Here is a 108637-nt window from a genome sequence, read left to right on the forward strand (position 1 = left end):
CTCGCTGACGTTCACGCGCATCTATTCGGGTACGCTGAACAAGGGTGACACGCTGCTCAACTCGACCAAAGGTCGCAAAGAGCGTGTGGGCCGGATGATGATGATGCACTCCAACGACCGCGAGGAAATCACCGAAGCGTTCGCAGGCGACATCATCGCGCTGGCCGGTCTGAAAGACACCACAACAGGCGACACTCTGTGCGCAGAGAAAGATCCGGTTGTGCTGGAAACGATGACCTTCCCCGATCCGGTGATCGAAATCGCGGTCGAGCCCAAAACCAAGGCCGACCAGGAGAAGATGTCCGCAGGTCTGCAGCGTCTGGCTGCCGAAGACCCGTCCTTCCGTGTGGAGACCGATCTCGAATCCGGTCAGACCATCATGAAGGGCATGGGCGAACTTCACCTGGACATCCTGGTGGACCGTCTCAAGCGCGAATTCAAAGTCGAAGCGAACATCGGTGCGCCACAGGTGGCTTACCGTGAAACCATCGGCCACGAAGTCGAGCACACCTACACCCACAAGAAACAGTCGGGTGGTTCGGGTCAGTTCGGCGAAGTCAAACTGCTCATCTCTCCCACGGAGCCGGGCGAAGGCTATTCGTTCGAGAGCAAGATCGTCGGCGGTGCCGTGCCCAAGGAATACATCCCGGGCGTGGAAAAAGGCATCAACTCGGTCATGGACAGCGGTCCGTTGGCGGGCTTCCCCGTCATCGACTTCAAGGTGCAGCTGCTGGACGGTAAGTTCCACGACGTTGACTCCAGCGTTCTGGCGTTCGAAATCGCGTCGCGGATGTGTATGCGCGAAGGCATGAAGAAAGCCGGTGCGAAACTGCTCGAACCGATCATGAAAGTCGAAGTGATCACGCCTGACGAATACACAGGCGGCATCATCGGCGATCTGACATCGCGTCGCGGTCAGGTACAGGGTCAGGACAGCCGCGGTAACGCGATTGCCATCGACGCTTTCGTGCCGCTGGCCAACATGTTCGGCTACATCAACACGCTGCGGTCCATGTCGTCGGGTCGTGCGAACTTCACCATGCAGTTCGACCACTACGAAGGCGTGCCACAGAACATCTCGGACGAGATTCAGGCCAAATTCGCGTGATGAAAACTTTGCGCGTCCCGCTTGCCCTCACCCTGATCGCCGGTCTGGCCGCTTGTGCCACACCGTCGATCCGGGCCACGGGCGATACCACGGATCTGAACGTGGTGTCGGTGTCGGTTGACACGGACACCATGGCACAGGCCGTGTCGGGGCGTGCATCCACCGTGACCAAGGCGCAGCTGGACGATGATCTGACGGCTGCGCTGGGGGCGGAACTGGCAAAGGCGTCCACGCCGGACGGCACGCCCGTCACCGTGGCGGTCACGCTGACCTCCGTGGATCTGGCACCGCCGGTGACACGCGTCGCCGCCGCCGCCAGCTCGGCCACGGGCACTGTGACAGTGACGGAAGTGGGCACCGACCGCACGGTTGTGCCCGCCACCACCCTCACCGGCACCAGCAACAGCCTGCGCGCACCGGGCGTGATCGGTCTGGCCACGACCCAGTCGGTGGAAAATGATTATCGCGGCACCCTGTCGGGTTTCGCGAGCACAGTACGCAAGGCCCTCTTCGGGTCCGAACAATAGACGTTTTTCAAAAGGAGCCACACCATGGCAAAGGAAAAGTTTGAACGTAACAAGCCGCACGTCAACATTGGCACGATCGGCCACGTTGACCACGGCAAGACGACACTGACGGCTGCGATCACCAAGTATTTCGGTGATTTCAAGGCTTACGACCAGATTGACGGCGCGCCCGAGGAGAAAGCCCGCGGGATCACGATTTCGACGGCACACGTCGAGTATGAAACCGACGCGCGTCACTATGCGCACGTCGATTGCCCCGGCCACGCGGACTACGTCAAGAACATGATCACCGGTGCGGCGCAGATGGACGGCGCGATCCTGGTTGTGAACGCGGCCGACGGCCCGATGCCTCAGACGCGCGAGCACATCCTGCTGGGCCGCCAGGTTGGCATCCCGTACATGGTTGTTTTCATGAACAAGGTTGACCAGGTCGACGATGAGGAGCTGCTGGAGCTGGTGGAAATGGAAATCCGCGAGCTGCTGTCGTCCTACGAGTATCCCGGCGACGACATTCCGATCATCGCGGGTTCCGCGCTGGCGGCGATGGAAGGCAACAAGCCCGAAATCGGCGAAGAGAAGATCAAGGAACTGATGGCGGCTGTGGACGAGTACATCCCGACGCCCGCACGTGCCGTTGACCAGCCGTTCCTGATGCCGGTCGAAGACGTGTTCTCGATCTCGGGCCGTGGTACAGTTGTGACGGGCCGTGTCGAGCGTGGCGTGATCAACGTGGGCGACGAGATCGAAATCGTCGGCATCCGCGACACCAAGAAGACGACCTGCACGGGCGTTGAAATGTTCCGCAAGCTGCTGGATTCTGGCGAAGCGGGCGACAACATCGGCGCGCTGCTGCGTGGCGTTGACCGTGACGGCGTCGAGCGTGGCCAGGTGCTGTGCAAGCCCGGTTCGGTGAACCCGCACACGAAGTTCGAAGCCGAAGCCTACATCCTGACCAAGGAAGAGGGTGGCCGTCACACGCCGTTCTTCGCCAACTACCGTCCGCAGTTCTACTTCCGTACGACGGATGTGACCGGCACGGTTCAGCTGCCCGAGGGCACTGAAATGGTGATGCCGGGTGACAACCTGAAGTTCGACGTCGAGCTGATCGCGCCCATCGCGATGGAGCAGGGCCTGCGCTTCGCGATCCGCGAAGGCGGCCGGACCGTCGGCGCGGGTGTCGTGTCGAAGATCACGGAGTAAGTGTAGCGGCCCACAGGGCCGATGCACCTACCCGACAGTGCAAAGGGCGTCCCTCGGGGCGCCCTTTGTCACGAGAGGGAGATCGCGAGACGCGCCAATTAAAGCGTGTCGAAGATCATAATCCCCACCGCGCCCTTTCCCCGCCGCTCCTCAGAAATCCGCCGATCCCATAAAACTACGCAACAATGCTTCCCTGTGCGGGACAAGCGTCTATTGTGGGGGGCATGACAGTCATCACATCCCTGCTGCGCGTCTGCGCATGCCTCGTTTTCCTCGGCGCAACCGCTGTATATGCCGCCGATGTCGAACGCTTTGTCGGCCACTACGAAGGGACGGCCGATGCCGCCATCGACGGCGAGCTGAAACCGCGCGAGCTCAGCACGACGATCGAGATGACGAAGGAAGGGTTCCATGTCACCTGGACCTCGCTGATCTATAAGGCCGACGGGACGGTGAAGGAAAACAGCTACGACATCGACTTCATCCCCACGGACCGGCCGCATATCTTCGGCTCCGCGATGCAGGTGAACGTCTTTGGCAAACGCATCCCGCTCAACCCCCTGCAGGGGGAGCCGTTCGTTTGGTCCCGCTTCGAGGGCGATACTTTCACGCTCTATTCGCTCTTCATCAACGCCGAGGGCGGATACGAGATGCAGGAGTATCACCGCACGCTGGCCGATGGCGGGCTGGACCTGCTGTTCCAGCGCATCGAAAACGGGGTTGCGCGCAAGAAAGTGACCGCCTTTCTGGCCCGCTGAACACGGCCCGCGGGGGCGCGCGGGAAAACTGTGCCGATGGTGCCAAAACCCCCTTGCCACCTGCGGCGCGACCCCCTATAGCACACCCAACCCACGGGGCGCGCAATGACGCGCCCCGTTGGCGTTACACAAAAGATCGCGACGAGGGTGCCGGATGAGCCGCTATCCTCCTCTCCGTGACCATCCCAGATCAAGGGATTTGCATTATGGCTGCCAGCCAAAACATCCGCATTCGCCTGAAGGCGTTTGATTACCGGGTGCTTGATGCCTCCACTCAGGAAATCGTCAACACCGCCAAGCGCACAGGCGCTTCCGTTCGCGGCCCCATTCCGCTGCCGAACAAAATCGAAAAATTCACCGTTCTGCGTGGCCCCCACGTGGACAAGAAATCCCGCGATCAATTCGAGATCCGCACGCACAAGCGCCTGCTGGACATCGTTGAGCCGACCCCCCAGACCGTGGACGCGCTGATGAAGCTCGACCTCGCCGCTGGTGTGGATGTCGAAATCAAGCTGCAATCGTAAGCGTAGGAGGGTTTCTATTATGTTGCGCTCAGGCGTTATCGCAAAGAAAGTCGGGATGACCCGGCTGTTCATGGAAGACGGCAAGCAGATCCCTGTGACCGTTCTCCAACTCGACAAGCTGCAGGTTGTGGCCCAGCGGACCGACGACAAAGACGGCTATACCGCCGTTCAGCTCGGTGCCGGTACGGCCAAGGCCAAGCGGACTTCGCAAGCCATGCGCGGCCACTTTGCCGCGTCCAAGGTGGAACCGAAGCGTAAGGTTGCCGAATTCCGTGTGGATGCCGACAACCTGATCCCAGTGGGCGAAGAAATCATCGCCGACCACTACTTCGCGGGTCAATTCGTGGATGTTGCAGGCACTTCGATCGGTAAAGGTTTTGCCGGTGCCATGAAGCGTCACAACTTCGGCGGTCTGCGGGCGACACACGGTGTCTCCATCAGCCACCGTTCGCACGGCTCCACGGGCCAGTGTCAGGATCCGGGCAAGGTTTTCAAAGGCAAGAAAATGGCCGGTCACATGGGTGCTGCCCGCGTGACAACCCAGAACCTGCAGGTCGTCAAAACCGACACCTCGCGCGGTCTGATCATGGTCAAAGGCGCCGTTCCCGGCTCCAAAGGTGGCTGGGTCACGGTCAAGGATGCGGTGAAAAAGCCGTTCCCCGAAGAAGCGATCCTGCCCGCCGCGCTGAAGTCCGCAGCCGAGGAAGCCGCCAAAGCCGCTGAAGAAGCAGCCGCAGCAGCAGCCGCAGAAGCCGAAGCAGAAGCAAAGCGTCTCGCCGAAGAGCAAGCCGCCGCTGAAGCCGAAGCGCTCAAAGCTGCCGAAGCCGAAATCGAAGCCGACAAAGCTGGTGAAGCTGACGGTGAAGACAAGAAAGAAGGTGACGCATGAAACTCGATGTCATCAAACTCGACGGCGGCAAAGCCGGGTCGGTAGATCTGGACGAGGCCCTGTTCGGTCTCGAGCCACGCGCCGACATCCTGCACCGTGTCGTGCGCTGGCAGCGTAACAACGCACAGCAGGGCACGCACAAGGTCAAGACGCGCTCGGAAACCAGCTACTCGACCAAGAAGATCTATCGCCAAAAGGGCACCGGTGGCGCACGTCACGGGTCGCGCAACGCGCCGATCTTCCGCAAGGGTGGTATCTACAAGGGCCCAACGCCCCGTAGCCACGGCCACGAGCTGACCAAGAAGTTCCGCAAGCTGGGTCTGTGCCACGCGCTTTCCGCCAAGATGAAAGAAGGCAACGTGGTCATCCTCGACGAAGCGACGTCGGCAGGCAAAACCGCCGCTCTGGCCAAGCAGATCAAGGATCTGGGCTGGAAACGCGCGCTGGTCATCGACGGTTCTTCGGTCAACGAAGACTTCGCAACCGCCGCCCGCAACATCGACGGTCTGGATATCCTGCCGACGATGGGCGCAAACGTATACGACATCCTCAAGCGTGACACCCTGGTGATCACGAAGGCCGGTGTCGAAGCACTGGAGGCCCGTTTGAAATGAGCGCGAAACCAGAACATTACGACGTGATCCGCAAGCCGATCATCACCGAGAAGGCAACAATGGCGTCCGAGCAGAACGCCGTCGTCTTCGAAGTGCATATCGACAGCAACAAACCCCAGATCAAAGAGGCCGTCGAGGCGCTGTTTGGTGTGAAGGTGAAGGCCGTGAACACGTCCATCACCAAGGGTAAGGTCAAGCGCTTCCGCGGTCAGCTGGGCACACGCAAAGACGTGAAAAAAGCCTATGTGACCCTCGAGGAAGGCAACACGATCGACGTGAGCACCGGCCTCTGAGCCACGCCCGCGCGTGACGACAACGAAAGGCCCCTGCAACCGCAGGGGCCTTTTCGCGTTCGGGCGCATTGGTGGATTCCCGCCGATGCGCACGACCCCAAAGGATTTGCTTGCAATTTCGCCCGATTTCGCTCATTGCATACGGGCGACGTTACATGCCTATCGAATTTCTGCTCCATCCGGCTCAGTTTTGCGATCCTTCACTGACTTAGCCAAGCTGCCGCATTCCGTGGGCAGCACATCAGGAGTACAGACTATGGCCACAGGCACAGTCAAATGGTTCAACACCACTAAAGGTTTCGGTTTTATCGCCCCCGACGGCGGCAGCAAAGACGTGTTCGTACACATCTCTGCCGTTGAGCGCGCAGGCCTCACAGGTCTGGCCGACGACCAGAAAGTCACGTTCGACATCGAAGCAGGCCGCGACGGCCGCGAGAGCGCGACAAACATCCAGCTGGCCTAAGCCGCTGCACCCCCGAGGGGGTGGTTTAGAGATTTCAAAGGGCGTGGTGCAATACCCACGCCCTTTTTGCATGCCGCGTGATCGCGGAAGCGTTAGGCGTCGGCTTGGCAGACGAAGCGGGCTTTCGCTGCGGTCGCTCCAATGGCTCTTTTAGGAAAACCAGCCATCATTCTTCCAGGTTCAAATAGTGAAGTGGTGCGTACTTGATTTGCTTAAATCACTGCCCGGCAATCCCTTGGTTTAGTCCGAACCGCGCTCAATTTGGCCAACCTTCGCAGTAACCTTTCCAAGCAAATCCAACAACGTGTCCTGCTCATTTTCGTTCAGCGCGGACAAGAAGAATTCCATATTCTTAATATCTTGCCGATTCAGGGTCTCCGCTAAGGCGCTGCCCGCCTCCGATAGCACCAGCGAGGCTGCACGCCTGTCTGCCCTATCGCGCTTTCGCTCAATCAAGCCGCGCTTTGTCAATCGCGCAATAACGCTGCTTGTCGTCGTAGGCGCTACGCCAAGATAGTTGGTCAGCTCAGCCGCACGCATTCCTGGTGAAGCGCGCAACGCACCAATCGTGTTAAAATCCAATGCGTTGTAAGGGATCGCATGCTGATGATCCTTTGGCGTTCGCTCACTAACAAGCATGACGCGCATTAAAGTTCCGACGAGGTCTAGCAGTTTAGGAGCGCGTGACATTTAAAGTTTTTTGCCGCTTTCCCTTGAAAACGCAAGGTCTCAAACTCATTTACTACGAATATCGCAGTAAATGGAGATCGAACAATGCGAATGCTTGCTTCTGCCGTAGCCTTTTTTGCTTTCACGTCTGTTGTCGCTGCCGAAGTGGCAATTCCGGCACCGCCTGATCTTGCGAGTGCCAGCAAATACCAATCGAACACAGAAACTATCGTCCTGAACGCGCCGCTGGCAGAGGCTTGGCAGTTCTGGCGCGACAACCCAGTCACCGATTTCGTGGAGCCCACTGACCGCATTCCAGAGATCGCAGGTTTTGAAGTATTAAAGGGAAACTGGGGGGAACCCGGCAGTATTCGCCGCGTCACGTTCCAAACCGGTGAAACCGCTTTGGAACGTGTTCTCACCAGTACTGAAAGCGAGTTCTCTTACCAGATTTGGAACATCCAGACGTCTTCCGGCCGCTTCATCAACCACATCTATGGTAAGTTCGAAGCGCAACCTGTGGAGAGCGGTACCGCGATAAACTGGAGCTACAATGTAAAACCAGCCGTATTCTTTGCACGACCTTCAATCGCCTCCTTTATCAGAAACGACTTTGCGCCATTCATGGAGGGCGGATTGCAAGGTCTGTCTGCGGCGTATACTGCAAGTCAACCAGGTTGAGTTGAAGACATGAAATCGTGGTCAGACCTGGCCTCTCGTGGTCGATAGCTCCTGTTGTCGGTCACTCCACGCCTTCTCAGCACCCATCACGAGAGCCGCACCGGTCTTCGAAGGGCTTACTGATACTCTGAGTCTTTAAGAGCAGACATTCGTAAATCGCGCAGCATCCGGTAAAGTGGGTTCTAAGCAGACATCCTACCTAACATCATTGGCCCCGCCTTATATCCTTGACCCTCCCCCCAACCTGACCTAAACGACCCCATCGGCACTGGCCCCGGATTCGTCCGGGGCTTTGCCTTTGTTTGTATGGCGCATCGTCATACGCCCAATTCTGGCACCTACGGGGGCCTATAACCACGCCGACCTACGGGGCGGCACACAGCAAAACGGAAGACAGACAACATGGCACTCAAGTCGTATAAACCGACGACGCCAGGCCAGCGTGGGCTGGTACTGATCGACCGTTCGGAGCTTTGGAAAGGCCGTCCGGTCAAATCCCTCACAGAGGGTTTGACCAAGAACGGTGGCCGGAACAATACCGGGCGGATCACAATGCGTCGCAAGGGCGGTGGTGCAAAGCGCCTTTACCGTATCGTTGATTTCAAGCGCAACAAGATGGACGTCACCGGCACCATCATGCGCATCGAATACGATCCCAACCGGACCGCGTTCATCGCACTCATCAAATATTCCGATGGCGAGCAGGCCTACATTCTGGCCCCTCAGCGCATCGGCGTCGGCGATCAGGTCGTCGCCAGCCAGAAGGCTGACATCAAGCCCGGCAACGCAATGCCTTTCTCGGGCATGCCGATCGGCACGATCGTCCACAACATCGAAATGAAGCCCGGCAAAGGCGGCCAGATCGCCCGCGCGGCAGGCACCTACGCCCAGTTCGTGGGCCGGGACGGGGGCTATGCCCAGATCCGTCTGAGCTCAGGTGAACTGCGTCTGGTGCGTCAGGAATGCATGGCCACCGTCGGTGCCGTCAGCAACCCCGACAACTCCAACCAGAACTTCGGTAAAGCGGGCCGCATGCGCCACAAGGGCATCCGTCCTTCGGTACGTGGTGTCGTGATGAACCCGATCGACCACCCGCACGGTGGTGGTGAAGGCCGGACATCGGGTGGTCGCCACCCCGTGACCCCATGGGGCAAGCCCACCAAGGGCGCAAAGACCCGCAACAAGAACAAAGCGTCCAGCAAGCTGATCATCCGCTCGCGTCACGCCAAGAAGAAGGGGCGTTAATCTATGTCTCGTTCAGTATGGAAAGGTCCTTTTGTCGACTCTTATGTCCTCAAGAAGGCCGAAGCTTCCCGCGAAAGCGGCCGCAACGAAGTGATCAAGATCTGGTCGCGTCGTTCCACGATCCTGCCGCAGTTTGTGGGTCTGACATTCGGTGTCTACAACGGCCACAAACATATCCCAGTCAACGTCAGCGAAGAAATGATCGGTCAGAAGTTTGGTGAGTATTCGCCAACTCGGACGTACTACGGTCACGCCGCCGACAAAAAAGCGAAGCGGAAATAAGCCATGAGCAAGGATAAAAATCCCCGCCGCGTGGCAGACAACGAAGCACGTGCAAAACTGCGCATGCTCAAGACGTCGCCGCAAAAACTGAACCTCGTCGCCGCCATGATCCGCGGCAAGAAGGTGGACAAGGCCCTCACGGACCTGACGTTCTCCAAAAAGCGGATCGCAGTGGACGTGAAGAAATGCCTTCAGTCCGCCATCGCGAACGGCGAAAACAACCACAACCTCGATGTGGACGAACTGATCGTGGCCGAAGCCTATGTCGGCAAGAACCTCACCATGAAACGTGGTCGCCCACGTGCCCGTGGCCGGTTCGGCAAGATCATGAAGCCGTTTGCTGAAATCACCATCGTCGTGCGTCAGGTTGAGGAGCAAGCATAATGGGTAACAAAGTCAATCCAATCGGCATGCGTCTGCAGGTCAACCGCACCTGGGACAGCCGCTGGTACGCCGATACCAAGGATTACGGTGATCTTCTGCTCGAAGACATCGCGATCCGTGAATTCATCAACACCGAATGCAAGCAGGCCGGTATTGCCCGCGTGATCATCGAGCGTCCGCACAAGAAGTGCCGCGTCACGATCCACACGGCCCGTCCCGGCGTCATCATCGGCAAGAAAGGCGCAGACATCGAAACCCTGCGCCAGAAAATCGCCAAGATGACCGACAGCGAGCTGCACCTCAACATCGTTGAAGTGCGCAAGCCCGAGCTGGACGCAGCCCTCGTTGGTGAGAGCATCGCACAACAGCTGGAGCGCCGGGTGTCTTTCCGCCGCGCCATGAAGCGTGCGGTACAAAACGCCATGCGTATGGGTGCCCTTGGCATCCGCGTGAACCTTGCCGGCCGTCTGGGTGGCGCGGAAATCGCGCGGACCGAATGGTACCGTGAAGGTCGCGTGCCGCTGCACACCCTGCGCGCGGACATCGACTATGCACACGTGGAAGCGATGACAGCCTACGGCATCATCGGGATCAAGACCTGGATCTTCAAAGGCGAGATCATGGAACACGATCCAGCTGCACGTGACCGCAAGGCACAAGAAATGCAAGACGGCCCAGCCCCCCGCGGCGCTGGCGGTCGGCGTTAAGGAGTAGATCATGCTACAGCCAAAACGTACGAAGTTCCGCAAGCAGTTCAAAGGCTCCATCAAGGGCCTGGCAAAGGGCGGGTCCGACCTGAACTTTGGCACATACGGTCTGAAAGCCCTTCAGCCCGAACGTGTGACTGCACGCCAAATCGAAGCTGCACGCCGTGCCATGACGCGTCACATGAAGCGTCAGGGCCGCGTCTGGATCCGCATCTTCCCCGATGTGCCCGTGACCTCCAAACCCGTCGAAGTGCGTATGGGTAAGGGTAAAGGTTCCGTGGACTTCTGGGCCGCCAAGGTGAAACCGGGCCGCGTGATGTTCGAAATCGACGGCGTCAACGACGACATCGCCCGCGAAGCCCTGCGCCTCGCCGCGATGAAGCTGCCGATCAAAACACGGGTCGTGGTCCGCGAGGACTGGTGACACGGTGCGCATGAATGCGCACCCTACGTAGGGTGCGCACTTGCTGCGCACCTTTGCTGACCAACACATTGAAATTGAGAAGCCCCCGCTGAGCAATCAGCGGGGGCTTTTTTGCGAAGCTCAGGAGCGCGGACGCCCTTTATTTCCAAAGGGCCTGATCTTTCGCCTGATCCCGGCTGGCTCCAGATGCCGATATTTTCCCTCTGAATAATATCCGCCATCCAGCGCAAGCCCCGCCTTTACAATCTCGCCGCCGATATCGCGCCCATCGGGGAGATAACACGTGCCCACAAGCCGGTCGTAAGACGTCTCGCCCGTCAGTTCGACGCGGATCGACTGTCCCTTGCAAATTCGCACCATCTCCCATTTGGATTTTTGCCCCCACGGCCGGTCAAGCTCCGGTGCGTCAATACCGGCAAGCCGCACCTTGACCTTGTTGATAACGATCGTATCGCCATCGATCACATACGCTTTTCCAACAATCTCGCGAGAGTCCGGTATCGGGGGCGGGGGGGCGTGCGTGGACGTTTGCACACCCGGCGCAACGGACTGACGTGTCGCTGGGCCGGTTTGCGCCCCCTGCGGTGGGCCATCCGATTTCTCGCTGTGATCGTAATTTTCTTGGTTGCGGCGGATGAGCCAGACGATCACGGCAATCAACAGAATACCCGAACCAGGGATAACAGGGTCCAAAAAACTTCCACCATTCAAACAACAAGTCGTTTGCCGGATTTCGAAATCACCCCTTGTTCGGGCGATCGAGAGCGGCAGCAGCGGTATTTTCAACGTTTGGTTGAAGAATGCAACGCAGGATGGGCGGCTTATTCTTCTGGCAAGTCAATCTTGTGGGCCTTACGGTGCTATGAATGCCATCGGACTCAGGAAAGGACGCCACCCCATGAAACACGTCCCCAAACCCACCACCGACGACGCGCTCATTCAGGAATTTCTCAACAAGGGCGGTGCGATCAAGAAGGGCAAGACCAAACCGATGCCCGCCGATCTTGGCCTCAGCAACAACCAGTGGGGCAACAAGATGACCAAGGAGGAGAAGGCCCTGGTCAAGGAGCAGGAAGAGGCGCGCAAGGCCGCCCGCAAATAGCGCCGCTGCCCTTGCCACCAACGTCCCCTCGACAGGCCGGCGTGCCCTGTGCAACGCTTGGCACCATGCGCGCTTCCTGCCTTGCCCTGACCCTGATCGCCACCCGGACGCTTGCCGCCGAAACCTGCACCGACGACGCGATGATCGTGTTCGACGGGTCCGGCTCCATGTCGGAAATGGGGTTCAACGATCTCAACCAGCCGCGCATCTTCGAAGCCCGCGAGGCGCTGCGCACGGCCTTGCCCGATATCGCCCGCAGCCGCCGCTTGGGTCTGGTCATCTACGGGCCCGGCGGGGCCGACATGTGCAGCGGCGTGTCGCTCGAATTTGCCCCACAGGAAAACGCGGCCGCGCGCATCATCGGGCGGGTCGACGCGCTGGTCCCCGAGGGCAGCACCGCGCTGACCGATGCCGTGGCGCTGGCCGCCCGCACGCTCGATCACGAAAACCGCCCCGCCACGATTGTTCTGGTCACCGACGGCAAGGAAACCTGCGGCGGTGCACCCTGCAGGCTCGCCGCCGATCTCGCCGCCACGGGCGTCGACACCACGGTGCACGTGATCGGGTTCAAGGTGCGCGGCGATTTCTTTGCGTGGAACAGCGAAGGGCAGTCGGAATATACCGAGGCCGAAACCGTCTCGCGCTGTCTGGCCGACCGCACGGGCGGCACCTACGCCAGCGCCGAAACGCTCGATGAGCTGATCGCGGCGCTGCGGGTCACGCTGGGCTGCAACGTGCTGTTCTAGGCGTCAGCCCCAGGCATAGTTGAACGACACCGAAATCCGGTCGTCCTCGGACATGTTCATCGGCACCTCGTGGCGCAGCCAGCTTTCCCACAACAGCACCTCGCCCGGTTCCGGCTGGACATAGCTGAAGGTGCGCAGCTCTTCGGGCGCATCCTTGCGGCGCCCCGGCGCGGCCATCATCATCGGCAGGCGCGGATCCTCGAACTTGATCGCATTCGCCCCTTCGGGCAGGGCGACATAGGTGGTGCCGCTGATCACCGAATGGGGATGCAAATGGCCGGTGTGGATGCCGCCTTCGGGCAGGATGTTGATCCAGATATCCTCGAGCTTGAGCGTGCGCCCGTCCAGATCGAACGCCAGATCCTCGGCAAAGGCGGCGACATGCCGGTCGAGCTGTTTGATGACGTCCGCAAAGATCGGAAACCGCCAGCCAAGATCGCTCAGCGACGCATAGGACGTATAGCCGGGAAAGTTGTTTTCCTCGCACCACGCCTGTCCGGCCTCGTCATCCTGCGCAATGGCATAGCACGACGCTTCCAGTTCGTTCATATCAACATCGCCGCCAAGGGCAGCGCGGTACAGGCGGGTCACAAAGAGAGATTTGATATCGGTCATGTTCCCTCCCTACCCAGAACACGCGCCCGCCGCCAGCACCCAGACCGCTCCGGTGGAAAAATCGGCCCAGGCGGGATCAGCCGATCGCTGGAATGCGGGCGAACGAACAATCGCGCGAAACGACCGGACGCCGCGCCGCGTCAGGTCTCGCCGGGCAGGATGATATCATCCAGCGTGATGCCATCGGCGAACCCCAACCCGATCGTCGTGACGGCAGGGGGCGCAGTGCCCACAGCCGCGAAGGTCAGCGTCAACGTCGTCAGCCCGTCGGCATCGCGCGTCAGTTCCGCCGTCTCGAACGGTGGGGCAGCAGACCCGCCAATTCCGCCGGCGGTCACGACAAGGGTCTCTGTACCGGGCGTGAAATCGGTGATGAACACATTGGTATCGTCGGTGGTGTGCGGTTCGGGGTCCGCCGCGTCGGGGTCCGCGTCCGGAAAGAGCAGATTGACCCGGAAGGTATCGTCCCCTTCGCCACCGCTCAGCACCTTGGTGATGCCGCCGCGCTCGATGAAACCGGCATCGTTGTCCACGGTGATGTCGTCGTTGCCCGCCTCGCCGAACAGGCTCACGGTCCCTTCTTCGGTAAAGCCGCGGTCCGAAAACAGGCTGTCGTTGCCCTCACCGCCAAAGGCCGCGCTATCATAATTGGTCTGGCCCTCGAAGCTACGGTTGAAATCGCTGATCGCCAGCCGGTCGTCGCCCTCGTCGCCCAGCAACGTGCTGCGTGTCCCACCGTCGAGGGTATCGTCGCCGAGCCCGCCGCTCAACGTGGAGCCTTCGGTCACAAACGCAAAGCCCCGGTCGTCGCCGTCGCCCAGTGTCGCGTTGGGGATGTTATTGTCGTCCTGAATGAAAACCCGGTCATCGCCATCGGTCCCCACATTGACGGGCGGCTCTCCGACCTCGGGATCAGGCGCGACAGTCTCTTCTGTGTCGTCCTCGGAATGATCGTCGCTGTCGCTGCCCAGAACCGTCAGCAGACCAACACCCAGCAAGGCGGCCAAAATACCAATTTCCATCCCAAAAACTCCACTTTGGGTGACACTAATGGTTAACGGTGGGTCGAAAGCCGCGCTGTGTCAACGAACGGGGCAAAATTGGGTCTTTAAATCAGGGGCTTGTGTACAATAGACGCATTCGGGCGCCATTGTTGCGCGCGAATGCGGCAGATTGCCCGCACCACCGCGCAGATGCGGCGCGCGACAGGGCGGTGACCTCAAGGTATCGGTCTCTCTATACCATGGCGGCAGTTTTTCCGCGCAATGGGCCTGCGGGGGTTGTCATGCGGGGCAATACGGCCTAAACGGCCCCTTCATCATGAACTCCACGGGAATCAGGGTGACGCGCGAGCGCGGCCTCCCCGTGATGTTGAAAGGAAAAAGGCATGAGTGCCAATGAACTGCGTGACAAGACGCCGGACCAGCTCCGCGACGATCTTGTGAACCTGAAAAAAGAAGCGTTCAACCTGCGCTTCCAGCAAGCCACAGGCCAGCTGGAAAACCCGTCGCGTCTGCGGTCGGTCAAGCGTGACGTTGCCCGCGTCAAAACAATTCTGAACGAAAAAGCTGCTTCGGCAGCGACAGACGCGTAAGAGGAGCCTGATCCATGCCAAAGCGTATCCTGACAGGCACCGTAACCTCGGACGCCAATGAACAGACAGTCACCGTCTCCGTAGAGCGCCGCTTTACGCATCCGGTTCTGAAAAAGACCATTCGTAAGTCCAAGAAATACCGGGCGCACGACGAACAGAACACATTCAAGGTCGGCGATTCCGTCCGCATCATCGAATGTGCCCCCCGTTCAAAAACCAAGCGTTGGGAAGTGATCACCGCGGAAGCATGATCCTTTGCGCATCGGCCCTTCCTGGCCGGTGCGTTGTCCGTTCGGACAGCAATATTAATCGAAACCCTGGGGATCAGGCACGCATCGCCCCCCAAAGGTCGGGAGAAACCAAATGATCCAGATGCAGACAAACCTGGATGTTGCTGACAACAGCGGCGCGCGCCGTGTTCAGTGCATCAAGGTTCTGGGTGGTTCCAAGCGTAAGTACGCATCCGTCGGCGACATCATCGTCGTCTCGGTCAAGGAAGCCATCCCACGTGGTCGCGTAAAGAAAGGTGACGTCCGCAAGGCCGTCGTCGTGCGCACCGCCAAAGAAGTCCGTCGCGACGATGGCACCGCCATCCGCTTCGACCGCAACGCGGCCGTCATCCTGAACAACAACAACGAACCCGTGGGTACACGTATCTTTGGGCCGGTTGTTCGCGAACTGCGTGGCAAGAACTTCATGAAAATCATCTCGCTCGCTCCGGAGGTGCTGTAATCATGGCTGCTAAACTGAAAAAAGGTGACACGGTCATCGTTCTGGCAGGCAAGGACAAGGGCAAGGAAGGCACGATTTCTTCCATCGACCCCAAGTCGAACAAAGCCGTTGTGGATGGCGTGAACATCGCAATCCGCGCCACACGCCAAAGCCAGACATCGCAGGGCGGTCGTCTGCCCAAGGCGATGCCTGTCGATCTGAGCAACCTCGCGATCAAGGATGCCAACGGCAAGCCGACCCGCGTGGGTTTCAAAATGGATGGTGACAAGAAAGTGCGCTACGCCAAAACAACAGGGGACGTGATCTGATGCTTGACGATGCAAACTACACACCCCGCCTCAAGGCCGACTACAAGGACCGCATCCGCGCGGCCCTGAAAGAAGAGTTCGGCTATGCCAACGACATGATGATCCCCCGTCTGGACAAAATCGTCCTGAACATCGGGTGCGGCGCAGAAGCTGTCCGTGACAGCAAGAAAGCCAAATCCGCTCAGGAAGACCTGACAGCGATCGCGGGCCAGAAGGCACTGACAACCGTGGCCAAGAAATCCATCGCGGGTTTCCGGGTGCGCGAAGACATGCCCTTGGGCGCGAAAGTCACTCTGCGTGGCGACCGCATGTACGAATTCCTGGATCGTCTGATCACGATTGCTCTGCCCCGTGTCCGCGACTTCCGCGGCGTATCGGGCAAATCTTTCGACGGCCGTGGCAACTACGCCATGGGCATGAAAGAGCACATCGTGTTCCCCGAAATCGACTTTGATAAGGTCGACGAGACATGGGGCATGGACATCGTAATCGCCACCACGGCGAAAACCGACGCTGAAGCAAAGGCGATGTTGAAGCACTTCAACATGCCGTTCAACAGCTGATCGGGAGGGAATAGATATGGCTAAGAAATCCATGATCGCACGCGAGAAAAAGCGTGAAGCACTGGTCAAGAAATACGCCGCCAAGCGTGCCGCGTTGAAAGAAATCATCAGCGACGAATCCAAGCCGATGGAAGAGCGTTTCCGCGCCTCCCTGAAGCTGGCGAAACTGCCTCGCAACTCTTCGGCCGTGCGTCTGCACAACCGTTGCCAGCTGACAGGTCGTCCGCACGCTTATTACCGTAAACTGAAAATCTCGCGTATCGCGCTGCGTGATCTTGGCTCGAACGGCCAGATCCCCGGCATGGTCAAGTCGAGCTGGTAAGGAGCGCATCACATGAACGATCCTATCGCAGATATGCTGACACGCATCCGCAACAGCCAGTTGCGCGGCAAATCCACCGTCATGACACCAGCGTCCAAGCTGCGTGCCTGGGTGCTGGATGTGCTGGCCGACGAAGGCTACATTCGCGGGTACGAAGCAACCACCGGCATCGATGGCCACCCCGCCATCGAAATCAGCCTGAAGTATTACGAAGGCGAACCCGTCATTCGTGAACTCAAGCGGATCTCCAAGCCGGGCCGCCGCGTCTACATGGGCGCACAAGACATCCCGTCGGTCCGTCAGGGCCTGGGTGTGTCGATTGTCTCCACCCCCAAGGGTGTGATGTCGGACGCAAACGCACGCAGCCAGAACGTTGGCGGCGAAGTGCTCTGCACCGTATTCTAAGGAGCGGCAAATGTCTCGTATTGGTAAAAAACCGGTCACTCTGCCCAGCGGTGTATCCGCTTCGGTCAGCGGCCAGTCCATCGAAGTGAAGGGCCCCAAGGGGACCCGCAGCTTCTCGGCCACCGACGACGTGACCCTCGCGGTCGAAGACAACGTCGTCACCATCACGCCCCGCGGCAAATCCAAGCGCGCGCGCCAGCAGTGGGGCATGTCCCGCACGATGGTGCAGAACCTGGTGCAGGGTGTGACGGAAGGCTTCAAGAAAGAGCTGGAAATCCAGGGCGTGGGTTACCGGGCACAGATGCAGGGCAACACCCTGAAGCTGAACCTGGGTCTGAGCCACGATGTGGATTACACGGCACCCGAAGGGGTCACCGTAACGGCTCCGAAACAAACCGAGATTGTGGTTGAAGGCATCGACGAACAGCTTGTTGGTCAGGTCGCCGCGAACATCCGCGCTTGGCGCAAGCCCGAGCCCTACAAGGGCAAAGGCATCCGCTACAAGGGTGAGTTCGTCTTCCGCAAAGAAGGCAAGAAGAAGTAAGGACCGCACAGATGGCAAACAGCAAAAGACAACTGTTCATCAAACGCCGCTTGCGCGTTCGGAACAAACTGCGCCGCACCAACGCAGGCCGTATGCGCCTGAGCGTGCACCGTTCAAACAAGAACATCAGCGTTCAGCTGATCGACGATGTGAACGGCGTCACCGTCGCCTCCGCTTCCTCGCTGGAAAAGGATCTGGGTGTTGTGGGCAAGAACAACGTCGAAGCAGCCTCCAAGGTTGGCTCGGCGATTGCCGAACGCGCCAAGAAGGCCGGCGTTGAGACAGCATATTTTGACCGGGGCGGTTTCCTGTTCCACGGCAAGGTAAAAGCACTCGCAGACGCAGCCCGCGAAGGCGGTCTGAAAATCTAAGGTGGGGCCGCAGCAACGCGGCTTCATCCCTGAAGAGGGCGCGCTCTGCGCCCTCTCGATGATCCGGGGGTCCGGTACACGGGCCCACCAGGATTGAACAAACAGGCGCAAGCCACCATTGAAAAGGATATATCGATGGCAGAACGTGATAACCGCCGGGGCAACCGTCGCGACCGCGACGAAGCACCGGAATTTGCAGATCGCCTGGTTGCGATCAACCGTGTTTCCAAGACCGTAAAAGGTGGTAAGCGCTTCGGCTTCGCCGCACTCGTCGTTGTTGGCGACCAAAAGGGCCGCGTCGGCTTTGGCAAAGGTAAAGCCAAGGAAGTCCCCGAAGCGATCCGCAAGGCGACCGAACAGGCCAAGCGCCAGATGATCCGCGTGCAACTGCGCGAAGGCCGCACGCTGCACCACGACATGTCGGGCCGTCACGGCGCAGGCAAAGTTGTGATGCGCACCGCACCTGAAGGTACAGGCATCATCGCCGGTGGTCCCATGCGTGCCGTTTTCGAAATGCTGGGCGTCAAGGACGTTGTGTCCAAGTCCATCGGTTCGCAAAACCCCTACAACATGATCCGCGCCACCATCGACGGATTGAAAAAAGAACAGTCCCCACGTTCGGTCGCGCAACGCCGCGGCAAGAAAGTGGCCGACATTCTGCCCAAGCGTGAAGATGCCGCAGATTCTTCCGCACAAGTGGCTGAGGAGGCATAAGCATGGCCAAGACTATCGTGATCAAACAGGTGGGTTCGCCCATCCGTCGCCCCGCAAAACAGCGTGCCACTCTGGTGGGCCTCGGCCTCAACAAGATGGGCCGCGTGCGCGAACTTGAAGATACACCATCCGTCCGCGGCATGATCAACAAGATCAGCCACATGGTCGAAATCGTCGAGGAAAAGGGCTAAGCCCCGATCCCGCGGTGGGGTATCCCCTTCGGTACAAACAACAAAACGCCCCGCAGTTTTGCGGGGCGTTTTGCATTTCTGGACCCCGAAAACGTTTTAAAGCGAAAATTCCCCGTGCATTTTCATCCCCAAGCGCCGATCATTCGTTAATACTTTATTAATATTTTAGATCAGAGCTGCATTTCATGTCCGAAAACGGGCCACAGCGGGTACACGCAATTGACAGTGCCAAAGGTATTGGCATCGTGTTGGTGGTGTTCGGCCACGCCTGGCGCGGCGCCGCGACGTCGGGGCTGCTGCCAGACACACCGCTCTATCATGCGGTGGATCGCGCAATTTACGCCTTCCACATGCCGCTCTTCTTCTTCCTGTCGGGCCTCCTTTTCCTCGATGCGGTTCAGAGCAGGGCGTTTACCCAGGTCGTGCGCAGCCGTGTCGTGCGGCTTTTGTGGCCCATGGCCCTGTGGAGCTGGCTGTTCTTCGGGCTGCGTCACCTCGCCGGTAACGCGGTGAATTCGCCGGTGTCGCTTGACGAATTTCCCCTCATCCCTCTGCCGCCCTACGAACATCTGTGGTTCCTGTGGTCGCTGTTCGGCCTTCAGGTGTTGGGGCTGCTGATCTTCTGGATGCACCCGCGCCTGCGCGAACCCCCGGTGTACCGGACCGTTGCAACCGTGCTGGCGCTGGTGATCGCGGCGCTCATTCCGGTGCTGATCGTGCCCTCGGTCGTCTGGGGGCCAATGGTGCAGCATGCGCCCTATTTTCTCGCCGGTATCGGGGCAGGGGCCTTTGTCGAATGGCGCCCGACGGGGCGGGTTGCGCTGTTGGCGGCTTTCCTCTTCGGTCTGACCCTTCTGTTGATGCTGGGCACCCATGTGCCGGTGCTGGTGTCTCTGCTGCTGGTGGTGCTGGCGGGCATCGCGCTGCGCGGTCTGGACGCGGGCGAGGATGCGCCCGGTCCGATGATGGCCGTTCTGCGCCAGTTGGGGCGCGCGTCGATGGTCATCTATCTGTCGCATACCATCTTTTCCGCGGCTGTGCGCATCGCGGCCCTTGGCGTGGGGCTCGACCACGCGGCGTTCGTGCTGGCCTCGACCACCGTTGCGGGCCTCGCGGTGCCGTTCGCTCTGCATCTTCTGGTGCGCCGACACGCGTTTGGCCGCCTGCTGGGCGTCTGAGCGCACGGCCCTCTTGCCACGTATCGGCCAATCCCCTATACGCGCCCGGTGGTCAGAAGGCTGGCCACGAGAATCGTAACGCCGCGTGTGCCCGCTCCCGTCGCTGGGGGGCATTTCCGGCAAAAGGAGAAGCGACATGAAACTGCATGAACTGTCCGATAACCCAGGCGCCACCAAGAAACGCAAGCGCGTTGGCCGTGGTCCCGGCTCCGGCACAGGTAAAATGGGTGGCCGTGGTATCAAAGGTCAGAAATCCCGTTCGGGTGTGGCCATCAATGGCTACGAAGGCGGCCAGATGCCCCTCTACCAACGTCTGCCCAAGCGCGGCTTTACCAAGCCGAACCGCAAGGAATACGCCGTTGTGAACCTGGGCCTGATCCAGAAATTCATCGACGAAGGCAAAATCGACGCGAAAGCCTCCATCACTGAGGACGCGCTGATTGCCTCCGGTCTGGTGCGCCGCAAGCGTGACGGTATCCGCGTTCTGGCAAAGGGCGATGTATCCGCCAAGATGACGCTGGAAGTGACCGGCGCGTCGAAATCCGCGGTTGAAGCCGTGGAAAAAGCCGGCGGCACCCTGACCGTTACGGCACCGGCTGCGGCTGAAGCGTCCGAATAAGACCTTCGGGCTTGTGAGCGGCGACGGAGCCGCTTACATAGTCCGTGAGTTTTCCCTAACGCCGCCCGCCGGAAAACGGCCCGGGCGGCGTTTTGTTTCAAAAAGAGAGCCCTGCACATGGTATCTGCCGTCGAGAACATGGCCGCCAACACCAGCTGGTCCGCCTTTGGCAAGGCAACCGATCTGCGTCACCGCATTCTGTTTACCCTTGGCCTGCTGATCATCTATCGCCTTGGCACGTTCATCCCCGTTCCGGGTATCGATGGCGGCGCGCTGCGCGAATTCATGGAAAGCGCGGGGCAGGGCATCGGCGGCATGGTGTCGATGTTTACCGGCGGTGCGCTGGGGCGGATGGGCATCTTTGCGCTTGGCATCATGCCCTACATCTCGGCCTCGATCATCGTGCAGCTGCTCACCTCGATGGTGCCCGCGCTCGAACAGCTGAAGAAAGAGGGCGAACAGGGCCGCAAGAAGATCAACCAATACACCCGCTGGGGCACCGTGGCGCTGGCCACCGTGCAGGCCTACGGGCTTGCCGTCAGCCTCGAGGCAGGCGATATCGCCGCCGATCCGGGCATGTTCTTCCGCGTGTCGTGCCTGATCACGCTGGTGGGGGGCACCATGTTCCTGATGTGGCTGGGCGAGCAGATCACCGCCCGCGGCATCGGCAACGGTATCTCGCTCATCATCTTTGTCGGCATCATCGCCGAGGTTCCCGCCGCGATCGCACAGTTCTTTGCCTCCGGCCGCTCCGGCGCGATCAGCCCCGCGGTCATCGTGGCCGTGCTGGTCATGGTCGTGGCCACCATCATGTTCGTCGTGTTCATGGAGCGTGCCCTGCGCAAGATCCACATCCAGTATCCCAAACGCCAGGTCGGCATGAAGGTCTACGACGGCGGCTCTTCGCACCTGCCGGTCAAGGTCAACCCCGCGGGCGTGATCCCGGCGATCTTCGCCAGCTCGCTGCTGCTGCTGCCGGTCACCATCTCGACCTTCTCGGGCAACTCGACCAGCCCCGTGATGTCGTGGCTGCTGGCCAACTTCGGTCCCGGTCAGCCGCTGTACCTGCTGTTCTTCGTGGCGATGATCGTGTTCTTCGCGTATTTCTACACCTTCAACGTCAGCTTCAAACCCGATGACGTGGCCGACAATCTCAAGAACCAGAACGGCTTTGTCCCCGGTATCCGTCCGGGCAAGAACACCGCCGCCTATCTGGAATACGTGGTCAACCGCGTGCTGGTGCTGGGCTCTGCCTATCTGGCCGCCGTCTGTCTGCTGCCCGAAATCCTGCGGGGCCAGTTCGCGATCCCGTTCTATTTCGGCGGTACATCGGTGCTGATTGTCGTGTCGGTGACCATGGACACCATCCAGCAGGTGCAAAGCCATCTGCTCGCCCACCAGTACGAAGGTCTGCTTGAGAAGTCGAACCTGCGTGGTAAGGGTGGCAAACCCCGCAAGAAACGGAGCCCGCTGCGTCGATGAATATTATCCTGCTTGGACCCCCCGGTGCCGGTAAAGGCACGCAAGCCCGCCATCTGGTGGAAAACCGCAACATGGTCCAGCTGAGCACCGGCGACATGCTGCGCGAAGCCAAGGACAGCGGTACGGAAATGGGCAAGGTTGTCGCGGACGTGATGGCGCGCGGCGCGCTCGTCACCGACGAGATCGTGATCGGTCTGATCCGCGAAAAGCTGACCGACAAGTCCGAGCACGGCGGTTTCATCTTTGACGGCTTTCCCCGCACGCTGGCGCAGGCCGACGCGCTGGGTGAGCTGATGCAGGCCGAGGGCCAGACGCTCGACGCGGTGATCGAAATGCGCGTCGACGACGAAGCGCTGGTGGACCGCATCACCGCCCGCTCGACCTGCGGCATGTGCGGCGAGGTGTATAACGACAACACCAAGCCGATCCCCTCGGATGGCAAATGCACCAACTGCGGCGGCACCGAATTCAAGCGCCGCGCCGACGACAACGAGGAAAGCCTCAAGACGCGGCTGATGGCCTACTACAAGCAGACATCCCCCCTGATCGGCTACTACTACGCCAAGGAGATGCTCAGCACCGTCGACGGTCTGGGTGAAATCGCCGAGGTGCAAGGCAGCATCGCAGGCGTGCTCGACGCCTGAGCGGCCCCCGCAGAACCCGTTTGAAACGGCCAGCGCGCATCCCGCCGCTGGCCGTTTTCTTTTGCGCTTACCGCGCGAGGGCGGGCCCTTGAAAACGGCGAGGCAGGGGCCATATTGCGGGTCAGGATCGGCAATAAAGCGCACCTGTCTCCGGGCGGGTTGACGGCCTTTCAAAAACCTCATACTCACCACCATCTCGCAAGAGAATCAAGTTGCGCGCCGGGTCGCCCCCATAGCGCAAGATCACCTGATCAGCTGTAGCCCGCAGGCGTCATCGTCTCGGGCTTACGTTGTGAAAAAAGGGTCTGGAATGACGGACCCGCAACGAAAAGGAATTGCACACGTGGCACGTATTGCCGGCGTAAACATCCCGACTGCAAAGCGGGTTCCAATCGCCCTCACATATATCACCGGTATCGGTAACACCTCGGCCGCACAAATCTGCGAAGCCGTTGGCATCGACGTCACCCGTCGCGTCAACGAACTGTCGGATGCCGAAGTTCTGAAAATCCGCGAACACATCGACGAAAACTACACCGTCGAAGGTGACCTGCGTCGTGATACGCAGATGAACATCAAGCGTCTGATGGACCTTGGCTGCTACCGTGGCCTGCGTCACCGTCGTAACCTGCCCGTCCGCGGTCAGCGCACACACACAAACGCTCGTACCCGCAAAGGCCCCGCAAAGGCCATTGCCGGCAAGAAGAAATAAGGAGACGCATCAATGGCACGCGATACACGTCGGACCAAGCGTAAGGTCTCCAAGAACATCGCCGCAGGTGTGGCGCATGTGAACTCTTCCTTCAACAACACCAAGATCCTGATCTCGGATGTTCAAGGCAACGCAATCAGCTGGTCCTCGGCCGGTACCATGGGTTTCAAAGGGTCGCGTAAATCGACACCTTACGCCGCCCAGATGGCCGCCGAAGACGCGGGCAAGAAAGCACAGGAACACGGCGTGAAAACGCTCGAGGTCGAAGTGCAGGGCCCCGGTTCGGGTCGCGAAAGTGCGCTGCGCGCGCTGGCGGCTGCGGGCTTCAACATCACGTCCATCCGCGACGTGACGCCGATGGCTCACAACGGTTGCCGCCCTCCCAAACGCCGCCGCGTTTAATCGGGCCACACAGACGACGGGGTTCGCGCTTTGGCGCGGGCCCCCTACGACTTTTTGAAACCTCGGGAGTTTGCCCCGCTTGGACATACGGGTGCAGACAGGAATGGAGGGACATATGATCCACAAGAATTGGGCCGAACTGATCAAGCCTCAACAGCTTGACGTTAAACCCGGCAACGATCCTGCCCGTCAGGCAACCGTTGTCGCCGAGCCGCTGGAGCGCGGTTTCGGTCTGACCATGGGCAACGCCCTGCGTCGGGTCCTGATGAGCAGCCTGCAAGGCGCCGCCATCACATCCGTACAAATCGATAACGTCCTGCACGAATTTTCCAGTGTTGCCGGCGTGCGCGAAGACGTGACCGACATCATCCTGAACCTCAAGGGCGTCAGCCTGCGCATGGAAGTCGAAGGGCCCAAGCGCCTGTCGATCTCCGCAAAGGGTCCGGGCGTTGTGACTGCCGGTGACATTTCCGAATCCGCCGGCATCGAGATCCTGAACCGCGACCACGTGATCTGTCACCTGGACGACGGCGCGGACATCTACATGGAGCTGATGGTCAACACCGGCAAAGGCTATGTCTCTGCCGACAAGAACAAGCCGGAAGACGCGCCGATCGGCCTGATTCCGATCGATGCCATCTATTCGCCGGTCAAGAAAGTCAGCTACGACGTGCAGCCCACCCGCGAGGGCCAGGTGCTGGACTATGACAAGCTCACGATGAAAATCGAAACGGACGGTTCGCTGACACCCGACGATGCCGTGGCCTTTGCCGCGCGTATCCTGCAGGACCAGCTGGGCATCTTCGTCAACTTCGACGAGCCTGAATCGGCTGGTCGTCAGGACGAGGACGATGGTCTGGAGTTCAACCCGCTGCTGCTCAAGAAAGTCGACGAGCTGGAGCTTTCGGTGCGGTCCGCCAACTGCCTCAAGAACGACAATATCGTGTATATTGGCGATCTGATCCAGAAGACCGAAGCCGAAATGCTGCGCACGCCGAACTTCGGCCGCAAATCCCTGAACGAGATCAAGGAAGTGCTGTCGGGTATGGGTCTGCATCTGGGCATGGACGTCGAGGACTGGCCGCCGGACAACATCGAAGATTTGGCGAAGAAGTTCGAAGACAGCTTCTAAGACATTTGCACCGCCCGGTGTACGGGCGGTGCACACCCTGTGCACATCGTGTGACAGGCAAAGATGGGCCCAAAAGCCCCAAGGAGAGCCCGAGACACGCATCAAGGGCCAGACAAAGCAAAACCGCCCGTAGAGGGCACATTATTGGAGAAAGACTATGCGTCACGCACGTGGATACCGCCGCCTGAACCGGACACACGAACACCGTAAGGCCCTGTTTGCCAACATGGCAGGCTCGCTCATCGAACATGAGCAAATCAAGACGACACTGCCCAAAGCCAAGGAACTGCGCCCCATCATCGAGAAGATGATCACGCTGGCAAAACGCGGTGATCTGCACGCCCGCCGTCAGGCCCGTGCACGCCTCAAAGAGGACCAGTATGTCACGAAATTGTTCGACATCCTCGGCCCCCGCTACAAAGACCGTCAGGGTGGCTATGTGCGCATCCTGAAAGCGGGCTTCCGCTACGGTGACATGGCGCCGATGGCGATCATCGAATTCGTCGACCGCGACCGCGACGCCAAAGGCGCCGCAGACAAGGCACGCGTTGCCGAAGAAGAAGCCGCAGACTGATATTCAACCCGTTTGGTTGAGCCCGAAGGCCCCGCATCCGCTGCGGGGCCTTTTGCCGTTTGGCCCTGTGGCGCTTGCGTATCGGCTGCGCTCTGCGCATATCTAGGGGATGAAAATCCTCGCCATTCTCATCGCCCTGTGCGCCGCACCGCTTGCCGCGCAGCAGGTCCCGCAATCCGCCGCCCAGATGCAGCTCAGCTTCGTGCCCGTGGTAAAGCAGGCGGCCCCCGCGGTCGTAAATATCTACGCGCGGATCATGACACAGCCGCGCGGCACGCCATTGCAGTCGGACCCTTTTTTCGAGCGGTTCCTGCGCGATCCGTTTGCCACCCGCAAGCCGCGTGTGCAGAACTCGCTCGGCTCCGGTGTGATCCTCTCTGCCGACGGGATCGTCGTGAGCAATTACCACGTGGTCGGGATGGCCACCGACATTCGCGTCGTGCTCAATGACCGCCGCGAATACGCGGCCCGCGTTCTGCTCGGCGACGAGGAAAGCGATCTCGCGATCCTGCAGATCGACACGCCCGATGCCCTGCCGTTTCTGGACCTGCGTGCCAGCGACAGTGTCGAAGTGGGGGAACTGGCGCTGGCCATCGGCAATCCCTTTGGCGTGGGCCAGACCGTGAGCAGCGGCATCGTATCGGGGCTCGCCCGCTCCGGCGGTTCCGGCGGCAGCGGGCAGGGATATTTCGTGCAGACGGACGCGCCCATCAACCCCGGCAACTCGGGCGGGGCGCTTGTCGATACGCAAGGGCGCCTGATCGGGGTGAACACCTCCATTCTGACCCGCTCGGGCGGCTCCAACGGTATCGGTTTCGCGATTCCCGCCGATCTGGTCGCGGCGTTTGTGGCGCAAGCCCGCAACGGCAGTGACAGGTTTAAACGCCCCTGGGCCGGGATCAGCGGGCAATCGCTGGACGCCGATATGGCCGAAACCATGGGGCTCGACCGTCCCGGCGGCATCATCATCGCGGGGCTGCACCCGGCCAGCCCGTTCCTTGATGCGGGGCTGGCGGTTGGTGATGTCATCGTGGGTGTGGGCGGCGTTGCCGTGAACACGCCCGCAGAAATGATCTACCGGATGAGCGTCGTCGGTGCCGGTGCCAAGGCCGATGTGAGTTTCCTGCGCCGCGGCGGCGAAGAGCGCGCGCAGGTGTCCTTGCTGGCGGCCCCCGATATCCCCAGCCGCGAGGAAACCGTGCTGGACCGCGACACCGTGCTACCGGGCCTGACATTGGTGCGGGTCAATCCCGCGGTGCTGGACGAAATGAACCTGTCTCTCGAGGTGTCCGGCGTGGCGGTGACGCAACCGGGCCGCTTCGGGCGGCGTGCGGGGTTGCGGTATGGCGACGTGATCCTTGAAATCAACGGCGAAACTGTCACGCGACCCGGCCAGGCACAGGACATCCTGCGCGGGGACATGCGCCGCGTCTCCATGGTGGTGCAGCGCGGCGCGCGCCGCATCGGCCTGCGGTTCCGGGTCTGACGGTGCCGGATCTGTTTGGCAGCGATACCGGGGCACCCGCAGACACAGGCTTTCGCCCCTTGGCCGACAGGCTGCGGCCGCGCGCCCTGTCAGATGTGATCGGTCAGCAACAGGTGCTGGGCCCCGACGCGCCTTTGACGGTCATGTTGGCGTCGGGCGCGCTGTCGTCGCTGATATTCTGGGGGCCGCCGGGCGTCGGAAAGACAACAATCGCGCGGCTGCTGGCGGATGAAACCGATATGCATTTCGTGCAGATCAGCGCGATTTTCAGCGGTGTTCCCGAGCTGCGCAAGGTGTTCGACGCGGCCAAGATACGGCGGCAGAACGGGCAGGGCACCTTGCTGTTCGTCGACGAAATCCACCGCTTCAACAAGGCCCAACAGGACGGGTTTCTGCCTCATATGGAGGACGGTACGATTCTGCTGGTCGGGGCCACGACCGAAAACCCCAGCTTCGAGCTGAACCGCGCGGTGCTGAGCCGCTCGCAGGTTCTTGTGCTCGAACGGCTGCCGGCCGATGATCTGGAACGCCTTGCGCAACGGGCCGAGGCCGAGCTGGGCCTGAGTCTGCCGCTGACAGCGCAGGCACGGCAAAATCTGCTGGATATGGCCGATGGGGACGGGCGCGCGCTGCTGAACCTCATCGAACAGGTGGCGGCGTGGAAAGTTGATGCGCCGCTTGACGGGGCGGGGCTGGCCAAGCGGTTGTCGAAACGCGCCGCGCAATACGACAAGGGCGGTGACGAGCACTACAACCTGATTTCGGCCTTGCACAAATCCGTGCGCGGCAGTGACCCCGACGCGGCGCTTTACTGGTTCGCGCGGATGTTGGAGGGGGGCGAAGATCCGCGCTATCTGGCGCGGCGCATCACCCGCATGGCGGTCGAAGATATCGGGCTGGCCGATCCGCAGGCGCAGGCGGTCTGCCTGCAGTCATGGGAAACCTTCGAACGGCTCGGCTCTCCGGAGGGGGAACTGGCACTGGCACAGGCGCTGACCTATATCGCGCTCGCGCCGAAATCGAACGCGGTCTACAACGCCTATAAAGGAGCGCGTCGCACGGCCAAGGCGACGGGGTCCGAGCCGCCGCCAAAACATATCCTGAACGCGCCAACCGCGATGATGAAGGATCAGGGTTACGGCAAAGGCTATGCCTATGACCACAACGCCGAAGACGGTTTTTCGGGCCAGAACTATTTCCCCGATGGCATGGACCGGCCCGATCTCTACCAACCGGTGGAACGCGGCTTCGAGCGAGATCTGAAAAAGCGGCTCGACTACTTCGCGCGGCTCAGGACCAAGCGTAACAGCTAGCCGGCTTGCGCAAAACTTGACAATCGCGCCCCAACGCACGACAGACGCCCCATGATTTCAACCGTTGCCCTTGTTGCATTGGGCGGTGCCATCGGTGCCGCGGCCCGTTTCCTGTGGGGGATGGGGGTTCTGCGCGTGCTGGGCCCGCAGGATTTCCCGTTGGCGATTATCGGCGCCAACATTCTGGGTTCCTTCCTGATGGGGGTTTTTGTCGTGATGGCCGCGCAAAAGGGGCTGACCCAATACGCACCGTTCGTCATGACCGGTGTGTTGGGCGGTTTCACGACCTTCTCCGCGTTCTCGCTGGAGACGGTGACCCTGATCGAGCGGGGCAATATCGCGGCGGCGGGCGCTTATGTCGCGCTGTCCGTGGCGCTGAGCATTGGCGCATTGATGGCAGGCCTGTGGGTCGCCAGAGGAGTTTTGGCATGAGCCGCGTACAAACACTGATTGTGGCCGAGGGTGACGGCGATCAACGGCTGGACAAATGGTTCAAGCGTATCTTCCCGCACGTGCCACAAGGGCGCATTGAGAAGATGTGCCGCAAAGGCGAGATCCGTGTTGACGGTGGCCGCGTCAAAGGATCCACCCGCGTCGAAGTAGGCCAGCAGGTGCGCGTGCCGCCGCTGCCCGACGGTGCCGCACCCGAACCCGAAAAGCGCAGCCGCGTGACCGAGGCCGAGGCCAAGATGATCCGTGGGTGCGTGATTTATCGCGACGACCACGTGATCGCGCTCAACAAGCCTCCTGGCCTGCCGGTGCAGGGCGGATCGGGGCAGGGTGAACGCCATGTGGATGGTCTGTCGGAGGCTTTGATGTTCGACGCCGATGAGCGTCCGCGTCTGGTGCACCGTCTCGACAAGGACACGTCGGGTGTGTTGCTGCTGGCCCGCACCCGGGAGGCCGCCAAGGCGCTGACCGCCAATTTCCGGCACCGCGAAACCCGCAAGATCTACTGGGCCGCGGTCGCTGGCGTCCCGCATCCGCGCGACGGTACGATTAAGTTCGGGTTGGTGAAGGCGGGCGGCCACGGCAAACGCGGCGAGGGCGAAAAGATGATCGCCATACATCCACGCGAGGTCGACACGACCGAAGGTGCCAAGCGGGCGACGACCGATTATGCGACGCTCGAACAGGCAGGCAGCCGTTGCTGCTGGATGGCGTTGATCCCGGTAACGGGTCGGACCCACCAGCTGCGCGCCCATATGGCAGAAATCGGACATCCCATCGTCGGTGACGGGAAATACGGCGGCTCCAGTCAGGAGAACCTCGGCGATGGCTGGGGTGCGCAACTGGGCGGAGACATCTCGAAAAAGCTGCACCTTCACGCACGCAGCCTGACGATCGAACACCCCGTGACCAAGGCCAAGCTACACCTGACGGCCCCGTTGCCCGAGCATATGGCGCGCACGTGGCAGACATTCCAATGGCAGCCCAGCGATGTGCCGGCCGACCCGTTCGAGGAAGACTGGGGATGAGCGATACGCCATTGCGGCTGGTCATTTTTGATGTCGATGGCACGTTGGTGGACAGCCAGGCCGATATTCTGGGGGCGATGCATCTGGCGTTCTCTGCCGAAGGGCTTGCGACCCCGCCACGCGATCAAGTGCTGGGTGTCGTCGGGCTCTCGCTCGATGTGCTGATGCCACAGCTGGCGCCGCAGGCCGACCCCGACACGCACAGCCGCTTGGTGCAGGGATACAAGGACAGCTACATGCAGCTGCGCGCCCTAAGTGGTGCGGCCCAGTCCTCGCCGCTTTATCCCGGCGCGCGCGATGTGCTCGAGGCGTTGCAGGCACAGCCGGACACACTCTTGGGCGTGGCCACCGGCAAATCGCGCAGGGGGCTCGACAAGCTCATCGAGGGTCATGGCCTTCACGGGCTGTTTGTCACCCAGCAGGTCGCTGACTTCCATCCATCCAAGCCGCATCCTGCCATGCTGCATAGCGCGTTGTCGGAAACCGGCGTGCGGGCCGAACACGCGGTGATGGTGGGCGACACCAGCTTCGACATGGACATGGCCGCCGCGGCGGGCATTGCGGGGATCGGCGTAGGCTGGGGGTACCACAGTGCCGACCGGCTTGGTGCCGCGGCCCATACGATTGAGAGTTTCGCGGCCCTCGTGCCGCTTCTGGACAGCATTTGGAGCGACTGAGCGATGAGCGATTGGAAAGCCAAGCGTTTTTGGAAAGAAGCCACTGTCGAGCAGATTGACGAAGCGTGGACCGTCCGACTGGACGGGCGGCCGGTAAAGACCCCTGCGAAACGGGCACTTCTGGTGCCGACGCGCCCGCTTGCCACGGCCATCGCGGAAGAGTGGCAGGCCCAGGAGGGCGAAATCCGGCCCCACACCATGCCTGTGACCAAGACCGCCAATGCCGCGATCGACAAGGTCGCGGTGCAACATGCCGAGGTCGCCGATATGCTGGCGGCCTATGGCGACAGCGATTTGCTGTGCTACCGCGCGGATAGCCCGGCCGCACTGGTGGAGCGGCAGTCCGCGCAGTGGGACCCGCTTCTGGATTGGGCGCATGACGCACTGGGCGCGCGCTTGCTGCCACGGGCGGGCATCATGCACAGGCCACAGGACCCTCAGGCGCTCGCGATATTGTCGCGCGAAACGCACGCACTCGATGCCTTCCGTCTGGCCGCCTTTCACGATCTTGTCAGCCTCTCGGGCTCGCTCGTGATCGGCTTTGCGGCGGCACGCGATGCGCGCCCAGCCGAAGCGCTTTGGGAGCTTTCACGGCTGGACGAAAACTGGCAGGCCGAGCAATGGGGCGACGATGAAGAGGCGCTGGCGCAGGCCGAGATCAAACGCGCGGCATTCCTGCACGCAAAGCGTATGTTCGCCCTCGCCGAAGGCACTGTGGCGTAAAGTTGGGCTTACCTTAGGGAAGCCGTTCAAAAGTGCCGCAAAATTGGGCGCGTGACCCTTGACCTGCACCGATGAATCCGGCCAAGGTAGCCGCCACTACGTAGGGGCCTCCTGCGCAGTATCACCGTCGGTGTGCAAAATGCCGGCATGATCCGTCCAAAATGCGGCGGAAAATCAGGAAGAGGTAAAAATGAAGAAATCTGTAATTCTGGGCGCACTGACCGTTGCCGGTCTGTCCGCTGGTGCTGCAGCTGCTGCAACGCTTGACGATGTCAAGGCGCGCGGCAAGCTGAACTGTGGTGTCACAACAGGTCTGGTGGGCTTTGCCGCACCTGACGCGAATGGCGAATGGAAAGGTTTTGACGTTGCAGTCTGCCGTGCCGTTGCCGCCGCTGTTCTGGGCGACGCAAACGCCGTTGAATTCGTTCCAACAACCGGCAAGACACGCTTCACCGCGCTTGCTTCGGGCGAAATCGACATGCTGGCGCGTAACACCACATGGACATTCAGCCGTGATGTCGACCTGAAGTTCACCTTCGTTGGTGTGAACTACTACGACGGTCAGGGCTTCATGGTCCCCAAAGAGCTGGGCGTGTCCTCGGCCAAAGATCTGGACGGCGCGACCGTCTGCATCCAGACCGGTACAACAACCGAGCTGAACCTCGCGGACTTCTTCCGCGCCAACAACATCAGCTATGAGCCCGTTCCGATCGAAACGAACGCCGAAGCACAACAGCAGTACCTTGCTGGCGCATGCGACGTTTACACAACGGACGCTTCCGGTCTGGCGGCGACACGTGCGACATTCGAAAACCCCGGCGATCACACGCTGCTGCCCGAAATCGTATCCAAAGAGCCGCTTGGCCCGCTGGTACGTCACGGTGACGACGAGTGGGGCGACGTTGTGCGCTGGACGCTCAACGCGCTGATCACAGCCGAAGAGCTGGGTGTTTCGTCCGCGAATGTTGGTGAAATGGCCTCCAACACCAACAATCCCGAAGTGGCGCGTCTGCTGGGCACCGAAGGTGAACTGGGCGCAATGCTGGGTCTGGACGCCGATTGGGCCAAGCGCGCAATCGAAACACAGGGCAACTACGGTGAGATCTTTGCCAAGAACATCGGCGAAGAAACACCCATCGGTCTGGCCCGTGGCCTGAACGCTCAGTGGACAGACGGTGGCCTGCTTTACAGCCCCCCCTTCCGCTAAGAACCACTGCCGAAGGGCGCGGTGTAAACCGCGCCCTTCGCGCATAAGACGACCAGACAACTGACCCGACGCAAGACGCACAAAGCGCACATATAAACGTCGGGCTCACGGGGAAGAATTCATGTCGACACTCTCGGACCCTCAACAGGGATCGTTCCGGCCATCCATGCTATTGAACGATACGCGTTACCGGTCAGCGACGCTGCAGGTGATCGCGGCGGTGCTTCTGGCGCTTTGCCTGTTCTATCTTTATTCCAATCTCGCCACGAACCTGCGCGCCGCCGGGCTGAACATATCGTTCGCCTTTCTGGGCGCCCCGGCGGGGTATGACATCAACCAGACGCTGATTGACTACAACAGCCAGTCGACAAACCTGCGCGCCGCGATGGTGGGGATCCTCAATACCCTGCTGGTGGCATTTCTGGCCTGTATCACGGCCACGGTCTTTGGTGTCATCGCCGGCGTCTTGCGGCTGAGCAACAACTGGCTCGTGCGCAAGCTGATGGCCGTTTATGTCGAGATTTTCCGCAACATTCCGGTGCTGATCTGGATCATCATCATCTTTACCATCATGACCGCCGTGATGCCGGGCCCGCGGGCCTTCCGCGGCGATGAACCGTCATCGACGATGTTTCTCGATCTGTTCGCGTTCACCAACCGCGGCGTTTACACGCCCGGGCCGTTCTTTACGCGCGGTGTGGGCGGTGAGGCGGGCAGCATCGTCAACTGGCTGATCGTCATCGCCACGCTTATCGGATCCTTTTTCGCCACCCGCTTTGTCACCAACCGGGCCAATGAAACACAGGCGGCTACGGGCGAACGGCCAAATACGTTGTGGACCAACCTGGCGCTTTGGTTCGTTCCGATCATCGTGGTTCTGTTCATTCTGGGTCTTTCGTGGGATGTGCCCGAACTCAAGGGCTTCAACTTTGCGGGCGGGATCAAGATCGGTGGCCCATTGATCGCGCTGTGGTTCGCGCTGTCGATCTATACCGGTGCGTTTATCGCCGAAAACGTCCGCGCCGGTATCCTTGCGGTCAGCAAGGGCCAGACCGAAGCCGCCTCTGCGCTGGGGCTGCGTCCCCGCCGTGTCATGAGCCTCGTGGTCCTGCCGCAGGCGATGCGGGTGATCATCCCGCCGCTGATTTCGCAGTTTCTCAACATCACGAAAAACTCGTCACTCGCGATTGCCGTGGGCTACGCCGACATCACCGCGACACTGGGGGGTATCACGTTGAACCAGACAGGCCGCGCCATTGAATGCGTGCTGTTGCTGATGGCGTTCTATCTCATCATCTCGCTGCTGATTTCGGCAGGCATGAACGTCTACAACAACGCCGTAAAGCTGAAGGAGCGCTGATATGAGCGATACGCACGCACAATCTGTCGCTTATGTTCGCGACACCGCCATCCCGCCATCGCCTGCGCCGTCGAATGCGGCCGGACCGGTCAAGTGGATGCGCGAAAACCTGTTTGCCACGATCCCGAACGCGGCGCTGACCATCGCGTCCCTGTACGTGATCTACCTCATCCTGTCGGCTACGCTGCCGTGGATGCTCAACGGCATCTGGACCACGGGAAGCCTCGCGGAATGCCGCGAAGTGCTCGATGGGGCGACGGGGGCCTGCTTCTCGGTTCTGACCGAGCGCTGGAACCAGCTCCTGTTCGGGTTTAAATATCCGGTGGATGCCTACTGGCGGGTGCTGGTGGCGTTCGTGCTGATGCTCGTCGCGCTGGCGCCGGTGCTGTTCTTTGATCTGCCGCGCAAGATGCTGATCATCACGGCGCTGTTTCCCTTCGTGGCCTATTGGTTGATCTGGGGCGGAACGATCTGGGTGCCGGTTTTTGCCCTGCTCGGTGTCGTGGTAGGGTATCTTGTCTACGCCCGTTTTGTGGCGCAGAATTTTGCACTGGGCTTTTTCGGCGGTGTTGCCGCAGCCATCGTCTTCTGGACCTTGTCGGGCTACATCGTGCCCGTTCTGACACCAGAACAGCCATGGCTCAAATCCGTGCCATCGCGTGATCTGGGCGGCTACATGCTCAACATGATGCTGGGTCTGACCTGTGTGTCGCTGTCGCTGCCCATCGGGATCGCGCTGGCGCTGGGTCGGCAAAGCTCCATGCCGCTCATCAAATGGGTCTGCGTCATTTTCATCGAATTCATCCGCGGCGTGCCGCTGATCACGCTGCTGTTCGTGGCGAATGTGATGCTGGCGTATTTCTTCCCGCCCGGAAGCGGTGTGGACCTGTTCTTGCGCGTTGTGATCATGATCACGATGTTCTCGTCCGCATACATCGCGGAGGTGATCCGCGGGGGTCTGGCGGCTTTGCCCAAGGGCCAGTACGAAGCGGCCGACAGCCTCGGGCTTGATTATCCGCAGGCGATGCGTCTGATCATTCTGCCGCAGGCGCTGAAGATTTCGATCCCGGGCATCGTCAATATCGCCGTGGGTCTGTTCAAGGATACCACGCTCGTGTCCGTAATTTCGATGTTCGACATCATCGGCATGATCCGCGGTCCCATCCTCGCCTCGACAGACTGGAACGGCGTGTACTGGGAGCTGCTGCTCTTTGCCTGCGTGGTTTTCTTCGTCGTCTGCTACAGCATCTCACAATACTCGCAATGGCTGGAACGCCGTCTTGCGACCGACCATCGATAAGGAGCCTGACCAATGGCTGAACAAGCACTGATGAAAGTATCCGACGAGATCGCGATCACCATCAACAAGATGAACAAGTGGTACGGCAGCTTTCACGTTCTGCGCGACATCGATCTGACGGTGAACCGCGGCGAACGGATCGTGATCTGCGGGCCGTCGGGGTCGGGCAAATCGACGCTGATCCGCTGCATCAACGCGCTCGAAGAGCACCAGAAAGGATCGATCGAAGTGGATGGCACCCTGCTGTCTTCCGATCTCAAGAACATCGACAAGATCCGGTCCGAAGTTGGCATGTGTTTTCAACACTTCAACCTGTTTCCGCACCTGACGATTCTTGAGAACTGTACGCTGGCACCGATCTGGGTTCGCAAGATCCCCAGGAGCGAAGCCGAAGAAACCGCGATGCATTTCCTCGAAAAGGTGAAAATTCCCGATCAGGCGAATAAGTACCCCGGCCAGTTGTCCGGTGGTCAGCAGCAACGTGTGGCCATCGCCCGGTCGCTTTGCATGAAGCCGCGGATCATGTTGTTCGACGAGCCGACCTCGGCCCTCGATCCCGAGATGATCAAGGAAGTGCTCGACACGATGATCGAGCTGGCGGAAGAGGGCATGACCATGTTGTGCGTGACGCATGAAATGGGGTTTGCCCGTCAGGTTGCGAACCGCGTCATCTTTATGGACGACGGCCAGATCGTAGAGCAGAACGAACCAGAAGAGTTTTTCAACAATCCGCAAAGCCCGCGGACACAGTTGTTCCTCAGCCAGATTCTCGGCCACTGACAAAGTTCTTATCGACGGAGCGCGAAGGCGGGCACAGGCCCGCCTTTTTCACGTCTGCAGGTCGCGCGGGACGGTAAACGCCTCGATCGTGCCGGTACCGGCGGTAACGTCGCGCCAATCGTTGATTTCAAAGCTGACAACGAGGGTCGCGCATGTCGGGAATAGCGCGAATTTGGCATGCTCGGGCGCCTGTGCCACCAGCGCGTCGGCGAGATAGGCACAGCCCGGATTATGGGCCAGCATGAGGATTGTATCGCCGGTCGCCTGTCGCAGGGCGTCAAGCATCTCGTCAGGTTCTGCCAGGTATAAACCACGGCTAAACGTGGTGGGGGGATCATTGGGCAGGTCGAGCCGCATCAGGGTCTCACGGGTCCGGGTCGCATCGGAGCACAGGACCGCGTCGGGCAATAGCGTGTGCTCGCGTAGCCATCGGCCAATGCGCTTTGCGCTTTCCTTTCCGCGTGGGTTCAGGCCGCGTGCGTGGTCCCCTGTTCCCGCGCCGGTCCAGTCGGATTTGGCGTGTCGCATCAGTATCAGGCGTTTCATGGCGCGTTCCCTTTAAAGTAGCGCATGTGATGCGCGCTTTGCCGAGGCGGTCGGTTGAACGACACGCTGACCGGACAGGCCCGCCGCACCGCGCATCCGTTGGTCATGCAGTCAGCGCCCTCTGCGCTGTTGAGATAGGCCTTGCAGCGCGGCACGTCATAGAAGTGGTCAGGTGACAAGGCTCCGACGGGGCAGGCGGTTTCGCACGGGCGGGTGGCGCAGCTGTCGCACGGAGAGCGGTGATTGGCATCGGGCAGCGGATGCTGACCCTCAAAGACAAGCGCACCGCGGTAAGAAATCATCAGCCCCGCCCGCAGGTGAACCAGCATGCCTGTCGGGCTGTCAAAGGCTTCGCCACTGGCCTTGGCCCATGCGATGAACGGCTCGAACGGCGGGCCGCCAAACGGATAGACCACCTCGCGCGCGCCGCAGCCCGTGGCAATGCGTGGCAGAATGCGTTGTGACCAGCGATCCACGGGGTCCGGGGCCCCGTCGGACATCTCAGGGCTGTTTTCGAAATGGTGCCAGAAATCCGGGGCCGTCGCCACAAGCACGAGGGTCCGCCCCGCGTCGTGCAGTGCGCCCATCGGCATCAAACCGTAGGGCTCTGTTCGGGCCGCGACCTTGCGGAGGATCGGTGCGGCCACCTGCCGGTTATCCTGCGCGAATGATGCTGCCCGCACCGTGTTCTGTGAACAGCTCCAGCAGGCAGGCATTCGGGGCACGCCCGTCGAGGATGACGCAGGCCCGCACGCCTGCGTCCAACGCATCGAGGGCGGTTTGGGTTTTGGGGATCATCCCGCCCGCAATCGTGCCGTCATCCGTGAGCGTCCGGATCTGTGTCGCGGTCAATTCGGTCAGCACCTCGCCGTGGGCATTCTTGACACCCGACACATCGGTCAAAAGCAGTAAGCGGTCGGCGCGCAGAGCGCTCGCAATGGCCCCCGCGGCGGTGTCGCCGTTGATATTGAACGTCTCGCCCGCGTGGCCCATCCCCAACGGCGCAATAACGGGGATCAGCTCCTTTTCCGCGAGATCGAGCAGCAGGCGGGGATTGACCGTTTCGGGCCTGCCGACAAGCCCGAGCCGCGGATCTTCTGCCGTGCACACAATTAGGCCGCTGTCTTTGCCTGACACACCGACGGCGCGGCCACCTTGCTCAGAAATCGCCTGAACGATGCGGGCATTGACGAGCCCGGAAAGCACCATCTCGACCACTTCCATGGTGGCCGCGTCGGTGACGCGCTTTCCGTCGACAAACCCGGATTCGATGTTGAGCCGTTCGAGCATGGCGTTGATCATGGGGCCACCGCCGTGCACGATAACGGGATTGACCCCCACCTGCCGCATCAGGACAACATCGCGTGCGAATTCGGTCATCGCCTCGTCGCTGCCCATGGCGTGACCGCCCAGTTTGATCACAACGGTCGCGTCATTGTAGCGCTGCATATAGGGCAGGGCCTGCGAAAGGGTTGCAGCGGTAGCGGACCAGTCGCGGTTCATATTCTGTGTTCTCATCGTTTTGTCCCCGGCGGTAGGGGGATCATAGGCGCTTATTCAAGCGTCGCAATCACCGATCTAAGGGTGGGGATGCCCCAGCCCTTTTCCGAAGACGTGACGATCAGCTCTGGATAGGCCGCCGGGTGCTTTGACAGCGCACCACGGACCTGGTCGAGAATTTTCTCGCGCTCTTTTTCCTTCACCTTGTCGGCTTTGGTCAGGACAACCTGAAAGGTCACGGCGGCACTGTCGAGAAGCGACATGATTTCATCGTCGACCTTTTTCACGCCGTGGCGTGCATCGATGAGCACGAAAGCGCGGCGCAGGGTCTGGCGGCCTTGCAGGAACTGCTTCAGCAGACGCTGCCATTTCTCGACCACCGGCAACGGCGCATTGGCGAAGCCGTAGCCGGGCAGATCGACGAGGTACAGATCGTCTCCCGCTGTGAAATAGTTGATTTCTTGCGTCCGCCCGGGCGTATTGGATGCGCGGGCAAGACCCTTTCGTCCCGTCAGGGCGTTGATCAGACTGGATTTGCCGACATTCGACCGTCCGGCAAAACAAACCTCGAGCCGGTCGGCATCGGGCAGCCCCGACATGGCGACCACGCCTTTGACAAATTCTGTCTCGCCAGCGAACAGCAGACGGCCGCGTTCGGCTGTTTGGCCGTCGGGTTCTTCGACAACGGGAAAGGGCAATTGCATTATATCAGCTCCAACCGGTCGCCGACGGCCACATCGCCCGCCTTTGTTACGGTTACGTAAATGCCGAAATCCTGATGTCCCAGCTGTTTCAGCGCGCCGAGCGTGTCGACATCGCGCACGCCCGTATCGGTGTTCACGGTCGTTGCCAAGCAGCGGGTGATGCGTTCTTCGACCCGCACCCGTGCCGTGCCCAGTTTCAGGTCGCGGCCAATCCACTCGAACTCATCCCAAGCCGATGCGCCGTCGAACCAGATGTTCCCGCGCCAGCGCTCAGGTTGCAGCGGGCTGTCGGCCAACTGCTCCACCGCGGCGTGGGTGGCGATATTGCACAGCGATATCGACGCGAAGGGTGTATCCGTGAACCCGCGGTCGCGCAGGCGCACAACGCGTGCCGGCGCGGCCCTATCGGGGTTCGATAAAGGGCGTGACCACGCCACGATGCGCGCGCCGTCCCGATCGGGGTGGGCAACAAGTTCGGGCAGATCGGGATGGTGCAGCGTGACAGTTTCGGTATCTTCATCCAGTCGCGCGGTGATCGCCATCAAGGCGGGCGACTTTGCTCCGCGGTTGAAGTTCTGGCAGGCGGCCCATTCGCTGCCGTCGGCACTGGCCGCATCATGCGCGACGGCCCACGTGCGATCGTAGGGCAGGGTGGTGCCCACGCCAAGCGTCACCCGGTCGAGTGCTTCGCGCCCGTGGCTTTTGATCGGATGACGCCAAAGCGCGGTGATCTGCATCACTTTTTCTCTTCGACCTTGGGCTTACGGCTGAAACCACCCTTGATGTTGCCAAGCAAATCGGGCGTGTAGCCCTGGCTGCGCATAATCAGGTATTGCTGCGTAAACGTGATGGTGTTGTTGGCGATCCAGTACACCACCAGGCCGCTCGCAAAGCCGCCGAGCATGAACATGAACACCCATGGCATCCACGCGAAAATCATCTGCTGGGTCGGATCGGTGGGGGCCGGGTTCAGCTTTTGCTGCAACCACATCGAGATGCCCAGCAGCAGTGGCAGGATGCCAATGAAGACAAGTGCGAGCAGTGTACCACCTTCGGGCGCGGCCCAGGGCAGTACGCCGAAAAGGTTGAAGATCGATGTCGGATCAGGTGCGCTGAGGTCCTGGAACGGGCCGAAGAAGGGCGCGTGGCGCAGTTCGATCGTGACAAAAATCACCTTGTAGAGCGAGAAGAAGATCGGGATCTGCATCAGGATGGGCAAACAGCCCGCGGCGGGGTTCACCTTTTCCTTCTTGTAGAGCTCCATCATGCCCTGTTGCATCTTCTGGCGATCGTCGCCCGCCTGCTCTTTGAGCTTCTCCATTTTTGGCTGAAGCTCTTTCATCTTCGCCATCGAGACGTAGGATTTATATGCCAGGGGAAAGAGCGCGGCCTTGATCAGAAGGGTCAGCCCGATGATCGCGATGCCCATGTTGCCGATCAGTTCGTTGAGATGGTGCAGCAGCCAGAAAATCGGCTTTGTCAGGAAGGCGAACCAGCCCCAGTCAATGGCATCGATGAAGTTATAGACGCCCGCCTGCTCGTAATCGCGCAGAACTTCCCATTCCTTCGCACCCGAGAAGAATTGCGTGGTCGCCTCGATCGTTGCCCCCGGGGCCACGGTTTGTACGGGCATAACGGTTTCGGCTTGGTAGATATCGCGGCGCTCGTCGTATTTTGCCACCGATTTGAATGCGGAGCCCTGCGTCGGGATCAGAACGCTCATCCAGTAGTGATCGGTGAAGCCGATCCAGCCGTTTTCGGTAATGTTTTCTTCCTGCGTGCGGGCACCCGCGCGTGGGTTGAACTCGAACTCGGGCATGTCATCCCAGTTGATCTCCGAGTATTCGCCGTCTGTCATGGCGACGACGCCTTCGTGCAGGATAAAGAAGTTCTTCAGGTCAGACGGCTCTCCGTGACGGGCAAGAATCGAATAGGGCGCGATCGATGCGGCCGTGTCGCTGTTATTCTGAACCGATTGGGTGATCGTGAACATATAGTCGGCGTCGACGGAGATTTCTTTGGTGAAGACGAGCCCGGCTCCATTGTCCCAGCTCAGGGTCACGGGGCTGTCGACGCGCAACGTATCGCCCGAGGCAAGCGACCATTCGGTGTTGGGCCCCGGCACGGCAGAGGCGTCCACACCCGATGCAGCGGCCCAGCCGTGCAGCGCATATTGCGCATCCTGTTGGCCGACGGGGTTAAGAACCCGGACGATTTCCGCTTCCTCGTCAAGCGAGGTGCGATAATCGGTCAGGGCCAGTTCATCGATCCGCCCGCCCAGCAGGGAAACGCTGCCCTGAAGGCGGTCGGTTTCGATGGCCACCCGACCTGCCGTCTCGATCGCGCTTGGCGCCGTGTCGGTTTCGGGCGCCGGTGTTGCGGCCCCGACATCGGCGGAGGGGGTGCTGACGGCGTCTGGCGCGGGCGGCGTCAGTTCCGTCGTTGCCGTGGCATCCAGCGGTGTGTCGGGTTCGGGGGGCGGGAAGAGTACAAACCATACAAGGATCACCACAAAGCTGAGCGCTGTTGCGATGATGAGGTTCTTGTTCTGATCGTCCATGAGCCGTGCCACCTGATACATCTAAATCCGTTCGGGTGGGTACACCGCGAAGAGGCCCAAAGGTCAAGTGGATTCGGGTGTTTTGGTCGCTTTGACGCGTTGTTCCGCCGCTATGATCGGCCCCCGCGCATGATCTGCGGAGCGGGCTCCATCTTTGCTTTGTAGGCCGCCATCCAATCGATTGTCTGATCCAGCGGCATGGGGCGCGAAATACCGAAGCCTTGGACGTGGTCACAACCCAATTGCGCCAGAAGAGCGTGTTCGCCAGCGGTCTCCACGCCCTCGGCAAGTGTTTCGATTTCCAGCTGTTCTGCCATGGTGAGGATCGCACTGATCATGCGCTGCTGGCCGGGGTCCTGATCGGCGCGGGTCACAAAGCTGCGGTCGATCTTGATGCGGCTGACGGGGAACCGTTGGATCGAGGTGATCGATGCGTTCGCTGTGCCGAAATCGTCCAGATCGATACGGCAGCCGATCTCCCCGAGGGCGCGCAGGTTGCGGGCGACAATATCGTCGGGATCCTCTGCCACCACGGTTTCGAGTATTTCCACGCACAACCGGTCGGGTGTGAGATCAAAGCGGTCGAGGTCCCATTTCAGGCGCTCCAGCAAGTGCGGTTCAGACAGGTCACTGCCGGTGAAATTGATCCCGACACAGGGCACGAAGTGACCTTCGGATTCCCAATGGCTGAGCGCGGAGAAGGCCTGATAGCACATCACCTGCATCAGCCGCGACGTCAGCCCCGCGGCTTCGATCGCGGGCAGGGTCTGGGCCGGCGACAGGACACCGCGTGTGGGGTGGGACCAGCGGGCCAGCGCCTCGAACCCGGTTATCTCACCCGTGTTTGTGCATACCTGTGGTTGGAACCACGGCCGGATTTGACCATTTTCCAGCGCGTCGGGCACTTCGTCGCACAGATCGCCGACACTGGTCGGGCCAAAGGAGTTTGTCGCACTGTAGGCGCGGATGGCGGAAGGCCCCTGCTGCGCGGCATCCTGAAGTGCACGGGCGGAATTTTTAAGCCAGGCGTGCGCCGAACCCCTGGCCTTTGCGTGTTGGCAAAACCCGACCGGCGCGGTGGCGTAGATGGCGGTGCCAGACAGCGATATGGGATCTTCGAGCGCGCTTTGCATACGAGCGGCAAGCTGGATGCAGGTTTCGATTGTCAGGGCGCGTTGGGGACCTGTTGCGATTGCGAAGCGGGCCGTATCGAGTTGACCCACCAGATCGCTTTCGCGCAGCATTCCGGCGAGCCGATCGCCCACTTGCCGCAGGACTTCGTCGGCGGCATCGTCGCCGTAGTGGTCGCGCAGATCATCGAAATCCGCGAGCTCAAGCGTATAAAGGCAGCCCTGTGCCCCCTGATCCGAAATCGTGCCATGCAGACGCCCGACTTGGCGTGTGAATTCCGCAGCACCAAGAACACGGCCTGACGATGCAGGCGTAAAGAGTGATTTGAGCACCGCGCTGCCTCCTCCTGCGAAAAAGGCGACCTGTGCCACGGCGGCGAGGACCAGCAGCGCACCCTCACCCCCAAACCAGAAGGCCGCGAGGTAAAAGGCGGGCGCGAAGACAAGGGCGGCAGGGGTGGTCAACGCAGCAACGATGCGGTTCTTGGCGCGGCGCAGCGCGGACAAGGCGGACGGTTTGGATGATTTTGGCACGGGACCCCACACGGCAGCGAACGATCAAAGACCCGGCCAGCCTAGCGCGCGCAAGTGTAATCGGTCGTTAACAGCGCAACTTTTACGTGCCCAAATTTAATTCAAATTTTCGGTGTTAGCGAAAGACCCGCGAAATCGAACAGAGCCGGATCAAGCAGATGCGACGGCCGCGCATTCATCAGGGCCCGAAACATCACCTGACGGCGACCGGGGCTGTTGGTTTCCCACCCATCAAGGATCTGCTTGACCTGTTGGCGTTGCAAACCATCCTGACTGCCGCACAGATCGCACGGAATGATCGGGTAATTCATGGCAGTCGCAAATTTTTCGCAGTCGGCTTCGGCGACATGGGCCAGCGGGCGATAGAGAAACAGATCACCCTCTTCGTTCACCAGTTTGGGTGGCATCGTGGCCAGTCTGCCGCCGTGGAACAGGTTCATGAAGAAGGTCTCCAGGATATCGTCGCGGTGATGGCCCAATACGACAGCTGTGCAGTTTTCCTCGCGGGCGATGCGGTAGAGGTTGCCGCGGCGCAGGCGCGAGCACAAAGCGCAAAAGGTCCGCCCTGCAGGCACCTTGTCCATCACGATGGAATAGGTGTCCTGATATTCGATACGGTGCGGCACCCCCATTTTGTCGAGGAATTCGGGCAATACGGTTGCCGGAAAACCGGGCTGTCCCTGATCGAGATTGCAGGCCAGCAATTCGACCGGCAGCAGTCCACGCCATTGAAGTTCGTGCAGGACGGCAAGCAGCGTATAGCTGTCTTTGCCACCCGACAGGCACACGAGCCATTTGCCGCCAGGTTCGATCATGCCGTACTGGTCAATCGCTTCGCGGGTGTGGCGCACGATCCGTTTGCGCAGCTTCTTGAATTCGGTGGTTTGTGGCGCGCCGTTGAAAAGGGCGTGGATGTCTTTGGGTTGGTCTAGCATGACGGCGATCCTGCGGGTGGGGTTGATTTTGTCTATATCACGTTAGCTCAGGAGCTAAAGCCCGCGGGGCAGGGAGGCGATATGCGATATTTCTGGATGGCGGGCGCGGTGGCGTTGTCAGCATGTGTGGGCAAGCCGGGCCTCGATGACCCCAAGTTGTCGCAAGCCGATTTCGATCTCGAGGAATATTTTGACGGACGGGTCACTGCCAAGGGCCAGTTTCAGGATGTGTTCGGCACAGTGCGCCGCCGCTTCGATGTGGTGATCAACGGCAGTTGGGATGGTGAAACGCTGACCCTTGTCGAAGATTTCGCCTATGCCGATGGCAGCACCGAACAGCGCGTCTGGCGGCTCCGGAAGACGGGGCCGGTGACCGCGGACCAGACCTGGACCGGCTTTGCCGACGGGGTGATCGGCACAGCACAGGGTCAGGAAAAGGGCGATACGTTCAACTGGACCTACAAGATCGACCTCCCCGTGCCGGACGGGACATTGCGGGTCAATTTCGACGACTGGATGTGGGATCTGGGCGGCGGCACCGTGTTGAACCGCGCCTATATGAAAAAGGCGGGGATCGACATCGGTGAGGTCATCATCACCTTTGAAAGGCCCTAGTCCTCTTTTGCGTCCGGAACAGGATCATACCCATCGCCGCCCCACGGATGACACCGCGAAATACGGCGCGCGGCCAGCAAGCTGCCTTTGAAAGCCCCGTGCTTTTGCAACGCCTCCATTGCGTAGGCGCTGCAGGTGGGTTGATAGCGGCAATTGAAACCGACCCAGGGGCTGAAGACGAGCCGATAGAACCGCACCGGCAGCGAAACGACAAAGGCAAGGGGGGTCATTTGACGACCCCGTGCAAGATGTCGAGCGCGCGTGCAAAATCCGACTTCAGTTGATCGAATGGGAGCGTTGCGGTGGTGTTGCGGCGGCCGATGAGCACGTAGTCATTGCCGGGTTTGCCCTGCCGGGGCAGGGTCAGCCGCGCAATTTCACGCAAGCGGCGTTTGGCGCGGTTGCGGGCGACCGCATTGCCGACCTTCTTGGAACAGGTAAAGCCGACCCGTATGCCGGTTGCTTCACCTTCGGGGCGCACCACCATCTGGACGATGAACCCCGGCATTGCGACCCGTTTGCCGCGCGCCGCGCGGGTGAAGTCCCGACGCTTGCGCAGGACACTGGGCTTTGGCCGCAAAGAAACCGCCGGAGACTGATCCCCCGCGGCGGTGTCGCCACTCAGGTCTGTCTCCGGCGGTGTCATAGCGTTGTCGCGATGGCGCGGATTACGCGCTCAGCGATTTCCGGCCCTGTGCACGGCGCGCATTGATGATCTTGCGGCCTGCTTTGGTAGCCATGCGCGCACGGAAGCCGTGGCGACGCTTGCGAACGAGGTTCGAAGGTTGGTAGGTGCGTTTCATCGCTCCGTCTCCATCTAGTGTCAGTTGCGGGCGGCGGATTCGCAGCCTCGCGTCATTTCAGACCCGTCCTCTAAAGCGCTGTGATGGCCAAGTCAAACCCTCAGCGCGGGTTTATTTGGGGGTCCTGCAATAAATTCGTGGTGAAACGGGGGGGATATGTTTCAAATGGCGGCCAACGCTGTCGTAAAGGCCATTAATCCAACACATCCGATCAAGCGCCCGTGAGGCGGCTGTCCTTGAGAGGCGTCAACCGTCATCTAGGGGTCAACCGACACCCCAACAGCGGGAAACCCGATATGAGTGATATGACACAGACCCCCGATACGAAATCCCCTATCGCACGCTATGCCCCGATCGCAATCATTGCTGTCGTCGCATTGGCAGGTGCGTTTTTCCTGCGCGACTATCTCAGTTTTGATGCGTTGCGCGACAACCGCGAGACGCTGCTGGCCTTTCGCGATGGCAACTATCTGCTGACCGTGCTGCTGTTCATCGCAGCCTATGTCGTCATCGTGGCGTTTTCGCTGCCGGGTGCGGCCATAGCAACACTGACCGGTGGTTTCCTTTTCGGCACAGCGTTCGGGGCGGCGTTCAACGTGATTGCCGCGACAACGGGTGCGACGCTGATCTTCCTCGCGGCGCGGTTTGGACTGGGCGAAAAATTGAAAGACCGGATGGATGCATCCGAAGGAATGGTGGCCAAGATCAAGAAAGGCATCGACGAGAACCAGTGGTCGATGTTGTTTTTCATCCGCCTTGTGCCCGCGGTCCCTTTCTTTGTCGCCAACCTGATCCCCGCGTTTCTGGCCGTACCCCTTTACCGATTTGTCGTGTCCACCTTTATCGGCATCATCCCCGGATCGCTGGTCTACACCTCCGTCGGGGCAGGGCTGGGCGAAGTGTTTGCCGCCGGTGAGACGCCCGACTTGGGCATCATCTTTGAGCCGCATATCCTGCTGCCGATCCTGGGCCTGTGCGCATTGTCGCTGTTGCCCGTTGTCATCAAGGCCGTCACCGGTAAGAAAGACCTTCTGAAATGAAACATATCAAAACCGATATCCTGATCATTGGTGCCGGATCGGGCGGGCTGTCCGTCGCGGCGGGTGCTGCACAAATGGGCGCCGATGTTGTCCTGCTCGAAGGACACAAGATGGGCGGCGACTGTCTGAACTACGGGTGTGTGCCTTCCAAGGCGCTCATCGCGACCGGAAAGGCGGCGTATGGCCAGCGTCACTCAGAGCAATACGGCGTGAAGGACGCGGCGGGTGAGGTGGATTATGCCGCCGCAAAGGACCACGTGGCCGATGTGATCGCCCAAATCGCCCCCGTCGACAGCCAAGAGCGCTTCGAAGGGTTCGGGATCAACGTGATCCGCGAATTCGGTCGCTTTATCTCGGAAAACGAGGTGCAGGCGGGCGATACCGTGATCAAGGCGCGGCGGATCGTGATTGCGACAGGGTCGAGCCCGCTGGTGCCGCCTATCCCCGGACTGGACAATGTGCCCTTCGAAACCAACGAAACGCTGTTTGATCTGCGCGAGAAGCCCGATCACTTGCTGATTGTCGGCGGCGGCCCCATCGGGATGGAAATGGCGCAGGCCCACATCCGCATGGGCATGAAGGTCACCGTGATCGAAGGTGGCAAGGCGCTGGGCAAGGACGATCCCGAGATGGCGCAGATCGTGCTGGACACGTTGCGCGCCGAGGGCGTCGAGATTGCAGAGGATGCGAAAGCCAGCGAAGTGCGCGGCACTAAGGGCGCCATCGAAGTGGAAACGGAAGACGGCCGTGTGTTCAAGGGCAGCCACCTGCTGATGGCCGTGGGTCGCAAGGCCAATACCGACAAGCTGGATCTCGAAAAGGCGGGCATCAAGCCAACTCGAAACGGCATCAAGGTCGACGACAGCCTGCGCACGACCAACCGGAAGGTCTATGCCATCGGGGACGTGGCCGGCGGGCTGCAGTTTACCCATGTAGCGGGCTATCACGCCGGGGTCATCATACGGTCGATGCTTTTCGGTCTGCCGTCGAAGGCAAAGACAAGCCATATTCCGTGGGCGACCTATACAGACCCCGAACTCAGCCAGGTCGGACTGACGGAGGCGCAGGCGAAGAAAAAGCACGGACCGTCGCTGGAGGTTGTGCGGTTCCACTACAGCCACAACGACCGGGCCATCGCGGAGCGCAAGACCAAAGGATTCATCAAGGTGATGGTCGTCAAGGGGCGCCCCGTCGGCGCGTCGATCGTCGGGTATCAGGCGGGCGAATTGATCAATCTGTGGGCGCTGGCCCTCGCCAATAATATGAAAATGAGCCAGATCGCTGCGATGGTCGCGCCCTATCCTACGATAGGTGAGGTCAACAAACGTGCCGCAGGTGCCTATTTCAGCCCGCGGTTGTTTGAAAGCGACATGGTCAAGCGTGTTGTGGGCTTTGTGCAGCGGTTCATTCCGTGATTTTCTGCGCGGGGTCCGGTGGTTGGCGTGCGCCTTGCGGCGACACCCCGCCCGCCGGCCCCGACATCTTTGGATAAGGACGCCATGATCAACTCACTTTCCGGCCGCCTGCTGATCCTGACCACGATCTTTGTGATGATTGCGGAAATCCTGATTTTCGTGCCGTCGATTGCGCGGTTCCGCGAGGACTACATGCTCAACCGGCTGGAGCGGGCGCAGATCGCCTCACTGACGCTGCTGGCCGACGACATGATCGACGACGCCCTCGAGGCAGAGCTGCTTTTGAATGCCGAAGTGTTCAACGTCGTCTTGCGGCGTGACGAGGTCCGCCAGCTTGTTCTGGCATCGCCGATGCCGCAGGAGGTGGGGGCGACGTTCGATCTGCGTGACGGGTCTGCGCTGATACTGGTAAGGGATGCAGTCAACCGCTTGCTCACGCCCGGCAACGAGATGATTCGCGTGATCGGCAGCCCTGTCCGCGAGGCGGGGTCTCTCATCGAGGTGACAATGGAGGCAGGGCCGCTGAGGTCCGCGATGATCGACTACGGATTGCGCATTCTGGCGCTGTCGGCTGTCATTTCGGTGATTACCGCATTGTTGCTGTTTGCGGCCATGCGCATCTTTCTGGTCCGCCCGATCAAGAACGTGGTGGGCGCGATGCAACGCTACGCCGCCGCGCCCGAAGACGCGCGCCGCATCATTGAACCTGCGGCAGGTGTGACGGAGCTGCGTGAAGCCGAAGAGGCGCTGCGCAAGTTGCAGACCGATCTGACCCAGGCGCTGCGCCAGAAGGAACGGCTGGCGCAACTTGGCTCTGCGGTGAGCAAAATCAGCCACGATTTGCGCAATATCCTCACGTCCGCGCAACTATTCACCGACCGCATCGAAGCGTCGGAAGATCCGGTTGTGGCGCGCATGGCGCCCAAGCTTGTGGGGTCGATTACCCGCGCGGTGCATCTGTGCGAATCTACGCTGGCCTTTGGCAAGGCCGAGGAGCCAAGCCCCACCCTGTCACAGGTGCGTCTGGCCGATCTGGCCGATGAGGTGATCGAGGGGGAACGGCTCGCCGTTGGTGATTATGATCTGACCTTCGATACGGAAATCCCGCGTCAGCTGTTTATCCGCGCCGACCCCGAGCAGATGTACCGCGTATTGGGAAATCTCATGCGAAATGCGCGACAGGCCATCATGGCGACAGGCGATCCCGGTGAAATACGCATCGAGGCGGTCGAGACGGTCGATGCATGGCTCATTGAGCTCATTGATTCCGGCCCCGGTATCCCGTCGCGGGCGCAAGAGCATCTTTTCGCACCGTTTCAGGGGTCGGTGCGCAAAGGAGGCGCGGGGCTGGGGCTGGCCATTTCGGCAGAACTTGTGCGCGGGCACGGCGGGAACCTCAAGCTGCTCAAGACCGATGCGAAAGGAACCCGCTTTCTGATCAGGCTGCCCAAGGATGACGGCACGGTCTAGGCTTCCGCGGGGGAATTTTGCGCTTTGCCTGATTTTTCGAAAGAGGGGCTTGCAAACCCCGCGCCCCGGCTCTAAACCGCCCCTCAGTGGACCGATAGCTCAGCTGGATAGAGTACTTGACTACGAATCAAGGGGTCGGGGGTTCGAATCCTCCTCGGTCCGCCACTACCTTCTCCCTTTGATCTTTGCCAAATCCGGAACGGTCGATCGGGCGTTATTGCGTCGGCACTGACACGATGACCCACTGCTTTTTCACGCGGTCGGGTACGGTCCAGACGGGTTGCAGACCGTTGTCCATGACGAAACCGTCTCCTGCGGTGACGTCAAATTCCGCGCCGTCCTGCGTGCGGATCGTGGCTCCGCCCTCCAGGATATAGCAGTATTCAATCTGGTTGTTCTGCGGGCCGCGGAAAACACCGGCCGTGCTTTCCCAGATACCGGCGCGTACTGTGTCATCGGCGCCTTTGAAGTGGACCCAGACGGTGTGTCCGGGCGCGCCCGAAATTGTGACGGCCGATGTGTCTTGTCGGATGGCTTCCGGAGATTGATCTGCGAATTTGATGAGCTTTGGCATGCAGTTTCCTGACGGTCATGCGCCGTTTGTCAGCGCGTCGAGTTTATCCTTGAGAGTCATGGCGGGGGCGGCAAACGGAATGAGGCGGCGGGTAATGTCGTGCAGCGGCACGGGGGATACCGGCACGACGGGAAAGGGCAGATCATCGGGCGGGGTGCCGAGCAGTTTGCCCGACAGTGCGCGCCCCATGACAGATGTCATGGCAATGCCCCGCCCGCTGAACCCGATCCCTGCCAGGATGCCCGGCGCCGGTTCATGCATATGGGGCATCATTTCGGGCGTGACCGCGATGCGACCCGCCCATTTCCGTTCGATCGCGATATCGGCGATCTGCGGAAACACCGTGCGCAACCCGCCGCGCAAGCGACCCAAGGCAAGCGGGTCGACGTGGTCGGTGCTTCCCACACACCCGAAAATCAGCCGTTTCTCGCGGTCGTAGCGGGCATAGTAGATCGCCAGCCGTGAATCGGAGATCGTGACCGACCCGGGCAGAACAGTCTGCTGCTGCATTGCGCTGAGCGGGGCGGTGGCAATCGAGACGCTGACAAGCGGATGGAACGTTTTGGACAGGCCGGGCCACAGACCCGAGGTATAGGCATTGGTGGTCAGCACCACGTTTTCAGCGGTTATTTCGCCCTCCGGCGTCGTCGCGTGCCACTTTCCGTTTTTGCGGTCGAGCTTGGTAACCGGTGTTTTGTTATAAAATTGCGCACCGCGCGCGATCGCGGCTTTTGCGTATCCGCGCGTCAGTGACAGCGGTTGGACGTGCCCGCCCGCTGCGTGTTTGAGCGCCCATCGATAGGCCGGCGACCCACTGGCATATTCGACCGCGTCCCCGTCGATTTCTTCGATATCTGCGCCCGCTTTTTTCCACGCGCGGCCCAGTGTCCCCATGCTCTGTATGGCCTTCCGGGTGTGGGCGGCTTGCACCCATCCCGCCTGTACGGCATCGCAGTCGACATCGAATGTCCTGATATCCGAAAACAGATCATCCGCCGCTGTCAGAGTGGTACGCACCAGATTGTCGCCGTGGCGTGCGCCAAGCAGATCGCGCAGGTCATCGGGTGTTTTGCGCCAGATCGGATTGCACTGCCCGCCGCTACGCCCCGACGCGCCCCAACCGACGTCCTGCGCATCGACCACCGCCACCGAAACGCCGCGGTCGGCAAGCCCCAATGCGGTCCGGCATCCTGTAAGCCCGCCGCCTATGACCAATACGTCAACGCGTAGCGAAGACCTGTGTTTGTCGAGGTCGGGAGCCGCGTTGGCCGTCACGATCCAATGGATTTCTTCTTTGGTCAAAGCGGGCCTTTTGGGTTTTGTATTGTGAAACAAACGTATTGTATAAAAAAACTAGGTAAGGTTTGCTGAGCCGTCAACTCATTCTGTTCCGCCGATACCCGGAACAGGAATTTGTTCCGGTATACGAGATTGCAGTTTTACCATTGCGTCGAACCTGCTTTGGTAGCGCCACACGGCGCGTGTGAGCGCGGCTGAAACCGAAGGCGATTGGCAGCATGCAAAGTTCTATTGTCCACAAGCTTCTGGCCCTGTTGTCGGCCGTCAGCGCGGCCCAGCGGCCCATGACGTTCACCGAAATCGTCGACAAGACCGGCATGAACAAGAGCACCATACACCGTCTGCTGTCGATCGGCGTTGACGAGCAGATGTTGCGCTTTGACGAGCAGCGCAAAGTGTACCTGTTGGGGCCGCGGGTCTTCGATCTCGTGCGCAATGCCTACAACGGCTACGATATCCAGGCGATTGCGCTGGATGAGATGGTACGGTTGTTCGACATGTTCGATGTCAATGTGACCATCGGCGTGCCGAGCGGAAATGAAGTTGTATACCTGCGGGTTCTGGAGGCGGCTCAATCAATGGGTGGGGTCCAGAGACCGGGCATGCGTGAGCCGATCCACTGCTCTGCGTCAGGCAAGGCGTTGATGGCGTACTATCCGGAAGACGTCCTACGCTCGAACCTGAAAGACTATGTGTTCGAACGCTTCACGGAACGGACAGTCCCTGACGTCGAGACCTTCAGAAAGGAGCTGGAATTCGTACGCGCGCAGGGCTTTGGCCGGAACGACCGCGAGGAATATGATCATTTCATCGGCATCTCGTCCCCGATCTTCAACTACATGGCCGAGCCGATTGCAGTGCTGAACATTTGGGCAGTCTATCCGCGCCACACCATCGAAACCCTTGTGGGCTGGTCGGATGAGCTTATCACTTCTGCTGATCGTGTAACCGCATTGATCGGGGGCATAAGGCCAGACAGCGGTGATCTTGTATCCAGATGACCGTAGGGTAAGGTTGTGTAAATGACCAAAACGCCAAGTTTTCAAGGGTGTTGGGTCGGCAGCGCACGCGCGGTGTGCTGGTATGATAAAGCGTAGTTTTGTTGCGCTGCGACGGTGTTTGTGCATAGGAATCGTTTGACGGAAGAACGAATGCACTCGTACTCTCGCGTAACGAAACGCGGGTTTCACAATTCGAAACTTTGTGATGTCCGTCCATAATGATGAACAGGGAGAAAGAAATGAAAAAATCAACACTCGGCTTTATCGCCGGCGCGGTTGCAGCCATGACGGCAACATCGGCGTTCGCGGACGGCCACGGCGAATTGACCGTCGGCTATTTCCTCGAATGGCCCATGCCCATGATGGCCGCCAAAGCGTCCGGCGCTTATGACGAAGCGCTGGGCATGAAGGTCAACTGGGTTTCCTTCGAAACAGGTACAGCAATGTCCGCCGCGATGGCGTCCGGCGACGTTCAGATTTCGCTGTCGCAAGGTGTGCCGCCCTTCGTGGTCGCGGCCTCCGGTGGTCAGGACATTCAGGTTGTTGACGTGGCCGTCAGCTATTCCGACAACGACAACTGCGTGGTGCACGCGGATCTGGAAGTCGACAAGGACAGCGCCGGCGAATTGGCAGGCAAGAAAGTCGCCGTGCCTCTGGGCACAGCCGCGCACTACGGTTTCCTGCGCCAGATGGACCATTTCGGCATCCCGCTCGACAGCCTGTCGATCGTTGACATGCCTCCGCCAGAAGGCGCGAACGCGCTGGGCCAGAAAGCTGTCGATTTCGCGTGCGGCTACGGTGGTGGTCTGACGTCGATGAAAGAATACGGCAATGTGCTGCTGACCGGTTCCGAGAAAGAAGACCTGGGCATCCTGGTGTTTGACGTGACATCCGCACCTGCCGATTTCATCGCGGAAAACGGTGATGTTGTTGCCAAGTTCCTCAAGGTCACAGCTGACGCGAACGCCGCGTGGGCCGCAGATCCGAGCGACGAAATGATGGCCACGATTGCCGAGCAAGCGGGTATGGACGTTGAGGCCGCCAAAGGCGCGATTTCGACCATGAAATTCCCATCCATCGAAGAACAGCTGTCCGACAAATGGTTCGGCGGTGCAGCGGCTCCCTTCATGAAAGGTGTGGCTGACGTCTTTGTGGAAGCGGGTTCCATCGACAGCGCGCTCGACAGCTACGAAGGTGCGATCAACACCGGTCCGCTGGAAGCTGCTTCGAACATGTAAGCAACAGGACCGGCGCGGAGCATGCTTCGCGCCGGTCACCTCTGAACCGGGCGCCGCGCAGGGGCGCGAAGGCGGTTCACATCATTTCGTGACATACGTAAGGGGAACCGATGTCCGGGCTTTCGCTACAAGAAATTTCAATGCGGTTTGATTTGCCAAACGGCTCATCGGTGCAGGCGCTTGAAAACGTCTCGCTGGATATCAAACCGGGAGAGCTGATGAGTGTTCTGGGGCCATCGGGCTGCGGTAAGACCACGCTGCTCAATATCGTTGCGGGCTTCTTGGCCCAGACGAGTGGCAAGCTGATCCTGAATGACCATGAGATCACCGGACCCGATGCCGAACGCGGCATGGTGTTCCAGAAGGGCGCCCTTTTCGAATGGATGTCCGTGCGCGACAACGTAGGTTTTGGCCCGTCGATGAAGGGGATGCCCAAGCGCGAGAAGGCGCAGATTGTCGACCACCTGCTTGATGTCGTGGGCCTTCAGGACTTCAAGGAAAAGGCGATTTACGAATTGTCCGGTGGCATGCAGCAGCGCGTGGCCCTTGCACGGTGTCTGGCCAATGAGCCTGATGTCATCTTGATGGACGAACCGCTGGGCGCTCTGGATGCGCTGACACGCGAAAAGATGCAAAGCCTTGTGCTGAAGCTCTGGAAGGAAACCGGCAAGACGATCATTCTGATTACCCACTCCGTCGAAGAGGCCTTGTTGCTGGGCGAAAGGCTGATTGTGATGGCGCCGCGTCCGGGGCGTATTCACAAGGAATACCGCCTGCCATTTGCCGAGATGGGCGTTGATGCCGATTTGCGCGAAGTGAAGAAGCACCCCGAATTCGGTGAAAAACGCGACGAGATCCTCTCGATGATCTGGGATATGGAAGAGGAAATCATGGGCCGGACGGAGGACGCAGCGTGACCGGTCTTTTCGTACTCGCCATCTATGTCGGCATCTTTGTCGCGGCCTATTTCATTGTCACCAAAGTGATCCACCGTGCGACCGTGAAGGATTACACGTCACTCAAGACAGTGACGTTCGGGGATGAAAGTGCCGTGCGGCCAAACCGCTGGGCCGGTATCATCTCTATTCTGACTCTTTTCCTGATCTGGGGCATGTTCACCGGATCGTCATGGCTGTTCAGCTTTATGCATGCGCCCGCGCCGTTCGTCGGCACGGCCGAATTCACCTACACCGCCGAAGCAAATGGCGCGCGGGACGATGCGACCGTGACTGTGGTCGTCTATCCGCGTGAAGAAGAAGTCGATGCGCCCGAGGTCGATCCCGGAGAGGGTTTTGCCAAGAACGATTCCGCCGCGATTGCCCAATGGCGGACGGGGCTCATTCGTGTGGACAGCAACGATGAGATCAAGAAAGCGGACGGAGCCGAAGTTGTCGCCATCAATGGCCAGCCGATTGCACGTGGCCAGACGGTCAAGATTGACAGCGGTTCGGTAACATTGTCCGACAAGGGAACACCGAACTTTGCGCCGAGCCGTGGATGGCAGATGGAGCCCTTGTATCTGCCACCTCCGGAGACTGTGCTGAGCCGGACCTTCAAAGTGCTGAACGAGGGTTTCCGCGGCTTCACGTTGATCGAACACTTGGGCTATTCGCTGTTCCGCGTGGTCGCAGGGTTCCTGCTTGGCGCACTTGTCGGCATTCCGTTGGGATACGCGATGGGGCTGAGCAACTGGTTCCGTGGCTGGTTTGATCCAATCGTCGAATTCATGCGCCCCGTGCCACCGCTTGCTTTGATCCCGCTTGTGATCATCTGGTTCGGGATCGGCGAAAGCGGCAAGATTATCCTGCTGTTTCTGGCGGCCTTGTGGATCATGGCGATTGCGGCACGGTCCGGGGTTTCGGGTGTCAATATCTCCAAGGTGCACGCGGCCTACTCGCTGGGCGCAAGCAAGTGGCAAATCATGCGCCATGTGATCGTGCCCAATTCGCTGCCCGAAATCTTTACCGGTGCGCGTGTCGCGATGGGGGTCTGCTGGGGTACTGTTGTGGCCGCCGAGCTTGTCGCGGCCGAGCAGGGGGCTGGTATGATGATCATGGTCGCATCCCGCTTCCAGAATACCGACATCGTTATTCTGGGGATCATCCTGATTGGTGTCATCGGTTTTGGCATCGACATGCTGATGCGCTGGGCGGAGCGGTTGCTGGTGCCTTGGAAAGGCAAAGGGTAATTCCGCAAAGCCTTCTACACGACAATGAGCTAAGGCCCCCTCGGGGGCCTTTTTCGTTTTGCACAAGAGTTGACGCGGCGGGATCGCGCCTCATAAAATAAAACATCAGTTTTATAATTCAGAACTTTTGGGATCACTCAAATGTTGCAGACGTCAGACACGGCGGCGGATCAAATTCCGGCAGGCAAGTCGCGAGAGTGGAACTGGCATCCCGCATTGCCGATCAGCATGTCGCCGGTATTTGACGTGCCGCCACAGCCTGCCGCGGCCGCGCGATGGTTGATCGGGACCTGGACCAAACTGTCCCCGCCGGTCAGCCACATGATTTTTGCCACACTTGCCTACCTCTTCTTGTGGCCGTCCATGACGCAGATGCAGGATTTGCAGGTGAGTTGGGTCTTGCAGATTTACGGCATCAACATGGGCGCAGCGGTTTTATTGGGAACGTCCCTGCACCTCTATCTGTAACGCTTTGCGGGTCAGGACATGCGGTTGAAATTCGATGTGCGCCCGATGGAGAAAAGCGCGCGTTTCAAATTCGGCAATCAGGTCTGGGACAACGTCTATTGGTCCCTTGTCTGGGGCGCGCCGATCTGGACCGCCTGGGTGGTGGCGTATTTCCATTTGGCGGCAAATGGCTGGATACCAAAGCTCGACAGTGTTTCGGCGTCGCCGGTGTGGTTTGCGCGTTCTTCTTCGTGATCCGCTTCTGGCAGTCGTTCCACTTCTACTGGATCCACCGATTGATACACCGACCCGCGATATTCAAGCGGGTTCACCACGTACATCACCGCAACATCAACACGGGCCCCTGGTCAGGGCTGTCGATGCATCCGGTCGAACTGGTGCTTTATTTTTCGGGGATCCTGATCCATTTTGTGCTGCCTTCGCATCCGGTACACGTGATCTTTCACATGTTTTCGCTCAGCCTGGGCGCGCTTTATTCCCATGCGGGTTTTGACAAGCTGCTGGTCGCAGGGCGAGAGACGATCAAGGCAGGCTCGTTCCATCACCAGTTGCACCACCGGTATTTCGAGTGCAACTACGGGTCCGAGGAGATGCCGTTGGACCGGTGGTTCGGCAGCTTCCACGATGGCACGCCAGAAGCAACGACGCGGATCAGGGCGCGCAAAAAGCGGCTCTACGCCAACAAGTGAATGCGCGATAGCGAGCGTTCAGCGGAGGTTTTCGCCTTCGCTGCCCGCCGAGGACAGGCGCGGAACCAACGCCTTGACCAGATCGCGCATATGCAGTTCGCCCACCGGCGTGTCGCCTTGCAGCACGCGGTAGTGCAGGGTGGTATCCCCGCCCGAACGGGCAATGAGCGATTCAAGGTTGTCGCGGATATCCACGTCGCCTGCAAATTCGCTGCCGCTCAGGGGCTCCATGACCGACTTCACGCGCAACACGCGGGCCCGATTGATGTCGCTGACGAAATCCTCGATGTAGGGATCGGTCGGGTGCATCAGGATGCCTTGCGGCTCGCCTTGCTGGATCACGGCACCGTCCTTCAGGATCACCAGATGATCGGCAAGCTTGAGCGCTTCGTCGAGGTCGTGCGTGATGAAGATGATGGTTTTCTGTAGCTCGTCCTGAAGCTCGAGCAGAAGGTTCTGCATGTCGGTCCGGATGAGCGGATCAAGCGCCGAGAACGCCTCGTCCATGAGCATGATGTCCGTGTTCGCGGTCAGGGCCCGCGCGATGCCCACACGCTGCTGCATGCCGCCCGACAGCTGCGCGGGGTACCTGTCTTCGTAGCCTTGCAGCCCGACGCGGGCCAGCCATTTGGTCGCTTCGGCGTTGCGGGTGGCTTCGTCAACGCCGCGGACGGCCAGCGCCATCGCCGCGTTCTGCAGTACGGTCCTGTGCGGCAGGAGCGCGAATTTCTGGAAGACCATCGACATCTTGCCCTGACGCAAATCGCGCAGGCCATTCTCCGACAGCTTCATGACATCTTCGCCGTCGACCCAGATTTCGCCCGCGGTCGGATCGATCAACCGGTTAAGGTGCCGGATAAGCGTTGACTTGCCCGAGCCCGACAGCCCCATGACCACCGTAATCTCGCCGGCCTGCATATCGACGTTGATGTCTTGCAGGCCCAGCACGTGGGCGTGTTTTGCCAACAGGTCGTCCTTGGACGTGCCGTTGCGGACGTGGGTCAGCACATCGGCGGCGCGCGGTCCGAAAATCTTGTAGAGGCCGCGCAGGCTGACTTTGGGTTCTTTGGTCATTTCGGGGGCCTTCAGTGTTTGATGCGAGTCATGTCGACCCGGGTCAGCGCGGCTTTGGACACGCGGTCAAGGATCACGGCCAGCAGCACGATGCCAATGCCCGCAACAATGCCGACGCCCAGTTCGAGATTGCGGATACCGCGCAGGACGTTGACGCCCAGACCGGGTGCCGAAACCAGCGATGCAATCACAACCATGGCAAGGGACATCATGATCGTCTGATTGATCCCCGCCATGATGTTGGGCAGCGCAAGGGGCAGCTCGACGCCCATCAGTTTCTGGCGCGATGTCATGCCAAACGCATTTGCGGCCTCGATCACGTCCTGATCGACGAGCCTGATGCCAAGGTCGGTCAACCGGATGACCGGCACGATTGCATAGAGAATGATCGCGATGCCGTAGAGTTTGGATTCGGTCACCGAAAACAGGAAAATCAAGGGAATGAGATACACGAAGGTCGGCAGCGTCTGCAGAAGGTCGAGAATGGGAACGACGCTTTTTTGAAGCCTGTTGGACTTCGACATGGCAATACCGATGGGCACGCCAAGTGCGACCGATATCCCTGTGCAGACAAAAATGATCGAGAGGGTTTGCATCGCCACGTCGTAGTGATCGACGAGCCCCAGCAACATGATGGAAAAGGCGACAAATATCGTGACGCCGACGGACCGCGAGGCATACCACGCGATCGCCACGAGGATCGGGATCATCACGAACCACGGCACAGCGCTGAAGGTCCAGAGCGCGCCGTCAAGCAACCAGCTGAGTGGCTGTGTGATCGGGTCGAGAACCGATTTAAGAGCGGGCTTTGCGGCCAGAAACCCTTCTTCGATGCCTTTGGTCACGTCGCGGGACTGGATGATGCCCGCGCAGCTTTCGCTCAGGTTATCGAGGGACGGAAATGGAAAGAACGGCCCTTCCTGCGCTGTCCCGCTGTTTTGGGCCAGCAGATCGGCCATGGACATGGGCGCATCGGACGCACCACCTTCGCACCATTCACTCAGCCCGAGTGCCTTGAATACCCCGTCGTAAAAGGCCATCGCCCCACTCCTCGTAAAAACCCCTCCGACCGGATGGCGGAGGGGCAGTTCTTGTTTTTGGTTAGTTCAGGATTGCGGCCAGTTTTGCCTTGGCGTCATCGTTCAGCCAGTCGGCCCATGTATCTTTGTAGTTGGTCAGGAAATACACGGCCGCCTCGTCGTAGGAGGCGTTGTTGTCCAGACGCCACGCCAGCACCTCGCCCATCTGGGCGTTGGTGAAGGAGACGTTCTTCATCAGCTCGGCCACTTCGGGATTGCCTTCCACGAATGCTGCCGACGCTGCTGTGACGACCTTGGATGCAGGGTAGGCCGAAACCTTAGGGTCTGCGCAATCGACATCGCCATTACAGGCATGGGCGTCCGCGTCAAATTCGGCGACTTTGACCTGTACCATCGGGTATTTGCCCAGAACGGCCGTAGGCGCCCAGTAATAGCCGAACCATGGCTTCTTTTCATCGTATGCGGCGGCGATAGATGTCTGAAGCGTTTCGCCCGAACCGTGCTGGAACCGCTCGAGACCGGAGCCGTCGATATCAAGCGCCGTGAGGTTGTTGTTGTTGATGATGTCGCAAGCCCAGCCCGATGGGCAATCGTGGAACTTGCCACCAACCGCCGCGGGGTTGGCCATGATGCCTTCCCATGTCGTCAGTTCGGGGTTGCTTTCGGCCAGATACGCAGGGATCCACCACGCTTCGACACCGCCGTCGGACAGGACATTGCCCAGCTCGACCAGTTTGCCATCGGCCAACAGGGGCTCGTATGACGGGGTCGAATTTGCCCAGACTTCGGTCAGAATGTCAGGCTCGCCGGTTTCGGCCAGCGAGGTGAGCGCCGGGACGGTCGAGCTTGGGACTTTTTGCACCGAGCAACCGTATCCCTGTTCCATCAGGAACGTCGCGACCGCGGTCACAACGGCGGAGGATGCCCAATCCATTTCGGTGATCGAAACATCGCCGCAGTCCGCATAAGCTGCGTTCGCGCCAAGTGTCACCGTTGCGGCTGCAACCGCGCCGGTCAGAAACATTTTCATTGTAGTACTCCCTATTGGCCCCGCCCGTTTACGTACCGGCGGGTTTGTGCCGCCAAAGGAAACACGTCTGCTCCGGATTTACGAGCGGAAAACGACATCCAGTTGTCAAAAGCGACACTTTGATCACAATCACGAAATTTGAGTAGCAAGACTGGCGGTCTCAAATTTGCGCTAAGATGCCTGCGCGTCGGCTGACCCGTGGAAATGCGGTTTCGCGCTGGTCATTTGTCGCCGTGGTGGCGTAAGAAGGCGCCTTTATCCGGCAAAGCCGTAAAACGAGCGATACCAAAAAAAGGACCCCGCCATGAAGCTGATCCTGGATACCGATCCCGGCGTTGATGACGCAATGACCTATTTTTACGCCCATGCCAACGACGCCATCGATCTCGTCGCGATGACGGCGATATTCGGCAATGTCACGGTCGAGGATGCAACCCGCAATGCTCTGTGGCTGGCGCAGACGACCGGATCGGATGCGCAAGTTTACCGCGGGGCAAAGGCCCCGTTACATATTGAGGCAAATGAGCCCAGTGCGCATGTGCACGGCGCCCGCGGGTTCGGAGACGTCGATCTGGGCGCATTCGAGGCCACGCCCCAAGCAGAGGCCGCTGCCGACTACCTCGTGCGTGCGGCCCGTGAAAATCCCGGCGTGTACACGCTCTGCGCCATCGGGCCGCTCACGAACGTGGCGCTGGCCGTGCAGCAGGATCCGCACTTCGTGGAAAACCTCAAGGAGCTGGTCATCATGGGCGGTTCACTGGATGCGGGTGGCAACGTCACGGCACATGCAGAGGCAAATTTCTGGAATGATCCGCACGCCGCCGACATCGTGTTGAATGCACCGGGCGGCGGACGTGTGGTGATTGTCGGGCTCGACGTCACCACCAAGATCTCGTTCTGGCAAAAGGACTTTGATGCCTTGGCCCAGAAAGCCCCCAAAGCCGGCGATTTTCTGCGCGAGATCGGTCAATTCTATATGCGGTTCTATGAGACCGTGACAGGCAGCTACCAATGCTATCTACACGACCCGGCCGCATTGATTGCCAGCGAAAGCCCGGAGTTGTTTAAAATGGAGGCGCACCGTCTTTCTGTCGTCACCGAGGGTGACGCCATCGGAGGCATGGTGCGCCGTCAGGGCGAGGGGCGAGAATGCCACGTCTGTGTCGGTGTCGACGTGGACGCGGTTCTGGCCAAGTACAAGGAAACGGTCGCGCGCAACGCTTAGGCGCGGGCCTCTGAGGCGATGCGCGCGATAACGGCAAGCGCGTCGTCCTGTCGCCCGTCTGGGACAAACAGGTGATCGTGGTAAAAACCCGAAACCGGGTTCACCCCCATTCCGGCCGCCGCCAATGCGCTTGCGACGCGGGCGATGAAACCGACGGCTTCGAGAGCGGAATGCACGTCGAGCGTTATCATCCGGCAGGCAAACTCCCACTCAAGCCCTGCGTGCTCAGCCGTGTCGCGCGTAAGGATCAGCGTCACGCCTTCGGCTTCGTTGAACATCATGCGGGGGGTGATGCCCGCTGGAACAGCATCCGGGGCAAGCGTAACGAAAACATAGGTTTCCGGGGCGAGCTTGGCCGTCATGGTTGCCAAAAGCGTATCGAGATCGTGTTCGCCTGACATTTGCGGGTCTCCCTTGCCGGTCATGCGGTGTTCGTGCGGCCCCTTGGCACTCAGGTCAATCTTGTGACCACAGGTTGAGCAAGGATGGTCGCCAGCCCCCCCGCAGTATATGTCTGCTGAGCACCAGTAACGAAGAAGTCCCGCGATGCCCAAACGCATTTTTTCCGACAAGAACCGACCCGTTCACATGGGCGCGTATCCCGTTGAGCGGCTGGCGCGGTGCGATGTGGCAGCCGGTCTGGATACTGTGCCCCGGCAAGAGCAGTTGCAGTTCTCACACGCGGATGATCCTTACTCCATTCTCAACGCTATGCGAAACCATCAGGCAACGCTGGACGCAATCCGCGACGGTGTCATCAATCCAAGCGTGGCCGGCGCGCCGACGGACCTGCAGACCCGTTCCGATCATCTGAAGGCTTTTGGCTACTTCTGCGATGCGGCAGGTGTCGGGATTTGTGCTTTGAACCCGACCGAAATTCTGGATCCGCCGTTCCGCAATGCAGATGTCGATGATCTGGGGCGGCGGCTGGCGCAGGGGCAGACCAAAACGCTCGCGTCCGGGATTGACGGCATCATGGCCGATTTGCGCGATGCGATCGGAACCGTGCATGCGCCGGTGTCCGGGCATAGCCACGCGTTGGTTTTCCTGTACGAAAATCCGCGAGAGCCAGACCGGCAAGAGCCCGGGTGCGACTGGATCCAAGGTGCGCAGAGCCACCGTGCCGCCCTGTTGGCATCGGAAACCGCTGTGGTGCTGGCGGGATATTTGCGGCTTCTGGGATACGGCGCGCGGGCGCACACCGCGAGCAGCAGCGATGTGGATATGGGGCGGTTGTCGGTCCAAGCCGGTCTGACCGTGGCAGAGCAAGACGGCTTGCGCCATCCCTATATCGGCACGCGGTTTGGCCTCGCCGTGGTGACAACGGATTTTCCTATGGCGGTTGACAGGCCCTTGCGCCCGATTGCCGAGCAACCAGCGTCTGCTTTCGGTGCGGCCTGGAAGCTCGGGATCGGTTTTGCGAAGAATGCGATGAATGCGTTGCCCTATGCGACGCGGCGGTTCCGCGATGGGGCGCATCCTTTCGAACGGCTGAAACGGGTGGACAGCCCGACCACATACATTGATGCGCCGAACGTCGCCCGTGTTCCCAAGCGGGCCGACATGTTCGCGCGCGCGCAGTTCGGCGATCTGGGCAAAAACGTGCAGGACGGTGCCAAGGGCGGGCATTACGTGCGCAAGGCGGCACCGTCGATGGCGCAACGCCGCGCGCTCGGCGCGTTCTTGCTGTTGCAAGACGGCGAACCCGCCGCAAGCCGTCAAGAGATTGACCCGGAAACCGCTGCTGATCTGGTCAAGGCGACGTCATATTGGCTTGGTGCGGATGCGGTCGGTATATCGGCCTGCCCGGACTGGACATGGTACAGCCATGATGCCGAAGGCACCCCGATCGAGCCGCCGCACGATCAGGCGGTCAGCATGATCATCGATCAGGGATACGAGACGATGGAAGGCGCTTCGGGTGACGACTGGATTTCGGTGGCGCAATCCATGCGCGCCTACCTGCGGTTTTCGCTGATCGGAGGTGTGGTCGCTCAACAGATCCGTAATCTGGGGTACAAGGCAAAGGCCCATACCGTGATGGACGGCGAGGTCCTGCAGCCACCGCTGTTGTTGCTTAGCGGTTTGGGTGAGGTCAGCCGTATCGGTGAGGTCATCCTCAATCCCTATCTCGGTCCGCGTCTGAAATCCGGCGTGGTGACCACCGATCTGCCGCTGGCGCATGACAAACCTATCGATTTTGGTCTGCAAAAATTCTGCGAGGCCTGCAACAAATGCGCACGTGAATGCCCGTCGGGCGCGATCACGGCCGGGCCTAAGCTGATGTTCAACGGCTACGAGATCTGGAAATCCGATAGCCAGAAATGCGCCACGTACCGGATCACCACGCCCGGTGGGTCGATGTGCGGCAGATGCATGAAAACCTGTCCGTGGAATCTGGAGGGTATATTCAAGGAGGCGCCATTTCGCTGGGCGGCGATGAATGTGCCTGCACTGGCGCCTGCGCTGGCCAGACTGGACGATGCGGTGGGCAATGGGGGGCTCAACCCCGTGAAGAAGTGGTGGTGGGATCTGGAGGTGCAGGACGATGGCGCATACCGGCCCGCGACGACGCCGGTCAACGCGCGCAGTCTGCAACGGGATCTCGATCTGAAATACGAGGATCAGACGCTTGCTGTCTACCCTGCAAACCTCGCGCCGCCGCCGTATCCCTATCCGTTCGCGATGGACCGCGAGGCAGGGATCGAGGCCTATCAGGCCATGATCACCGCAGAAGAATATCGCGCCCGTGCGGACCGCGGAGAGACACCCGCACATGTCTATGCGCCGGATGCGTCCGACAGCCCCGTCATTCAGGTGGAGATCACGCGGGCAGAGCGGATGTGCGACGACATCACTAAGTTCGAATTCGCCGCACTGGACGGGTCGGATTTGCCGCAATGGTCCGCTGGGGCGCATCTCGATATCGTGGTGGCGCCTGAATATCTGCGCCAATACTCGATGTCGGGTGATCCGGCAGACCGCAGCCGCTATCAGATCGGTGTGTTGCGCGAACCCGCGGGGCGCGGAGGATCGCAGCTGTTGCACCGCATTTTCACCGAAGGTCGCAAAGTGTTTATCTCGCGTCCGATCAACCATTTCCCGTTGGTGGAAGACGCGGCTCACACGGTGCTTATGGGGGGCGGGATCGGGATCACGCCAATGATCGCGATGGGGCACCGTCTGCATGCAATCGGGGCTTCTTTCGAATTACACTATTCCGGTCGCAGTCGGTCGCAGATGGGATATCTGCGCGATCTCGAGCGGTTCGCCTGGGCTGACAAGATCACCGTGCATGTCACAGACGAAGGCAGCCGCATCGATCTGCCCAGCACGTTGGGCAACGTACCCAAGGCTTCGCATGTCTACACCTGCGGTGCAGATCGCTATATGAGCGCGGTCATGGACGCGGCCGGGGCGGCAGGCATTCCGGAAGACCAGCGCCATCTCGAATATTTTTCGGTGCCCGAAACGCCCGACTACGAAAACCATCCCTTCACGCTTCGCTTGGCAAAGTCGGGTCGCGATTTGCATGTCCCTGCGGACAAGACAGCCACCGATGTGCTGGCGGAGAATGGTATCGCCGTCGACGTGAAATGCGCAGACGGAATTTGCGGTGTGTGCCGGTGTGGTCTGGTTTCCGGGGAAGTCGAACACCGTGATTTCGTTCTGTCCAGGGCGCAGCGTCAGACAGGCATTATCCTGTGCCAAAGCCGTGCAGCAAAGCCGGATTGCGTTGTCGAAATCGCGCTTTAATCGACCGTGCCCCGTGCGGCCGCCAGCGCCGCTTCGAGCACGGTAGAATCTCCGATATGATTGGCGAGGATCAGGATCAGCCGCGCATTCAACGCCACGCTTTGGTCATGGTCCAGCCCATCGTGCGCTTCGATAAGCCGCTGATAAAACCCATCTGGGTCCGGGATGTTCGGGTCTAGGTTCAGCATTCGGGGCCCCTCGCAATAGCAGTCTGGATGGCTTTTTTCACCGCATCTGCGTCAAAGCCGGCCCAGCGCGCGACGATGTGCTGGTCCGGCCGAACCAGATAAACCGCCTGCGCTGCGGCCCCGAGATACCGCGCTTTGACGAAATCATCGTTTGGATCAAGCTCAATCGGTAACGCAGAAATCTCTCCGACGCGTACGTCAGCGGCGGGGCAGCCGACCGCCAAGATGTGGAAGCGGCCGTCGAGCCGGTCCAACAGAAAGCCGCCCGCCTGAGGCACGTCCACACAGGGCGCACCGGGGGCCGTTATTGCAGGACCGTCAAGAAGATCGGTCTGAACCAAAGCCTGCCCGGCATAGCTGCACGGAACGGATAGCCGCCCCGAGTTGACCAAGGGCCGCGCGAAGGGGTAAGTGACCGCGAGGTCCAGCACGGCATTGCGGAATACTTCGGAGATATCCGATTTAGGCGTCATGAAATCCGTCGCCCGCGTAGAGTTCAGGATGTTTTCATCCGCGGCATGTTCGCGCTCGGTTGCATAGCTGTCGAGCAGGTGCTGCCCGGCGACGCCCTTGGCAACAAGATCGAGTTTCCATGCAAGGTTCTCGGCGTCCTGTACGCCGGAATTCGCTCCGCGTGCGCCAAACGGAGAGACCTGGTGCGCGCTGTCGCCAGCAAAGAAAACCGGCCCGTGTCGGAAGCTCCGCATGCGCCTGCATTGGAATGTGTAGATTGAGGTCCATTCCAGCGTGTAGGGAGGCACGGTTCCGGTTTGTGACGAAAGCATCGCGTCAACGCGGCGCCGGATGCGGTCCGGATCGAGCTCGCGCGCGCGGTCAATATCCCATCCCAATTGAAAATCTATTCGCCAGATATCGTCGGGTTGCTTGTGCAGCAATGCCGACTGGCCCGCGCCTTCGAACGGCGGGGTGAACCAGAACCAGCGTTCGGTTGGAAAATCCGCTTTCATCCTGACGTCCGCGATCAGGAAATTGTCCTCGAACACCCGTCCGTCGAAATCCAGCCCCATCATGTTGCGCAGTGGCGAGCGGGCACCATCGCAAGCGACGACATAATCAGCCGTCAGGCCATATGTCCCGTCAGGCGTTTCGACCTGCAGCGTTGCGCCGTCCGTGGTTGTGTCCAGCGCCACGACCCGATTGCGCCCGCGAATTTCTATTGGCGCGCCATTCGCCTGCGCGCGCTCTATCGCCTCGACCAGATGCTTTTCGAAATAAGGCTGTTGCAGGTTGATGAAGGCGGGGTGTCGGTGACCGGGTTGGGGTTGCAGATCAAACTCGAAAATCTGGTGGTCCTTGTGAAAAACACGCCCGGTATTCCACACCACACCCTTGTCGATCATGGGGGCAGCTGCGCCCAGACGATGCGCGATGTCGAGCGTCCGCTTGGCAAAGCAAATGGCTTTTGAGCCAAACCCCGGCCCCTCGTGATCGTCCAGAACCAGAGCGGGCGTGCCGCGTGTGCCAAGATCCAAGGCGAGAGCCAGTCCAACCGGGCCACCGCCGACAATGACAACGCGGTGGTGCTGCGGGGTCCCGGTTTGCGCGGCAACCTTGCGATAGGGATACAGGGTAAAAGCAGTCTTGTAGCGCATGTCGACCATCGTTGGCCCCCCTCGATCGGCTTACCCTTGCAGGGCCGCCCACATGTCCAGATCGCGCTGGGCTGTCCAGATACGCGGATGGGCGATGCCCCGGGCCTCGTCATAGGCGCGGGCCACATTGAAGGGCAGGCAATGCTCGTAGATCGCGTAGTCGGCAAATTTCGGGTCGCAAGCCTGCCGCACCGCATCCCACGCTTCTTTCAATGTGCCACCGCGCGCCGCGACACGCGCGGCGGGGGCGTATGTGGACGCGATGAAGTCCCTCGTGCTGGCAATCGCGCGGTTGACGGCATCCTGTCCGATGAGCGCGCCACCCCGTCCGGGGGCCACGGCGTCCACTTCGAAGGCCGCGATACGGTCCAGCGTGGCACCCCATTCGCCGAAATAGCCATCCCCGCAGTAGCAAGCGGAATGGTCTTCCACGATGTCGCCCGTGAACATCACGTTTTCGTCGGCGACGTGAATCACGATATCACCTGCGGTATGCGCACGGCCCAAATGCATCAGGTCGACACGCCGGTTGCCCAGATACACTGTCATACGGTCATTGAAGGTCGTGGTGGGGTAGGTGAGACCCGGAATGCTTTCGTGCCCTTCGAAAAGACGTGGAAAACGTTGAAATTCGCTGTCCCAATCCTCCTGGCCGCGTTCTTCCACCATGCCACGCGCCATGTCGCTCATGATGATCTGTTCCGCTCCGTAGGCCGACGCGCCCAGTACCCGCACGGCGTGGTAGTGGGTCAGCACCAGATGCGTGATCGGCTTGTCTGTGACAGAGCGAACCTTTTCGATCACCTTGCTCGCCAAGCGGGGGGTTGCCTGCGCCTCGACGATCATCACGCTGTCATCGCCGATAATCACGCCGGAGTTCGGGTCGCCCTCGGCTGTAAAGGCCCATAGGCCGCGACCGATCTCGTCAAACGTAACGGTCTTTTCTGTCATGTCCCCTTGGGATGCGAATGCCTTGGCCATCGGTGTTCCTGTCTTGGTGGTAATCTGCGAAAATGGTCGATCAGGGAAAGATCGGTGCGGGTCGGATCGTGCCGGTACATGTGCCAAACCCGATCTGGTAATCTTTGCCCTTGGCAGTGCCGTGCAATGTGACCGTATCACCGTCGAGCAGGAAGCTGCGCGTCTGGCCGTCGCCAATATCGACAGGCGTCTCACCGCCCCAGCTGAGTTCGAGCATACTGCCGCGTTCGTGCACTTGGGCACCCGAAATGGTGCCCGAGCCGATCAGATCACCGGGGGTCATCGCACAGCCGGAGCTTGCGTGATGCGCAATTTGCTGAGCAGCGGCATAGTAGAGCGCTTTGCTGTTCGTTCGTGTCAGGGTGCAGGTTGGGCCGTCTTCGGTCTGGAGCGTAACCGACAGATCAATATCGTAGAACATTGGCGCGGAGTGTTCGAGATAGGGCAGGAGGGGGGTGTCGCGATCCGGACCCTGCGTGCGGAATGGCTCGAGTGCCGCGCGTGTCACGATCCACGGGCTGATCGATGTGGCAAAGGCTTTGGCCTGAAACGGGCCAAGCGGCTGGTATTCCCATGCCTGAATGTCGCGCGCGGACCAATCATTCAAAAGAACATAGCCAAAGATCATCTCGTCTGCCTGTGCCACGCTGACCGGGGCGCCCATTTGCGATGCACTCCCCACGATAGCGCCCAGTTCGAGTTCGAAGTCGAGCCGGGCACAGGGGCCGAACGACGGTTTTTCCGCGTCGGGCGCGCGGGTCTGGCCGTTCGGGCGCAAAATATCGGTGCCAGACACAACGACCGTCGAGGCGCGCCCGTTGTATCCGATGGGAATATGCAACCAGTTTGCAGGCAGCGCATTGTCCGCGCCGCGAAACATTGTGCCGACATTTTCGGCGTGATGCCGGCCTGCATAGAAGTCGGTGAATTCGGCAACGACAAAGGGCATGTGCATGCGCGCGTCCTGCATCGGCACGAGCAAGGGGGCGACTGCTGCCTGATCCGTGGACCCCTCGGCAAGCAACGCTTCAATCCGGTCGCGCAGGATTTGCCAGCCTTCCGGGCCCAGTTCCATCACATCGTTCCAGTAGGGCACGTCAAAAACCGGCGCTTCGGCCAGTTGCAGCTGCCCTGCTTCCTCTGCAGCACACAGATCGAGGATCATATCGCCGATGGCCACGCCGCAGCGCGGCTCCAGCCGGTTGGTGGAAAAGACACCGTAGGGCAGATTGTTGAGAGGGAACGGGCAAGCCACGTCATTTGCGCTTTCTACCCAAGATTTCCTGAGGGTCACGATGCTTCCTTTGTTGGGTCTTTTGGGTGGCGGGGCTGCTGTTATTTTCTGCTCGGGCGGTCCCATTGGCCGCGTTCGGGGCCACGCAGATCGTGTCCCGGCCCCTTGCCATAGCGATCAGGCCTGTCGTTGACGAATTTTTGCCACCACGCCCAGAAAATGAAACCGATGATAAAGACCAGATGGCCCAGTGCGATATATCCCAAAACCTCGATCATTTCTTGCCCGGCGTGCCGTCGAATTTTTTCTCAAGGTCCGCCCAGCAATCGATATAGTCATCCTGCAACGGTGCCTCCGTCGCGGCAAACCGTGTGAGATGCTGGGGAAACCGTGTCTCGAACATGAAGGACATGGTGTTTTCCAGCTTCTCCGCCTGCAGGTCCGCATTTGACGCGCCCTCGAACGCGGTCCGGTCAGGCCCGTGCGGCAGCATCATGTTGTGCAGGCTCATTCCGCCGGGGACGAACCCCTTGGGTTTCGCGTCGTAGACCCCGAATATGTTGCCCATGAGCTCCGACATGACGTTCTTGTGGTACCACGGGGGGCGGAATGTATCTTCGGCCACCATCCACCGATCGCGGAACAGCACGAAATCGATATTTGCTGTCCCCTCCACGCCGGAGGGTGCGGTCAGCACGGTGAAGATGGAGGGATCGGGATGGTCGAACAGCACCGCACCCACGGGGCAATAGGTCCGCAGATCGTATTTGCAGGGGGCGTAGTTGCCGTGCCACGCCACAACGTCCAAAGGCGAATGACCGATGCGGGTGCTGTGGAATTGCCCGGCCCATTTGACCGTCACTGTCGACGCCGCGTCGCGGTCTTCAAACGCCGCAACAGGGGTTTTGAAATCGCGCGGGTTCGCCATGCAGTTCGCGCCGATCGGCCCGCGGCCGGGCAGGTCAAACTTCTGGCCGTAGTTCTCACACACAAATCCGCGGCACGGACCGGAGAGCACTTCGACACGGTACACCAGACCGCGCGGGATAATCGCGATTTCCTGAGGCTCTACATCTATGACGCCCAGTTCCGTGGCGAACCGAAGCTGCCCTTCCTGTGGTACAACCAGCAATTCGCTGTCAGCGGAGTAGAAATAGGAATCCACCATACTGTCGGTCACAAGATAGATATGGCTGGCCATACCAACCTGCGTGTTGACGTCACCCGCGGTCGTCATGGTGCGCATGCCGCTCAGCCAGGTCAGGGGCCGATCCGAATGCGGCACGGGGTCCCAACGGTACTGGCCGAGCGATACAACGTCAGGATCGACATGCGGTGCCGACTTCCAATAGGGCAGGTCGATTTTTTCGAACCGGTGAGTATGCTTGACTGAAGGCCGGATACGGTAGCACCACGTCCGTTCGTTCTGGTGGCTGGGCGCAGTAAACGCGGTGCCCGAAAGTTGTTCGCCGTAAAGACCGTAGTTCACTTTCTGGGGGCTGTTCATCCCCTGCGGCAATGCACCTGGCAAGGCTTCGGTTTCGAAATCATTGCCGAACCCCGGCATGTAGCCTTCGACGGTGCCCACCGGTGTGGGTGCCGATTGCAGCCCGCTCGGTGTGGTCTGACGGTTCATGGCTGTTCCTTTGCGCGACTTCGGACAAGGGCTAATAGTTGTAAATGTAACTAACAACCACTATTCAGGGCAAATGGATGAGGATGTTCCTTTCGATCTGGGCGCGTTTCTGCCCTACACGCTCAACCAGGCGGCGGAAGCGACGAGCCGCGGTTTTGCGGGGCTCTACAAGGCGCGGTACGGCATGCTGCGCACGGAATGGCGTGTGCTGTTCCATCTGGGGCGCTACGGTGACATGACCGCCAGCCAGATTTGCGACCGTGCCTCCCTGCATAAAACCAAGGTCAGCCGAGCGGTGCGCGCGCTTGAACTCAAACGCTTTCTTGCCCGCACCACGCAGCAGAACGACAGGCGACACGCAACCCTTGCCCTGACCCGTCTGGGTGCCCGTGTGTATGCCGATCTGGCGGCTGCAGCGCGGGAATATGACAATGATCTCGCTGCAGAATTTACCGTTCAGGAACGTGCGGTGCTGGATATGTGCCTGCGCAAGTTGGCAAAGCTCTAGCGCTCAATCAGACACGCAGGCCGCAGGTTTCGAATGCCGCGCGCGTGGCCGCTTTTTCCGCATCGGTAAGTTGGAGCAGGGGGCTGCGCACCGGCCCGCCAACCTGACCGAGCAGCTCTTGCCAGTATTTGCCGTGTGCCTGTGGTTTGCCGCCGGGTTTCGTCGTCTTGATGGCCTCACGCACGGGATCGAGGCTGTCGCGCAGGGCGCGCGCGGCGGCAAAATCGCCGTCAAAGGCGAGCCGTGTGTATTCGTTCATCCGTTGGTCTTTCGCAGACTGAAGCTGGTAGGGGGGGGAGGAGCAGAGATACAGCTTCCAGCCCAACTCCTCGATATTGTCGAGCCAGACGTCCTCGGCAGCGGTGGAAACATGGATCTTGTCGCCCACCATATGTGTCAGTTTGACGTACATGTCGCGGGGAACGGAGTATTTGATGGCAACGATGTTCGGCAAATCCGCAATGCGGGCGCAAAGCTCGGGCGACATCAGATAGCCGCTGTCAGGATGGCTCCACATCGCGATACCGATATCCAGACGGTCGCAAAGTTCCTTGTAGTAGTTGTAGATCGTGTCGTCGCGATCGGTGATGAAGTGCAGGACAGGGGCGTGCACAACTACATAGTCCGCGCCACATGCCTGCGCATGGCGGGCCAGTTCGACGACGGTGTCGAAATTCTGATCAGAGGCTGACATGATCGTGCCCGCGTCTGCGCCGCATTCGTCCACCGCGATTTCGAAGTTGCGTTTGCGTTCATCCAGCGACATCGAAAAGAACTCGCCCTGTTTGCCTGCGATGAACAGACCGCTGATGCCCAGATCGTCGATCCAGTGCCGGATGTTGCTGCGCAGTCCAGCCTCGTTGAAGGAGCCGTCACTGTCGAACGGATTGAGCGCGGCGGCCCAAATGCCGCGCATGTTTGCCTGCGCATAGGCCTTTGCGTCATGCTTCGATGTGTAGTGCATCAGTTCGATCCTTTTGTGGCGGCATTTATGGCGTGCCAGATTTTGGCAGGCGTCAGCGGCATATCAAGCTCCCTGACGCCCAAGGGGGCGAGCGCGTCGAATACCGCGTTCAGAATGGCGGGGGGCGCGCCGATGGTTCCCGCTTCTCCTACGCCCTTTGCGCCCAGCAGATTGGTCGGCGTCGGGGTCTGGGTGCTCGAGATATGCAAATCGGGCAGATCGTAAGCGCGGGGCAGCGCGTAGTCCATGAAGGAGCCGGTCAACACCTGGCCATCGGCGTCATGGTGCATCGCCTCTTGCATGGCTTCGCCCCAGCCTTGGGCAAAACCGCCCCTGATTTGTCCGATGACCTGTTCCGGTGCGATCAGGCGGCCGGCGTCGTCAACGCATGTGGCCTGTTCAATTGTCGTGGTTCCGGTTTCGGAATCAATCGACACCATGACAAGATAGGCGCCATACCCCCAGGCCTGTCCGTCATTCTCGTATCTGACGGTTTCGCTGATCGGTCCGGTTTCGCCCGCGTCGATCCGGCGTTTCAGCGCGCGGCTTGCCGCAAGCACCGCGGACCCTCCGATCGCGGTGGAGCGGCTGGCCAATGCGCCAATGCCTTCGGGGGACGTTGCGGTGTCACCCATCGTGACACTTATGGACGACAGCGGCTGGTCAAGCTGCGCTGATGCGATACGGCCGAACGCAATATGCCGCTGCTGGCCCTGTGCGGAACTGCCGCTCGCCACGGTCACCTTGCCATCGACGTCACGACTGACCGTTGCGCTTTCCCAGCCCGATCCCGAGGGTTCGAGGTAGAACGATATGCCGATCCCGACCAGCGCGCCCAATTCACGTCGCTGCGCTTGGTAGGTCCGCAACGCGTCATAGTCCGAGACCTTGGCAAGCTGTGTCAGCGCGGCCGCGTAGTCGCCCGAGCAGAGTATTTGCCCTGTGGCTGTCGTGAACGGCATTGCTGTTTGCGGCACCAGATTTCGTTTGCGGATCTCGATCGGGTCGATCCCGGTGACGTGCGCGGCCAGATCGACAAGGCGCTCGATGAGGGCGACCGCTTCGGGGCGGCCCGCACCGCGGTAAATGCCCGTGGGTGGCAAATTTATTGTCGCGGCAGATGTTCTGATATCAATCGCATCGATCCCGTAACCGCTCGGCAGTATGCGGGCCGCGTTCCAGGCGGGGATGAGCGCGCTGTTGGGGAGCCATTGCCCCAGTGGCGCATCAATTTGTGCGGTCAAGGATGTGAACTTGCCCGCGGCATCCAACGTAAGTGTGCCGCTGCTCGTAATACCGCGACCCTGCGTGGCAGCGACGAAATCCTCTGATCGGGTCGCCGTCCATTTGATACTTCGGCGGTGACGGAAAGCGGCCCAGACGACGGCTACTTCTTCGGGATAAACCGATGCTTTCATCCCGAACGCACCGCCCACATCCTGTGCGATGACGCGTATGCGCTCCGGATCTATTCCCAGTATTGTCGCAAAGCTGTCGCGCGCGCGGTGCGGCGTTTGCGTGCTGGTCCAGATGGTTGCGGTGTCGGTAAGCGCATCATAGGCAACCGAGATGCTCCGGGGTTCCAGAGGAGCGGGGGCGAGCCGTGCGTGATGCACTTTGGTCGTTACGACATGCGCAGCTGCTGCGCGGCAGTCTGCAACGTCTCCCTGGTGCCAATTGCCCGACGCGATCTCTTGCGGCTCAAGCATCATGTCTTCCGCGACAAGCGCGATACCGATGGCCTCGGCGCCGTCGATTGCTGCATTCCGGCTATCGGCGATGACCATCGCGACAGGTTGCCCAACGGCCTGTACGTGGCCCTGTGCGATGATCGGGAATGGGGGAGTGCGTGACAGTTGCAGAACCGGATTGACCGGAAGCGTGCCCGCCAGTTCGATGTCTTCTGTGGAGTGAATGGCAAACACACCGGCACATTCCATTGCGTGGTCGGTCGTCACGGCCTCGATGCGGCCTGCGGCCTCGGTGCTTCGGGCGAAAGCCACGAACAGCGGGTCGGACAGCTCTGCGTCATCGGCAAAGCATGCTTTGCCGCGCAGCAGTCGTGCAACTGGATCATCGTGCATCGGGGTAGCGTCCAAAGGTGGTGCAACACTGGAATTACGCCGATGTTTGTTACAAACTACAAATATAATTCAGTGATCTGGATATCGGTTTTCGCAATAGCAGGAGAGAGTTCATGCCAAAGCTGGGCATTCTGGGCCACGGGTCAATGGCGGACTACGTCGTACGCGCACTTGACCGTAGCGATTGGCAAGTCAGCCATTGCATCGCGCGCGTCGGTCGAGAGGAGGCTGCACGCAAATGCATGCCCCGCGAAATTTGTGTGGCCAGTGACGTTCGTGATTGGAGCAGCATGCCCGATCTGGTCATCGATTGCGCCGGACATGCGGGGCTGGTTGCGCATGCGCCGGATGTCTTGCGCAATGGCACCCCGGTCATCACTGCGTCGATCGGGGCGCTGGCGGATGACGATGTAGGTACGATGCTGGCACAGGCGGCGCGGGCGGGTGACAGCCGTCTTCATCTTGCATCCGGCGCGATCGGGGCCTTGGACGCACTTCGGGCAGCGGCGGCAGGGGGATTGGATGCTGTACGGTATATAGGGCGCAAGCCGCCCGCAGGCTGGCGTGGCACCGACGCCGAAAAAATGGCCGATCTTGATCGTTTGGAAGAGCCGATCACACATTTCGAAGGCACCGCGCGGCAAGCGGCCCTGCGTTATCCCAAGAATGCGAATGTTGCCGCTTCTGTCGCTCTGGCCGGTTTAGGATTCGACGCCACGCGCGTCAGTTTGATTGCTGATCCGGGCTTTCAGGGCAACATGCACCAGATCACAGCCGAGGGTGCTTTTGGCCATTTCGAATTCACGATTACCGGTCATAGCCTGCCGGACACCCCGCGCACCTCGGCGCTAGCGGCGATGAGCATGTTGGCGGCTGTCACGGGGTATGACACACCGGTGACGTTTTGATGCAAAACCATTCACGTATCGTCGAACGGGTTCTGACGCGCCTGAAGTTCAAACAATTGCGATTGTTGATCGCGGTGGCCCGGCATCGCAGCATCCTGCACGCCGCGCGTGAACTGAACGTGTCGCAACCGGCGGCAACCAAGATGATCAAGGATCTGGAACTCGATTTCGAGGTCCGGCTGTTCGAGCGGACCAACCGCGGCGTTGTGCCGACCATTTACGGCGAGACACTGATTCGACACGGGAAACTCATTTTCGCACAGGTCAACAACGCGGCACAGGAACTTGATGACCTGACCGAAGGCACATCGGGCCGGATCGTGGTTGGCACCCTGCTTGCCGCGTCGTCGAAACTGTTGCCGATGGCAATAGAAAGGACGGTGCGTGACAGGCCGCAGGTCGTGATCAAAGTGGTGGAGGGCACCAACGAGGTGCTGATGCCCGCGTTGCGGGTTGGCGAACTGGACATGGTTGTCGGGCGTTTGCCGGTGCATCGGCACCGCGAAGAGATCGAGCACGAAAGGCTTATCGATGATGACGTCGCGTTGATGGCCCGCGCGGGTCATCCGCTGACCGGGAAGCCCACGCCGACGATGTCGGACTTGCTGGCCTATGGGTGGATACTGCCCCCAATCGAGACGACGTTGCGGCGGCAGATTGACCAGTTGTTCAGCAGGCAGGGTGGCGCCAGCCCGCGGTCATCGGTCGAATCCGCATCCTATCTGACCAACCGCGAACTGCTGAAAAACACGGATCTGCTGGCGGTCATGCCACGGCAGGTTGCGCATTCCAGCATGAACCGGGGCGCGTTGGCCGAAATCAACTGGACCTCGACCATCTGGCAAGGGGCCGTCGGTGTATCCTACGCGCGAGGCACCACACTGTCGCCCGCAGCGCAGGACTTTCTCGATGCGCTCAGGGCAGTTGCGCCTGACGTCTAGAGCGTGACCCACCCTTCGGGCGGCTCCTTGCCGGGATGCAGGGTTGCGCAGTTCGGGCAGGTGCGCTGCTCGTCCGAGGCATAGAATGCCTGATACACCGGCAGCAGGTCTTTCACGATGCTTTCCATCTGCAGCTCTGCACGGTGCACCAGCGCCTGGCATTCAAAGCAGTACCATTCCACCGCATCGAGTTCACCCGGTTGGCGCTTTGGCTCCACCACCAATCCGACCGATCCTTCCTGTGGCCGCTGGGGCGAATGCCTGACGTGAGGCGGCAGCAGAAAAATCTCTCCTTCGCGGATCGGCACATCATAAAATTCCTCGCCATCGTAGATCTTGAGCACCATGTCGCCTTCGAGCTGGTAGAAGAACTCCTCGACGGGGTCGTCATGGTAGTCGGTCCGCTTGTTCGGCCCGCCCACCACGGTAACCATCAGGTCGGCGTCCTCCCAGATCTGCTGGTTGCCCACAGGTGGCTTGAGCAGATGGCGGTGTTCCTCGATCCATCCTTTGAAGTCGAATGCCTTGAGCTTGCCCATACCAGTCTCCCTTCCTGTGCTACGACCCAGAGTTTCGGCACCCGCTGGTATCGTGACAAGTGCTGTCTGATGATTTTGGTATTTGATTTGCCGATAGTGTTTGCGCCCCGATGCCCGGATTTGCAGCAGCAATCCCGCGATCCTATCGCAGATTGCACAAGTTAATGCTTGATCAGGCAGGGTTTACGGCGTCTGCTATCAGGAAAACGGATAGCCGTATTCACCAAGCCCGCTTGCGCGTGGTCGTATTGATACGCCACGCTTTGACGGACAACCGACAAGCCGCAAAGGCGTCGCACCAAGACCAACAAGGGAGATATCCACCATGAACGTCAGAAACATTTTTACCGCGGCCGCGGTTCTCGCCACTTGCGCGCTGGGCGCGGGCGTGGCGCAGGCAAAGGAATTCCGGCTGGGTCTGATTACACCGCCATCGCACATCTGGTCACAAAACGCGGTCGAATTCGGCGACGCCTTGAGTGCTGCGACGGATGGGGCGCATACGGTCACCGTCTTTCCGGCCCGCCAGCTGGGGAATGAAGCGCAGATGCTGCAGCAGCTTCAGACCGGGGCGCTTGACATGGCATTCCTGACCGTTGCCGAAGTGTCCAACCGGGCGCCTGACTTCGGTGCGTTCTATGCCCCCTATCTGGCATCGGATGTGGGGCATGCGGCGCGTATTCTGGACACGGATGTGGCGCGGGGCATGCTCGACCAGCTTCCCGCGAAGGCGGGCGTTGTCGGCATCGGTTTCGGCATGGCAGGATTGCGCCAGATCGTGGCGCGTGGCGACGTGACAACCGCTGAGGACCTGCAGGGCCTCAAGCTACGGATCACACCATTCGATCCGATCCTCGACTTCTACAACGCGGTTGGTGCCGCCCCGACGCCGATGCCTTTGCCTGCCGTCTATGATGCCTTGGCCAACGGGCAGGTTGATGCAATCGACATGGACGCCGAACTGATCTGGAAGCTGAAATATTACGAGCACGCCGACACGATCCTGCAATCCAACCACATGATGTTCCCGATGGTGGGGCTGGTGTCGGCACGGGTCTGGCAGGATCTGTCCGAGGATGAACGCGCCACGATCACCGAGTTGATGCGCAAGGAGCTACAGGATTGTATCGACACCTATGTCGCAAAAGACGTTGAATGGCTGGAGCAAGTGCGTGGCACGGGCGAAACCATGATCGAGGTCGGGCCGGAATTCTTTGGCGACGCGATGACCGAATGGGAAGCCACCTGGTCCGAAAAATCTACGCAGTTGGGTGCATTGCGCGAGGCCGCAGAGGCGGTCAAATAAACGCATCGAGGGCAGGGCGGCAGCGCCCTGCCAACCGGTCAGCTTAAGGGTCATTCATGCTTGCTCGTCTGTCGCGCCGCTGGGCTCGGGTTGAAATATTCTGTGCCGCCGGTTTCGCAGTGGCCATCACCCTGCTGATTCTGCTCAATGTTGTGACGCGGGCCTTCAACGCATCCATCTACTGGGTCGACGAAGCGGCCATTTACGCAATGGTCTGGATGGCCTTTCTGGCAGCCTCTGCCGCCGTACACGAGCGCAGTTCCGTCTCGGTAACGCTGATCCGTGACATGTTGGGGCCCACGGCGCATCGATGGCTGGGCACGTTGATTGACCTCACGGTCGTCGTTTTCGCCTTTGCGCTTTTGTATTTCCTTTGGCGATGGCTGGCGCCGCTGGAACTGTTACGCGCGGGTTTCGATCTGGAGACGTTTCAGAGCCAGACCTTCAATTTCATCTATGCCGAACCCACAACGACCCTTGGTGTGCGCAAGATATGGATCTGGCTGATCATGCCGATCTTTGCTTTCGGTGTGACACTGCATGCCGTGGCAAACCTTTTTTCGCCGCAGTCGAGCGATTGGGAGGACACACGCCCGTGACCCCCATCGTGTTTATGGTCTTGCTGCTGGGATCTGTGCCCATCGCCTTGGTGCTTACGCTCACGGCAATCTGGTACATCGCCGAAAGCGGCAACACCGTGTTGTTCGACAGTTTCAGCCAACAGCTTTTCGCCGGTGTCGAAAACTACGGGCTGCTTGCCATTCCCTTGTTCATGCTTACGGGCGAGTTGATGAACGAAGGCGGAATGACCAGCCGCCTGATCAATGCCGCACGCGTCTTTGTCGGCGGCTTTCGCGGTGGTCTGGCGTATATCAACCTGCTGGCCAATATGTTCATGGCCGCGATCATCGGGTCGGCTGCCAGCCAGATCGCGGTGATGTCGCGTGCGATGGTGCCCGAGATGGAGAAGGAAGGCTATTCACGCGGGTTCGCGGCGGCCACAACCGCGGCCGGTGGATTGTTGGCTCCTGTCATTCCGCCTTCGATGCTGTTCGTGATCTACGGGGTTCTGGCCCAGATACCGATTGGGGACATGTTTCTTGCCGGCATCATTCCCGGGCTCATTCTGGCGACGGCCTTTTTCTTGGTGATCGCCCTGATCGGGCTCCGGGTGGAGTATCCCGACGGGGAGTGGATGACCCGCGCGCAGATGGGTCAGGCGCTGTTGAGCGCGCTGCCGGCCGCGCTTATTCCGGCGGCCATTATCGGTGGCATTCTCTTTGGCATCGCAACGCCGACTGAATCGGCGGCTGTTGCGTCGCTGATTGCCTTTCTCGTCGGATGGCTCGGCTATGGCGAGATCAGGATGTCACATCTGGGGGGGCTCTTCGGGCGCACTGCCCGCAATGCGGCGCTTGTAATCTTCATGATCGCGGCTGCCAATGTGTTTGGCTGGGTCATCATATACGAGGCGCTGCCGCAGAAACTCGCGGCGCTGATCACCTCGATCACTTCCGATCCGTTCATGTTTCTGCTGATCGTCAATGTGGTTCTGCTTGCCGTCGGGATGTTGATTGACGGGATTGCAGCCGTGATCCTCGTCACGCCGATCCTGTTGCCCATCGCGATGCAGAATTACGGGATCGACCCCTACCAGTTCGGTGTCGTGATGAGCTTGAACCTTGTGCTGGGGCTGCTCACGCCACCCGTTGGTATCGGTCTCTACATTGCGAGCTCGATGAGCGGTGCAAGCCCGATGTCGATCATGCGTGCCCTCTGGCCGTTTTTGTTGGCCGTGCTGATCGTGTTGATCGCGCTCAGCTATTTCCCGATCCTGTCCACCGCGTTGATCTAGGGCGACACCCCGCGCCTCGGGGATGCCGCCATGTCTTGCCGCTTCAGTGGTTGGAATGATCTTCGGTGTCGGATTTCGCGCCGGTGCCGTGTACGACGGTCCGCCGCTCTACGACGTTGAATGTGACGGGTATCTCTCCTGCCTTTTCGAAAACCAGCGTTGCGTCGATTTTCTCGCCATCTTCGAGCGGATCACCATCGAGCCCCATAAACATCACGTGCAGCCCCCCCGGGGCAAGTTCGACCGTTTCACCGGCAGGCAGGTCGATCGCATCCAGATGCATCATCCGCGCGACACCGTTGGCGTCGGTCTCGGAGCGGTGCAGCATGATCTTGGCAATACTGTCGGAGGTGACAGCCAGCAATTTGTCGTCGGCGCCTGCGTTTGTGATGGTCATGTATCCTCCACCGACCTTAGCGGTCTTTGCCGTCTCAAACGCGATTGGATGGTCGATGGCGATATCGCCCAGCTTGTATTCATGCGCCGATGCGACGGTGGCTGCGACACCCAGCAGGGCAGCAAGTGTAATTGATTTCATGGTATTTCCTGTCGTCTCAAGCGGACGCTTCATGCGCCCAGAATTTCGATGAAGTTTTGCTTCAGGCAAACGGGGGCGCGCGTGCCGGGGGCATCACTTCGTCGTTGCGATACAGAAAAAACGGGGTGGCAGGTGAACTGGTGCGTGCACTGCCATCGAAAACGACCGGTGAGTGTGCCAAACGGGCGGGCGGTTCCGCGCATTCTTGCGCGATGCGGCACGCAAAGCAATCTGCGTAGCCGTGCGTGGAGCCCGTATCGCCGCAGATGTCGGACAGATCGCCGCCCAATGCGACAAACGCGGCGAGTGCCGGATCAGGTGTATTCGCACCGGCGCGATGACCGAACGGCACAGCCGTTATCGCCAGAAGCGACATCAGGACGAGCGTCCGGATCAGGAAGGCGTGTACAGCACGAAACATGCCGGTGTGCTTAGCGCGCATGATGCGGTCGTTCCAGCCCCCAAACTGTCGCACGAAACCGTCTGCGGAAATGACAATCGCCCCGGCGTGAGGTACCGGGGCGATCCGCCTTCGAGGTAAGCCGAAGGACTGACCCTGCGCATCTGGGGAATAGAACGCAGGGTGTATGGTCTTACGCGTCTTGTGCGTCGAGAGTTCCGACAGTCACATCAAGTGTGACCTCTTGTCCCTTTCGCAGAACAAGCACTTCCGCCGCGTCATCGGGGTTTGTACGCGCGACGGCCCGCGTCAGATCACGCAATTCGAAAATTTCGACATCGCCGAAGGACAGGATGATGTCCCCGTTGCGCAGACCGGCTTCATCGGCGGGGCTGTCATCGGAAACACGTTCAATCACCGCACCGCGGGGCGTATCGTAGCCCAGCACTTCGGCGACTTCATCGCTCATCGGGCGGATGTCTACGCCGAGCCACCCGCGGGTCACTGTGCCATCATCGGCCAGATCGGCGACGACGTCCTGAACCAGATCGGATGGTACGGCAAAGCCGATCCCGACGGACCCGCCACCGGGGGAAATGATGGCAGTGTTGACGCCAATGACCTCACCGTCGTTGTTGAACAGAGGACCGCCCGAGTTACCCCGGTTGATGGCCGCATCGGTCTGGATGAACTCGTCGTAGGGCCCGGAATTGATGTTGCGCGCTTTGGCGGAGATGATGCCGCTTGTCACTGTGGAACTCAGGCCGAAGGGGTTGCCCACCGCCATCACTTCATCGCCGACACGCATCTCTTCCGACGATCCGAAAGCAACGAATGGCAATTCGACGTCCGAAGTGATTTTCAGAACTGCGATGTCGGTGGCTTTGTCGCTGCCGGTGACTTCCGCCTCGAAGCTGCGGCCATCGGGCAGTTTGACCGTTACGGTTTCCGCACCCGCGACCACGTGGTGATTGGTGACGATCTGACCGTCAACAGAGGTGATGAAACCGGTGCCCAGCCCTTGCTGATCCCGACCGCCGTTGGGTGCCTGCTCTTCGAAACGGCGGCGCAGCTCTTCCGGCGTATTATCGGGGAGCCGGCCTTCGAAATTGGCGGGCTTTGCCTTGCCTGTGACCTCGATAAAGACCACGGCGGGCGAAACCTGTTCGACCAGATCAGCGTAGCCACCGGCGGGCACGGCCAATGCGGCGGACGGCGCCAGCGCCACCATCGGACCCGTTGCCAATGCTGCAGCAAGCGCCAGCGGCGCGGATTTGGAAAGCAAAGATGTCATGTCATACTCCTCAAGCATCGTTTTGCGATTGGGGCAGAAATGAACCGGCAGCGTTACATCCAAACCCTTGCTGGCTATACAAAGGTGTAATGATGCATTGCGGTTTTCGGGACCTATATAATGGACCATGAAAATACTCGTTGTAGAAGATGATGCCACCACAGGGACCTATATCGCGCGTGGCTTGCGCGAAGAGGGCCATACTGTCGATCTGGTCGCAGACGGGCGGGCGGGCCTTCTGCAGGCGACGGGCGCTGGCTACGATGTTCTTATCGTTGACAGGATGCTGCCACAGATCGACGGCATTACGCTGGTCAAGACATTGCGCGGCGCAGGCAATATGGTGCCGGTGCTTTTCCTGACGGCGTTGGGCAGCGTCGAGGATCGCATCGGTGGTCTGAACGCCGGAGGGGATGATTATCTGGTGAAACCGTTTGCGTTTGGTGAGCTTTCGGCGCGTGTTGCCGCTCTGGCGCGCCGCCCCCAGACTGTCGAGCAGGAAACAACATTGACCGCGGGTGATCTGGAAATGGATCTTCTGACCCGCAAGGTCGTGCGGGCAGGTCAGGAGCTCGATCTTCTGCCGCGTGAGTTTGCGCTTTTGGAGTTTCTGATGCGGCGCAAAGGCAGGGTGCAGACCAGAACGATGCTGCTCGAGGGGGTTTGGGATCTGTCTTTCGATCCGATGACCAATGTTGTCGAGACCCACATCAGCCGACTGCGTGCCAAGGTCGACAAGCCGTTCGAGACGGAACTGATCAAGACTGTGCGCGGTGCAGGCTACCGGATCGACGGATGAGCAGCGGGGTCCGCACCGTCTGGCGGTCGATGCCCTTGCGGCTCGCGCTCTTGCTGGTGATCCTGTTCACCACCGTCAGCCTGCTCAGCCTTGCCGCAAGTTATGTCGTCACGCGGAATGCGTTCGAGGAAGCGATCCGCGATGATCTGGCACAGGATATGGCCGGGTTCCGCGCGGCCCCCTCATCGGTCGCGGTGGCGTTGCTGGTACAGGCTGAATCGCAAGAAACCGATCCCGGCAGGCTGGTGCTGAGCTATGTCTCGGCGAGCGGGCAAGTCTATGGAAACGGTGCCATTGCCAAGGACGGCGAAGGGTTCCAGATCGTATCGCTGCGCGAGGGGCAGTCCGAATTCGACGGTGCCTATCTTGCGCTCAGTACGGAACTCTACGGGGGGCGCCTTACAATTGCACGCAGCCGCGCCGAGATCGAGGCGTTGCAGCCGGTGTTCCTCAATATCCTGCTGGTCAGTCTGTTGCCGACGGCGCTTGTTGCGCTTGGCGGTGGCCTGATCCTCGCGCGGCGTTCCAAACGGCACGTGGAGGTCATTCGTGCCACTTTGGACAAGCTGACGACCGGCAATCTGGCGGCGCGGGTACGTGTCGGGCCGCGCTGGTCCGATGATCTGAGCCGTATCGGTGAGACTGTCAACGCGATGGCTGGCGCGCAGGAGCATTCGGTGACCGCTTTGCGACAGGTGTCGTCGGACATCGCCCACGACCTTAAGACGCCGGTCCAGCGGGTGTCGCTGACGCTGGATGCGCTGTCACGCCAGACGCCGCCCGGAAAACCGGCTGCCCTGCTTGACGAAGCGCAGGAAGAGTTGCGCGGCATCGCGGCGACTTTCGCGTCCTTGCTGGAACTGGCGCAGGCCGAGAACAGTGCGCTGCGCGCGGACTTCCGTCCCGTTGATCTGGCGGCCCTATGCCAGACGCTGGCAGATGTGCACGAACCCGTCGCGGGCGAGCGCGGACAGACATTGCACTGCGAAGCATCCCGGCCCGCGGTCGTCATGGGGGAACGCAATCTGCTGGGCCAACTGGTGTCCAACCTGCTTGCCAACGCGCTGCGGCACACCCCCGAAAACAGCGATATCCGCATATCTGTGAAAGCGCAGGACGGCGCGGTCGTGCTAGTGGTTTGTGACAACGGACCGGGTATTCCCAGCGACGAGCGCGACAAGGTTCTGCAGCGGCTTTACCGACTGGATCGAAGCCGCAGCACACCGGGAAACGGCCTCGGGCTGAGCCTTGTGGATGCGGTGGCGCGGCTGCATGGCGCACGGATCAGTCTGGAAGATGCCGGACCCGGATTGCAGGTACGGGTCTCTTTTGACGCAGCGCCCGACGGGAGCTAGCGGCATAAGCCCGTCCGCTGTGCGGCAATAAGCCGGTTTTGATAAGCGGCCTGCGCGGTCTAGGTTTCTGCCTAACGAAAAGGGGTCAAGGTATGTTCGATGGTTTCTCGGCAGAATTGCTCGCGCGGTTTCAATTTGCGTTTACCGTATCGTTTCACATCATTTTTCCGGCGTTCTCCATCGGTCTGGCAAGCTATCTGGCCGTCCTCAACGCCCTGTGGTTGCGCACGCGCAATGAAACCTACCTGACGCTGTTCGAATACTGGAAAAAGATTTTTGCGGTCGCGTTCGGCATGGGTGTCGTGTCGGGTATCGTGATGTCGTACCAGTTCGGCACCAACTGGTCTGTCTTTTCCGACAAGGCCGGGCCGGTGGTCGGGCCGCTCATGGCTTATGAAGTCCTTTCCGCATTCTTTCTCGAGGCGGGGTTCCTTGGCATCATGTTGTTCGGCCGCAAAAGGGTCGGGCCGGGGTTGCACATGTTGGCGACCGGAATGGTTGCTTTCGGGACGTTGTTGTCGGCGACATGGATCTTGTCGGTCAACAGCTGGATGCACACACCTGCGGGATTCGCGATGAACGACGTGGGACAGTTTGTGCCCGTCGATTGGTGGGCAATCGTCTTCAACCCTTCATTCCCCTACCGTTTGGTGCACATGGTCTTGGCCGCGTATCTGACGACAGCGCTGGTTGTCGGCGCCGTGGGCGGGTTGCATTTGCTGCGCGATCAAAAAAACGAGGCTGCGTCGACGATGTTCTCGATGGCCATGTGGATGCTGATTGTCGTGACCCCGCTGCAAATTTTTGCGGGCGATGCCCACGGTCTGAACACGCTGGAGCACCAGCCTGCCAAGGTCATGGCGATGGAAGGCCACTACGACAGCCACCCTGACGGGGCACCGCTCATCCTGTTCGGCATTCCGAACCCGGAAGAAAAGCGCATCGACTACGCCATCGAGATCCCCAAGCTGAGCTCGCTGATCCTGAAACATGACCTGAACGCACCTTTGGACGGTCTGGACACGATTCCCGATGACGAAGAGCCCCCCGTGGCGATTGTTTTCTGGTCGTTCCGCATCATGATCGGCCTCGGCCTTGGCATGCTGGGTCTCGGCGCGTGGGCGCTTTTGCAAAGGGTCCGGGGCCGTCTTTATGACACACCGATGCTGCACCGTGCGGCGCTGGCCATGGGGCCTGCGGGCTTTGTCGCTGTACTTGCAGGATGGATCACAACCGAAGTGGGGCGGCAGCCGTTCACGGTATATGGCCTGCTACGCACCTCAGACAGCCTCGCGCCCATCGCGGCACCGGCGGTCGCGGCATCGCTCACCGCCTTTATCGTGGTATATTTTTTCGTCTTCGGGGCGGGTACCTATTACATTTTGCGCTTGATGAACAAACCGGTGCCGGTGGGCGCCCGTGAAGATTTGCGCGACGAGGGACCGATCCGTACCGCGGGCATCACTCCGGCTACACAGATCAAGGCACGCAAGGAGGACGGCAATGTTCGGGCTTGAGCTTTCATTCATCTGGGCAGGCATTATCGCTTTTGCGGTTCTGGTTTATGTCGTGCTCGACGGCTTCGATCTGGGGATCGGTATTCTGTTCCCGCTGGCCAAGGACGAGGGCGAACGCGATGTGATGATGAATTCCATATCCCCGGTGTGGGACGGAAACGAAACATGGCTGGTTTTGGGCGGCGGCGGATTGTTCGCGGTCTTTCCTCTGGCATATGCCGTCGTTATGCCCGCGCTTTATATGCCGATCACGTTGATGCTGCTGGGTCTGGTGTTCCGTGGGGTGGCCTTTGAATACCGCTGGCGCACGGAGCGGTGGAAGCGGCTGTGGAATATCGGGTTTTTTGGAGGATCGGTCACCGCTGCGATGTGCCAGGGAATCGCGCTGGGCGCTTTGGTGCAGGGGATCGAAGTCGCCGATCGCGCCTACGCCGGGGGCTGGTGGGACTGGTTCACGCCGTTTTCCGTACTGTGCGGCATCGCCGTCACCGTAGGCTACGCGATGTTGGGGGCGACCTGGCTCAACATGAAGCTCGAAGGCCGTATCCAGCGCCAGATGCGGGGCATCGCCTGGCCCGCGGGAATCGCAACCGTTGTGTGTATGGTCTTGGTCAGTCTCTGGACGCCATTTCTTGACGAGGTCTATTTCGGCAGGTGGTTTGCCTGGCCGACAGCCCTGTTCAGCGGCATCGTCCCGATCCTTGTCGCGCTTGCCGCCGCCGGTCTTTTCTTCGGCCTTCAACGCCACTACGAAAAGCGGCCTTTCCTGTGCGCGCAGGCAATGTTTGTTCTGGGTTTCATCGGTATCGGCATCAGCTTTTATCCGCACATCGTACCGCCAAGCTTGACGATCGTCGAAGCGGCGGCACCTGACGAAAGCCTTGCCTTCGCCTTGGTGGGGACAGTGATCCTGATCCCCATGATCCTGATCTACACCGCTTATGCCTACTGGGTTTTCCGTGGAAAGATTGATCCCGCGGAGGGATATCACTGATGCACCGGCTCTGGACGAAGCGGATCGGCTGGTTCATCACCATCTGGTTGCTGAGCGTCGGGGCATTGGCGATCGTGGCATACGCCATCCGGTGGGCCGTGGTGCCCTGACGTCGGTGTGCGGTTGGTGGCTTGCGTTTGGCGTGCGGCAGCGCCACTTTGGCCGTGACCCGCAATACAGGAACCCGATCAATGCGCGCCATGCAAGTCACAGCCTACGACACGCCTCTTCAGATGGTGGACCTCGAGCGTCCTGTTCCGGGGGCCGGACAGGTGGTGGTGCGCGTCGCGACATGCGGGCTGAATTTCGGTGATTTGCTGATCATCAAAGGCACCTATCAGGAAAAGCCGCCACTGCCCTTCACGCTGGGTATGGAACTGGCAGGAACGGTTGTGGCCGTTGGTGATGGCGTGTCCAACCTGCGCGAAGGCCAGCGCATCGCGGCCTATACCGGATTTAACGGATTGGCGGAATTTGCGGCTATCCCTGCCGATGTCTGTGTCCCGATTCCGGACGAAATGCCGTTTGTCGATGCGGCGGCGTTCCTGATTGCCTACGGCACAAGCCATGTCGCGCTGGATTACAAGGCCGGGCTGAAAGCCTCAGAGCGGCTTTTGGTGCTGGGTGCGTCGGGTGGCGTAGGGCTCACGGCGGTAGAGCTGGGCAAGTTGATGGGCGCGGAAGTCATTGCCTGCGCCCGCGGTGCCGAGAAGCTGGAGATTTGTCGCCAGATGGGCGCGGATCATCTGATCAATTCCGAAACCGACGACATAAGGGCTATCGTCAAGGATCTGGGCGGTGCCGATGTGGTTTATGACCCGATCGGAGGCGACCAGTTCAAGGCAGCCCTGCGCGCGTGCAATGCAGAAGCGCGGCTTTTGCCGCTGGGCTTCGCGAGCGGCGAGGTCCCGCAGATCCCCGCGAACATCCTGCTGGTCAAGAACCTGACCGTTCTGGGCCTCTATTGGGGCGGCTACGCCAAGCTGCGCCCGTCGGTGCTGACGGACAGCTTCAAAACGCTTATCGACTGGTACGTGGCGGGCAAACTCAAACCCCACGTGAGCAACGTAATGAGCCTGTCGCAAGCGAATGAGGCGCTGGAGCTTTTGCGGACCCGCAAGGCTACGGGCAAGGTGGTGATCGAGGTCGCACAGTTCTAGCCGTTGCGGGCGACGGGGCGGCGGGCCTCGGTCCTTTCGCGGAAGAATACGAACAAACCCGACGCGATGATTAGTGCAATGCCGGTCCAGACTTCCCACGTGGGCAGATCGCCGAAAAAGAGATAGCCCCATAGAACCGCGAGCGGCAGACCGATGTATTCGAACGGGGCAACGGTGGCGGCGTCGGCAAGCCTGTAGGCCTGGCTCAGGCTATAGCCGATGAAGCCCCCGTTCACACCAAGCCCGATAAAGACCCACATGTCATCCGGGGTGGGCCATATCCACGCGCGCAGCAGGAACTGCAAGGTCGCGTTGCCGCCTTCGGGAGCAAACCGACCATCCCCCGCGGCGAGGAAAAAAGCGACCGATACGACCAGAAAACTGACCTGAATATAGATCGCGAGCGCCGCCGCGGGCGCTTTTGCACCCAGACGGCGGGTCATCAGCTGGTTCAGAGCATAGGCCAGCGCCGCCAGTACGGGCAGCATCAGCACCACCCGCGAAACCATCAATGTGTCTTCCCCTTGCCAAGGGCGCTGCATGATCAGGACACCGACAAACCCGATCACAACCGCGGTCAGGCGCACGGGGCCTACGCGTTCTCCCAGTATCGGGATCGACAGCAGGGTGATGAACAAGGGCGCGGCGAAAAACAACGCTGTCACGTCAGCCAGCGGCAGCACGCCGAGAGCGAGAAAGAAGGTCATGTTCGCCACGACAATAAGCAAGCCGCGCAACAGGTGCTGGAGTGGTACGTCGGTGCGCAGTGCCGCAAAGCCACCTTCGAACTGCAGGAAAACCAAGGAGAAAAGGAGCGCGATCGCCGAGCGGAGAAACACGATCTGGTGAAGTGGATAGCCACCCGAAAGCTGCTTTATCAGCATATCGTTGATTGAAATGGCCAGAACGCCGAACAGTACGAAACCGATGGCCAGTCCGGCGCGATTGTGCTTGGCGTCTGTCATGACGCACACCCTGTCGATGGGCGATGCATCTGTCCAGTAGCGACAGGTCCGCGCTGCCTCTTGTTGATCTCTTGCGTTCCGGTTTAGGTAAAGACAGCCCAGACCGGAGTCCGCCATGCCCCCCATTCTCGACGTACAAGACCTGCGCAAATCCTATGCAGGGGGCTTTGAGGCGCTCAAGGACGTGAACCTCCAGATCGAGGCCGGTGAAATCATCGCGCTGCTCGGACCGAACGGGGCGGGCAAGACGACGTTGATTTCCACCATCTGCGGCATCACCACCGCGACCTCGGGTAAAGTGACGGTTGGTGGGCACGACATCATCGAGGACTTCCGCGCCGCCCGTCAGATGATCGGCCTTGTGCCGCAGGAAATAAATCTCGAACCGTTCGAAAAGGTGCGCAACACGGTCACGTTCTCGCGCGGATTGTTCGGCAAACCGTCCGATCCTGCCGTGATCGAGCGTATTCTGAGACAATTGTCTCTATGGGACAAACGCGACAGTCAAATTCGCGAGCTGTCGGGCGGGATGAAGCGCCGTGTGCTGATCGCAAAGGCGTTGGCGCATGATCCGAGGGTTCTGTTTCTGGATGAGCCGACAGCGGGCGTTGACGTAGAGCTGCGCAAGGACATGTGGGACATCGTGGCGGATCTCAAGCAGGATGGAGTTACGATTATCCTGACCACACATTACATCGAAGAGGCCGAAGCCATTGCCGACCGGATCGGTGTGATCGCCGCAGGTGAGATACTGCTGGTCGAGGAAAAAGACACGCTGATGGCGCGCATGGGCAAGAAAGAGCTCGAGGTCCAATTGACCGGGCCCATTGATGCATTGCCCGTAAGTCTGGTGTCGCCGGATGTCCGGCTTACCGATGCAGGCGACGCGTTGATCTATACCTACGATACCAAGAGCGAGCGCACCGGCATCACCAAGCTCTTGTCAGAAGTCGCGGCGGCGGGGCTCGTGTTACGCGATGTTGTCACGCGGCAATCCAGTCTCGAAGACATTTTTGTCGACCTCGTTCACAAGGAGGATGCGGCATGAACTGGACCGCCGTAAAATCGATATACGTCTTTGAAATGGCACGTTTCTTTCGCACGATTGCGCAAAGCTTCATTTCGCCGGTTCTGTCCACGTCACTTTATTTTGTCGTCTTCGGCGCGGCAATCGGCAGCCGTATCGACGAGGTCGAGGGAGTGAGCTACGGCGCATTCATCGTGCCGGGCCTCATCATGCTGAGCGTCATCACCCAAGCAATTTCGAACGCAAGTTTCGGGATATATTTCCCTAAATTCATCGGCACAATTTTCGAGCTCCTCTCCGCGCCGGTCAATTTCCTTGAAATCGTTATGGGCTACGTCGGGGCGGCTGCGACCAAGGCCTTATTCATCGGTGTCATCATCCTTGCGACCGCATTTTTATTCGTGGACATCACCATTGCCCATCCGGTCGCAATGGTCTGTTTTCTGGTCCTGACCTGCATCAGCTTTTCCCTCATGGGGTTCATCATCGGCATCTGGGCCGGCAATTTCGAGCAGCTTCAACTGGTGCCCTTGCTGATCGTCACGCCGTTGGTTTTTCTGGGCGGGTCGTTCTACTCGATCTCGATGCTGCCACCGGTGTGGCAAGTGATCTCGCATTTTAATCCGGTCGTGTACCTGATTTCCGGTTTCCGCTGGTCGTTTTTCGGCACCGCTGACGTGCATATCGGTCTGAGCCTTCTGGCGATTGCGGCGTTTACGTCGCTGTGCCTTGGTGTCATCTGGTGGATATTCAAGACGGGCTGGCGCATCCGCCAGTAATCTTTGCGCGCCGCCTTGTTGCCCTGCGCCCCGCGTTCTACATAGGAGGCCATGAAACAATGGCTTCCCTTCACCAAAAAAGAACCCACCGTCGCCGTCATCAGATTGTCGGGCATGATCGCGAGCACCGCACGCGGTGGACTGAACGATGCCACAATGGGACCGGTCATCGAAAAGGCCTTTCGCAAGGGCAAACCGGTCGCAGTAGCGCTTGAGGTGAATTCGCCGGGCGGCAGTCCGGTGCAATCGTCCCTGATCGGCGCACGTATCCGGCGCCTGTCGGAAGAAAAGGACATTCCCGTCATCGCATTTGTCGAGGATGTCGCCGCGTCCGGAGGCTACTGGCTGGCGGCGGCTGCGGACGAAATCTATGCTGATCCCTCGTCTGTCGTCGGATCGATCGGGGTCATTTCGGCGGGCTTTGGGCTGCACGAGCTGCTGCAGCGCAACGGCGTGGAGCGGCGGGTTTATACCGCCGGCAATTCGAAATCCATGCTCGACCCGTTCAAGCCGGAAAAGGAAGAAGACGTCGAGCGGCTCAAAGAGCTCTTGGAAGATATCCACGTCAACTTCAAAGACCATGTAAGCAGCCGTCGTGAAGGAAAGCTCGCGCAAGACCGCGATCTGTTCACCGGTGAAATATGGCTTGCCCGCAAGGCGATAGAAGTGGGTCTGATTGATGCAATCGGCCACCTCAAACCTGTTTTGCAAGAACGGTTCGGCGAGAAGGTCCAGTTGCGCCGCTATGGCGCAAAGAAGGGATTGTTGAACAGGTTCGGGGCGCAACTGGTGACAGACGCCGCTACCGGCATCGAGGAGCGCGCGCAATTCGCGCGGTTCGGTCTTTAGCATGATATTGAAGATCGTCGCGCTATTTCTGGTATTCATCGGCGTGTTGGGCTGGTTCGGTAAAATGCACTGGATCGGTGGCAAGGCGCTGACGCAGAAGAAATGCCGGAATTGCGGACGCTACCGCATTGGCAAAGGCCCGTGCGGCTGTGGAGGAAGACGCGGATGATCATGCCATGGCTGCTGTCGGGCTTGGGCCTGATTATCCTGCTGCTTGCGGGTGACGCGCTGGTCAAAGGGGCGGTGAACCTGTCCTTGCGCGTCGGGGTGCCTGCCCTGATTGTCAGTTTGACTGTGGTTGCTTTCGGAACGTCGGCACCTGAACTCCTCATCGCGATCAAGGCCGTGCTCGATGATGTGCCGGGCATCGCGGTGGGCAATGTTGTGGGGTCCAATACAGCGAATGTGTTGCTGGTTCTGGGTATTCCGGCGCTGCTGGCGACCATGCATACATCCGAATGCAATACCCGCAAATCCTACAATCACATGCTTGCCGCGTCGGCGTTGTTCATCCTTCTCGCCTTCCGGGGCGTGTTTGACTGGATCGCCGGGGTCATCCTGCTGGCGGCGCTGGCCGCAATGTTGTTTGACGCCGCTCGTCAAGCGCAGTCGCATAGGAAAAACGATCAGGGCTGCGCCGCGGATGAAGAAGATGTCGAAGGGCTTGATCCCAATCTGCCCGGTTGGCGGATCGCCGTCTATCTGGTGCTGGGCCTTGTCGGGTTGCCGCTCGGTGCGTCCTTGCTCGTGGACAACGCGACCATCATCGCCAAGGCGTACGGGGTCAGCGATACGGTTATCGGCCTGACGCTGGTGGCGATCGGGACGTCACTGCCCGAACTGGCAACCACCGTCATGGCGGCATTGCGGCGTCAGGCGGATGTGGCACTGGGCAACGTCATCGGGTCGAACATGTTCAACCTTCTGGGCATCATCGGGGTTGCCAGTCTCGTCAGCCCGATTGCGGTCGCTCAGGAATTCCTCGATTTTGACTTGTGGGTCATGCTTGGTGCGTCCTTGTTGCTGATCCCGTTCGTCTACATGCGCAAAAATATCACCCGCCTCTGGGGTGTCATCCTGAGTGCCCTATATGCAGGGTATCTGATTATCGTACTGGTTGGCTAAGAGGGTCACATGAAGAATGCATTGGTTACGGGCGCGGGCAAACGGCTCGGCGCGGCGATGGCGCTGTATCTGGGGCAGCGGGGCTACAACGTGGCAGTGCATTACGCCAGTTCTAGCGATGGCGCGGAGGAAGTGGCAAGCCAGGTGCGCGAGGCCGGACAGAGTGCTGTCACCTTACAGGCTGACCTGCTGGACGATGATGCCACTACCGGCCTGTTGCCAAAGGCCGCAGAAGCTCTGGGCGGGCCCATCACCTGTCTGGTCAATAACGCATCGATCTTTGAATACGACACAATCGACAGCGCAACGCAGGAGAGTTGGGATCGACACATCGGGTCCAATTTGCGCGCGCCCTTTCTTTTGACGCAACAGATGGCAAAACAGGAGCTCGCACCCCTGCAAGACGGGAACGGCGAACCCGTTGCCGCGGGGCTTATCGTCAACATGCTGGACCAGCGCGTGCGCAAACTGACGCCGGAATTCATGACCTATACGATCGCGAAAATGGGTTTGTGGGCCTTAACTCAGACGAGTGCGCAGGCGCTCGCTCAATTTATACGGGTAAATGCCATTGGTCCGGGCCCTACGTTGCAGGGCGGGCGCCAGTCTAGCGCCCATTTTGAGAAGCAGCGGGCAAGTACAATTCTGGGCCGGGGGGCCAATCCTTCGGACATTACTGCGGCACTGGGATATTTCGTTGATGCACCCGCAGTCACAGGCCAATTGCTGTGTATCGACGGGGGTCAGCATCTCGCATGGCAGACGCCGGACGTGATCGGTGTCGAATGACTTAAACACACACGGAATTTGGCATCGGGCCCAAAAAGCGATTATGTGAAATTGTGTCATAATTTCAGGCCATTATTTATAATCGGGTAAAGATGAAAAAATATAGTGAATGAAAACAACGCGCTATAAAGCTGCCTAAATATTAGGCGATTCAGCGAAGCGCCCTGTTTACAAGGGTAAATTTCTATTCGCGAAGAGTTATAGGCAGACTTATCCACAGCTTTCGTGGACAGAATACTTGTTGATACTACCCCCGAAACATGAAGCACGGACAGAATCGCGTCGGATGAGCAATGCAGAGCAAAAAATCGAAACGGGTCATAGGGTTATTCAGGGATACCTGAAGACGCTGGACACGTCCCCGGGGGTTTACCGGATGCTCGATAGCGAGAGCCGCGTGCTTTATGTGGGCAAGGCGCGCAACCTAAAGGCGAGAGTCAGCAACTATGCACGCCCCAGTGGGCACTCTGCCCGTATTGCGCGCATGATCAACAACACCGCTTCGATGATGTTTCTGACGACACGGACCGAAACAGAGGCGCTCTTGCTTGAGCAAAATCTGATTAAACAGCTCAAGCCGAAGTTCAACGTGCTGCTGCGCGATGACAAGAGCTTTCCCAATATTCTGGTGACCGCCGAGCACGAGTTCCCGCAGATCAAAAAGCATCGGGGCGCGAAGAAGGAAAAGGGCAGCTACTACGGCCCCTTTGCCAGCGCCGGGGCGGTGAACCGCACCCTCAACCAGTTGCAGCGAGTGTTCTTGCTGCGGGACTGTTCCAAAGCGCAATTCGACAGCCGCACGCGCCCGTGCCTTCAGTACCAGATCAAGCGGTGCTCGGCCCCCTGTGTCGGTAAGATCAGCGCGGCCGACTACGCCCAGACCGTGCGCGATGCGCAGAAGTTTCTATCGGGGAAAACGACCGACATTCAGGGACGGCTGGCCAAGGACATGGCGCAGGCCTCCGAAGATATGGAATTCGAACGTGCCGCCGCTCTTCGGGATCGGATCAAGGCGCTGACTCAGGTTCAGACGGCGCAGGGCATCAACCCCAAGACGGTCACTGAGGCCGATATCATCGCGCTGCATATGCAGGACGGGCAGGCCTGTGTGCAGGTGTTCTTCATCCGCTCCGGTCAGAACTGGGGCAACCACGATTATTATCCGCGCGTCGGGGACGACGTGGATGCAGCCGAAGTGTTGGAGGCCTTTGTCGGGCAATTCTACGATACCCGCGAACCGCCCCGCCAGTTGCTGCTGAGTAACGCATTGGAAAACATGGATCTGATGGCCGACGCTTTGTCCGGCAAGATTGACCGCAAGGTCGAACTGCTTGTTCCGCAAAGGGGAGAAAAGGCCGAACTGATCGACAGCGCATTGCGAAATGCGCGAGAAAGTCTCGCCCGGAAAATGGCAGAGAGCGCGACGCAGGCCAAACTGCTGCGCGGCTTGGTCGAGGCATTCGATCTGCCCAAGCTACCTGACCGGATCGAGGTCTACGACAACTCCCATATTCAGGGCAGTTTTGCCGTTGGCGCGATGGTTGTCGCCGGACCCGAAGGCATGATGAAAAACCAGTATCGCAAATTCAACATTCGCGGCGATGACCTGACCCCCGGCGACGATTTCGGCATGATGAAAGAAGTGCTGACGCGCCGCTTCAAACGGCTGATCAAGGAGGACCCCGACAGGACCGGTGGCATGTGGCCCGATTTGCTTTTGATCGATGGTGGCGCAGGGCAGGTCAGCGCGGTGCGTCAGATCATGCAGGAATATGGCGTAGAGGATATACCGATGGTCGGTGTGGCCAAGGGTCTGGACCGTGACGCGGGTAAAGAGGAGTTCCACCGGACGGGCAAGGCGGTTAAGGCCTTGCGGCACAATGATCCCGTCCTGTACTTCATCCAGCGCATGCGGGACGAGGCCCACCGTTTCGCCATCGGGACGCACCGCGCAAAGCGCGCCAAGGCGGTGGGTGCCACGCCGTTGGACGATGTGCCGGGCGTGGGTGCCGCGCGCAAAAGGGCCTTATTGGCGCATTTCGGGTCTGCCAAGGCGGTGGGGCGCGCAAACCTGTCTGATCTCAAGGCTGTGGATGGTGTGTCCGATGCGCTCGCCGAAACGATCTATGCCTATTTCCATGAGCGGGGCTAGTGCCGCATCGGTGCTTTTCCTCTCCATTTGGCAGGTATAAGGTGGCGCCATGAAGTGGAATATTCCCAACATTCTAACAGTGTTGCGTTTGCTGGCGGCGCCGGCCGTGGCAGTGATGTTCTTGTATTTCACGCGGCCCTATGCGGATTGGTTTGCGCTGCTGCTCTTTGTCAGCGCGGCGGTCACGGACTGGTTCGATGGTTATCTTGCCCGCGCGTGGAAGCAGGAAACTAAAATCGGCACCATGCTCGACCCCATCGCGGACAAGGCGATGGTCGTGATCGCGCTGATGGTGATTATCGGGTTTTCCAGCTGGTCTCCGTGGCTGGTGCTGCCCGCGACCGTCATTCTGTTTCGCGAAGTTTTTGTGTCCGGGCTGCGCGAATATCTGGGTGACACGGCGGGGACGCTGAAGGTCACGAAACTCGCAAAATGGAAGACGACCTTCCAGATGACCGCCATCGCGGTCCTGTTCGCCCAAGGCGTGTTTGAACATTATCTCGGGATGAGCGTCTTTGGCATGGACAACGCGATGGTCCAAGCCATCCTGAATGGCGAGGAAGAAGACGTGCTCGGTCTTGGCTGGAAGCTGTTCGGCATGGAATGGACCGGTCGGGCAGGGCTCTGGCTGCTGTGGATCGCCGCGGCTTTGACGGCGATCACGGGGTGGGACTATTTCCGCAAATCCGTTCCTTATCTCAAGGAGACATCGTAATGGACGTGCTCTATTTTGCGTGGGTGCGCGAACGCATCGGACTGCCGCGCGAACGCGTAGAAAGCGAGGCCACCACCGTGCGCGACCTCGTCACTGAGCTTTCGGCGCGCGAAGAACGCTATGCTGCTGCTTTCAGTGACATATCGGCCTTGCGGGTTGCGCTTGATCAGGAACTGTCGGATTTCGATGCGCCGCTGGATGGTGTTCGGGAGGTTGCGTTTTTCCCCCCCATGACGGGCGGCTGATATGCAGGTTCGTGTGCAGGAAGAGCCGTTCGATCTTGGCAAGCTGTCAACAGAATTTGCACAGGGCCACAGCGATATGGGGGCCATTGTCACCTTTACCGGTATCGTACGGGATTTGCCCGACGATCCGATGGAGGCGATGGAGATCGAGCATTACCCCGGTATGACGCAAAAGGCGCTGGAAAAGATCGCGGGCGACGCGCAGGACCGGTTTGCCCTGGGCGATGTGTTGGTGATCCACAGGTACGGCCGTCTGGTCCCGGGTGAGATGATCATGATGGTTGCCACGGCCGCCCGTCACCGCAGCGACGCATTTGCGGGGGCCGAATTCCTGATGGACTACCTCAAATCGCGGGCACCGTTCTGGAAACGCGAAATCACCGCCAAGAGCGCAGACTGGGTCGCGGCCCGCGACGAGGACGAGGACGCATTGTCGCGTTGGTAGCTGGCCTGTGCAGGCTTGACCCAGATCAAGGTGTTTGCCGGACATAAGGGGCAAGCTGGCGGCATCCATGAAAAGGAGGATGTCGCGATGATCGATACGATAGTTGTTGGGTTTGATGGGTCCGAGCCGTCCGAAAGGGCACTTGCACTGGGCTGCGAAATCGCGCGTAAATTTGGCGCCAAGTTGATGATCAGCCACACCCCCCGCGAAGAAACGATCACATTCGCGGCCGAAGCGATCTCGGGCTTCTACGTCGGGACGACAGTGGTCCAGAAAGATGTGCTGATGAAAGCGGCGCAGGCGGTTGGCGCAAAAGCATCGGCCATCGCCGCCAAGCACGGCGTCACCGATCCGGAAGTCCATATCGGTCATGGAGACCCTGCGCATGACGTGCTCGAACGCGCCCGTCTGGACGACGCCGATCTTATCGTTACTGGCCGTCGGGGGCTGGGTGATTTTCGGGGGTTGATGCTGGGAAGTGTGTCTCACCTCATCAGCCGCGATGCGTCCTGCCCGTGCCTTACCGTGCCGTAAAACCAGATCCGGAGCAGGCTACTTCTGGTTCTCGATGAAGGCGCGCATTTCCTCTGCCTCGTGGCGGGCATCGCGAAGCCCGTCCATCGCGGCCCGCAATTCCGCTTCGGTCTGGGCCAGCTGATTTGTCAGCTCCGCCTCGCGCTGCTGCAGATACGTGATCGCCTGATCGCGCGTTTCTTCGGCTTCGTGCAATTCCTGGCTCATGCGGTCAAGCTGCGCGACATCGTCGGCGGCAACACGTGTGAACCGGTGCAAAAGCCAATTCGCAAACCAGCCAAGACAGAACGCAACAAACAGAATGATCGCCGTTGCGAGGACAAATTCAAATCGGCTCATTCCGTTGTGCTTTCTTCGGTCGTCTCTGGGTCTGAAGCGGTGCCTTCGGCGGCGCTTTCTAGCGTTGTTTCGTCAGGAGTGTCCACCGTGTCGGGACGAATGAGTTTGAATTCGATGCGGCGGTTTGCCTCGCGACCCGCTTCCGTTCCGTTGTCGGCAATCGGGTTTTCTTCGCCGTACCCGACAGCGGCAAAGGACCGGGTAGAAACACGGCGGGCGCGCAGTTCGTTCAAGACCGATTCAGCGCGGCTCTGGCTGAGGGCCTGGTTCATCGATTCGCGCCCCTGACTGTCGGTGTAGCCCTGAATTTCGAGCGCCAGATTCCCGCAACGCTTCAGCACTTCGGCAATATCGTCCATCGTGCCGAGGGCAGAGGCGTCGATTGTCGCGCTACCGGGCTCAAACACGATCTTTCCGCGGGTCACGATTTCACCAATCTCGGCTTCGCATTCCTCGGGGGTCGGCAGGCCCAAAACGGGATCAAGCTTTTCCTGATAGGTGACATCAACATCGAACGAGACATCTTCGCCAAGTTTTCCGGCCAGAAGGGAGGCGATCTCGGTGGATGCATCGGGGTTGCCTGTGTTGCCTGTCAGGCTCAATTCCTGCGGATCAAGGCGCAATGCGCCGTTCGAAAGCATCCCCAGACCTTCGAGACCGGCAAGCACGCGGGTGGACCAATCAACCGGCAGGCCGTCCACAACACGGGTTGCGGTATACACCTTGTCGGACCCGAAACGCGACTGCGCAAAGCTGGTTGCGAGCGAGCGGCTCGCCTCATCCCCGACGCGCCCGCGCAATTGCACCTGGCCCTCGGGGCTCAGGGTCGCGGTGAATTCCTGTGGACCGGCATTTGGATCCTGCAGTTCGGGCAGCTTGGCCTGCAGTGCAAACACGTCCGGCAAATTCGATGCAAGTTCTCCCACAACATCGTCAAACAGCCCTTGATCGGTGCCCGCAATGGCTTGCAGCAGGATATCGGCGTCCGCGATCGTGACCGATCCGGCACCAAGCTTCGTGACCGCGTTCACCGACGCCGTGACTGCATCCGCCCATTGCGGGCTCGGTACACCCAAGCCAACGGTGCAGCGCGGGTTGACCGCGCCCGCAGCCTTGGCGGTATTTACGATCTGTGCAGCCGCCGCATCCGTATCGGCGGAACAGGCATCAAAGCTTGCGACACCCTCCTCGGTGATCTGGAAACGGGTGGTGAACGGCGTGATGACGGGGCGGGGGGCCGAGATGTTCAGCTCGAGCGCCAGTGTCGACGGAGCGGTGCGGGTCAGCGTCCGTTCCAGCGCGGCCTTCGCGGCGGAGCTGTCGGTGATTGCGGTAATTGCCACGCGGTCGGGGCGGACGGAAACCTTGGCGCGGGGCAGCTTTTCGATCGAGCGCAGTGCAAAATTGAGCGCGAGATCCCAACCGTCAGGCGCGGGATAATCAGCCGTTTCGAGCAAATCGGTGATGCCGGTGCTGCCCGCCACATCCGCAAACTGAGCGGCCAGGGCATCGCGGTCCGTGGTGGCCGGGATCAATCCGATAACCGAAAGACCGGCATCGTTGCGCAGGATTTCCGCTGAAAAGGCGGGCGGCGCAATTGCTTCTTCGGCCTCGACCATCATGTCGTCGATCACCCGCGCTGCATCAACGACGGTGCCCGCTGTCGTCAGGGCCGCGAACCGCACCGCTTCTGTCGGGGCGGTACCCGATAGTGAGACCTGCAGCCCGTCAGCCTCGACTTCGGCCCATGTCATGCCGCGGTCGTCCAGCGCATCGCGCACGCCAATTTCGGATGAGTTCTCGATAAGCTTTACCGAGAAGTTCGCAGCAACAAGCGCGACAACCGCCGCAGCAGCAAAAGTCAGAGCAATCGTAAGCAGGTATGACAGGCGCATATGATCTTTTCTGCGTCAGTTAACGGTGCGCTGTTGATACGCCGCACAGCACGGGGGTGCAATCACAGCAAGAGCGCGATCGCAAAAAACACCAGCGGGATAATGCCTGTGTCGCGGTTGACCCGAAACAATTGTAGCATTTTCGCCGGATTGTGGATGTCGAGACCACGCAATTGCCACGCCATGTGCCACCCCATCGCCCACGGCCCGCCAAGTGCGATTACCAAGGCAAGCACAGATGCGTTCGGGACCAGCGCGAAGATGACCGTGAGCCCCATCAGACCAACCGTCGCCATCAAAAAGCGACGTAGCCATTGGGACGTGGCCTCCCCAAAAAGGCGTGCGGTCGATTTCACACCAATCAGGGCGTCATCCTCGGTATCTTGATGGGCATAGATCGTGTCGTAAAAGAGCGTCCATGCGATGCCCGCCATGTACAAAACCACCGCGGGTGCTTGCAATTCGCCGCTGTGCGCGGTCCAGGCCAGCAAGGCGCCCCAATTGAATGCGAGTCCCAGAAACACCTGCGGCCACCATGTGAACCGCTTTGCAAAGGGATAGATCGCAACGGGCAGGAGGGCGAGAACGCCCAGACGGATGGCTGCGGTATTGAAGGTCAACAGAATTGCAAAAGATATCAGCGCCTGGACGCACATCCAGATTGCAGCGCCGCGGACCGTGACTTGGCCGGACGGGATCGGCCGCGACCTCGTGCGGGCCACCTGACCATCGTATTCGCGGTCGGTGATGTCATTCCATGTGCAGCCGGCCCCACGCATCAGGAACGCACCAATCGCGCATCCGGCAAATATCCATAGATCGAACCAACCGGCCTTTTGATCGTGGAGCATCGACAGTGCCAGCCCCCACCAGCACGGCAGCAAAAGCAGCCATGTCCCGATGGGCCGGTCCGCACGGCTGAGCCGCAAATAGGGGCGCGCGGCCGCGGGGGCCCACTTGTCTACCCAATTGTCCTCATATGCGTCCGCCACGGTGCCTGTGTCCGGTGCCTCTGGCGGCGGGGCCTGCTCTTGCATATATCGATCCTATGGACGCGAAGATTAGGCTTTATGTAGATCACCCTTTGGGTGCGGGGCAATCGGTTCCTTTGGATCGGGGGCAGGCGCATTATCTTTTTGGCGTGATGCGCCAACAGGTTGGCGCGGCGGTTTTGCTGTTTAACGGGCGCGACGGGGAATGGCGGGCCACCGTGACGCAGGCGGGAAAACGCGGCGGGGAACTTTCGGTGACCGATCAGAGCGGCCCGCAGCGCATGCCACCGGATCTGTGGCTGTGCTTTGCGCCGATCAAAAAGGCCCGTACCGACTTTATCGTCGAAAAGGCGGCCGAAATGGGGGCCGCGCGGATCATACCAATGCAGACCGAATTCACCAACGCAGGCCGCGTTCAACGTGACCGCTTGCAAGCGCATGCAATTGAGGCGGCAGAACAATGCGGCGGGACATTCGTGCCGCAGGTTGATGAGATGGTGCGCTTTGACCGGTTACTAGACGAATGGTCTGGCAACCGTCACATCATGTTCTGTGACGAAGCACTCCACGATGTGCCTGTGACGCCCTTGGCTGGTGAACCGGCTCCCTGGGCGATCTTCATAGGGCCGGAGGGCGGCTTTTCCGCACGCGAGCGTGACCGTTTGCGCGCATTAGATCTCGCAGTCCCTGTGTCGTTGGGACCGCGCATCTTGCGCGCAGATACGGCGGCGGTGGCTGCGCTGACCCTTTGGCAAAGCGCTTTGGGAGACTGGTCATGATGGTAACTTGCGCCAGCGAAAGGATGCCTGATGTTCTTTAGACCCGAAGCGAAAGCTGCACTCTGGCGCTGGCGCGAGGCACTGGCAGGCGTAGGTGTGATACTGCTCGGCTTGTGGTGGATACTGGGTCCGGGCCAGTTGCTCGGGATCGTGGGCTGTGGTCTGGTTGCGGGCGGTGCGGCGCTTACCTTTGTTGGTGTGCAACGGGGGCGCTTTCGCGGGCCCGGCGACGGTGCAGGCGCGGTTCAGGTGGACGAAGGGCAAATCGGCTATTTCGGCCCGCTGACGGGCGGCGTTGTCGCACTGCGCGATCTGGAACGGATCAGCCTCGATACCGCGCATCAACCGCCACACTGGCGTCTGGACGCGCCCGGACAGGATCCGGTTTTCATTCCGGTGAATGCGGCAGGATCTGACGCATTGTTTGACGCTTTTGCCACGCTGCCGGGGCTGCGGACCGAACGCATGTTGTCCGAACTGAACCGCCCGCATCCTCAAGCGGTCGTGATTTGGGAGCGGACCCCCTTGCGCCCGCCCCATGCGCTGCTGCATTGACGCGATGACGAATCTCCGCAAGGTTGCGGATCAACATACGGGTTAGCGGGAGCCATACATGTCCATTCCACAGTCTGGCGGCGGGCCGATCGAGCATTTTGACCAATTGGCCCAGTATCTTGCGGACGGCTGCAAGCCCAAAGAGGATTGGCGGATCGGCACCGAGCACGAGAAGTTCGGCTACTGCAAGGACACGCTCAAGCCGTTGCCTTACGAAGGTGAGCGATCGATCCGCGTTATGCTGGAAGGTCTGCGAGACCGCCATGGCTGGGCACCCGTTGAAGAGGCGGGCAAGCTGATCGGGCTGGAGAAAGACGGCGCGAACGTGTCGCTGGAGCCGGGCGGGCAGCTGGAGCTTTCCGGGGCGCCTGTCGAGACGATCCACGAAACCTGCGATGAGGTGAATAGCCATTTGCGCGAAGTGCAGGACGTGGCCGACGAGATTGGCGTGGGCTGGATCGGCCTTGGCGCGGCGCCCATCTGGACCCACGAGCAAATGGATCTGATGCCGAAGGGCCGCTACAAGCTGATGAACGACTACATGACCAAGGTCGGCACGATGGGCCGCGTCATGATGCGCCGGACGTGCACCGTGCAGGTCAATCTGGATTTCGGCTCCGAAGCCGATCTGGTCCAGAAGATGCGCGTAGCAGTCGCGCTGCAGCCGCTGGCGACCGCTCTTTTCGCCAATTCTCCGTTTTTCGAGGGCAAACCCAACGGTCACAAATCCTGGCGCAGCAGGGTGTGGCGCGATCTGGATGCCGCCCGTACCGGGATGGTCCCATTCGTGTTCGAAGAGGGCTTTGGCTTCGAGCGGTGGGTGGACTACGCATTGGATGTGCCGATGTACTTCGTCTACCGGGACGGCAAATATATCGATGCCCTTGGCATGTCTTTCCGCGACTTCATGGCCGGAAAGCTGCCTGCATTGCCCGGAGAAACGCCGACGCTGAGCGACTGGGCCGACCATTTGACCACTGCCTTCCCCGAAGCACGCATGAAGAAATTCATCGAAATGCGCGGCGCGGATGGCGGGCCATGGCGCAGGTTGTGCGCATTGCCAGCCTTCTGGGTGGGGCTGATGTACGATCAGGGTGCCTTGGATGCGGCGTGGGATGTGGTCAAAGGCTGGGATGCGCAAACCCGCGAGGAGCTGCGCGTCGCGGCGTCGGTCGACGGGCTGCAGGCGCGGGTCGGGGATGTCAACATGCACGAACTTGCCCGCGAGGTCGTCGCCATTTCCGAAGCCGGCCTGAAAGCCCGCGGCCGTTCCGGGGCTGGAGGGATGGTGCCGGACGAGACCCATTTCCTAAACGCGCTCAAGGAAAGTGTCGAAAGCGGCAAGGTTCCGGCGGATGAGTTGCTGGAGGACTATCACGGAGCTTGGAACGGCGATCTCAGCCGTATTTACGCCGAATATTCATACTGAGCCGTTAGATGGGTCCGTATTAAACAAAGAGCCGGGAATGCCCCGGCTCTTTTCGATTTCAATGCCTCGAAATTCAGGCTTCGGCGCGCGCATCTTGCAAAACGGCCCGCAGGGTCCCGATGGCGTGGGTGAAGCCCAAGCCAAGACAGGCCGCGACAAAGCCGCTTGCCGCCAAAACAGCGCCGGTCGGCGATGCGGCTCCCAACGGCATGATAGCGGCGACAAGAATGATACCGCCCCCGCCAATTGCGGCAAAACCGGTCGCGATGGTAACAGCGGCAGTGCGGGCAGCAGCCGCGTTTTTGGGGCAATCGGCCAGCATATTGCCGATCTGCAGGATCATGATCACGAGAGCGCTTAGCGCGGCGAGACCGAAAACGAGATAGACGACGATCAGTTGGGTCATGGTGTGTTTCCTTTCAGGTGGTGGTCAAAGAAGGCGGGGGCGGGCAAAGAAATCCCGCCGTAGAAACAGGTAAATTCTTCCGAAAAAATAGCCCCAGGCCGGTGCGAAAATGAGCCCGAAGGCAAGCAGAGCCAGACCGCCGACGTAGATTTCGGCGTCCTGTTCAAAGGCCGCAAACAGGGCCAGAGGGGCCATCAGGATCAGGTTGACGAAAAAGGCAAGCAGTCCGATTTTTCCGGGATCGGCATCGCGGTTCCGCAGATGCCACAGCAGCACGGGGAGCCCGATAGCGAGATACAGCGGACCGCCGAACACAAGTGCAAACACAGGGATGAAGAGCGCCCAAAAAGACAGCAGGGTGAACAGCAGTGGTCCCCCGATCAGAGCGACGAAAAATGCCACCGGGTCAATGATATAGCGCGGTTTGGGCGGGAGGGGGTGCGGGCGCATGTTATAGAACATATACTTCTCTCTAATCGGTTATTTCTGTAATTACAGAAATTGCAGGTTAAAATTTTTAGGGCGCTTTTCCCTTTGGCAGGAAACGGGCGATGCGCCCGCCCAGCTTGATCGCAGCCATCTGTACACTGCGGGGCAATCTTGCGACGTCTTGGTACCAGGTGTCGAACATCTGCATCGTATCAAGCGTTTGAGCAATTCGCTCTTTGACCGCCGGTGGTGTCGCGTCGTCCTCGGCCTCCGAGCGCACTTTCTTGAGCGCTTCGAGGGTTGGCAGATATTCGCGCTCACGCCTGCTCTCGATAACGGTCGTGGTCAGGTCGAACATATCCCGGATCGATGTGAAATGATCGCGGCGGTCCCCTAGCTTGCGGCTGGATTTAACCATTCGAAGGGCCTGCAGTTCTTTGAGTCCGGTAGAGACATTAGATCGCGCCAGCCCGAGAAGATCGCAGATTTCATCCGCCGAGAGCGGCTCCGGCGAGATATGCAGAAGCGCGTGGATTTGCGCCACCGATCTATTGGTGCCCCATTTCGCACCCATGTCACCCCAATGGAGGATGAAGTTTTGCATGGCGGGCGTCAGGTGCATTTCGGAGGCTCTCTTTCGAAAATTTCTGTATAGACAGAAATATAAGAAATCTCTGCTCGCGCAAGAACTTTTTGGATGTCGCCGGAATTTAGGTGTCAGGTTTGTATGCAAGGACGAAGGCGATGACTTTAGCTGCCGGCATCTCGCAGGGGGCGAGCCGTGCGCCGCGAGCGAGATCGTAATAATTGAGGCTGATGTAGTCCGACCCGTCCAGTGCTTCGGCAACCAGTTTGGTTGACCTGCCTTCGTTAAAAACACTGCGGGTTGCGGTATATCGGCGCGCGTGCGCCTGACCAGTGCTTGTCCCCAGCGGGATCGCGGCCAGTCGGTCTGCTAAACCTTCCGGCGCGGGGATGCTCAACCCTTTTGACCGATCTTCGGTTCTGTGCCGGACTTGATCCGGCGAATGTTCTCGCGGTGCCGCCAGAATATGATCAGGGTCAGGCACACACCCAGAAGGATGGCCGACCCATACCCAAAAGCCAGCATCAGGAAGGTGGAAGCCGCCGCCGATACCAGCCCCCCCATCGACGACATGCGCCAAAGAGTAGCCCCGATCAGCCAGGCGATGCAGGCGGACAGGCCAACGGGCCATGCCAGTGCCAGAAGAATGCCGAGAAACGTGGCGATGCCCTTGCCCCCTGCAAACCGGAGCCAGACGGGATAGCAGTGGCCGATCATGGCCCCGAGCGCCGCCAGTTGTACCGCGTCTTCCGGCATGAGCGCACGCGCCAGAAGAACCGCCACCGCCCCTTTGCCCCCATCCAGTAGCAGGGTCAAAGCGGCCGCCTTCTTGGATCCGGTACGCAGGACATTCGTGGCGCCAATGTTGCCCGACCCGATGTCGCGCAAATTGCCAAGCCCCATGACACGCGCCACGAGGATGCCAAACGGGATGGACCCGATCAGATAGCCGATCACGGCCCACAGGATCAGAAGTGGCAGGGCAGTTTCAAAAAGGGGCATTCAATAGCTCGATCATTTCTCAAAGACGCAGGCGCCGCCCACGTAAGTTGCCAGCACCTTACCCTGCATCCGCATGCCGTCAAACGGCGTGTTCCGCGATTTTGACCGCAAGGCGGTACGGTCCATCACGAAAGGCGCGTTGACATCGAAGAGAACCAGATCGGCCGGCGCACCTTCGGCAAGCCGCCCCTGTGACAGGCCCAACCGGCGTGCCGGATTGAACGACAGCGCCCGCCAAAGCGCGGGCAGACCAATCATTTCGGCGTGGACGAGCCGCAAGGCGGCGGGCAGGAACGTTTCAAGTGCAACCGCGCCGGACGCCGCTTCTTCAAAGGGAAGCCGTTTGCTTTCTTCGTCCTGCGGGGTGTGCATGGAACAGACGATGTCGATCAATCCCGAGGCCACGGCATCGACGACAGCCAAACGGTCATCTTCATCCCGCAGCGGTGGTTTGAGTTTGAAAAATGTCCTGTAGTCGGCCACATCCAGCGCATTCAGCGTGAGATGGTGAATGCCCACGCCCGCCGTGATGTCGAGCCCGTTGTCCTTGGCCCGCGCAAGGGCGGGAAGTGCGCGGGCGGTTGTGATCTGGTCGGCGTGGTATTTCGCACCGGTCATTTCGATCAGTGCGATATCCCGATCCAGCCCCATGCGTTCGGCCATAGGTGACACGGCAGGCAAACCGCGCAATGACGCGAACTTGCCGGAAGTAACAGCTGCGCCTTTGCTCAGAATTGCTTCTTGCGGATGTGCGATGACCAATGCTCCGAGGCTGCGCGCATACGTCAGTGCGCGGGAAAAGACCTTGGTATCTGTCACGACATTGTCGCAGTCCGTGAAGGCGACCGCGCCGGCGTCCATCAGAAATCCGATCTCGGTCATCTCTCGACCGTCGCGTCCTTTGGTCAGCGCAGCCATTGGCAAAACGTTGACCGGCGCGGCTTCGTTCGCGCGGCGCGTCACGAACTCCAGTGTTTCCGGGCTGTCTATGGCCGGATCGGTGTCAGGACGGGTGATCATCGTAGTCACCCCTCCCGCGGCCGCGGCGAGCCCCGCCGAACGGTAGCTTTCCTTGTGCCGCTCGCCGGGCTCGCAAACCTTGACGCCCAGATCGACAATGCCGGGCGCCAGATGTTTGCCCCGACAATCGATGATCTGCCCCTTTGGGTTGGCAAGCCCGTCGGGCGTGATGGCCGTGATCCGCCCCGCTTCGACGGTGACAGAACCTTGGAATTCGGTGCCCGCTTCGGGATCGATCAAAACGGCATTGGTAAAGTGCAGTGACATAAGAGCTCTTTCCGGATGGTCGCGATCAGGTGAAACACTTCTGCCGCCGGGTCAATAGAGCGCGAGCACTCTCTCAGATCACCATGCTGTTGCGCGTGGACAGAATTTGCGTAGCGACAAGCCGGGGATGCCGCATGAACTGCATTTCTGCACGCATGCCCGATTTGAGTTTCAATACGACGTGCCATCCAAATCGGGCGCGGGCATCGGTGATATCGGCCAAAGGAATGCTAAGCTGCGTTTCGCCGCCGACATAGGTCAACCTGTCGTGCTCAAGTTCCCATTTGTCGTGCCGCAGACTGCGCCATCTTGACGGATCCTCGAAAGCGCTGGCGTATAGCAGCACAAACACCGGACCGATGAGCAGCACCAGCCAGTTTTCGACCGCATAGGCAAACGGTAACAGAATAAGCGTCAGTAATAAGAGGCTGATCGCGGTCAGCATGACCGTGCGGCGGATAAAGACGGCGCGCGTGGGTCGCCACACCGCCAGAGGCGCGGTCATCCCGCGAACCAGACCATGCCAAACGCGACGGCGAAGGCGATCAACAAGGCGATCATCGCAATGCGACCTGACATTTTCGGATCGGGTTTGGGTTCTTTCATGTCAGGATCCACCAAAGCAGAATTGCCAATACAATGCCGATCGCCACCAGCACACGGCCACCCGGTCCCGATCTCGAAACGGGCGCGGGTTCTGCGGCGCTTTCGCCCGAATAGGGGGCGGCCGTATCGGTCTTGAGGGGAGCTGCCGTTCTGTCCGGCATCTGCTCCGCGTAAGTGCCGATCAGCGTCAGGTCGGAATGCGGTGTCAGCGTTGCCTTTCGCCCGTCCAGACCCGATGAAAACAGCAACAGGACATAGCCATCGAGCGCTTCGAGCTTGCTGCGGTCTCTCGCCAGTTCATCCGGCGCTATGTCGTAGCCTTCCACCAGATAAGAACGCAGGCCCACCCCGGTCAGATCCGACACCGGGAAAAGCTCTGCACCGCCGTCTTTGATCTCATGGCCAAGAAGCTCATCGATGATCGCGCTCTTGTCGCCGTCGCGCAGTGCCTTGGTCATGTCGGGGATCGGGCGCGAAACGGCAAACAGGCGCACGACACCTTTCTCGAGCGCGGGAACTTCTATTGTAGCCATTATGCCGCTCTCCAACCTTATCAGCAGTGCATCTGTCCCATCGATATAGTCGAAACGCAGACAGGTCACGCGAGCCAACCGATTTTCTGTCAAAAATGTGGGCGTCGGCTCTGAGCGTGGACGTCAGGCAGCACCTTTCCGGCTCTGCCTGAGGTTCTGTGCGAGCAGGTCCATCGCGGCCATCCGCACGGCCACGCCCATCTCAACCTGATCCTGAATAACGCTGCGGTTTATGTCGTCGGCAAGCGTCCCGTCGATTTCGACACCGCGATTCATCGGACCGGGATGCATGACGATTGCGTCCGGTTTCGCGCAGGACAGTTTTTCTTCGTCCAGGCCAAACCGGTGGTAATATTCCCGTTCGCTGGGGATAAAGCCGCCGTCCATGCGTTCTTTTTGCAAGCGCAGCATCATCACGACATCCACGTCCTTGAGCCCTTCGCGCATGTCGTCGAACACTTCGACACCGAATTCCGAGATCTGG

The 108637-nt window shown here is 60.0% G+C and carries 130 protein-coding genes and 1 tRNA gene (2 of these 131 only partly in view); 85 read left to right on the plus strand and 46 right to left on the minus strand.

Features of this window, described 5'->3' with window-relative positions:
• The 9 genes from fusA to K3756_RS02905 form a co-directional block, all read left to right on the plus strand.
• Positions 1–1108, plus strand: partial view of an elongation factor G gene (fusA, locus tag K3756_RS02865; protein ID WP_259990719.1) — the 3' portion only. The gene continues 1010 nt to the left of window position 1, outside the view; only the last 1108 of its 2118 coding nucleotides appear in the window; the start codon falls outside the window, past its left edge; its stop codon occupies positions 1106–1108.
• Positions 1108–1635: a hypothetical protein gene (locus K3756_RS02870; RefSeq protein ID WP_259990721.1), complete on the plus strand. Its 528-nt coding sequence runs from the start codon at positions 1108–1110 to the stop codon at positions 1633–1635. The genes fusA and K3756_RS02870 overlap by 1 nt, the downstream gene beginning before the upstream one ends.
• Positions 1636–1659: 24 nt before the next feature.
• Positions 1660–2835: an elongation factor Tu gene (gene tuf / locus K3756_RS02875; RefSeq protein WP_259990674.1), complete on the plus strand. Its 1176-nt coding sequence runs from the start codon at positions 1660–1662 to the stop codon at positions 2833–2835.
• A 224-nt stretch (positions 2836–3059) separates the two neighbouring features.
• Positions 3060–3593 carry a hypothetical protein gene (locus tag K3756_RS02880; RefSeq protein WP_259990723.1) on the plus strand — a complete coding sequence of 178 codons (534 nt, stop codon included), beginning with the start codon at positions 3060–3062 and terminating at the stop codon, positions 3591–3593.
• Positions 3594–3799: 206 nt separating this feature from the next.
• Positions 3800–4117 carry a 30S ribosomal protein S10 gene (rpsJ, locus tag K3756_RS02885; protein ID WP_259990725.1) on the plus strand — a complete coding sequence of 106 codons (318 nt, stop codon included), beginning with the start codon at positions 3800–3802 and terminating at the stop codon, positions 4115–4117.
• A gap of 19 nt (positions 4118–4136) precedes the next feature.
• The gene (gene rplC / locus K3756_RS02890) at positions 4137–5006 is read left to right on the plus strand and encodes a 50S ribosomal protein L3 (RefSeq protein WP_259990727.1); all 870 of its coding nucleotides are present in this window, start codon (positions 4137–4139) and stop codon (positions 5004–5006) included.
• Positions 5003–5620, plus strand: coding sequence for a 50S ribosomal protein L4 (gene rplD / locus K3756_RS02895; RefSeq protein WP_259990729.1), 618 nt, complete (start codon positions 5003–5005; stop codon positions 5618–5620). The genes rplC and rplD overlap by 4 nt, the downstream gene beginning before the upstream one ends.
• Positions 5617–5913: a 50S ribosomal protein L23 gene (locus K3756_RS02900; RefSeq protein ID WP_259990731.1), complete on the plus strand. Its 297-nt coding sequence runs from the start codon at positions 5617–5619 to the stop codon at positions 5911–5913. Before rplD ends, K3756_RS02900 begins: the two co-directional genes overlap by 4 nt.
• Positions 5914–6169: 256 nt before the next feature.
• Positions 6170–6376 (plus strand): cold-shock protein, encoded by a 207-nt coding sequence (locus K3756_RS02905; protein WP_259990733.1) that lies wholly within the window; start codon positions 6170–6172, stop codon positions 6374–6376.
• Positions 6377–6616: 240 nt separating this feature from the next.
• On the opposite strand, the gene K3756_RS02910 is transcribed toward K3756_RS02905, so the two are convergent.
• Positions 6617–7024, minus strand: a complete 408-nt coding sequence (locus K3756_RS02910) for a MarR family winged helix-turn-helix transcriptional regulator (protein ID WP_259990735.1) — start codon at positions 7022–7024, stop codon at positions 6617–6619.
• Between the two features lie 126 nt (positions 7025–7150).
• On the opposite strand from K3756_RS02910, the gene K3756_RS02915 reads away from it, so the two are divergent.
• The 6 genes from K3756_RS02915 to rplP all read left to right on the plus strand — a co-directional run bounded on the left by K3756_RS02915 (position 7151) and on the right by rplP (position 10768).
• The gene (locus K3756_RS02915; RefSeq protein WP_259990737.1) at positions 7151–7726 is read left to right on the plus strand and encodes an SRPBCC family protein; all 576 of its coding nucleotides are present in this window, start codon (positions 7151–7153) and stop codon (positions 7724–7726) included.
• A 402-nt stretch (positions 7727–8128) separates the two neighbouring features.
• Positions 8129–8971, plus strand: coding sequence for a 50S ribosomal protein L2 (gene rplB, locus K3756_RS02920; RefSeq protein WP_259990739.1), 843 nt, complete (start codon positions 8129–8131; stop codon positions 8969–8971).
• Between the two features lie 3 nt (positions 8972–8974).
• Positions 8975–9253 carry a 30S ribosomal protein S19 gene (rpsS, locus tag K3756_RS02925; protein ID WP_025059469.1) on the plus strand — a complete coding sequence of 93 codons (279 nt, stop codon included), beginning with the start codon at positions 8975–8977 and terminating at the stop codon, positions 9251–9253.
• Between the two features lie 3 nt (positions 9254–9256).
• Positions 9257–9637, plus strand: a complete 381-nt coding sequence (rplV, locus tag K3756_RS02930) for a 50S ribosomal protein L22 (RefSeq protein ID WP_259990742.1) — start codon at positions 9257–9259, stop codon at positions 9635–9637.
• Positions 9637–10344: a 30S ribosomal protein S3 gene (rpsC, locus tag K3756_RS02935; RefSeq protein WP_259990744.1), complete on the plus strand. Its 708-nt coding sequence runs from the start codon at positions 9637–9639 to the stop codon at positions 10342–10344. Before rplV ends, rpsC begins: the two co-directional genes overlap by 1 nt.
• A 10-nt stretch (positions 10345–10354) precedes the next feature.
• The gene (rplP, locus tag K3756_RS02940; protein ID WP_259990746.1) at positions 10355–10768 is read left to right on the plus strand and encodes a 50S ribosomal protein L16; all 414 of its coding nucleotides are present in this window, start codon (positions 10355–10357) and stop codon (positions 10766–10768) included.
• Positions 10769–10888: 120 nt separating this feature from the next.
• Here the strand turns inward: rplP and K3756_RS02945 are convergent, their stop codons facing one another.
• Entirely contained in the window at positions 10889–11554 is a 666-nt protein-coding gene (locus K3756_RS02945) for a thermonuclease family protein (RefSeq protein ID WP_259990749.1), read from the minus strand.
• A gap of 112 nt (positions 11555–11666) precedes the next feature.
• On the opposite strand from K3756_RS02945, the gene K3756_RS02950 reads away from it, so the two are divergent.
• Together K3756_RS02950 and K3756_RS02955 are read left to right on the plus strand one after the other, a co-directional pair.
• Complete coding sequence (locus K3756_RS02950) at positions 11667–11870, plus strand: hypothetical protein (protein ID WP_259990751.1); 204 nt, start codon at positions 11667–11669, stop codon at positions 11868–11870.
• A 65-nt stretch (positions 11871–11935) separates the two neighbouring features.
• Positions 11936–12616 (plus strand): VWA domain-containing protein, encoded by a 681-nt coding sequence (locus K3756_RS02955; RefSeq protein ID WP_259990753.1) that lies wholly within the window; start codon positions 11936–11938, stop codon positions 12614–12616.
• 3 nt (positions 12617–12619) lie between these two features.
• Here the strand turns inward: K3756_RS02955 and K3756_RS02960 are convergent, their stop codons facing one another.
• Positions 12620–13231: a 2OG-Fe(II) oxygenase family protein gene (locus tag K3756_RS02960; protein ID WP_259990755.1), complete on the minus strand. Its 612-nt coding sequence runs from the start codon at positions 13229–13231 to the stop codon at positions 12620–12622.
• Between the two features lie 140 nt (positions 13232–13371).
• Positions 13372–14253 (minus strand): hypothetical protein, encoded by an 882-nt coding sequence (locus K3756_RS02965; protein WP_259990757.1) that lies wholly within the window; start codon positions 14251–14253, stop codon positions 13372–13374.
• Positions 14254–14618: 365 nt separating this feature from the next.
• Between K3756_RS02965 and rpmC the strand changes: the two genes are divergently transcribed.
• From rpmC to K3756_RS03110, 29 genes are all read left to right on the plus strand, one after another.
• Entirely contained in the window at positions 14619–14825 is a 207-nt protein-coding gene (gene rpmC, locus K3756_RS02970) for a 50S ribosomal protein L29 (RefSeq protein ID WP_259990759.1), read from the plus strand.
• A 14-nt stretch (positions 14826–14839) separates the two neighbouring features.
• Entirely contained in the window at positions 14840–15076 is a 237-nt protein-coding gene (gene rpsQ / locus K3756_RS02975; protein ID WP_259990761.1) for a 30S ribosomal protein S17, read from the plus strand.
• Between the two features lie 112 nt (positions 15077–15188).
• On the plus strand, positions 15189–15557 hold the full coding sequence (rplN, locus tag K3756_RS02980; RefSeq protein ID WP_025045929.1) for a 50S ribosomal protein L14: 369 nt from the start codon (positions 15189–15191) through the stop codon (positions 15555–15557).
• Between the two features lie 2 nt (positions 15558–15559).
• Entirely contained in the window at positions 15560–15865 is a 306-nt protein-coding gene (gene rplX / locus K3756_RS02985; RefSeq protein WP_259990763.1) for a 50S ribosomal protein L24, read from the plus strand.
• On the plus strand, positions 15865–16428 hold the full coding sequence (gene rplE / locus K3756_RS02990) for a 50S ribosomal protein L5 (protein WP_259990765.1): 564 nt from the start codon (positions 15865–15867) through the stop codon (positions 16426–16428). The genes rplX and rplE overlap by 1 nt, the downstream gene beginning before the upstream one ends.
• Positions 16429–16444: 16 nt before the next feature.
• Positions 16445–16750 (plus strand): 30S ribosomal protein S14, encoded by a 306-nt coding sequence (rpsN, locus tag K3756_RS02995; protein ID WP_259990767.1) that lies wholly within the window; start codon positions 16445–16447, stop codon positions 16748–16750.
• 12 nt (positions 16751–16762) lie between these two features.
• Complete coding sequence (gene rpsH / locus K3756_RS03000) at positions 16763–17155, plus strand: 30S ribosomal protein S8 (RefSeq protein WP_259990769.1); 393 nt, start codon at positions 16763–16765, stop codon at positions 17153–17155.
• 10 nt (positions 17156–17165) lie between these two features.
• Complete coding sequence (gene rplF / locus K3756_RS03005; RefSeq protein WP_259990771.1) at positions 17166–17699, plus strand: 50S ribosomal protein L6; 534 nt, start codon at positions 17166–17168, stop codon at positions 17697–17699.
• Positions 17700–17710: 11 nt separating this feature from the next.
• A complete protein-coding gene (rplR, locus tag K3756_RS03010; protein ID WP_259990773.1) occupies positions 17711–18070 on the plus strand; it encodes a 50S ribosomal protein L18 in 360 nt (119 codons plus the stop codon).
• A 135-nt stretch (positions 18071–18205) separates the two neighbouring features.
• Positions 18206–18784: a 30S ribosomal protein S5 gene (gene rpsE, locus K3756_RS03015; protein WP_259993470.1), complete on the plus strand. Its 579-nt coding sequence runs from the start codon at positions 18206–18208 to the stop codon at positions 18782–18784.
• 2 nt (positions 18785–18786) lie between these two features.
• Positions 18787–18975, plus strand: a complete 189-nt coding sequence (gene rpmD / locus K3756_RS03020) for a 50S ribosomal protein L30 (protein ID WP_259990776.1) — start codon at positions 18787–18789, stop codon at positions 18973–18975.
• A gap of 185 nt (positions 18976–19160) precedes the next feature.
• Entirely contained in the window at positions 19161–20153 is a 993-nt protein-coding gene (locus tag K3756_RS03025) for an acyltransferase (protein WP_259990778.1), read from the plus strand.
• Between the two features lie 136 nt (positions 20154–20289).
• Positions 20290–20772: a 50S ribosomal protein L15 gene (rplO, locus tag K3756_RS03030; RefSeq protein WP_259990780.1), complete on the plus strand. Its 483-nt coding sequence runs from the start codon at positions 20290–20292 to the stop codon at positions 20770–20772.
• A gap of 117 nt (positions 20773–20889) precedes the next feature.
• Entirely contained in the window at positions 20890–22254 is a 1365-nt protein-coding gene (secY, locus tag K3756_RS03035; protein WP_259990782.1) for a preprotein translocase subunit SecY, read from the plus strand.
• On the plus strand, positions 22251–22898 hold the full coding sequence (locus tag K3756_RS03040) for an adenylate kinase (protein ID WP_259990784.1): 648 nt from the start codon (positions 22251–22253) through the stop codon (positions 22896–22898). Before secY ends, K3756_RS03040 begins: the two co-directional genes overlap by 4 nt.
• A gap of 343 nt (positions 22899–23241) precedes the next feature.
• Entirely contained in the window at positions 23242–23610 is a 369-nt protein-coding gene (gene rpsM, locus K3756_RS03045; protein WP_259990786.1) for a 30S ribosomal protein S13, read from the plus strand.
• A gap of 12 nt (positions 23611–23622) precedes the next feature.
• Positions 23623–24012: a 30S ribosomal protein S11 gene (rpsK, locus tag K3756_RS03050; RefSeq protein ID WP_259990789.1), complete on the plus strand. Its 390-nt coding sequence runs from the start codon at positions 23623–23625 to the stop codon at positions 24010–24012.
• Positions 24013–24127: 115 nt separating this feature from the next.
• Positions 24128–25144 (plus strand): DNA-directed RNA polymerase subunit alpha, encoded by a 1017-nt coding sequence (locus K3756_RS03055; RefSeq protein ID WP_259990791.1) that lies wholly within the window; start codon positions 24128–24130, stop codon positions 25142–25144.
• Between the two features lie 157 nt (positions 25145–25301).
• Positions 25302–25718, plus strand: coding sequence for a 50S ribosomal protein L17 (rplQ, locus tag K3756_RS03060; protein WP_259990792.1), 417 nt, complete (start codon positions 25302–25304; stop codon positions 25716–25718).
• A gap of 109 nt (positions 25719–25827) precedes the next feature.
• Complete coding sequence (locus K3756_RS03065) at positions 25828–27204, plus strand: trypsin-like peptidase domain-containing protein (RefSeq protein WP_259990793.1); 1377 nt, start codon at positions 25828–25830, stop codon at positions 27202–27204.
• Positions 27205–27206: 2 nt separating this feature from the next.
• Entirely contained in the window at positions 27207–28517 is a 1311-nt protein-coding gene (locus K3756_RS03070; RefSeq protein ID WP_259990795.1) for a replication-associated recombination protein A, read from the plus strand.
• A 51-nt stretch (positions 28518–28568) separates the two neighbouring features.
• A complete protein-coding gene (gene crcB / locus K3756_RS03075) occupies positions 28569–28949 on the plus strand; it encodes a fluoride efflux transporter CrcB (protein ID WP_259990797.1) in 381 nt (126 codons plus the stop codon).
• Positions 28946–29995, plus strand: coding sequence for an RluA family pseudouridine synthase (locus K3756_RS03080; protein WP_259990799.1), 1050 nt, complete (start codon positions 28946–28948; stop codon positions 29993–29995). The genes crcB and K3756_RS03080 overlap by 4 nt, the downstream gene beginning before the upstream one ends.
• Positions 29992–30672 (plus strand): HAD-IA family hydrolase, encoded by a 681-nt coding sequence (locus K3756_RS03085; RefSeq protein ID WP_259990801.1) that lies wholly within the window; start codon positions 29992–29994, stop codon positions 30670–30672. Before K3756_RS03080 ends, K3756_RS03085 begins: the two co-directional genes overlap by 4 nt.
• A gap of 3 nt (positions 30673–30675) precedes the next feature.
• Complete coding sequence (locus K3756_RS03090) at positions 30676–31395, plus strand: ATP12 family chaperone protein (RefSeq protein WP_259990803.1); 720 nt, start codon at positions 30676–30678, stop codon at positions 31393–31395.
• Between the two features lie 190 nt (positions 31396–31585).
• The gene (locus tag K3756_RS03095; protein WP_259990805.1) at positions 31586–32602 is read left to right on the plus strand and encodes an amino acid ABC transporter substrate-binding protein; all 1017 of its coding nucleotides are present in this window, start codon (positions 31586–31588) and stop codon (positions 32600–32602) included.
• A 121-nt stretch (positions 32603–32723) separates the two neighbouring features.
• Positions 32724–33962 carry an amino acid ABC transporter permease gene (locus tag K3756_RS03100; RefSeq protein ID WP_259990807.1) on the plus strand — a complete coding sequence of 413 codons (1239 nt, stop codon included), beginning with the start codon at positions 32724–32726 and terminating at the stop codon, positions 33960–33962.
• Position 33963: 1 nt separating this feature from the next.
• Positions 33964–35262: an amino acid ABC transporter permease gene (locus K3756_RS03105; protein ID WP_259990809.1), complete on the plus strand. Its 1299-nt coding sequence runs from the start codon at positions 33964–33966 to the stop codon at positions 35260–35262.
• A 12-nt stretch (positions 35263–35274) separates the two neighbouring features.
• Complete coding sequence (locus tag K3756_RS03110; protein WP_259990811.1) at positions 35275–36042, plus strand: amino acid ABC transporter ATP-binding protein; 768 nt, start codon at positions 35275–35277, stop codon at positions 36040–36042.
• A gap of 48 nt (positions 36043–36090) precedes the next feature.
• Here the strand turns inward: K3756_RS03110 and K3756_RS03115 are convergent, their stop codons facing one another.
• The 8 genes from K3756_RS03115 to ttcA form a co-directional block, all read right to left on the minus strand.
• Positions 36091–36588: a histidine phosphatase family protein gene (locus K3756_RS03115; RefSeq protein ID WP_259990813.1), complete on the minus strand. Its 498-nt coding sequence runs from the start codon at positions 36586–36588 to the stop codon at positions 36091–36093.
• On the minus strand, positions 36585–37235 hold the full coding sequence (locus tag K3756_RS03120; protein ID WP_259990815.1) for a ferredoxin: 651 nt from the start codon (positions 37233–37235) through the stop codon (positions 36585–36587). Before K3756_RS03120 ends, K3756_RS03115 begins: the two co-directional genes overlap by 4 nt.
• Positions 37236–37242: 7 nt before the next feature.
• Positions 37243–38106, minus strand: a complete 864-nt coding sequence (gene argB / locus K3756_RS03125; protein ID WP_259990817.1) for an acetylglutamate kinase — start codon at positions 38104–38106, stop codon at positions 37243–37245.
• A 35-nt stretch (positions 38107–38141) separates the two neighbouring features.
• Complete coding sequence (gene yihA, locus K3756_RS03130; RefSeq protein ID WP_259990819.1) at positions 38142–38792, minus strand: ribosome biogenesis GTP-binding protein YihA/YsxC; 651 nt, start codon at positions 38790–38792, stop codon at positions 38142–38144.
• Positions 38792–39529 (minus strand): MOSC domain-containing protein, encoded by a 738-nt coding sequence (locus K3756_RS03135; protein WP_259990821.1) that lies wholly within the window; start codon positions 39527–39529, stop codon positions 38792–38794. Before K3756_RS03135 ends, yihA begins: the two co-directional genes overlap by 1 nt.
• On the minus strand, positions 39529–41352 hold the full coding sequence (yidC, locus tag K3756_RS03140; RefSeq protein WP_259990822.1) for a membrane protein insertase YidC: 1824 nt from the start codon (positions 41350–41352) through the stop codon (positions 39529–39531). The genes K3756_RS03135 and yidC overlap by 1 nt, the downstream gene beginning before the upstream one ends.
• A gap of 110 nt (positions 41353–41462) precedes the next feature.
• Positions 41463–43016: a bifunctional diguanylate cyclase/phosphodiesterase gene (locus tag K3756_RS03145; RefSeq protein ID WP_259990824.1), complete on the minus strand. Its 1554-nt coding sequence runs from the start codon at positions 43014–43016 to the stop codon at positions 41463–41465.
• Positions 43017–43117: 101 nt separating this feature from the next.
• The gene (gene ttcA, locus K3756_RS03150; protein WP_259990826.1) at positions 43118–43951 is read right to left on the minus strand and encodes a tRNA 2-thiocytidine(32) synthetase TtcA; all 834 of its coding nucleotides are present in this window, start codon (positions 43949–43951) and stop codon (positions 43118–43120) included.
• A gap of 81 nt (positions 43952–44032) precedes the next feature.
• Between ttcA and K3756_RS03155 the strand changes: the two genes are divergently transcribed.
• Entirely contained in the window at positions 44033–44566 is a 534-nt protein-coding gene (locus K3756_RS03155; protein ID WP_259990828.1) for a DUF3833 domain-containing protein, read from the plus strand.
• Here K3756_RS03155 and yidD read toward each other — a convergent pair.
• From yidD to rpmH, 3 genes are read right to left on the minus strand one after another with little or no spacing between them, the layout of a single operon-like run.
• Positions 44563–44796: a membrane protein insertion efficiency factor YidD gene (yidD, locus tag K3756_RS03160; protein ID WP_259990830.1), complete on the minus strand. Its 234-nt coding sequence runs from the start codon at positions 44794–44796 to the stop codon at positions 44563–44565. The two genes, K3756_RS03155 and yidD, sit on opposite strands and share 4 nt — an antisense overlap.
• A complete protein-coding gene (rnpA, locus tag K3756_RS03165; protein ID WP_259990832.1) occupies positions 44793–45212 on the minus strand; it encodes a ribonuclease P protein component in 420 nt (139 codons plus the stop codon). Before rnpA ends, yidD begins: the two co-directional genes overlap by 4 nt.
• Before the next feature lie 22 nt (positions 45213–45234).
• Complete coding sequence (gene rpmH / locus K3756_RS03170) at positions 45235–45369, minus strand: 50S ribosomal protein L34 (RefSeq protein WP_037911188.1); 135 nt, start codon at positions 45367–45369, stop codon at positions 45235–45237.
• Positions 45370–45665: 296 nt separating this feature from the next.
• On the opposite strand from rpmH, the gene K3756_RS03175 reads away from it, so the two are divergent.
• The 4 genes from K3756_RS03175 (at position 45666) to K3756_RS03190 (ending at position 49459) form a co-directional block, all read left to right on the plus strand.
• A complete protein-coding gene (locus K3756_RS03175; protein WP_259990834.1) occupies positions 45666–46409 on the plus strand; it encodes a TVP38/TMEM64 family protein in 744 nt (247 codons plus the stop codon).
• Complete coding sequence (locus tag K3756_RS03180) at positions 46406–47824, plus strand: NAD(P)/FAD-dependent oxidoreductase (RefSeq protein ID WP_259990836.1); 1419 nt, start codon at positions 46406–46408, stop codon at positions 47822–47824. The genes K3756_RS03175 and K3756_RS03180 overlap by 4 nt, the downstream gene beginning before the upstream one ends.
• 84 nt (positions 47825–47908) lie before the next feature.
• The gene (locus K3756_RS03185) at positions 47909–49294 is read left to right on the plus strand and encodes a HAMP domain-containing sensor histidine kinase (protein WP_259990838.1); all 1386 of its coding nucleotides are present in this window, start codon (positions 47909–47911) and stop codon (positions 49292–49294) included.
• An 88-nt stretch (positions 49295–49382) separates the two neighbouring features.
• Positions 49383–49459: transfer RNA gene (locus K3756_RS03190), tRNA-Arg, on the plus strand.
• A gap of 49 nt (positions 49460–49508) precedes the next feature.
• On the opposite strand, the gene K3756_RS03195 is transcribed toward K3756_RS03190, so the two are convergent.
• Positions 49509–49868 (minus strand): cupin domain-containing protein, encoded by a 360-nt coding sequence (locus K3756_RS03195; protein WP_259990840.1) that lies wholly within the window; start codon positions 49866–49868, stop codon positions 49509–49511.
• 15 nt (positions 49869–49883) lie between these two features.
• Positions 49884–51170, minus strand: coding sequence for an FAD-binding oxidoreductase (locus tag K3756_RS03200; protein WP_259990843.1), 1287 nt, complete (start codon positions 51168–51170; stop codon positions 49884–49886).
• 215 nt (positions 51171–51385) lie between these two features.
• Between K3756_RS03200 and K3756_RS03205 the strand changes: the two genes are divergently transcribed.
• The 7 genes from K3756_RS03205 (at position 51386) to K3756_RS03235 (ending at position 56751) form a co-directional block, all read left to right on the plus strand.
• Entirely contained in the window at positions 51386–52168 is a 783-nt protein-coding gene (locus tag K3756_RS03205) for an IclR family transcriptional regulator (RefSeq protein WP_259990845.1), read from the plus strand.
• Between the two features lie 239 nt (positions 52169–52407).
• Positions 52408–53406: an ABC transporter substrate-binding protein gene (locus K3756_RS03210; protein WP_259990847.1), complete on the plus strand. Its 999-nt coding sequence runs from the start codon at positions 52408–52410 to the stop codon at positions 53404–53406.
• A gap of 110 nt (positions 53407–53516) precedes the next feature.
• Positions 53517–54323, plus strand: a complete 807-nt coding sequence (locus tag K3756_RS03215; RefSeq protein WP_259990848.1) for a taurine ABC transporter ATP-binding protein — start codon at positions 53517–53519, stop codon at positions 54321–54323.
• On the plus strand, positions 54320–55594 hold the full coding sequence (locus K3756_RS03220; protein WP_259990850.1) for an ABC transporter permease: 1275 nt from the start codon (positions 54320–54322) through the stop codon (positions 55592–55594). The genes K3756_RS03215 and K3756_RS03220 overlap by 4 nt, the downstream gene beginning before the upstream one ends.
• Before the next feature lie 141 nt (positions 55595–55735).
• Positions 55736–56062, plus strand: a complete 327-nt coding sequence (locus tag K3756_RS03225) for a hypothetical protein (RefSeq protein ID WP_259990852.1) — start codon at positions 55736–55738, stop codon at positions 56060–56062.
• 18 nt (positions 56063–56080) lie between these two features.
• Positions 56081–56296, plus strand: a complete 216-nt coding sequence (locus K3756_RS03230) for a hypothetical protein (protein WP_259990854.1) — start codon at positions 56081–56083, stop codon at positions 56294–56296.
• Positions 56272–56751, plus strand: a complete 480-nt coding sequence (locus K3756_RS03235; RefSeq protein WP_259990856.1) for a sterol desaturase family protein — start codon at positions 56272–56274, stop codon at positions 56749–56751. Before K3756_RS03230 ends, K3756_RS03235 begins: the two co-directional genes overlap by 25 nt.
• Before the next feature lie 18 nt (positions 56752–56769).
• On the opposite strand, the gene K3756_RS03240 is transcribed toward K3756_RS03235, so the two are convergent.
• The 3 genes from K3756_RS03240 to K3756_RS03250 all read right to left on the minus strand — a co-directional run bounded on the left by K3756_RS03240 (position 56770) and on the right by K3756_RS03250 (position 59895).
• Positions 56770–57825 (minus strand): glycine betaine/L-proline ABC transporter ATP-binding protein, encoded by a 1056-nt coding sequence (locus K3756_RS03240; RefSeq protein WP_259990858.1) that lies wholly within the window; start codon positions 57823–57825, stop codon positions 56770–56772.
• 11 nt (positions 57826–57836) lie between these two features.
• On the minus strand, positions 57837–58865 hold the full coding sequence (locus K3756_RS03245) for a proline/glycine betaine ABC transporter permease (protein WP_259990861.1): 1029 nt from the start codon (positions 58863–58865) through the stop codon (positions 57837–57839).
• Between the two features lie 61 nt (positions 58866–58926).
• Positions 58927–59895 (minus strand): ABC transporter substrate-binding protein, encoded by a 969-nt coding sequence (locus K3756_RS03250; protein WP_259990863.1) that lies wholly within the window; start codon positions 59893–59895, stop codon positions 58927–58929.
• Between the two features lie 304 nt (positions 59896–60199).
• On the opposite strand from K3756_RS03250, the gene K3756_RS03255 reads away from it, so the two are divergent.
• Entirely contained in the window at positions 60200–61120 is a 921-nt protein-coding gene (locus K3756_RS03255; protein WP_259990865.1) for a nucleoside hydrolase, read from the plus strand.
• On the opposite strand, the gene K3756_RS03260 is transcribed toward K3756_RS03255, so the two are convergent.
• Complete coding sequence (locus K3756_RS03260) at positions 61117–61521, minus strand: ACT domain-containing protein (protein WP_259990867.1); 405 nt, start codon at positions 61519–61521, stop codon at positions 61117–61119. The two genes, K3756_RS03255 and K3756_RS03260, sit on opposite strands and share 4 nt — an antisense overlap.
• Positions 61522–61666: 145 nt before the next feature.
• Here K3756_RS03260 and K3756_RS03265 point away from each other — a divergent pair, with 145 nt between their 5' ends.
• Entirely contained in the window at positions 61667–64876 is a 3210-nt protein-coding gene (locus K3756_RS03265; RefSeq protein WP_259990869.1) for a reductive dehalogenase, read from the plus strand.
• On the opposite strand, the gene K3756_RS03270 is transcribed toward K3756_RS03265, so the two are convergent.
• From K3756_RS03270 to hmgA, 6 genes are read right to left on the minus strand one after another with little or no spacing between them, the layout of a single operon-like run.
• Positions 64873–65064: a DUF2783 domain-containing protein gene (locus tag K3756_RS03270; RefSeq protein WP_259990871.1), complete on the minus strand. Its 192-nt coding sequence runs from the start codon at positions 65062–65064 to the stop codon at positions 64873–64875. The genes K3756_RS03265 and K3756_RS03270 overlap by 4 nt on opposite strands.
• Positions 65058–66686: an FAD-dependent oxidoreductase gene (locus K3756_RS03275; RefSeq protein ID WP_259990873.1), complete on the minus strand. Its 1629-nt coding sequence runs from the start codon at positions 66684–66686 to the stop codon at positions 65058–65060. Before K3756_RS03275 ends, K3756_RS03270 begins: the two co-directional genes overlap by 7 nt.
• Positions 66687–66707: 21 nt before the next feature.
• Positions 66708–67658 carry an MBL fold metallo-hydrolase gene (locus tag K3756_RS03280; protein ID WP_259990875.1) on the minus strand — a complete coding sequence of 317 codons (951 nt, stop codon included), beginning with the start codon at positions 67656–67658 and terminating at the stop codon, positions 66708–66710.
• A 40-nt stretch (positions 67659–67698) separates the two neighbouring features.
• Complete coding sequence (gene fahA, locus K3756_RS03285; RefSeq protein WP_259990877.1) at positions 67699–68952, minus strand: fumarylacetoacetase; 1254 nt, start codon at positions 68950–68952, stop codon at positions 67699–67701.
• A gap of 41 nt (positions 68953–68993) precedes the next feature.
• The gene (locus tag K3756_RS03290) at positions 68994–69170 is read right to left on the minus strand and encodes a hypothetical protein (RefSeq protein WP_259990878.1); all 177 of its coding nucleotides are present in this window, start codon (positions 69168–69170) and stop codon (positions 68994–68996) included.
• Positions 69167–70528 carry a homogentisate 1,2-dioxygenase gene (hmgA, locus tag K3756_RS03295; protein ID WP_259990881.1) on the minus strand — a complete coding sequence of 454 codons (1362 nt, stop codon included), beginning with the start codon at positions 70526–70528 and terminating at the stop codon, positions 69167–69169. Before hmgA ends, K3756_RS03290 begins: the two co-directional genes overlap by 4 nt.
• Before the next feature lie 73 nt (positions 70529–70601).
• Between hmgA and K3756_RS03300 the strand changes: the two genes are divergently transcribed.
• Positions 70602–71036, plus strand: coding sequence for a MarR family winged helix-turn-helix transcriptional regulator (locus tag K3756_RS03300; RefSeq protein WP_259990883.1), 435 nt, complete (start codon positions 70602–70604; stop codon positions 71034–71036).
• A gap of 7 nt (positions 71037–71043) precedes the next feature.
• On the opposite strand, the gene K3756_RS03305 is transcribed toward K3756_RS03300, so the two are convergent.
• Positions 71044–72000, minus strand: a complete 957-nt coding sequence (locus tag K3756_RS03305) for a dihydrodipicolinate synthase family protein (protein ID WP_259990885.1) — start codon at positions 71998–72000, stop codon at positions 71044–71046.
• On the minus strand, positions 72000–74084 hold the full coding sequence (locus tag K3756_RS03310) for a xanthine dehydrogenase family protein molybdopterin-binding subunit (protein ID WP_259990888.1): 2085 nt from the start codon (positions 74082–74084) through the stop codon (positions 72000–72002). Before K3756_RS03310 ends, K3756_RS03305 begins: the two co-directional genes overlap by 1 nt.
• Before the next feature lie 113 nt (positions 74085–74197).
• On the opposite strand from K3756_RS03310, the gene K3756_RS03315 reads away from it, so the two are divergent.
• Together K3756_RS03315 and K3756_RS03320 are read left to right on the plus strand one after the other, a co-directional pair.
• A complete protein-coding gene (locus K3756_RS03315; RefSeq protein WP_259990890.1) occupies positions 74198–74992 on the plus strand; it encodes an aspartate dehydrogenase in 795 nt (264 codons plus the stop codon).
• Complete coding sequence (locus tag K3756_RS03320) at positions 74992–75933, plus strand: LysR substrate-binding domain-containing protein (protein ID WP_311201706.1); 942 nt, start codon at positions 74992–74994, stop codon at positions 75931–75933. Before K3756_RS03315 ends, K3756_RS03320 begins: the two co-directional genes overlap by 1 nt.
• Here the strand turns inward: K3756_RS03320 and K3756_RS03325 are convergent.
• Complete coding sequence (locus tag K3756_RS03325; protein ID WP_259990894.1) at positions 75930–76472, minus strand: 3-hydroxyanthranilate 3,4-dioxygenase; 543 nt, start codon at positions 76470–76472, stop codon at positions 75930–75932. The genes K3756_RS03320 and K3756_RS03325 overlap by 4 nt on opposite strands.
• 325 nt (positions 76473–76797) lie before the next feature.
• Here K3756_RS03325 and K3756_RS03330 point away from each other — a divergent pair, with 325 nt between their 5' ends.
• From K3756_RS03330 to K3756_RS03340, 3 genes are read left to right on the plus strand one after another with little or no spacing between them, the layout of a single operon-like run.
• Positions 76798–77778, plus strand: coding sequence for a TRAP transporter substrate-binding protein (locus K3756_RS03330; protein ID WP_259990896.1), 981 nt, complete (start codon positions 76798–76800; stop codon positions 77776–77778).
• Positions 77779–77834: 56 nt separating this feature from the next.
• Complete coding sequence (locus K3756_RS03335; protein WP_259990898.1) at positions 77835–78377, plus strand: TRAP transporter small permease; 543 nt, start codon at positions 77835–77837, stop codon at positions 78375–78377.
• Entirely contained in the window at positions 78374–79633 is a 1260-nt protein-coding gene (locus K3756_RS03340; protein WP_259990899.1) for a TRAP transporter large permease, read from the plus strand. Before K3756_RS03335 ends, K3756_RS03340 begins: the two co-directional genes overlap by 4 nt.
• Before the next feature lie 43 nt (positions 79634–79676).
• Here the strand turns inward: K3756_RS03340 and K3756_RS03345 are convergent, their stop codons facing one another.
• From K3756_RS03345 to K3756_RS03355, 3 genes are all read right to left on the minus strand, one after another.
• The gene (locus tag K3756_RS03345) at positions 79677–80171 is read right to left on the minus strand and encodes a copper chaperone PCu(A)C (RefSeq protein ID WP_259990900.1); all 495 of its coding nucleotides are present in this window, start codon (positions 80169–80171) and stop codon (positions 79677–79679) included.
• A 61-nt stretch (positions 80172–80232) separates the two neighbouring features.
• Positions 80233–80592, minus strand: a complete 360-nt coding sequence (locus tag K3756_RS03350; RefSeq protein WP_259990901.1) for a hypothetical protein — start codon at positions 80590–80592, stop codon at positions 80233–80235.
• Between the two features lie 172 nt (positions 80593–80764).
• On the minus strand, positions 80765–81865 hold the full coding sequence (locus K3756_RS03355) for a trypsin-like peptidase domain-containing protein (protein ID WP_259990902.1): 1101 nt from the start codon (positions 81863–81865) through the stop codon (positions 80765–80767).
• A gap of 127 nt (positions 81866–81992) precedes the next feature.
• Between K3756_RS03355 and K3756_RS03360 the strand changes: the two genes are divergently transcribed.
• The 6 genes from K3756_RS03360 (at position 81993) to K3756_RS03385 (ending at position 87690) form a co-directional block, all read left to right on the plus strand.
• A complete protein-coding gene (locus tag K3756_RS03360; protein ID WP_259990904.1) occupies positions 81993–82664 on the plus strand; it encodes a response regulator transcription factor in 672 nt (223 codons plus the stop codon).
• Entirely contained in the window at positions 82661–84019 is a 1359-nt protein-coding gene (locus tag K3756_RS03365) for a HAMP domain-containing sensor histidine kinase (protein WP_259990906.1), read from the plus strand. The genes K3756_RS03360 and K3756_RS03365 overlap by 4 nt, the downstream gene beginning before the upstream one ends.
• Before the next feature lie 92 nt (positions 84020–84111).
• Complete coding sequence (locus K3756_RS03370; RefSeq protein WP_259990908.1) at positions 84112–85536, plus strand: cytochrome ubiquinol oxidase subunit I; 1425 nt, start codon at positions 84112–84114, stop codon at positions 85534–85536.
• The gene (gene cydB / locus K3756_RS03375; RefSeq protein ID WP_259990910.1) at positions 85523–86530 is read left to right on the plus strand and encodes a cytochrome d ubiquinol oxidase subunit II; all 1008 of its coding nucleotides are present in this window, start codon (positions 85523–85525) and stop codon (positions 86528–86530) included. The genes K3756_RS03370 and cydB overlap by 14 nt, the downstream gene beginning before the upstream one ends.
• Positions 86530–86640: a DUF2474 family protein gene (locus K3756_RS03380; protein WP_259990912.1), complete on the plus strand. Its 111-nt coding sequence runs from the start codon at positions 86530–86532 to the stop codon at positions 86638–86640. The genes cydB and K3756_RS03380 overlap by 1 nt, the downstream gene beginning before the upstream one ends.
• Before the next feature lie 81 nt (positions 86641–86721).
• Positions 86722–87690 (plus strand): NADPH:quinone oxidoreductase family protein, encoded by a 969-nt coding sequence (locus tag K3756_RS03385; RefSeq protein WP_259990914.1) that lies wholly within the window; start codon positions 86722–86724, stop codon positions 87688–87690.
• Here the strand turns inward: K3756_RS03385 and K3756_RS03390 are convergent.
• Entirely contained in the window at positions 87687–88655 is a 969-nt protein-coding gene (locus K3756_RS03390) for a DMT family transporter (protein ID WP_259990916.1), read from the minus strand. The genes K3756_RS03385 and K3756_RS03390 overlap by 4 nt on opposite strands.
• 115 nt (positions 88656–88770) lie before the next feature.
• Between K3756_RS03390 and K3756_RS03395 the strand changes: the two genes are divergently transcribed.
• The 10 genes from K3756_RS03395 to K3756_RS03440 all read left to right on the plus strand — a co-directional run bounded on the left by K3756_RS03395 (position 88771) and on the right by K3756_RS03440 (position 97315).
• Positions 88771–89703 (plus strand): ABC transporter ATP-binding protein, encoded by a 933-nt coding sequence (locus K3756_RS03395; protein WP_259990918.1) that lies wholly within the window; start codon positions 88771–88773, stop codon positions 89701–89703.
• On the plus strand, positions 89700–90461 hold the full coding sequence (locus K3756_RS03400; protein ID WP_259990920.1) for an ABC transporter permease: 762 nt from the start codon (positions 89700–89702) through the stop codon (positions 90459–90461). The genes K3756_RS03395 and K3756_RS03400 overlap by 4 nt, the downstream gene beginning before the upstream one ends.
• 51 nt (positions 90462–90512) lie before the next feature.
• A complete protein-coding gene (locus K3756_RS03405; RefSeq protein ID WP_259990922.1) occupies positions 90513–91310 on the plus strand; it encodes a S49 family peptidase in 798 nt (265 codons plus the stop codon).
• Positions 91311–91481: 171 nt separating this feature from the next.
• Entirely contained in the window at positions 91482–92435 is a 954-nt protein-coding gene (locus tag K3756_RS03410) for a calcium/sodium antiporter (protein ID WP_259993471.1), read from the plus strand.
• A 9-nt stretch (positions 92436–92444) separates the two neighbouring features.
• Positions 92445–93224, plus strand: a complete 780-nt coding sequence (locus K3756_RS03415; RefSeq protein ID WP_259990924.1) for an SDR family oxidoreductase — start codon at positions 92445–92447, stop codon at positions 93222–93224.
• A 286-nt stretch (positions 93225–93510) separates the two neighbouring features.
• Positions 93511–95376 (plus strand): excinuclease ABC subunit UvrC, encoded by a 1866-nt coding sequence (uvrC, locus tag K3756_RS03420; RefSeq protein WP_259990926.1) that lies wholly within the window; start codon positions 93511–93513, stop codon positions 95374–95376.
• 49 nt (positions 95377–95425) lie between these two features.
• Complete coding sequence (pgsA, locus tag K3756_RS03425) at positions 95426–96091, plus strand: CDP-diacylglycerol--glycerol-3-phosphate 3-phosphatidyltransferase (RefSeq protein ID WP_259990928.1); 666 nt, start codon at positions 95426–95428, stop codon at positions 96089–96091.
• Positions 96091–96336: a molybdopterin converting factor subunit 1 gene (moaD, locus tag K3756_RS03430; RefSeq protein WP_259990930.1), complete on the plus strand. Its 246-nt coding sequence runs from the start codon at positions 96091–96093 to the stop codon at positions 96334–96336. The genes pgsA and moaD overlap by 1 nt, the downstream gene beginning before the upstream one ends.
• A gap of 1 nt (position 96337) precedes the next feature.
• Positions 96338–96781: a molybdenum cofactor biosynthesis protein MoaE gene (locus K3756_RS03435; RefSeq protein ID WP_259990931.1), complete on the plus strand. Its 444-nt coding sequence runs from the start codon at positions 96338–96340 to the stop codon at positions 96779–96781.
• Between the two features lie 87 nt (positions 96782–96868).
• The gene (locus tag K3756_RS03440) at positions 96869–97315 is read left to right on the plus strand and encodes a universal stress protein (protein WP_259990933.1); all 447 of its coding nucleotides are present in this window, start codon (positions 96869–96871) and stop codon (positions 97313–97315) included.
• 18 nt (positions 97316–97333) lie between these two features.
• Here K3756_RS03440 and K3756_RS03445 read toward each other — a convergent pair whose 3' ends face one another.
• The 3 genes from K3756_RS03445 to ubiA form a co-directional block, all read right to left on the minus strand.
• On the minus strand, positions 97334–97654 hold the full coding sequence (locus K3756_RS03445) for a hypothetical protein (protein WP_259990934.1): 321 nt from the start codon (positions 97652–97654) through the stop codon (positions 97334–97336).
• Positions 97651–99549 (minus strand): OmpA family protein, encoded by a 1899-nt coding sequence (locus K3756_RS03450; protein WP_259990935.1) that lies wholly within the window; start codon positions 99547–99549, stop codon positions 97651–97653. Before K3756_RS03450 ends, K3756_RS03445 begins: the two co-directional genes overlap by 4 nt.
• A 62-nt stretch (positions 99550–99611) precedes the next feature.
• Positions 99612–100586 (minus strand): 4-hydroxybenzoate octaprenyltransferase, encoded by a 975-nt coding sequence (gene ubiA / locus K3756_RS03455; protein ID WP_259990938.1) that lies wholly within the window; start codon positions 100584–100586, stop codon positions 99612–99614.
• An 11-nt stretch (positions 100587–100597) separates the two neighbouring features.
• Between ubiA and K3756_RS03460 the strand changes: the two genes are divergently transcribed.
• From K3756_RS03460 to K3756_RS03470, 3 genes are read left to right on the plus strand one after another with little or no spacing between them, the layout of a single operon-like run.
• Positions 100598–101320: a 16S rRNA (uracil(1498)-N(3))-methyltransferase gene (locus K3756_RS03460; RefSeq protein WP_259990940.1), complete on the plus strand. Its 723-nt coding sequence runs from the start codon at positions 100598–100600 to the stop codon at positions 101318–101320.
• 27 nt (positions 101321–101347) lie between these two features.
• Positions 101348–101875, plus strand: coding sequence for a hypothetical protein (locus K3756_RS03465; protein WP_259993473.1), 528 nt, complete (start codon positions 101348–101350; stop codon positions 101873–101875).
• A gap of 58 nt (positions 101876–101933) precedes the next feature.
• Entirely contained in the window at positions 101934–103304 is a 1371-nt protein-coding gene (locus K3756_RS03470; protein WP_259990941.1) for a glutamate--cysteine ligase, read from the plus strand.
• A gap of 73 nt (positions 103305–103377) precedes the next feature.
• Here the strand turns inward: K3756_RS03470 and K3756_RS03475 are convergent, their stop codons facing one another.
• The 9 genes from K3756_RS03475 to K3756_RS03515 all read right to left on the minus strand — a co-directional run.
• On the minus strand, positions 103378–103710 hold the full coding sequence (locus K3756_RS03475; RefSeq protein WP_259990943.1) for a hypothetical protein: 333 nt from the start codon (positions 103708–103710) through the stop codon (positions 103378–103380).
• 24 nt (positions 103711–103734) lie between these two features.
• On the minus strand, positions 103735–104172 hold the full coding sequence (locus K3756_RS03480) for a hypothetical protein (protein WP_259990945.1): 438 nt from the start codon (positions 104170–104172) through the stop codon (positions 103735–103737).
• Between the two features lie 55 nt (positions 104173–104227).
• A complete protein-coding gene (locus K3756_RS03485) occupies positions 104228–104761 on the minus strand; it encodes a GbsR/MarR family transcriptional regulator (protein WP_259990947.1) in 534 nt (177 codons plus the stop codon).
• An 88-nt stretch (positions 104762–104849) separates the two neighbouring features.
• Positions 104850–105122 carry a hypothetical protein gene (locus K3756_RS03490; protein ID WP_259990949.1) on the minus strand — a complete coding sequence of 91 codons (273 nt, stop codon included), beginning with the start codon at positions 105120–105122 and terminating at the stop codon, positions 104850–104852.
• Positions 105119–105727: a glycerol-3-phosphate 1-O-acyltransferase PlsY gene (gene plsY / locus K3756_RS03495; protein WP_259990951.1), complete on the minus strand. Its 609-nt coding sequence runs from the start codon at positions 105725–105727 to the stop codon at positions 105119–105121. Before plsY ends, K3756_RS03490 begins: the two co-directional genes overlap by 4 nt.
• A gap of 12 nt (positions 105728–105739) precedes the next feature.
• Positions 105740–107014 (minus strand): dihydroorotase, encoded by a 1275-nt coding sequence (gene pyrC / locus K3756_RS03500; RefSeq protein ID WP_259990953.1) that lies wholly within the window; start codon positions 107012–107014, stop codon positions 105740–105742.
• A 73-nt stretch (positions 107015–107087) separates the two neighbouring features.
• Complete coding sequence (locus tag K3756_RS03505; protein ID WP_259990956.1) at positions 107088–107519, minus strand: hypothetical protein; 432 nt, start codon at positions 107517–107519, stop codon at positions 107088–107090.
• Between the two features lie 97 nt (positions 107520–107616).
• Positions 107617–108153 carry a hypothetical protein gene (locus tag K3756_RS03510; protein WP_259990958.1) on the minus strand — a complete coding sequence of 179 codons (537 nt, stop codon included), beginning with the start codon at positions 108151–108153 and terminating at the stop codon, positions 107617–107619.
• A gap of 123 nt (positions 108154–108276) precedes the next feature.
• Positions 108277–108637 carry the end of an aspartate carbamoyltransferase catalytic subunit gene (locus K3756_RS03515; RefSeq protein ID WP_259990960.1) on the minus strand. Its footprint extends 587 nt past the window's final position, so the window shows 361 of its 948 coding nt (coding positions 588–948); its start codon lies off the right edge, out of view; it ends in the stop codon at positions 108277–108279.

Origin of the sequence: Sulfitobacter sp. S190, assembly GCF_025141935.1 — a bacterium.
In the GTDB taxonomy this organism is placed as follows: Bacteria; Pseudomonadota; Alphaproteobacteria; order Rhodobacterales; family Rhodobacteraceae; genus Sulfitobacter.

Bases quoted from the DNA above. Each gene is read 5' to 3' on its own strand.
- K3756_RS02870 (WP_259990721.1), top strand. From the start codon at position 1,108: ATGAAAACTTTGCGCGTCCCGCTTGCCCTCACCCTGATCGCCGGTCTG.
- tuf (WP_259990674.1), top strand. From the start codon at position 1,660: ATGGCAAAGGAAAAGTTTGAACGTAACAAGCCGCACGTCAACATTGGC.
- K3756_RS02880 (WP_259990723.1), top strand. From the start codon at position 3,060: ATGACAGTCATCACATCCCTGCTGCGCGTCTGCGCATGCCTCGTTTTC.
- rpsJ (WP_259990725.1), top strand. From the start codon at position 3,800: ATGGCTGCCAGCCAAAACATCCGCATTCGCCTGAAGGCGTTTGATTAC.
- rplC (WP_259990727.1), top strand. From the start codon at position 4,137: ATGTTGCGCTCAGGCGTTATCGCAAAGAAAGTCGGGATGACCCGGCTG.
- rplD (WP_259990729.1), top strand. From the start codon at position 5,003: ATGAAACTCGATGTCATCAAACTCGACGGCGGCAAAGCCGGGTCGGTA.
- K3756_RS02900 (WP_259990731.1), top strand. From the start codon at position 5,617: ATGAGCGCGAAACCAGAACATTACGACGTGATCCGCAAGCCGATCATC.
- K3756_RS02905 (WP_259990733.1), top strand. From the start codon at position 6,170: ATGGCCACAGGCACAGTCAAATGGTTCAACACCACTAAAGGTTTCGGT.
- K3756_RS02910 (WP_259990735.1), bottom strand. From the start codon at position 7,024: ATGCGCGTCATGCTTGTTAGTGAGCGAACGCCAAAGGATCATCAGCAT.
- K3756_RS02915 (WP_259990737.1), top strand. From the start codon at position 7,151: ATGCGAATGCTTGCTTCTGCCGTAGCCTTTTTTGCTTTCACGTCTGTT.
- rplB (WP_259990739.1), top strand. From the start codon at position 8,129: ATGGCACTCAAGTCGTATAAACCGACGACGCCAGGCCAGCGTGGGCTG.
- rpsS (WP_025059469.1), top strand. From the start codon at position 8,975: ATGTCTCGTTCAGTATGGAAAGGTCCTTTTGTCGACTCTTATGTCCTC.
- rplV (WP_259990742.1), top strand. From the start codon at position 9,257: ATGAGCAAGGATAAAAATCCCCGCCGCGTGGCAGACAACGAAGCACGT.
- rpsC (WP_259990744.1), top strand. From the start codon at position 9,637: ATGGGTAACAAAGTCAATCCAATCGGCATGCGTCTGCAGGTCAACCGC.
- rplP (WP_259990746.1), top strand. From the start codon at position 10,355: ATGCTACAGCCAAAACGTACGAAGTTCCGCAAGCAGTTCAAAGGCTCC.
- K3756_RS02950 (WP_259990751.1), top strand. From the start codon at position 11,667: ATGAAACACGTCCCCAAACCCACCACCGACGACGCGCTCATTCAGGAA.
- K3756_RS02955 (WP_259990753.1), top strand. From the start codon at position 11,936: ATGCGCGCTTCCTGCCTTGCCCTGACCCTGATCGCCACCCGGACGCTT.
- K3756_RS02960 (WP_259990755.1), bottom strand. From the start codon at position 13,231: ATGACCGATATCAAATCTCTCTTTGTGACCCGCCTGTACCGCGCTGCC.
- K3756_RS02965 (WP_259990757.1), bottom strand. From the start codon at position 14,253: ATGGAAATTGGTATTTTGGCCGCCTTGCTGGGTGTTGGTCTGCTGACG.
- rpmC (WP_259990759.1), top strand. From the start codon at position 14,619: ATGAGTGCCAATGAACTGCGTGACAAGACGCCGGACCAGCTCCGCGAC.
- rpsQ (WP_259990761.1), top strand. From the start codon at position 14,840: ATGCCAAAGCGTATCCTGACAGGCACCGTAACCTCGGACGCCAATGAA.
- rplN (WP_025045929.1), top strand. From the start codon at position 15,189: ATGATCCAGATGCAGACAAACCTGGATGTTGCTGACAACAGCGGCGCG.
- rplX (WP_259990763.1), top strand. From the start codon at position 15,560: ATGGCTGCTAAACTGAAAAAAGGTGACACGGTCATCGTTCTGGCAGGC.
- rplE (WP_259990765.1), top strand. From the start codon at position 15,865: ATGCTTGACGATGCAAACTACACACCCCGCCTCAAGGCCGACTACAAG.
- rpsN (WP_259990767.1), top strand. From the start codon at position 16,445: ATGGCTAAGAAATCCATGATCGCACGCGAGAAAAAGCGTGAAGCACTG.
- rpsH (WP_259990769.1), top strand. From the start codon at position 16,763: ATGAACGATCCTATCGCAGATATGCTGACACGCATCCGCAACAGCCAG.
- rplF (WP_259990771.1), top strand. From the start codon at position 17,166: ATGTCTCGTATTGGTAAAAAACCGGTCACTCTGCCCAGCGGTGTATCC.
- rplR (WP_259990773.1), top strand. From the start codon at position 17,711: ATGGCAAACAGCAAAAGACAACTGTTCATCAAACGCCGCTTGCGCGTT.
- rpsE (WP_259993470.1), top strand. From the start codon at position 18,206: ATGGCAGAACGTGATAACCGCCGGGGCAACCGTCGCGACCGCGACGAA.
- rpmD (WP_259990776.1), top strand. From the start codon at position 18,787: ATGGCCAAGACTATCGTGATCAAACAGGTGGGTTCGCCCATCCGTCGC.
- K3756_RS03025 (WP_259990778.1), top strand. From the start codon at position 19,161: ATGTCCGAAAACGGGCCACAGCGGGTACACGCAATTGACAGTGCCAAA.
- rplO (WP_259990780.1), top strand. From the start codon at position 20,290: ATGAAACTGCATGAACTGTCCGATAACCCAGGCGCCACCAAGAAACGC.
- secY (WP_259990782.1), top strand. From the start codon at position 20,890: ATGGTATCTGCCGTCGAGAACATGGCCGCCAACACCAGCTGGTCCGCC.
- K3756_RS03040 (WP_259990784.1), top strand. From the start codon at position 22,251: ATGAATATTATCCTGCTTGGACCCCCCGGTGCCGGTAAAGGCACGCAA.
- rpsK (WP_259990789.1), top strand. From the start codon at position 23,623: ATGGCACGCGATACACGTCGGACCAAGCGTAAGGTCTCCAAGAACATC.
- K3756_RS03055 (WP_259990791.1), top strand. From the start codon at position 24,128: ATGATCCACAAGAATTGGGCCGAACTGATCAAGCCTCAACAGCTTGAC.
- rplQ (WP_259990792.1), top strand. From the start codon at position 25,302: ATGCGTCACGCACGTGGATACCGCCGCCTGAACCGGACACACGAACAC.
- K3756_RS03065 (WP_259990793.1), top strand. From the start codon at position 25,828: ATGAAAATCCTCGCCATTCTCATCGCCCTGTGCGCCGCACCGCTTGCC.
- crcB (WP_259990797.1), top strand. From the start codon at position 28,569: ATGATTTCAACCGTTGCCCTTGTTGCATTGGGCGGTGCCATCGGTGCC.
- K3756_RS03080 (WP_259990799.1), top strand. From the start codon at position 28,946: ATGAGCCGCGTACAAACACTGATTGTGGCCGAGGGTGACGGCGATCAA.
- K3756_RS03085 (WP_259990801.1), top strand. From the start codon at position 29,992: ATGAGCGATACGCCATTGCGGCTGGTCATTTTTGATGTCGATGGCACG.
- K3756_RS03090 (WP_259990803.1), top strand. From the start codon at position 30,676: ATGAGCGATTGGAAAGCCAAGCGTTTTTGGAAAGAAGCCACTGTCGAG.
- K3756_RS03095 (WP_259990805.1), top strand. From the start codon at position 31,586: ATGAAGAAATCTGTAATTCTGGGCGCACTGACCGTTGCCGGTCTGTCC.
- K3756_RS03100 (WP_259990807.1), top strand. From the start codon at position 32,724: ATGTCGACACTCTCGGACCCTCAACAGGGATCGTTCCGGCCATCCATG.
- K3756_RS03105 (WP_259990809.1), top strand. From the start codon at position 33,964: ATGAGCGATACGCACGCACAATCTGTCGCTTATGTTCGCGACACCGCC.
- K3756_RS03110 (WP_259990811.1), top strand. From the start codon at position 35,275: ATGGCTGAACAAGCACTGATGAAAGTATCCGACGAGATCGCGATCACC.
- K3756_RS03115 (WP_259990813.1), bottom strand. From the start codon at position 36,588: ATGAAACGCCTGATACTGATGCGACACGCCAAATCCGACTGGACCGGC.
- argB (WP_259990817.1), bottom strand. From the start codon at position 38,106: ATGAGAACACAGAATATGAACCGCGACTGGTCCGCTACCGCTGCAACC.
- yihA (WP_259990819.1), bottom strand. From the start codon at position 38,792: ATGCAATTGCCCTTTCCCGTTGTCGAAGAACCCGACGGCCAAACAGCC.
- K3756_RS03135 (WP_259990821.1), bottom strand. From the start codon at position 39,529: ATGCAGATCACCGCGCTTTGGCGTCATCCGATCAAAAGCCACGGGCGC.
- yidC (WP_259990822.1), bottom strand. From the start codon at position 41,352: ATGGACGATCAGAACAAGAACCTCATCATCGCAACAGCGCTCAGCTTT.
- ttcA (WP_259990826.1), bottom strand. From the start codon at position 43,951: ATGCTAGACCAACCCAAAGACATCCACGCCCTTTTCAACGGCGCGCCA.
- K3756_RS03155 (WP_259990828.1), top strand. From the start codon at position 44,033: ATGCGATATTTCTGGATGGCGGGCGCGGTGGCGTTGTCAGCATGTGTG.
- yidD (WP_259990830.1), bottom strand. From the start codon at position 44,796: ATGACCCCCCTTGCCTTTGTCGTTTCGCTGCCGGTGCGGTTCTATCGG.
- rnpA (WP_259990832.1), bottom strand. From the start codon at position 45,212: ATGACACCGCCGGAGACAGACCTGAGTGGCGACACCGCCGCGGGGGAT.
- rpmH (WP_037911188.1), bottom strand. From the start codon at position 45,369: ATGAAACGCACCTACCAACCTTCGAACCTCGTTCGCAAGCGTCGCCAC.
- K3756_RS03175 (WP_259990834.1), top strand. From the start codon at position 45,666: ATGAGTGATATGACACAGACCCCCGATACGAAATCCCCTATCGCACGC.
- K3756_RS03180 (WP_259990836.1), top strand. From the start codon at position 46,406: ATGAAACATATCAAAACCGATATCCTGATCATTGGTGCCGGATCGGGC.
- K3756_RS03185 (WP_259990838.1), top strand. From the start codon at position 47,909: ATGATCAACTCACTTTCCGGCCGCCTGCTGATCCTGACCACGATCTTT.
- K3756_RS03195 (WP_259990840.1), bottom strand. From the start codon at position 49,868: ATGCCAAAGCTCATCAAATTCGCAGATCAATCTCCGGAAGCCATCCGA.
- K3756_RS03205 (WP_259990845.1), top strand. From the start codon at position 51,386: ATGCAAAGTTCTATTGTCCACAAGCTTCTGGCCCTGTTGTCGGCCGTC.
- K3756_RS03210 (WP_259990847.1), top strand. From the start codon at position 52,408: ATGAAAAAATCAACACTCGGCTTTATCGCCGGCGCGGTTGCAGCCATG.
- K3756_RS03215 (WP_259990848.1), top strand. From the start codon at position 53,517: ATGTCCGGGCTTTCGCTACAAGAAATTTCAATGCGGTTTGATTTGCCA.
- K3756_RS03225 (WP_259990852.1), top strand. From the start codon at position 55,736: ATGTTGCAGACGTCAGACACGGCGGCGGATCAAATTCCGGCAGGCAAG.
- K3756_RS03230 (WP_259990854.1), top strand. From the start codon at position 56,081: ATGCGGTTGAAATTCGATGTGCGCCCGATGGAGAAAAGCGCGCGTTTC.
- K3756_RS03240 (WP_259990858.1), bottom strand. From the start codon at position 57,825: ATGACCAAAGAACCCAAAGTCAGCCTGCGCGGCCTCTACAAGATTTTC.
- K3756_RS03245 (WP_259990861.1), bottom strand. From the start codon at position 58,865: ATGGCCTTTTACGACGGGGTATTCAAGGCACTCGGGCTGAGTGAATGG.
- K3756_RS03250 (WP_259990863.1), bottom strand. From the start codon at position 59,895: ATGAAAATGTTTCTGACCGGCGCGGTTGCAGCCGCAACGGTGACACTT.
- K3756_RS03255 (WP_259990865.1), top strand. From the start codon at position 60,200: ATGAAGCTGATCCTGGATACCGATCCCGGCGTTGATGACGCAATGACC.
- K3756_RS03260 (WP_259990867.1), bottom strand. From the start codon at position 61,521: ATGTCAGGCGAACACGATCTCGATACGCTTTTGGCAACCATGACGGCC.
- K3756_RS03265 (WP_259990869.1), top strand. From the start codon at position 61,667: ATGCCCAAACGCATTTTTTCCGACAAGAACCGACCCGTTCACATGGGC.
- K3756_RS03270 (WP_259990871.1), bottom strand. From the start codon at position 65,064: ATGCTGAACCTAGACCCGAACATCCCGGACCCAGATGGGTTTTATCAG.
- K3756_RS03275 (WP_259990873.1), bottom strand. From the start codon at position 66,686: ATGGTCGACATGCGCTACAAGACTGCTTTTACCCTGTATCCCTATCGC.
- K3756_RS03280 (WP_259990875.1), bottom strand. From the start codon at position 67,658: ATGGCCAAGGCATTCGCATCCCAAGGGGACATGACAGAAAAGACCGTT.
- K3756_RS03290 (WP_259990878.1), bottom strand. From the start codon at position 69,170: ATGATCGAGGTTTTGGGATATATCGCACTGGGCCATCTGGTCTTTATC.
- hmgA (WP_259990881.1), bottom strand. From the start codon at position 70,528: ATGAACCGTCAGACCACACCGAGCGGGCTGCAATCGGCACCCACACCG.
- K3756_RS03300 (WP_259990883.1), top strand. From the start codon at position 70,602: ATGGATGAGGATGTTCCTTTCGATCTGGGCGCGTTTCTGCCCTACACG.
- K3756_RS03305 (WP_259990885.1), bottom strand. From the start codon at position 72,000: ATGCACTACACATCGAAGCATGACGCAAAGGCCTATGCGCAGGCAAAC.
- K3756_RS03310 (WP_259990888.1), bottom strand. From the start codon at position 74,084: ATGCACGATGATCCAGTTGCACGACTGCTGCGCGGCAAAGCATGCTTT.
- K3756_RS03315 (WP_259990890.1), top strand. From the start codon at position 74,198: ATGCCAAAGCTGGGCATTCTGGGCCACGGGTCAATGGCGGACTACGTC.
- K3756_RS03320 (WP_311201706.1), top strand. From the start codon at position 74,992: ATGCAAAACCATTCACGTATCGTCGAACGGGTTCTGACGCGCCTGAAG.
- K3756_RS03325 (WP_259990894.1), bottom strand. From the start codon at position 76,472: ATGGGCAAGCTCAAGGCATTCGACTTCAAAGGATGGATCGAGGAACAC.
- K3756_RS03330 (WP_259990896.1), top strand. From the start codon at position 76,798: ATGAACGTCAGAAACATTTTTACCGCGGCCGCGGTTCTCGCCACTTGC.
- K3756_RS03335 (WP_259990898.1), top strand. From the start codon at position 77,835: ATGCTTGCTCGTCTGTCGCGCCGCTGGGCTCGGGTTGAAATATTCTGT.
- K3756_RS03345 (WP_259990900.1), bottom strand. From the start codon at position 80,171: ATGAAATCAATTACACTTGCTGCCCTGCTGGGTGTCGCAGCCACCGTC.
- K3756_RS03350 (WP_259990901.1), bottom strand. From the start codon at position 80,592: ATGTTTCGTGCTGTACACGCCTTCCTGATCCGGACGCTCGTCCTGATG.
- K3756_RS03355 (WP_259990902.1), bottom strand. From the start codon at position 81,865: ATGACATCTTTGCTTTCCAAATCCGCGCCGCTGGCGCTTGCTGCAGCA.
- K3756_RS03360 (WP_259990904.1), top strand. From the start codon at position 81,993: ATGAAAATACTCGTTGTAGAAGATGATGCCACCACAGGGACCTATATC.
- K3756_RS03365 (WP_259990906.1), top strand. From the start codon at position 82,661: ATGAGCAGCGGGGTCCGCACCGTCTGGCGGTCGATGCCCTTGCGGCTC.
- K3756_RS03370 (WP_259990908.1), top strand. From the start codon at position 84,112: ATGTTCGATGGTTTCTCGGCAGAATTGCTCGCGCGGTTTCAATTTGCG.
- cydB (WP_259990910.1), top strand. From the start codon at position 85,523: ATGTTCGGGCTTGAGCTTTCATTCATCTGGGCAGGCATTATCGCTTTT.
- K3756_RS03380 (WP_259990912.1), top strand. From the start codon at position 86,530: ATGCACCGGCTCTGGACGAAGCGGATCGGCTGGTTCATCACCATCTGG.
- K3756_RS03385 (WP_259990914.1), top strand. From the start codon at position 86,722: ATGCGCGCCATGCAAGTCACAGCCTACGACACGCCTCTTCAGATGGTG.
- K3756_RS03390 (WP_259990916.1), bottom strand. From the start codon at position 88,655: ATGACAGACGCCAAGCACAATCGCGCCGGACTGGCCATCGGTTTCGTA.
- K3756_RS03395 (WP_259990918.1), top strand. From the start codon at position 88,771: ATGCCCCCCATTCTCGACGTACAAGACCTGCGCAAATCCTATGCAGGG.
- K3756_RS03400 (WP_259990920.1), top strand. From the start codon at position 89,700: ATGAACTGGACCGCCGTAAAATCGATATACGTCTTTGAAATGGCACGT.
- K3756_RS03405 (WP_259990922.1), top strand. From the start codon at position 90,513: ATGAAACAATGGCTTCCCTTCACCAAAAAAGAACCCACCGTCGCCGTC.
- K3756_RS03410 (WP_259993471.1), top strand. From the start codon at position 91,482: ATGCCATGGCTGCTGTCGGGCTTGGGCCTGATTATCCTGCTGCTTGCG.
- K3756_RS03415 (WP_259990924.1), top strand. From the start codon at position 92,445: ATGAAGAATGCATTGGTTACGGGCGCGGGCAAACGGCTCGGCGCGGCG.
- uvrC (WP_259990926.1), top strand. From the start codon at position 93,511: ATGAGCAATGCAGAGCAAAAAATCGAAACGGGTCATAGGGTTATTCAG.
- pgsA (WP_259990928.1), top strand. From the start codon at position 95,426: ATGAAGTGGAATATTCCCAACATTCTAACAGTGTTGCGTTTGCTGGCG.
- moaD (WP_259990930.1), top strand. From the start codon at position 96,091: ATGGACGTGCTCTATTTTGCGTGGGTGCGCGAACGCATCGGACTGCCG.
- K3756_RS03435 (WP_259990931.1), top strand. From the start codon at position 96,338: ATGCAGGTTCGTGTGCAGGAAGAGCCGTTCGATCTTGGCAAGCTGTCA.
- K3756_RS03440 (WP_259990933.1), top strand. From the start codon at position 96,869: ATGATCGATACGATAGTTGTTGGGTTTGATGGGTCCGAGCCGTCCGAA.
- K3756_RS03445 (WP_259990934.1), bottom strand. From the start codon at position 97,654: ATGAGCCGATTTGAATTTGTCCTCGCAACGGCGATCATTCTGTTTGTT.
- K3756_RS03450 (WP_259990935.1), bottom strand. From the start codon at position 99,549: ATGCGCCTGTCATACCTGCTTACGATTGCTCTGACTTTTGCTGCTGCG.
- ubiA (WP_259990938.1), bottom strand. From the start codon at position 100,586: ATGCAAGAGCAGGCCCCGCCGCCAGAGGCACCGGACACAGGCACCGTG.
- K3756_RS03460 (WP_259990940.1), top strand. From the start codon at position 100,598: ATGGACGCGAAGATTAGGCTTTATGTAGATCACCCTTTGGGTGCGGGG.
- K3756_RS03470 (WP_259990941.1), top strand. From the start codon at position 101,934: ATGTCCATTCCACAGTCTGGCGGCGGGCCGATCGAGCATTTTGACCAA.
- K3756_RS03475 (WP_259990943.1), bottom strand. From the start codon at position 103,710: ATGACCCAACTGATCGTCGTCTATCTCGTTTTCGGTCTCGCCGCGCTA.
- K3756_RS03480 (WP_259990945.1), bottom strand. From the start codon at position 104,172: ATGTTCTATAACATGCGCCCGCACCCCCTCCCGCCCAAACCGCGCTAT.
- K3756_RS03485 (WP_259990947.1), bottom strand. From the start codon at position 104,761: ATGCACCTGACGCCCGCCATGCAAAACTTCATCCTCCATTGGGGTGAC.
- plsY (WP_259990951.1), bottom strand. From the start codon at position 105,727: ATGCCCCTTTTTGAAACTGCCCTGCCACTTCTGATCCTGTGGGCCGTG.
- pyrC (WP_259990953.1), bottom strand. From the start codon at position 107,014: ATGTCACTGCACTTTACCAATGCCGTTTTGATCGATCCCGAAGCGGGC.
- K3756_RS03505 (WP_259990956.1), bottom strand. From the start codon at position 107,519: ATGACCGCGCCTCTGGCGGTGTGGCGACCCACGCGCGCCGTCTTTATC.
- K3756_RS03510 (WP_259990958.1), bottom strand. From the start codon at position 108,153: ATGGCTACAATAGAAGTTCCCGCGCTCGAGAAAGGTGTCGTGCGCCTG.